92 protein-coding genes and 2 tRNA genes (2 of these 94 running past the window's edge) are annotated in these 115,343 nt (G+C 35.7%); 42 read left to right on the plus strand and 52 right to left on the minus strand.

All coding sequences use genetic code 11. The features are described 5' to 3' along the window. Nucleotides 1-921: the beginning of a peptidase M61 gene (locus ACJJVT_RS13640; protein ID WP_405399422.1), read on the minus strand. 951 nt of this gene lie to the left of the window's left edge; only the first 921 of its 1,872 coding nucleotides appear in the window; the start codon lies at nt 919-921; its stop codon lies beyond the left edge, outside the window. 155 nt (nt 922-1,076) lie between these two features. On the opposite strand from ACJJVT_RS13640, the gene pyrH reads away from it, so the two are divergent. The 6 genes from pyrH to ACJJVT_RS13670 all read left to right on the plus strand — a co-directional run bounded on the left by pyrH (nt 1,077) and on the right by ACJJVT_RS13670 (nt 8,531). Next, a complete protein-coding gene (gene pyrH, locus ACJJVT_RS13645; RefSeq protein ID WP_405399424.1) occupies nt 1,077-1,784 on the plus strand; it encodes a UMP kinase in 708 nt (235 codons plus the stop codon). Nucleotides 1,785-1,829: 45 nt separating this feature from the next. After that, entirely contained in the window at nt 1,830-2,384 is a 555-nt protein-coding gene (gene frr / locus ACJJVT_RS13650) for a ribosome recycling factor (RefSeq protein ID WP_299325425.1), read from the plus strand. 131 nt (nt 2,385-2,515) lie between these two features. Next, nucleotides 2,516-4,906 carry an RND family transporter gene (locus ACJJVT_RS13655; protein ID WP_405399425.1) on the plus strand — a complete coding sequence of 797 codons (2,391 nt, stop codon included), beginning with the start codon at nt 2,516-2,518 and terminating at the stop codon, nt 4,904-4,906. Nucleotides 4,907-4,996: 90 nt separating this feature from the next. After that, nucleotides 4,997-6,430, plus strand: coding sequence for an asparagine--tRNA ligase (gene asnS / locus ACJJVT_RS13660; protein WP_405399426.1), 1,434 nt, complete (start codon nt 4,997-4,999; stop codon nt 6,428-6,430). Between the two features lie 38 nt (nt 6,431-6,468). Beyond that, nucleotides 6,469-7,926, plus strand: a complete 1,458-nt coding sequence (rpoN, locus tag ACJJVT_RS13665; protein WP_405399428.1) for an RNA polymerase factor sigma-54 — start codon at nt 6,469-6,471, stop codon at nt 7,924-7,926. Further along, nucleotides 7,926-8,531 (plus strand): hypothetical protein, encoded by a 606-nt coding sequence (locus ACJJVT_RS13670; protein WP_405399430.1) that lies wholly within the window; start codon nt 7,926-7,928, stop codon nt 8,529-8,531. Before rpoN ends, ACJJVT_RS13670 begins: the two co-directional genes overlap by 1 nt. Here the strand turns inward: ACJJVT_RS13670 and ACJJVT_RS13675 are convergent. From ACJJVT_RS13675 to ACJJVT_RS13710, 8 genes are all read right to left on the minus strand, one after another. Beyond that, on the minus strand, nt 8,526-9,194 hold the full coding sequence (locus tag ACJJVT_RS13675) for a porin family protein (RefSeq protein WP_405399432.1): 669 nt from the start codon (nt 9,192-9,194) through the stop codon (nt 8,526-8,528). The genes ACJJVT_RS13670 and ACJJVT_RS13675 overlap by 6 nt on opposite strands. A 77-nt stretch (nt 9,195-9,271) precedes the next feature. Next, nucleotides 9,272-9,754, minus strand: a complete 483-nt coding sequence (locus tag ACJJVT_RS13680; RefSeq protein ID WP_027065004.1) for a biopolymer transporter ExbD — start codon at nt 9,752-9,754, stop codon at nt 9,272-9,274. Nucleotides 9,755-9,776: 22 nt separating this feature from the next. Next, a complete protein-coding gene (locus ACJJVT_RS13685; protein WP_299325419.1) occupies nt 9,777-10,400 on the minus strand; it encodes a biopolymer transporter ExbD in 624 nt (207 codons plus the stop codon). 14 nt (nt 10,401-10,414) lie between these two features. Beyond that, nucleotides 10,415-10,846, minus strand: a complete 432-nt coding sequence (locus ACJJVT_RS13690) for a hypothetical protein (protein ID WP_299325418.1) — start codon at nt 10,844-10,846, stop codon at nt 10,415-10,417. 25 nt (nt 10,847-10,871) lie between these two features. Then, nucleotides 10,872-11,621: a MotA/TolQ/ExbB proton channel family protein gene (locus tag ACJJVT_RS13695; RefSeq protein WP_027065007.1), complete on the minus strand. Its 750-nt coding sequence runs from the start codon at nt 11,619-11,621 to the stop codon at nt 10,872-10,874. A gap of 77 nt (nt 11,622-11,698) precedes the next feature. Continuing rightward, a tRNA-Ser gene (locus ACJJVT_RS13700) sits at nt 11,699-11,786 on the minus strand. 71 nt (nt 11,787-11,857) lie between these two features. Next, nucleotides 11,858-12,889 carry an asparaginase gene (locus ACJJVT_RS13705; RefSeq protein ID WP_405399433.1) on the minus strand — a complete coding sequence of 344 codons (1,032 nt, stop codon included), beginning with the start codon at nt 12,887-12,889 and terminating at the stop codon, nt 11,858-11,860. A 22-nt stretch (nt 12,890-12,911) separates the two neighbouring features. Then, nucleotides 12,912-13,679 (minus strand): TatD family hydrolase, encoded by a 768-nt coding sequence (locus ACJJVT_RS13710; RefSeq protein ID WP_405399434.1) that lies wholly within the window; start codon nt 13,677-13,679, stop codon nt 12,912-12,914. Nucleotides 13,680-13,716: 37 nt separating this feature from the next. Between ACJJVT_RS13710 and ACJJVT_RS13715 the strand changes: the two genes are divergently transcribed. Further along, nucleotides 13,717-14,166, plus strand: a complete 450-nt coding sequence (locus tag ACJJVT_RS13715) for a retropepsin-like aspartic protease (protein WP_405399435.1) — start codon at nt 13,717-13,719, stop codon at nt 14,164-14,166. A gap of 44 nt (nt 14,167-14,210) precedes the next feature. Here the strand turns inward: ACJJVT_RS13715 and odhB are convergent, their stop codons facing one another. Continuing rightward, on the minus strand, nt 14,211-15,431 hold the full coding sequence (odhB, locus tag ACJJVT_RS13720; protein WP_405399437.1) for a 2-oxoglutarate dehydrogenase complex dihydrolipoyllysine-residue succinyltransferase: 1,221 nt from the start codon (nt 15,429-15,431) through the stop codon (nt 14,211-14,213). Nucleotides 15,432-15,456: 25 nt separating this feature from the next. Continuing rightward, complete coding sequence (locus tag ACJJVT_RS13725; RefSeq protein ID WP_405399438.1) at nt 15,457-18,252, minus strand: 2-oxoglutarate dehydrogenase E1 component; 2,796 nt, start codon at nt 18,250-18,252, stop codon at nt 15,457-15,459. 117 nt (nt 18,253-18,369) lie between these two features. Between ACJJVT_RS13725 and ACJJVT_RS13730 the strand changes: the two genes are divergently transcribed. Both ACJJVT_RS13730 and ACJJVT_RS13735 read left to right on the plus strand, forming a co-directional pair. Then, nucleotides 18,370-18,885: an alpha-ketoglutarate decarboxylase gene (locus ACJJVT_RS13730; RefSeq protein WP_299325412.1), complete on the plus strand. Its 516-nt coding sequence runs from the start codon at nt 18,370-18,372 to the stop codon at nt 18,883-18,885. A gap of 36 nt (nt 18,886-18,921) precedes the next feature. Continuing rightward, entirely contained in the window at nt 18,922-20,025 is a 1,104-nt protein-coding gene (locus tag ACJJVT_RS13735) for an acyltransferase family protein (protein ID WP_405399440.1), read from the plus strand. A gap of 7 nt (nt 20,026-20,032) precedes the next feature. On the opposite strand, the gene ACJJVT_RS13740 is transcribed toward ACJJVT_RS13735, so the two are convergent. The 4 genes from ACJJVT_RS13740 to ACJJVT_RS13755 form a co-directional block, all read right to left on the minus strand. Next, nucleotides 20,033-20,386: a hypothetical protein gene (locus ACJJVT_RS13740; protein ID WP_405399442.1), complete on the minus strand. Its 354-nt coding sequence runs from the start codon at nt 20,384-20,386 to the stop codon at nt 20,033-20,035. A 48-nt stretch (nt 20,387-20,434) separates the two neighbouring features. Beyond that, nucleotides 20,435-21,706, minus strand: a complete 1,272-nt coding sequence (locus ACJJVT_RS13745) for an amidohydrolase family protein (RefSeq protein WP_405399443.1) — start codon at nt 21,704-21,706, stop codon at nt 20,435-20,437. 76 nt (nt 21,707-21,782) lie between these two features. Beyond that, entirely contained in the window at nt 21,783-22,799 is a 1,017-nt protein-coding gene (galE, locus tag ACJJVT_RS13750) for a UDP-glucose 4-epimerase GalE (RefSeq protein ID WP_299797513.1), read from the minus strand. A 44-nt stretch (nt 22,800-22,843) separates the two neighbouring features. Continuing rightward, complete coding sequence (locus ACJJVT_RS13755; RefSeq protein WP_405399444.1) at nt 22,844-23,998, minus strand: DegT/DnrJ/EryC1/StrS family aminotransferase; 1,155 nt, start codon at nt 23,996-23,998, stop codon at nt 22,844-22,846. Between the two features lie 89 nt (nt 23,999-24,087). Here ACJJVT_RS13755 and ACJJVT_RS13760 point away from each other — a divergent pair, with 89 nt between their 5' ends. Beyond that, a complete protein-coding gene (locus ACJJVT_RS13760) occupies nt 24,088-25,335 on the plus strand; it encodes a 3-deoxy-D-manno-octulosonic acid transferase (protein ID WP_405399446.1) in 1,248 nt (415 codons plus the stop codon). A gap of 547 nt (nt 25,336-25,882) precedes the next feature. Beyond that, the gene (locus tag ACJJVT_RS13765) at nt 25,883-26,005 is read left to right on the plus strand and encodes a hypothetical protein (RefSeq protein WP_262493301.1); all 123 of its coding nucleotides are present in this window, start codon (nt 25,883-25,885) and stop codon (nt 26,003-26,005) included. Between the two features lie 85 nt (nt 26,006-26,090). Here the strand turns inward: ACJJVT_RS13765 and ACJJVT_RS13770 are convergent, their stop codons facing one another. Together ACJJVT_RS13770 and ACJJVT_RS13775 are read right to left on the minus strand one after the other, a co-directional pair. Beyond that, the gene (locus tag ACJJVT_RS13770; RefSeq protein ID WP_405399448.1) at nt 26,091-26,372 is read right to left on the minus strand and encodes a DUF427 domain-containing protein; all 282 of its coding nucleotides are present in this window, start codon (nt 26,370-26,372) and stop codon (nt 26,091-26,093) included. Nucleotides 26,373-26,392: 20 nt separating this feature from the next. Continuing rightward, the gene (locus ACJJVT_RS13775) at nt 26,393-27,601 is read right to left on the minus strand and encodes an alpha/beta fold hydrolase (RefSeq protein WP_405399450.1); all 1,209 of its coding nucleotides are present in this window, start codon (nt 27,599-27,601) and stop codon (nt 26,393-26,395) included. A 388-nt stretch (nt 27,602-27,989) separates the two neighbouring features. Here ACJJVT_RS13775 and ACJJVT_RS13780 point away from each other — a divergent pair, with 388 nt between their 5' ends. The 3 genes from ACJJVT_RS13780 (at nt 27,990) to ACJJVT_RS13790 (ending at nt 36,004) form a co-directional block, all read left to right on the plus strand. Further along, on the plus strand, nt 27,990-31,031 hold the full coding sequence (locus ACJJVT_RS13780) for a SusC/RagA family TonB-linked outer membrane protein (protein WP_405399451.1): 3,042 nt from the start codon (nt 27,990-27,992) through the stop codon (nt 31,029-31,031). Between the two features lie 18 nt (nt 31,032-31,049). Beyond that, nucleotides 31,050-32,624 (plus strand): RagB/SusD family nutrient uptake outer membrane protein, encoded by a 1,575-nt coding sequence (locus tag ACJJVT_RS13785; RefSeq protein WP_405399452.1) that lies wholly within the window; start codon nt 31,050-31,052, stop codon nt 32,622-32,624. A 68-nt stretch (nt 32,625-32,692) separates the two neighbouring features. Next, on the plus strand, nt 32,693-36,004 hold the full coding sequence (locus ACJJVT_RS13790) for a VCBS repeat-containing protein (RefSeq protein ID WP_405399453.1): 3,312 nt from the start codon (nt 32,693-32,695) through the stop codon (nt 36,002-36,004). A 664-nt stretch (nt 36,005-36,668) separates the two neighbouring features. Here the strand turns inward: ACJJVT_RS13790 and ACJJVT_RS13795 are convergent. Further along, nucleotides 36,669-36,750 (minus strand) — tRNA-Leu (locus ACJJVT_RS13795). 128 nt (nt 36,751-36,878) lie between these two features. Here ACJJVT_RS13795 and ACJJVT_RS13800 point away from each other — a divergent pair. Then, on the plus strand, nt 36,879-38,270 hold the full coding sequence (locus tag ACJJVT_RS13800; protein WP_405399454.1) for a dipeptidase: 1,392 nt from the start codon (nt 36,879-36,881) through the stop codon (nt 38,268-38,270). Nucleotides 38,271-38,383: 113 nt separating this feature from the next. Here the strand turns inward: ACJJVT_RS13800 and ACJJVT_RS13805 are convergent, their stop codons facing one another. Continuing rightward, complete coding sequence (locus ACJJVT_RS13805) at nt 38,384-38,962, minus strand: PhnA domain-containing protein (RefSeq protein ID WP_405399455.1); 579 nt, start codon at nt 38,960-38,962, stop codon at nt 38,384-38,386. 214 nt (nt 38,963-39,176) lie between these two features. On the opposite strand from ACJJVT_RS13805, the gene ACJJVT_RS13810 reads away from it, so the two are divergent. The 3 genes from ACJJVT_RS13810 (at nt 39,177) to ACJJVT_RS13820 (ending at nt 43,230) form a co-directional block, all read left to right on the plus strand. Beyond that, nucleotides 39,177-39,542: a BlaI/MecI/CopY family transcriptional regulator gene (locus ACJJVT_RS13810; protein WP_073242260.1), complete on the plus strand. Its 366-nt coding sequence runs from the start codon at nt 39,177-39,179 to the stop codon at nt 39,540-39,542. A gap of 35 nt (nt 39,543-39,577) precedes the next feature. Beyond that, complete coding sequence (locus ACJJVT_RS13815; protein ID WP_405399456.1) at nt 39,578-42,010, plus strand: M56 family metallopeptidase; 2,433 nt, start codon at nt 39,578-39,580, stop codon at nt 42,008-42,010. A gap of 116 nt (nt 42,011-42,126) precedes the next feature. Then, nucleotides 42,127-43,230, plus strand: a complete 1,104-nt coding sequence (locus tag ACJJVT_RS13820) for a DUF4407 domain-containing protein (RefSeq protein WP_405399457.1) — start codon at nt 42,127-42,129, stop codon at nt 43,228-43,230. Between the two features lie 57 nt (nt 43,231-43,287). Here the strand turns inward: ACJJVT_RS13820 and ACJJVT_RS13825 are convergent, their stop codons facing one another. Further along, nucleotides 43,288-43,416 (minus strand): hypothetical protein, encoded by a 129-nt coding sequence (locus tag ACJJVT_RS13825; protein ID WP_405399459.1) that lies wholly within the window; start codon nt 43,414-43,416, stop codon nt 43,288-43,290. Between the two features lie 424 nt (nt 43,417-43,840). Here ACJJVT_RS13825 and ACJJVT_RS13830 point away from each other — a divergent pair, with 424 nt between their 5' ends. Both ACJJVT_RS13830 and ACJJVT_RS13835 read left to right on the plus strand, forming a co-directional pair. Continuing rightward, on the plus strand, nt 43,841-48,847 hold the full coding sequence (locus ACJJVT_RS13830) for a translocation/assembly module TamB domain-containing protein (RefSeq protein ID WP_405399461.1): 5,007 nt from the start codon (nt 43,841-43,843) through the stop codon (nt 48,845-48,847). Next, nucleotides 48,837-51,161: a BamA/TamA family outer membrane protein gene (locus ACJJVT_RS13835; protein ID WP_405399462.1), complete on the plus strand. Its 2,325-nt coding sequence runs from the start codon at nt 48,837-48,839 to the stop codon at nt 51,159-51,161. Before ACJJVT_RS13830 ends, ACJJVT_RS13835 begins: the two co-directional genes overlap by 11 nt. 86 nt (nt 51,162-51,247) lie before the next feature. On the opposite strand, the gene ACJJVT_RS13840 is transcribed toward ACJJVT_RS13835, so the two are convergent. From ACJJVT_RS13840 to ACJJVT_RS13895, 12 genes are all read right to left on the minus strand, one after another. Next, complete coding sequence (locus ACJJVT_RS13840) at nt 51,248-52,249, minus strand: metal-dependent hydrolase (RefSeq protein WP_405399464.1); 1,002 nt, start codon at nt 52,247-52,249, stop codon at nt 51,248-51,250. A 68-nt stretch (nt 52,250-52,317) separates the two neighbouring features. Next, nucleotides 52,318-54,669 (minus strand): hypothetical protein, encoded by a 2,352-nt coding sequence (locus ACJJVT_RS13845; protein ID WP_405399466.1) that lies wholly within the window; start codon nt 54,667-54,669, stop codon nt 52,318-52,320. Between the two features lie 97 nt (nt 54,670-54,766). Beyond that, entirely contained in the window at nt 54,767-56,539 is a 1,773-nt protein-coding gene (locus ACJJVT_RS13850) for a MutS-related protein (RefSeq protein ID WP_405399467.1), read from the minus strand. 342 nt (nt 56,540-56,881) lie between these two features. Then, nucleotides 56,882-57,367: an ExbD/TolR family protein gene (locus ACJJVT_RS13855; protein ID WP_405399468.1), complete on the minus strand. Its 486-nt coding sequence runs from the start codon at nt 57,365-57,367 to the stop codon at nt 56,882-56,884. Nucleotides 57,368-57,371: 4 nt separating this feature from the next. Continuing rightward, entirely contained in the window at nt 57,372-57,989 is a 618-nt protein-coding gene (locus ACJJVT_RS13860; protein ID WP_405399469.1) for an ExbD/TolR family protein, read from the minus strand. Nucleotides 57,990-58,185: 196 nt separating this feature from the next. Beyond that, nucleotides 58,186-58,722 (minus strand): DUF2199 domain-containing protein, encoded by a 537-nt coding sequence (locus tag ACJJVT_RS13865; protein ID WP_405399470.1) that lies wholly within the window; start codon nt 58,720-58,722, stop codon nt 58,186-58,188. Nucleotides 58,723-58,762: 40 nt separating this feature from the next. Then, complete coding sequence (locus tag ACJJVT_RS13870; protein ID WP_405399472.1) at nt 58,763-59,116, minus strand: MmcQ/YjbR family DNA-binding protein; 354 nt, start codon at nt 59,114-59,116, stop codon at nt 58,763-58,765. Continuing rightward, nucleotides 59,113-59,661 (minus strand): GNAT family N-acetyltransferase, encoded by a 549-nt coding sequence (locus tag ACJJVT_RS13875; protein ID WP_405399473.1) that lies wholly within the window; start codon nt 59,659-59,661, stop codon nt 59,113-59,115. Before ACJJVT_RS13875 ends, ACJJVT_RS13870 begins: the two co-directional genes overlap by 4 nt. Nucleotides 59,662-59,671: 10 nt before the next feature. Further along, nucleotides 59,672-60,067, minus strand: a complete 396-nt coding sequence (locus ACJJVT_RS13880; protein WP_405399475.1) for a Dabb family protein — start codon at nt 60,065-60,067, stop codon at nt 59,672-59,674. 23 nt (nt 60,068-60,090) lie between these two features. Next, a complete protein-coding gene (locus ACJJVT_RS13885) occupies nt 60,091-60,711 on the minus strand; it encodes a DUF4230 domain-containing protein (RefSeq protein ID WP_405399477.1) in 621 nt (206 codons plus the stop codon). Further along, nucleotides 60,704-61,063 (minus strand): DUF4260 domain-containing protein, encoded by a 360-nt coding sequence (locus ACJJVT_RS13890; RefSeq protein WP_405399479.1) that lies wholly within the window; start codon nt 61,061-61,063, stop codon nt 60,704-60,706. The genes ACJJVT_RS13885 and ACJJVT_RS13890 overlap by 8 nt, the downstream gene beginning before the upstream one ends. A gap of 2 nt (nt 61,064-61,065) precedes the next feature. Further along, complete coding sequence (locus ACJJVT_RS13895) at nt 61,066-61,812, minus strand: cyclase family protein (RefSeq protein WP_405399481.1); 747 nt, start codon at nt 61,810-61,812, stop codon at nt 61,066-61,068. 668 nt (nt 61,813-62,480) lie between these two features. Here ACJJVT_RS13895 and ACJJVT_RS13900 point away from each other — a divergent pair. Next, the gene (locus ACJJVT_RS13900) at nt 62,481-62,771 is read left to right on the plus strand and encodes a GIY-YIG nuclease family protein (protein ID WP_405399482.1); all 291 of its coding nucleotides are present in this window, start codon (nt 62,481-62,483) and stop codon (nt 62,769-62,771) included. Between the two features lie 267 nt (nt 62,772-63,038). Here ACJJVT_RS13900 and hemW read toward each other — a convergent pair whose 3' ends face one another. The 7 genes from hemW to ACJJVT_RS13935 are packed head-to-tail and all read right to left on the minus strand — an operon-like array spanning nt 63,039 to nt 69,645. Further along, on the minus strand, nt 63,039-64,172 hold the full coding sequence (gene hemW / locus ACJJVT_RS13905) for a radical SAM family heme chaperone HemW (RefSeq protein WP_405399483.1): 1,134 nt from the start codon (nt 64,170-64,172) through the stop codon (nt 63,039-63,041). A 36-nt stretch (nt 64,173-64,208) separates the two neighbouring features. Next, nucleotides 64,209-64,571 carry a four helix bundle protein gene (locus ACJJVT_RS13910; protein ID WP_405399484.1) on the minus strand — a complete coding sequence of 121 codons (363 nt, stop codon included), beginning with the start codon at nt 64,569-64,571 and terminating at the stop codon, nt 64,209-64,211. 48 nt (nt 64,572-64,619) lie between these two features. After that, nucleotides 64,620-65,177 carry a crossover junction endodeoxyribonuclease RuvC gene (gene ruvC / locus ACJJVT_RS13915; RefSeq protein WP_348351034.1) on the minus strand — a complete coding sequence of 186 codons (558 nt, stop codon included), beginning with the start codon at nt 65,175-65,177 and terminating at the stop codon, nt 64,620-64,622. 5 nt (nt 65,178-65,182) lie between these two features. Then, nucleotides 65,183-65,659, minus strand: coding sequence for a hypothetical protein (locus ACJJVT_RS13920; protein WP_076547151.1), 477 nt, complete (start codon nt 65,657-65,659; stop codon nt 65,183-65,185). 42 nt (nt 65,660-65,701) lie between these two features. After that, nucleotides 65,702-66,841: a tetratricopeptide repeat protein gene (locus ACJJVT_RS13925; protein WP_405399486.1), complete on the minus strand. Its 1,140-nt coding sequence runs from the start codon at nt 66,839-66,841 to the stop codon at nt 65,702-65,704. 3 nt (nt 66,842-66,844) lie between these two features. Next, nucleotides 66,845-69,286 (minus strand): energy transducer TonB, encoded by a 2,442-nt coding sequence (locus ACJJVT_RS13930; protein ID WP_405399488.1) that lies wholly within the window; start codon nt 69,284-69,286, stop codon nt 66,845-66,847. Then, on the minus strand, nt 69,283-69,645 hold the full coding sequence (locus ACJJVT_RS13935) for a BlaI/MecI/CopY family transcriptional regulator (RefSeq protein WP_405399490.1): 363 nt from the start codon (nt 69,643-69,645) through the stop codon (nt 69,283-69,285). The genes ACJJVT_RS13930 and ACJJVT_RS13935 overlap by 4 nt, the downstream gene beginning before the upstream one ends. Nucleotides 69,646-69,789: 144 nt before the next feature. Between ACJJVT_RS13935 and ACJJVT_RS13940 the strand changes: the two genes are divergently transcribed. Continuing rightward, nucleotides 69,790-70,305: a DUF456 domain-containing protein gene (locus ACJJVT_RS13940; RefSeq protein WP_405399492.1), complete on the plus strand. Its 516-nt coding sequence runs from the start codon at nt 69,790-69,792 to the stop codon at nt 70,303-70,305. Nucleotides 70,306-70,313: 8 nt separating this feature from the next. Here ACJJVT_RS13940 and ACJJVT_RS13945 read toward each other — a convergent pair whose 3' ends face one another. After that, complete coding sequence (locus ACJJVT_RS13945; protein WP_405399494.1) at nt 70,314-70,871, minus strand: nitroreductase; 558 nt, start codon at nt 70,869-70,871, stop codon at nt 70,314-70,316. 175 nt (nt 70,872-71,046) lie between these two features. Further along, nucleotides 71,047-71,934, minus strand: a complete 888-nt coding sequence (locus ACJJVT_RS13950; RefSeq protein WP_405399495.1) for a LysR family transcriptional regulator — start codon at nt 71,932-71,934, stop codon at nt 71,047-71,049. Nucleotides 71,935-72,018: 84 nt separating this feature from the next. Between ACJJVT_RS13950 and hutH the strand changes: the two genes are divergently transcribed. The 4 genes from hutH to hutG all read left to right on the plus strand — a co-directional run bounded on the left by hutH (nt 72,019) and on the right by hutG (nt 78,043). After that, nucleotides 72,019-73,593: a histidine ammonia-lyase gene (gene hutH, locus ACJJVT_RS13955; protein ID WP_405399496.1), complete on the plus strand. Its 1,575-nt coding sequence runs from the start codon at nt 72,019-72,021 to the stop codon at nt 73,591-73,593. 4 nt (nt 73,594-73,597) lie between these two features. Next, nucleotides 73,598-74,845: an imidazolonepropionase gene (hutI, locus tag ACJJVT_RS13960; RefSeq protein WP_405399498.1), complete on the plus strand. Its 1,248-nt coding sequence runs from the start codon at nt 73,598-73,600 to the stop codon at nt 74,843-74,845. Between the two features lie 64 nt (nt 74,846-74,909). Beyond that, nucleotides 74,910-76,910 (plus strand): urocanate hydratase, encoded by a 2,001-nt coding sequence (locus ACJJVT_RS13965; RefSeq protein WP_405399500.1) that lies wholly within the window; start codon nt 74,910-74,912, stop codon nt 76,908-76,910. 176 nt (nt 76,911-77,086) lie between these two features. Further along, complete coding sequence (gene hutG, locus ACJJVT_RS13970; RefSeq protein ID WP_405399502.1) at nt 77,087-78,043, plus strand: formimidoylglutamase; 957 nt, start codon at nt 77,087-77,089, stop codon at nt 78,041-78,043. A gap of 183 nt (nt 78,044-78,226) precedes the next feature. On the opposite strand, the gene ACJJVT_RS13975 is transcribed toward hutG, so the two are convergent. Both ACJJVT_RS13975 and ACJJVT_RS13980 read right to left on the minus strand, forming a co-directional pair. Beyond that, entirely contained in the window at nt 78,227-78,580 is a 354-nt protein-coding gene (locus ACJJVT_RS13975) for a pyruvate kinase (RefSeq protein ID WP_324023991.1), read from the minus strand. Between the two features lie 104 nt (nt 78,581-78,684). Beyond that, nucleotides 78,685-79,143: a small multi-drug export protein gene (locus tag ACJJVT_RS13980; protein ID WP_299325369.1), complete on the minus strand. Its 459-nt coding sequence runs from the start codon at nt 79,141-79,143 to the stop codon at nt 78,685-78,687. Between the two features lie 235 nt (nt 79,144-79,378). Between ACJJVT_RS13980 and ACJJVT_RS13985 the strand changes: the two genes are divergently transcribed. Then, nucleotides 79,379-80,770, plus strand: a complete 1,392-nt coding sequence (locus tag ACJJVT_RS13985; RefSeq protein WP_405399505.1) for a Gfo/Idh/MocA family protein — start codon at nt 79,379-79,381, stop codon at nt 80,768-80,770. Here ACJJVT_RS13985 and ACJJVT_RS13990 read toward each other — a convergent pair whose 3' ends face one another. Next, nucleotides 80,771-81,244: an Lrp/AsnC family transcriptional regulator gene (locus ACJJVT_RS13990; protein WP_073242201.1), complete on the minus strand. Its 474-nt coding sequence runs from the start codon at nt 81,242-81,244 to the stop codon at nt 80,771-80,773. It lies immediately after the preceding gene. A gap of 533 nt (nt 81,245-81,777) precedes the next feature. Here ACJJVT_RS13990 and ACJJVT_RS13995 point away from each other — a divergent pair. From ACJJVT_RS13995 to ACJJVT_RS14010, 4 genes are all read left to right on the plus strand, one after another. Further along, entirely contained in the window at nt 81,778-84,741 is a 2,964-nt protein-coding gene (locus ACJJVT_RS13995) for a TonB-dependent receptor (RefSeq protein WP_405399506.1), read from the plus strand. A gap of 28 nt (nt 84,742-84,769) precedes the next feature. Then, on the plus strand, nt 84,770-85,273 hold the full coding sequence (locus ACJJVT_RS14000) for a hypothetical protein (protein WP_405399508.1): 504 nt from the start codon (nt 84,770-84,772) through the stop codon (nt 85,271-85,273). A 28-nt stretch (nt 85,274-85,301) separates the two neighbouring features. After that, entirely contained in the window at nt 85,302-86,492 is a 1,191-nt protein-coding gene (locus ACJJVT_RS14005; RefSeq protein ID WP_405399510.1) for a pyridoxal phosphate-dependent aminotransferase, read from the plus strand. Between the two features lie 118 nt (nt 86,493-86,610). Beyond that, the gene (locus tag ACJJVT_RS14010; protein ID WP_405399511.1) at nt 86,611-87,798 is read left to right on the plus strand and encodes an AEC family transporter; all 1,188 of its coding nucleotides are present in this window, start codon (nt 86,611-86,613) and stop codon (nt 87,796-87,798) included. Nucleotides 87,799-87,801: 3 nt separating this feature from the next. Here ACJJVT_RS14010 and ACJJVT_RS14015 read toward each other — a convergent pair whose 3' ends face one another. Then, a complete protein-coding gene (locus tag ACJJVT_RS14015; protein WP_405399512.1) occupies nt 87,802-89,154 on the minus strand; it encodes a Gfo/Idh/MocA family protein in 1,353 nt (450 codons plus the stop codon). Nucleotides 89,155-89,297: 143 nt separating this feature from the next. Between ACJJVT_RS14015 and ACJJVT_RS14020 the strand changes: the two genes are divergently transcribed. The 6 genes from ACJJVT_RS14020 (at nt 89,298) to ACJJVT_RS14045 (ending at nt 96,658) form a co-directional block, all read left to right on the plus strand. Beyond that, entirely contained in the window at nt 89,298-90,176 is an 879-nt protein-coding gene (locus tag ACJJVT_RS14020; protein WP_405399514.1) for an NDP-sugar synthase, read from the plus strand. A 266-nt stretch (nt 90,177-90,442) separates the two neighbouring features. Then, complete coding sequence (locus ACJJVT_RS14025) at nt 90,443-90,808, plus strand: DUF7009 family protein (protein WP_405399516.1); 366 nt, start codon at nt 90,443-90,445, stop codon at nt 90,806-90,808. 83 nt (nt 90,809-90,891) lie between these two features. Then, nucleotides 90,892-93,189, plus strand: coding sequence for an FdhF/YdeP family oxidoreductase (locus tag ACJJVT_RS14030; protein ID WP_405399518.1), 2,298 nt, complete (start codon nt 90,892-90,894; stop codon nt 93,187-93,189). 238 nt (nt 93,190-93,427) lie between these two features. Next, the gene (locus tag ACJJVT_RS14035) at nt 93,428-94,291 is read left to right on the plus strand and encodes a UDP-2,3-diacylglucosamine diphosphatase (RefSeq protein ID WP_405399519.1); all 864 of its coding nucleotides are present in this window, start codon (nt 93,428-93,430) and stop codon (nt 94,289-94,291) included. Further along, complete coding sequence (locus tag ACJJVT_RS14040; protein WP_405399520.1) at nt 94,288-95,286, plus strand: glycosyltransferase family protein; 999 nt, start codon at nt 94,288-94,290, stop codon at nt 95,284-95,286. Before ACJJVT_RS14035 ends, ACJJVT_RS14040 begins: the two co-directional genes overlap by 4 nt. 16 nt (nt 95,287-95,302) lie before the next feature. After that, nucleotides 95,303-96,658: a GH1 family beta-glucosidase gene (locus ACJJVT_RS14045; RefSeq protein ID WP_405399522.1), complete on the plus strand. Its 1,356-nt coding sequence runs from the start codon at nt 95,303-95,305 to the stop codon at nt 96,656-96,658. A 139-nt stretch (nt 96,659-96,797) separates the two neighbouring features. On the opposite strand, the gene ACJJVT_RS14050 is transcribed toward ACJJVT_RS14045, so the two are convergent. The 4 genes from ACJJVT_RS14050 to ACJJVT_RS14065 all read right to left on the minus strand — a co-directional run bounded on the left by ACJJVT_RS14050 (nt 96,798) and on the right by ACJJVT_RS14065 (nt 100,551). Continuing rightward, entirely contained in the window at nt 96,798-97,976 is a 1,179-nt protein-coding gene (locus tag ACJJVT_RS14050) for an acyl-CoA dehydrogenase family protein (RefSeq protein ID WP_405399524.1), read from the minus strand. A gap of 55 nt (nt 97,977-98,031) precedes the next feature. Further along, a complete protein-coding gene (locus tag ACJJVT_RS14055) occupies nt 98,032-98,691 on the minus strand; it encodes a tRNA1(Val) (adenine(37)-N6)-methyltransferase (protein ID WP_405399526.1) in 660 nt (219 codons plus the stop codon). Between the two features lie 64 nt (nt 98,692-98,755). After that, nucleotides 98,756-99,469, minus strand: coding sequence for a LytR/AlgR family response regulator transcription factor (locus tag ACJJVT_RS14060; RefSeq protein ID WP_405399527.1), 714 nt, complete (start codon nt 99,467-99,469; stop codon nt 98,756-98,758). Next, nucleotides 99,466-100,551 (minus strand): sensor histidine kinase, encoded by a 1,086-nt coding sequence (locus tag ACJJVT_RS14065; RefSeq protein ID WP_405399528.1) that lies wholly within the window; start codon nt 100,549-100,551, stop codon nt 99,466-99,468. Before ACJJVT_RS14065 ends, ACJJVT_RS14060 begins: the two co-directional genes overlap by 4 nt. 378 nt (nt 100,552-100,929) lie before the next feature. On the opposite strand from ACJJVT_RS14065, the gene ACJJVT_RS14070 reads away from it, so the two are divergent. The 5 genes from ACJJVT_RS14070 to ACJJVT_RS14090 all read left to right on the plus strand — a co-directional run bounded on the left by ACJJVT_RS14070 (nt 100,930) and on the right by ACJJVT_RS14090 (nt 111,348). Then, nucleotides 100,930-101,997, plus strand: coding sequence for a carbohydrate-binding family 9-like protein (locus tag ACJJVT_RS14070; RefSeq protein ID WP_405399531.1), 1,068 nt, complete (start codon nt 100,930-100,932; stop codon nt 101,995-101,997). Next, a complete protein-coding gene (locus ACJJVT_RS14075) occupies nt 101,981-103,102 on the plus strand; it encodes a family 10 glycosylhydrolase (RefSeq protein ID WP_405399532.1) in 1,122 nt (373 codons plus the stop codon). The genes ACJJVT_RS14070 and ACJJVT_RS14075 overlap by 17 nt, the downstream gene beginning before the upstream one ends. 146 nt (nt 103,103-103,248) lie before the next feature. Next, complete coding sequence (locus ACJJVT_RS14080; RefSeq protein ID WP_405399534.1) at nt 103,249-106,353, plus strand: SusC/RagA family TonB-linked outer membrane protein; 3,105 nt, start codon at nt 103,249-103,251, stop codon at nt 106,351-106,353. A 9-nt stretch (nt 106,354-106,362) separates the two neighbouring features. Continuing rightward, nucleotides 106,363-107,892 (plus strand): SusD/RagB family nutrient-binding outer membrane lipoprotein, encoded by a 1,530-nt coding sequence (locus ACJJVT_RS14085; RefSeq protein WP_405399535.1) that lies wholly within the window; start codon nt 106,363-106,365, stop codon nt 107,890-107,892. 117 nt (nt 107,893-108,009) lie between these two features. Further along, on the plus strand, nt 108,010-111,348 hold the full coding sequence (locus tag ACJJVT_RS14090; protein ID WP_405399536.1) for a VCBS repeat-containing protein: 3,339 nt from the start codon (nt 108,010-108,012) through the stop codon (nt 111,346-111,348). On the opposite strand, the gene ACJJVT_RS14095 is transcribed toward ACJJVT_RS14090, so the two are convergent. The 3 genes in view from ACJJVT_RS14095 to ACJJVT_RS14105 are tightly spaced (at most 52 nt apart) and all read right to left on the minus strand, a layout consistent with a single transcriptional unit that may run on beyond the window. Further along, nucleotides 111,349-112,782 (minus strand): sulfatase, encoded by a 1,434-nt coding sequence (locus tag ACJJVT_RS14095; RefSeq protein ID WP_405399538.1) that lies wholly within the window; start codon nt 112,780-112,782, stop codon nt 111,349-111,351. A gap of 52 nt (nt 112,783-112,834) precedes the next feature. Beyond that, a complete protein-coding gene (locus tag ACJJVT_RS14100) occupies nt 112,835-114,892 on the minus strand; it encodes a chitobiase/beta-hexosaminidase C-terminal domain-containing protein (RefSeq protein ID WP_405399540.1) in 2,058 nt (685 codons plus the stop codon). Nucleotide 114,893: 1 nt separating this feature from the next. Next, a protein-coding gene (locus tag ACJJVT_RS14105; protein WP_405399542.1) for a chitobiase/beta-hexosaminidase C-terminal domain-containing protein crosses the window boundary here: on the minus strand, nt 114,894-115,343 show its 3' portion. 345 nt of this gene lie beyond the right edge of the window; 450 of the gene's 795 nt are visible here — the last part of the coding sequence; its start codon lies off the right edge, out of view; the stop codon is at nt 114,894-114,896.

Here is a 115,343-nt window from a genome sequence, read left to right on the forward strand (position 1 = left end):
TTGTTCTAAACGACCAATATCCATTGCCTCTGGCAACACAACCACTGTCGAAGTGTGGTGCTCCAAAGCCCCATAACCATGAGCATCTGGTATATTTACATCAGACATATATAATAAAATATTATATTCTTTAGTACTATCGACATCACCCAAAAACTTCTTTTGAGCACCCATCATAGCAACCATTCTATCTTTTAAATCTGCCGCTTTATAAACACCAGTCGGAGAATACAGACTTAGTGTTACTGTAATACCATTAATCTCAAAAGTTTTTGTATTCGGTTTAGCATACATTATAGGGTTGTCGATCACTTCAAAATAACGCTTAGCAGTAAAAGCATCTAAAAGCGGGTCAATCTTTTCACCCACTAAACTAGAAAGTGTCGTAGTAGCAATTAAATCAGCTGGCTTTTTAATTTGTATCGTATACGGCACCTCTTTAAATCCGCCAAAATAACCCACAAATCCGTGAAGGTTAAGCATAAAGTTACTTCCTTCAGCAATATTGGTACCTGCAGGGGAAAAGACCGCATCTTCAACATCATTCTCAGTATCATAGGTATCATTAACCCAATACTGAACCTTATCTAACTGCACCGCACCAGAGATACTCCAAGTGTTATCATCGAGTTTAGTGCTATTTAATAAATTACCCTTATAATCAAGAGCCTCAAAATCCTCAATATACTGTCCGTAATTATCTGAACTATACGTACCCGGCACAGTTTTAGGTATTCTGAATAATACAGTAGAAGTAGTAAATGCACCAGGATTTATACTCACCTGAACTTTATCGTCCACAACATTTACCAAATCTATTGAAGTGATAACCGGGCTATTTTCTACCGACAAAAGCGCCTTACCTGCCCCACAGGCATTTAATATTAGGGCAAAAGCAATAATTAAAACATTTTTCTTCATAAAAAACTTTATATGTGAATAATTAAACATCAATGATATCAAAGATAGATAATATGTTACGACCCTAACTTAGCGAATTAAGTATTGCTTCAATTAAATATTGACCGTGCCCATCAAATATTTTCATTATTTTTGATGGCAAATAAAAAATTAAGATGCACTACAAAAGAATTCTTCTAAAACTAAGCGGTGAAGCCCTAATGGGTGAAAAGCAATACGGAATAGACTCTAACCGTCTAAACGAGTATGCAGAAGAAATTAAAGAAGTAGTTGAAAAAGGCATAGAAGTAGCCATTGTTATCGGTGGAGGTAATATCTTTCGCGGTTTAGCAGGTGCTGCAACTGGCATGGACAGAGTTCAAGGCGACCACATGGGTATGCTAGCAACCGTTATTAACGGTTTGGCATTACAAAGTGCTTTAGAAATGAACGGTGTACAAACCAGATTACAATCTGCTATAAAAATCAACGAAGTTGCCGAGCCTTTCATTAGAAGAAGAGCTATGAGGCATTTAGAGAAAGGAAGAGTTGTTATCTTTGGTGGAGGAACTGGTAACCCCTATTTTACAACAGATTCTGCAGCCGTATTACGCGCTATTGAAATTGAAGCTGATGTAATACTTAAAGGTACACGTGTAGATGGTATTTACACTGCTGATCCAGAAAAAGATAAAAGTGCTACGAAATTTGATAACATTTCTTTTTCAGAAGTACTTACAAAGGGATTGAAGGTTATGGATACCACAGCTTTCACCCTTAGCCAAGAAAATGAACTACCTATCGTAGTTTTTGATATGAACAAAAAAGGAAACTTACTGAAAATTGTTGACGGCCAAACTATTGGCACAACAGTCAACCTATAATTCTCGGTATAGTTTATGTTATTGCGATAGTAATATACTTATTATATGAACGAAGAAGTAGAATTTGTTTTAGACGCTACAAAAGAAGGCATGAACGCCGCTATAGCTCACTTAGAACGCGCATTTTTAAAGATTAGAGCTGGTAAAGCTAGCCCTGCCATGTTATCAGCTGTTATGGTTGATTATTATGGATCTCAAACTCCATTATCTCAGGTAGCTAATGTGAACACCCCAGATGGTAGAACTATTTCTGTTCAACCGTGGGAAAAAAACATGCTTCAAGAAATTGAAAAAGCTATTATGAACGCTAACTTAGGTTTTAACCCTATGAACAATGGTGACATGATTATTATTAACGTTCCACCATTGACCGAAGAGCGTAGAATACAGCTTACAAAACAAGCTAAGGCAGAAGCAGAACACGCAAAAGTTGGTGTACGAAGTGCAAGACAAGATGCAAACAAAGAAATTAAGGATTTAGATATTTCTGAAGACCTTCAAAAAAATGCCACTGCAGATGTGCAAGATTTAACTGATGTTTTCACAAAGAAAATTGAAGATTTCTTGGATAAAAAAGAGGCAGAAATCATGAAAGTATAATCAAGAGATTAATCGTCATCATTTAAAGCTACCCTAAATAGGTAGCTTTATTTTTTTTGCAAAAATTTTAAACTTTTCAATTTAGGAACAGATGTAGCTAATAGTTACCTTTGCGACCTGCAAAAACAGTTATGGTAGCTAAACTAACGAAAGGATTTTGGCCTAAAACGGCAAACATAATTTTACGAAATAGAATCCTAATTTTACTCTTGATTGCCTGTTTTACCATTTTCATGGGATGGCAATGGCAATATATGCGCTTTTCAAGTTCGCAGACAAACCTACTGCCAGATGACCACCCGGTAAATATTCAATACCAAGATTTTCTTAGCAAATTTGGTGAAGAAGGCAATGCAGTGGTTTTTGCCATACGTGACAGTGCTCTATTTACACCTGAAAATTTTAACCGTTGGAATAAATTAAGCAAACAACTTGCTGCTTTCCCAGAGGTCGAATTTGTTATCTCAACAGACAATTTAAAAGAGTTAATAAAGGATAAAGAAAAGCAAGAATTTGTAATGCGCCCTTTAATAAATGGCGAACTAAAGACTAAAAAGGAAATAGATAGCATTACAAATCACCTATTCAATGACCTACCGTTCTACGACAACCTACTTTACAATAAAGAAAGCAAAACGATAAGAACTATTGTTAACCTTGATAAGGACATTGTAAATACCTCGGTCAGAAAAGACTTTATTTTACAAGACATAAATACATTAGTTAAAAAGTTTGAAGAAGAGACCAATTTAGATGTCCACATATCAGGTATGCCATATGTGAGAACTATGAATTCTCAGAATATTATTGATGAAATCGGTAAATTTATTCTGGCAGCGCTTGGTGTTACTTCATTAATTTTCTTCTTTTTCTTTAGAAGTATTCGAGCTACAATCATCTCTATGTGTGTAGTGATAATTGGCGTAATGTGGGCTTTTGGTTTACTTGGGTTATTACAATATGAAATTACAGTTCTTACAGCACTTATACCTCCACTAATTATTGTTATTGGTATACCCAACTGCATCTTCTTAATAAATAAATACCAGCAAGAAGTAAAGAAACACGGTAATCAGGCACTTTCATTACAACGCGTTATCTCTAAAATAGGAAATGCGACGTTGATGACAAATATTACAACAGCATCTGGTTTTGCAACTTTCATTGTAACCGATAGTACGTTATTGAAAGAATTCGGTATTGTTGCCTCTATTAATATCTTAGGCATATTTGTGTTATCGCTACTTATCATCCCTATTGTTTATAGCTTTATGCCGTTACCAAAAACAAAGCATTTAAAACATTTAAACAAAAAATGGATCGATGCCTTTGTTCAGTGGATGGAACGTATTGTAAGACATAGAAGAATTACTGTCTATATTGTTTCTATCTCATTACTAGTTATCAGTATCATTGGTATCTATCAAATAAGAATATCAGGCAGCCCTATTGAAGATATGCCGAAGAATGCTGAATTTTTTCATGACATACGTTTTTTCGAAAAAGAGTTCAAAGGCATTATGCCAGTAGAAATCGTAGTAGACACGAAATCTCCTAAAGGTGTTTTAAAGCCTGTGACACTAAAGCGCATGAATCAGCTTGGGGAAGTTATAGAAGAAATTCCTGAACTTTCAACTCCGGTATCTGTAGTGAATTTGGTAAAATACTCTAAACAGGCGTTCTATAATGGAATTCCAAAATATTACCAACTACCTACCAGCCAAGAAAACACCTTTATTATGGATGTTGCCCGTAAATCTGGTGATAACGGAGATTTACTAAAAGCTTTTGTTGATAGCACCGGTCAAACTGCTAGAATGACCACTTTTATGCGAGATGTTAACACTAGCCGTATGGAAGAAATCGAACAGCGATTACTAGAGAATATTACGAAAATATTCCCTGCTGAGCGTTATAACGTTTATATGACCGGTAGTGCATTGTTATTCTTAAAGGGAACAAAGTATCTAGTTAAAAACCTGATTATGTCTCTTGCTTTGGCAATCGGACTAATTGCACTTTTCATGGCCTATTTGTTTCGATCGTTTAGAATGATTGTTATTTCATTGATACCTAATTTGTTGCCGCTGGTCATTACTGCAGGTATTATGGGCTTTGTCGGCGTACCCATAAAACCATCAACCATACTAGTATTCAGTATTGCATTTGGTATTTCGGTCGATGACACCATACACTTTCTCGCCAAGTATAGGCAAGAACTCACGGCAAATAACTGGCGAATAGAAAAATCTGTTTACAATGCATTAAGAGAAACAGGCGTAAGTATGTTCTATACCTCTATCGTATTATTCTTTGGCTTCTCTGTCTTTGTAATATCTAATTTTGGTGGTACGGTAGCTTTAGGCTCACTAGTTTCTGCCACACTATTACTTGCGATGTTGGCGAATTTAATTCTACTGCCTTCTTTACTATTATCATTAGAAAAAAGTATCGCAAATAAGCAAACACTTAAAAAGCCACAAATAGATATTTTACCACAAGATGAAAATAATAACCAATAAAATTATTTAAGCCTTGTTTATATCACTTTTTAAACCCTCTATTTTTTAACAAAATCCTATCTTTGGGACTTTAATTTTCAATTCAATATCATGCGTTTAGCAACAATAAAAGAATTACTAGCAAGTAAAAACTTACTACAAGAAGTAACTATTAAAGGTTGGGTACGAACCTTTAGAAGCAATAGATTTATCGCATTAAACGATGGATCTACTTTAGGCACTATTCAATGTGTAGTTGATTTTGAAAATTTTGATGAAGAATTATTAAAGAAAGTAAATACTGGTGCTGCATTAAAAATTACAGGTACACTAGTTGAAAGTCAAGGACGCGGACAATCTGTAGAGATTCAAGTAAGCGCTTTAGAAGTATTGGGTGTTGCTGATCCAGAAGAATATCCTATTCAACCAAAAAAGCACTCTTTAGAATTCTTGAGAGAAAAGGCACATTTAAGAATTAGAACGAACACTTTCGCAGCAATAATGCGTGTTAGGTCTACCTTATCTTTTGCCATTCACAGCTATTTTAGAGAAAACGGTTTCAACTACTTCCACGCGCCTATTATTACGGGATCTGATGCTGAAGGTGCAGGAGAAATGTTTCGTGTTACTACATTAGATGAGAAAAAACCTCCACTTACAGAAGATGGAGATGTTAATTATAAAGAAGACTTTTTCGGAAAAGAAACCAACTTAACCGTATCAGGTCAATTAGAGGCTGAAGCTTATGCAATGGCATTAGGTAAAGTTTATACATTCGGACCTACATTTAGAGCCGAAAATTCAAATACATCTAGACATTTAGCTGAATTCTGGATGATTGAACCAGAGATGGCATTCTTTGATTTAGATGCCAATATGGACCTTGCAGAAGACTTTATTAAAAACGTTATTTCTTATACATTGACACATTGTCAAGAAGATTTAGAGTTTTTAGAAAAGCGATTAATAGACGAGGAAAAAAGCAAACCACAAGCGCAACGTAGCGATATGCCTTTAATTGAAAAATTAAAGTTCGTTGCAGATAACAACTTCAAAAGAGTTAGTTATACCGAGGCTATAGATATCCTTAAAAACTGTAAGCCGAACAAAAAGAAACAATTCACCTACCCAATTGAAGAATGGGGTACGGATCTACAAAGCGAGCATGAACGTTACTTGGTAGAAAAGCATTTTAAATGTCCGGTAATATTATTTGATTACCCAGCAAAAATTAAGGCTTTCTACATGAGATTAAACGAAGACGGAAAAACCGTTAGAGCTATGGATATTTTATTCCCAGGCATTGGTGAAATCGTTGGTGGATCACAAAGAGAAGAACGCTTAGATGTCTTGAAAGAGAAAATTAAAGAATTAGGTATCGACGAGAAAGAATTATGGTGGTACCTAGATTTAAGAAAATTCGGAACTGCAGAACATAGTGGTTTTGGTCTTGGTTTTGAACGATTAGTTCTTTTCGCAACAGGCATGGGTAATATTAGAGATGTAATTCCGTTTCCAAGAACGCCACAGAATGCCGAATTCTAAGCGGATTTAGTTACTTTTACCAGTACTAGAATAAAGTAATGCTGAAACAACACCTATCATTTAAATTATCTCAAAAGTTATCTCCACAGCAAATTCAATTGATGAAGCTGATTCAATTGCCTACGCAGGCATTTGAACAACGTCTCAAGCAAGAATTAGAGGAGAATCCTGCTTTAGAAACCGGTAAGGAAGACTTAGAAAATACGAATGATGAGTATGATGATGTTTACGATGATGCGTCAGACAATGAAACCATCAACACTGAAGACATCAATATCGATGATTACCTAAGTGATGATGAAATACCTGATTATCGTACGAAAGCAAATAACTACAGCTCAGATGATGAAGAAAAGAGTGTGCCTTACGCCGCCGGTATCTCATTCAATCAGCATTTAATAAATCAACTGAATACCGTTTATCTTACAGATGACGAATGGAATATTGCCGAATTTTTAGTAGGCAGTGTAGATGAAAGCGGATATATACGTAGACCCATCGCCGACATCATGGATGATTTGGCTTTTACTCAAAACATTTATACAGACGAAGAAACCATAACAAGAATACTGTCTATAGTTCAAGAGCTAGATCCACCAGGAGTTGGTGCAAGATCCTTAGAAGAGTGTTTGATAATACAACTCGAGCGTAAAGAAATTACGCCAAGTATTGAGCTTGCCACCGAAATTCTTAAGAAGTCATTTGAACACTTTACCAAGAAACACTATCAAAAACTAATTCAAAAGCATAATATTACCGAAGATGAATTAAAAGCTGCCATTGGAGAGATTGAAAAATTGAATCCAAAACCAGGTGGTTCATATTCTGGAAACAATAGAATTGTAGAACATGTAGTACCAGATTTTGCTATTAGAATTACCGAAGGCGAATTGGAACTAACACTAAATGGTAGAAATGCACCAGAGCTGCATGTATCTAGAGAGTATAGCAATATGCTTAAAGGCTATAAAGAAGCCAAAGATAAGTCTAAGTCTCAAAAAGATACCGTAATGTTCATTAAGCAGAAATTAGACGCTGCTAAATGGTTTATTGATGCCATTAGACAGCGACAACAAACGCTGTTTATTACGATGAACTCGATTATGCAATATCAAAAAGAATACTTTCTTACCGGTGATGAGCGTAATTTAAGACCTATGATTCTAAAAGATATTGCCGATGAAATAGGCATGGATGTTTCAACAGTATCTAGAGTTGCAAATAGTAAATATGTTGACACCCCATATGGCACCAAGTTGATAAAAGAGTATTTCTCTGAGTCAATGAAAAATGAACAAGGAGAAGATGTTTCTACAAAAGAAATAAAGAAGATTCTAGAAACAGTTATTCAAAACGAGACAAAGAAAAAGCCCTTAACCGATGACAAACTTGCTGCCATTTTAAAGGAAAAAGGATATCCTATTGCTAGAAGAACAGTAGCTAAATACAGAGAGCAGTTAAGTATACCTGTTGCACGTATGAGAAAAGAAATTTAATGAAGGTTTTCTCTAATCTTATTTCCTACTTATTTCACCCTCTATTTATTCCTATTGGTGGTACCGTTGCCTATTTTCTAATTACTCCAAAGTTCACTCCATTAGAAATTCAAAGTGCGAGTATATTACCCATTTTTATATTAACCGTTATTATCCCGATAATAACCTTTTTAATATTGAAGAATTTGGGTTTAGTACATTCCATTACCTTAGACGCTATTCAAGAAAGAAAATACCCGCTGTATATTCACGCGTCTATTCTCCTTTTAATCCTCTATAAGGTGATTCCAAACAATTACGTAAGTGAGCTTTATTTTTACTTTACGGGGTTGCTAGGTGCTACTATAGCCTGTATACTATTATTACTATTCAATTTTAAAACTAGCCTACATACCGTTGGAATAAGTGGTCTTTTAATGTATCTCATTAATTTGAGCATCCATTTTGAAATCAATCTTATAATAGCAATCAGTTTGCTTATTGTATGTACAGGAAGTATAATAACCGCCAGATTATATTTAAAAGCACACACTGGTATTGAAGTTGTAATCGGTCTTTTTATAGGACTTTTATCTCAGTTATTAACCGTAAGATTTTGGTTATAGAATATAGAAAATAAGACCTATACGCAATGGTCTATATTGCAATACTTCACCATTTACCGAAGCATTACCATCGAAGAGTTCAGTTAAGGCATAATACGCATGAAGATTAAAAGTATTATATCCAAAACTTAAGATTAGTCCGTATTGAAATTTGGTTAAGTCTGTATTCGTAAATCCTTCACTAATATCACCTAAGTCATACTTTGAACGAGCTCCTACAATATAAGCAGCTTTAATACCACCATAAACACGCCAGAATTTATAATCTTCTGCAGTAGAATTTCTCCACCTAAACTCTAAAGGAAACTCTACTAAATGTGTCTCTAGCTTACTTCTAGTAATATCATCATTTATACTGTAAGCAATATTATCACCAGATATATCGGCAACTAAGTTCGAATAATAACTATTCAAAGCCAAGCCTGCCCCAATACCTATAGCCTTTGTTCCTGCCTTGTTTAAAGGAATATCTTTTATTATGCCTGCCTGTAGACCATAAGAGAGATTACGTTGATTAGAACCCTCTGGATGGTTCAATATAAAGTTATACGATAAACCAACATAAAACTGATCTTCAAAATACCGTGTATTCGAAATACTATCTGATACTACCTGAGCATTAGATTGCAGAACTACTAATAAAAATAAAATGGCAAAACGCATGAAGTAAAGTTAATGAAATAAAAAACGCTTCAAATAAATTTGAAGCGTTTTGAAAATGTAATATTCTACTTAACTAACTATTGTAGATTATTGAAAGCATCACCTTCATAGGTAGTATAATTTACCTTTAAAGCGTTTACCTTTCTTAACTCTTGTTTAATATCGGATATCAATCCCATACTAGCGTTCTTATCAACCTTAAGTGCTGTAGTCAATACATTCTGAATTTCTTGAGGCTTTTTAGCTCTTTCCATCAAAATATAATCACCAACTTCAGAAGGACTAGCGAATTTGTCGTTTAATTGAATTTTTGGTTCAGTACCAAAAGTCTTCTCATATTCTCTAGTTGGTTTACCAACATAAATATAGATTACACGATCTTTCTTTTCCAATTTCTTTACTTCACTAGCATTCGGAAGTACGTTTTCAACTTTCAAGGAACTATCCTTCATAACGGTTACCGTCATAAAGAAAAACAAAAGCATAAATACAATGTCAGGAAGGGAAGCTGTTGATACCGCTGGTACCTCTCCATCTTTTTTCTTTGCAAATTTTGACATAGTGTTACTTTTAATTTATTAATTATTCGCTTGAAGTTTCAGCTTCAGATAATTTCTGTGGAAACAAACCTTGTATTCTCTGTACCTTTTCTTTCAATTCCTCTTTAACAGAATCATCGGTTTCAGGGTTCAAATACTCAGCTTCCATAGCAACATAATCTTTACCAAATAAACGCTTAGCTTCTCTATTTCTAAGATCGTTGTATGCACCTACCAATTCGTTTTGAACTGTTATGTAAGTACTATACTTTGTTTCACGATCATTCTTTAAAGAGATAATTGCTTTCATCGGATTATCCGAAGATTCAGCATTACGCTTTCCTTTACAGTAGCTACAATAATCAGGACTTCCTGATGGTGCTCCACCGTTATCTAAAAACGCCATTGCTTTTTCACGCAATTTATCTATTGAAAGAATCTCATCTTCCACCAACAATTGACCATTTCGGTTAATATTAACCGTAAAAATGTTCTTTTGCTTAATAATTGGTGGTGCTTCCGTAGGTGGCTCCATTGGTGGTAACATACGATCCAAACCTGCATCTGTTTCAATAGTAGTTGTTACTAAGAAAAAGATAAGTAAAAGGAAAGCTATGTCCGCCATTGAACCCGCACTAACTTCTGGTGCTCCTGCTCTTCTAGCCATAGTTCTTTATTTTATTATTTACTAAACATGTTTTTAACAGCTGGTACTACTAAAGAAAGTATTGCGATTATTGTAAGGATAAAAAATACATTCAATCCCATTCCAATATTCTTCACTGTACCTTCATCTGTCATAGCTGCGAATTCTGGATCAACATCCGTTCCACTTGCTAAAACATAAGAAATTCCAACTACTAATAAAAAACCACCTACTACGAACAATGTCTTCTTAAGACCTTGTGGGTTTGCAAATAAGTTTTTTAGAGTAAACACTAAACTTACTACAACCGCTATCCCTAATAAAAGATAAGTAATAATAAACATTGTGTTCAAAGCTCCACTTGAAGCAGCCTCAGCTGCCGGCATATCTGAACTTGGTAATAAATACCATAGTATAGCACTTAATACACCTATAGCAATTAATGCTATTTTAATAATTTTTTGCATAATTTTTAGGTATTAAAAGTGATACTTATTTTTTGTGATCTACCAACATATCGATTAAAGTAATCGAAGAGTCTTCCATATCATTAACGATGCTATCAATTTTAGCGATAATGTAATTATAGAAAATTTGAAGGATAATAGCCGTAATAAGACCAAATACAGTTGTTAATAATGCAACCTGAATATCACCTGCAATAAGAGATGCACTTAAGTTACCAACAGCTGCAATCTTTTGGAAGGCTGCAATCATACCGATTACCGTACCCATGAAACCAAGCATTGGAGCAATAGCGATAAATAAAGACAACCAAGAAACGTTTTTCTCTAATTGACCCATTTGAACACCACCATAAGCAACAACCGCTTTTTCAGCAGACTCGATGCTCTCACCAGCTCTATCTAAACCTTGGTAGTATATAGAAGCAACAGGACCTTTTGTATTTCTACAAACTTCTTTTGCAGCTTCAACACCACCAGATGCCAATGCGTCTTCAACTTGTTGTTTCAACTTGGCAGAATTTGTGCTAGCCATGTTCAAATAAATAATTCTTTCAATAGCAACTGCCAAACCAAGGATCAAACATAAAAGTACGATACCCATGAAACCGGCACCACCAGTAATGAACATCTCTTTTAATAGTTGAGTAAATCCTCTTTCCGCTTCAGGAGCTCCTTCTTGAACTAGCAACGCTACAGCTGCTACTTTTGCACTTACAATATTTGTACCTGCTACAAATGCCCCAGCGACTGCTAGGCTTGGGAATAATTTTTTCATTTTTCTGAACTTAAATTAGTTAGTTAATAGGGTTAAAGATAAAAAAAAAACAATATAAAAAAAGTAAAACTTACTTGCAGAGAGGAAGGGATTCGAACCCTCGATACCCTTTTGGGGTATACACACTTTCCAGGCGTGCGCCTTCGACCACTCGGCCACCTCTCTAAGATACCTTTTTTAAGGGTGGGCAAATAACAAAAAAAATATTAGTTTAAAAAATTAAACCACTGTTAAATTTATACCATCTCTCCTCTTAAAGAAGTCTCGAAAACAGTTTTAAACAACTCATGAGACACACCACTACCGAGCAAGTACATTGCCTTTGTAATAGCAGCCTCAGTTGTAATATCCTTACCATTAATAACTTGCATTTTCTTAAGCCTAGAGCTTGTTTCATAATGCCCCATCATAACGGCGCCACCAGAACACTGTGTAACATTAATAATATGTATACCTTTATTTATTGCATTATTTAATTTCTCTAAAAACCATTCTTCCATCGGCGCATTTCCAGAACCATACGTCTCCAAAACCAACGCTTTTAAATTTTCAGCTTGCAAAATTGCATCAATAACATTTTTGTTAATTCCCGGAAATATTTTCAAAATAGCCACATTATCGTCCATATTTCTATGAGATTTTAACGTTAATTTTCTTTTTTGAGGCAATAAATATTCATTAAAAACGGTCAAATGCACTCCCGATTCAATTAAATGAGGGTAATTTAATGATGCAAAAGCTTGAAATTGCTCTGCATTTATCTTCGTAGTTCTATTACCACGATACAATTTATATTCAAAATAGAGTCCGACTTCTTGCACAACCGGCTTACCTTTTTTATACAAAGCAGCAATTTGTATGGCAGTTATTAAATTTTCTTTGGCATCGGTTCTCAAATCACCAATTGGTAATTGCGAACCTGTCAATATCACCGGTTTTGTTAAATTTTCAAGCAAAAAGCTTAAAGCAGAAGCTGTATAACTCATAGTATCACTACCATGTAATACTACAAAACCATCATACTCGTTATATTTCTCTGCAATAATATCGGCTATTGTCACCCAATGCGTAGGATTCATATTAGATGAATCGATGGGGTGCTCGAAAGAAAAACTAGATATCGTACAATCTAATTGATTTAGCTCTGGTATATTCTTCAACAATTGCGAAAAATCAAAAGCCTTAAGTGCTCCTGAGGTATAATCTTTCATCATACCTATAGTACCACCCGTATAAATCAATAAAATATTTCTTTTCTCTATGCCCAAAACTCTGCCTTTTAATTGATTATTAAATTCCGAAAACTTCTTTAGAGTTTTTTGTAGTCTCTAAAGCTATTTGCTCATTGGGTACACTATGAATGTCTGCCAGTTTCTCAAGCACATTAACAATATAGGCACTTTCGTTTCTTTTACCTCTATAAGGTGTAGGCGCCAAATAAGGAGAATCGGTTTCTAGCACAATGTGCTTAAGATCTATATTATTTAAAAAAGTATCTATTTTACCATTTTTAAAAGTCACAACACCACCAATACCTAGCTTCATATTATATGATATTGCTTTTTCTGCTTGCTCGTATGTACCTGTAAAACAATGAAAAATTCCTCTTAAATCATCTCCTTTCTCATCTTCTAATACTTCAAAAACCTCATCAAAAGCATCACGACAATGAATAACAATAGGTAGCTTATGCTTCTTCGCTATTTTTATTTGCTTTCTAAAAGCTATTTGCTGCTCTTTTAAATACTTCTTTTCCCAATACAGGTCTATGCCAATTTCACCTATTGCATAATAGGAATGTTTACCCAACATTTCTTCTACATGCGCCAACTCTTCCTCAAAATTTTCTTTTACATGTGTGGGATGCAGACCTGTCATTAAGAACATATGACCAGGAAATTCTTTTTCTAAAGCCAACATACGTTCTGTATAGGTAGAATCTATAGCAGGAATAAAAAAACGTTTCACCCCTAAATCAATGGCTTTCTGTATTGCCTCTTTTCGATCTTCATCAAAAGCTTCGCTATATAAATGTGTATGCGTATCGGTTATTATCATGCCGCAAAAATAGACTTATCTTTGAAAAAAATGAATTATGAGTACCCTCAAAAAATTTTTGAAGGATAAAGATTACGTACGCATACCCTTAGTTTTAACTGCTACCGACCATTTTGAAATTTGTGCAGAAATAAATTCTGTGCCTGGACGATTTATTTTAGATACCGGAGCATCTAATACATGTATCGGAATGGACCGTATTAATCATTTCAAATTAATTTCTGAAGAATCTATCATTAAAGCTGCGGGAGCAGGTGCAACTAATATGGAAACCTTAGTTTCTAAAAAGAATACGATTGACATCAATTCTTGGAAGTTTAAAAAACTAGAGATAGTACTTTTCGACCTTAAACATGTTAATGAAGCTTTAACTGCCCACAATGCAGAACCTGTTGATGGAATTATTGGAGCCGACATTCTAAAAAAGTCGAAAGCAATTATAGACTACAACAAGAAGTGTATTTATCTAAAAAAGAAAAAGCGCTGAGTCTACCTCAACGCTTTTTCTATATATTACGAACTTTAGAATATTTACATTTCTAAAGCTTTCTTTACATTATTATCCATCAATAATTCTTCTGGATTTTCTAAAGCTTCTTTAATTGCAACTAAGAAACCTACAGATTCTTTACCATCAATAATTCTGTGGTCATAAGAAACCGCAACATACATTATAGGTGCAATTGCAATAGCCCCATCTCTAGCGATTGGTCTCTCTACAATATTATGCATACCTAAAATAGCACTTTGTGGCGGGTTGATAATTGGCGTAGACAACATAGAACCGAATACACCACCATTAGTAATAGTAAATGTACCACCCGTCATTTCATCAACAGTAATTGCTCCATCACGTGCTCTTAATGCCAACCTTTTTACTTCTGCCTCAACACCTCTAAATGTTAAGTTTTCAGCATTTCTTATTACAGGAACCATTAATCCTTTTGGTCCTGAAACCGCGATACTAATATCACAGAAATCATAAGAAACCATTTCTTTACCGTCAATCATAGAATTAACGGCAGGATACATTTCCAAAGCTCTAACCACAGCTTTTGTGAAGAAGGACATAAACCCTAACCCCACACCATGTTTACTTTTAAAATCTTCTTTATACTTTTTTCTAAGCTCAAAAATAGCACTCATATCCACTTCGTTGAAAGTGGTCAGCATAGCTGTTTCGTTCTTTGCAGAAACCAATCTCTCGGCAACTTTTCTTCTTAACATAGAAAGTTTAGATCGCGTCTCACCACGGTTACCACCTGTAGGCGTACCCATTGAAGGCACTGCATTTACAGCATCCTCTTTAGTAATTCTTCCATCACGACCTGAACCAGAAACAGATGTACTATCCACTCCTTTTTCGTCAAGTATTTTCTTTGCAGCCGGTGAAGGTACACCCGAAGCATAAGTTTCCTTAGCCTTAGCTGGCTGAGGAGCTTTTTCAGTTTTTGGCGCTTCTTTTTTCTCTTCTTTCGGTGTACTAGATGCATCTGCCGCTCCTTCTGGTTTCGCTGCACTTGTATCTATTAAACAAACGACAGCACCAACGGCAACAGCATCACCTTCTTCTGCTTTCAATGTAATTATACCACTTACTTCTGCAGGCAATTCTAAAGTAGCCTTATCTGAATCTACTTCTGCAATTGCTTGATCTTTTTCTACATAATCCCCATCTTCAACTAACCATTCCGCTATCTCTACTTCTGTGATAGACTCTCCCGGCGAAGGGACTTTCATTTCTAGAATCATTCTTTCTATAATTTGATATGTTATATTATTTTTTAGGTTTGGACATATTGTCCTTTGTCTTGTCAAAGACGTAATCTATAACTTGTTGGTGACGTGCTTTTGAACGTACAGAACTACCTGCTGCAGGTGCCGCATAAAAACGTCTAGACACTACTCTAAAATTTCGAGCCTCATCAAAATGCGTTAATAAATGGCTCCATGCACCCATGTTTCTAGGTTCTTCTTGAGCCCACACCACGTCATCTGCATTTTTATACTTTGCAATAGCCGCTTTCATTTGTTTTTCCGGTATAGGAAACAACTGTTCCACCCTTACCAATGCAACATCATCTCTATTGCCCTCTTCTTTAGCAGCAAGCAAATCATAATAAAACTTACCTGTACAGAATACTAAACTTTTTACTTTTTTAGCATCTGCAGTTTCATCATCTATTACTTCTTGGAAACCACCACCGGTTAAGTCAGCAATTTTAGATACCGCCCTTGGATGTCTCAACAAACTCTTAGGAGTAAATATGATCAATGGCTTTCTAAAATTAGACTTCATTTGTCTACGAAGAATATGGAACATCTGCGCTGGTGTAGTCACATCTGCTATATACATATTATCCTTAGCACACAATTGTAAGTAACGCTCCATTCTAGCAGAAGAGTGCTCAGCACCTTGCCCCTCATAACCGTGTGGCAATAACATTACCAAACCGTTTTGAAGCTTCCACTTATCTTCTGCCGCAGAAATATACTGGTCAATCATAATTTGGGCTCCATTACTGAAATCTCCGAATTGTGCTTCCCAAATAGTTAGTGTATTAGGACTGGCCATGGCGTAACCATAGTCAAAACCTACCACACCATATTCTGACAATAGTGAATTGTATATTTGAAATTTAGCTTGCTTTTCAGAAAGGTGATTTAACAAAATAACCTCTTCTTCACTTTCTTCAACTTTCATTACCGCATGACGGTGAGAAAAAGTACCACGTTCTACATCCTGTCCAGACATACGAACCGCATAACCTTCTTCTAATAAAGACCCGTATGCCAAAAGTTCTCCCATTGCCCAGTCAAGATTATCGGCTTCAAAATACATATTGTATCTGTCTTTAACCAATTTCTCAACTTTACGTAAAAACTTTTTACCTTCTGGTAAAGCCGTAATTACTTTGGCAATTTTATTCAATTTAGTTTTAGTGAATTTAGTATTCACCGCATCCATCATTTCCCACTCACGTACATTTTCAAAACCTTTCCATTCATCTGCCATGAACGGTGTAATTACAGTTTTATCTTCTTTACGTGAATCTTCTAATTTTTCTTCTAGAGAATCTTTATACTGTTTTTCTAACTGCTTTACATAAGTGCCATCAATAACACCTTCTTGAATCAGTCTTTCTGCATAGATATCTCTTGGATTCTTATGCTTTGATATTGCTTTATATAATTTAGGCTGTGTAAATCTTGGCTCATCACCTTCATTATGCCCGTATTTTCTATATCCTAACAAATCTATAAATACATCACCCTTAAAGCGCATTCTATATTCTAATGCAAAAAGAGATGCGTGTACTACCGCCTCTGCATCATCTGCATTAACATGTAATACCGGACTCAATGTTACCTTAGCAACATCGGTACAATAGGTAGATGTTCTTGCATCTAAGTAATTAGTAGTAAACCCAATTTGGTTGTTTACAACTATATGTATGGTACCACCGGTCTTATATCCATCAAGACCAGCCATCTGAACTACTTCATAGACCAAACCTTGACCTGCTATTGCAGCATCTCCATGAACTACGATAGGTAAAACCTTAGAAATATCATCTTGATAATCTGCATCTTGTTTTGCTCTTGCAATACCTTCAACAACCGCACCTACCGTCTCTAAGTGAGATGGATTAGGAGCAATACTCATCTTAATTTTATTTCCGTTATCAGATTTTCTGTCAGACGTCCAACCTAAGTGATACTTAACGTCTCCATCAAAAATCTCTTGTTCGTAATCTTTACCGTCAAACTCACTAAAGATATCCTTAGCAGATTTGCCAAATATATTGGTAAGTACATTTAATCTACCACGGTGTGCCATACCCATAACAAATTGCTTCACACCCATTTCAGCGGCGCGTTCTACAATTACATCTAAGGCAGGGATCAATGACTCATTTCCTTCTAAAGAAAATCTTTTTTGCCCTACATATTTAGTATGCAAAAAAGTTTCGAAAGAAATAGCATGATTAAGCTTCTTAAGAATATGCTTTTTACGATCTGGCTCGAAATTCGGATGATTGTCATTTACATTTATCCAATCTTGAATCCATTTAACGCGCTCTGGCTTTCGTATATACATATACTCTACACCAATAGCATCGCAATAGATACTTTGTAAATGTCTAACAATCTCTTTTAAAGAATTTGGACCTATACCAATTACGTCACCTGCATTAAAAATAGTATCGAGATCAGACGAAGCTAATCCGAAGTTTTCAATTTCTAAAGTTGGTTCGTAATGTCTTCGCTCACGTACGGGATTTGTTTTAGTAAACAGATGACCTCTGCTTCTATAACCATCGATTAATCGAATTACCTGAAACTCTTTTTGAAGAGATTCTGGCATTTCACTCGAGTGACCATTTACTACAACTGTAGTGCGATTTTCATCGATTTCCAGCTCATCTAAAGAGCTCTCCATTCCAAAATCGAATCCTTGAAAAAAGGCTCTCCAACTTGGCTCTACACTATCTGGATTTACTAAGTACTTATCGTATAACTCTGAAAAAAAAGAGGTATGAACGGTATTTAAAAAGGAATATTTATCCATGAATTACTTTCTGTATCTTTAGAATAAATTTCTAACAAAAATACAACATTTACAATATCTAACGATAGAATGGCATGTATTATTGAAAAAAACGAAACTTTAAAACAAAATCATCATATGAGCTTAAAAAAATTAATTTTTATAGGGCTAGCAACATTAAATATCACTTTCTCTCTTGCTCAATCTTCAAAAACCAATGCTGATTTCTGGAATAACGTAAGATTTGGTGGAAGTATTGGGTTAGGATTCACAAATAATGGATTCAATGGATCAATTGCACCAAGTGCTATTTATCAATTTAACGATCAATTTGCATCTGGTGCAAGCTTAAGCTTCAATTATGCAAAGTTCGATGAAGATAAATTACTGGCTTATGGCGGCAGTGTTCTCTCACTATATAATCCAATTCCACAAATACAGCTTTCTGCAGAGTTTGAACAATTACGTATAAATAGAACTATAGCTACAACGACCATAGATATAGAAGACAACTATTGGCTTCCGGCTTTTTTTATTGGCGCAGGTTACAGCAACAGAAATGTAACATTTGGTATACGCTACGATTTACTATATGACGATAACAAAAGCATTTACGGTAATGCACTAATGCCATTTGTACGTGTTTATTTTTAATTAATCGTTATCTTTCATAAGACCAAACCAACCAATATGAATAAATTAAAGAACCGATATCTTTCATTGGATGTTTTTAGGGGGATGGATGTTGCGCTTATGATTATAGTGAACTCCCCCGGAAATGGAGACACTAGTTTCGGAATTTTAAAACATGCCGTTTGGAACGGGTTTACACTTACGGATTTAGTCTTTCCTACTTTTTTGTTCGTTGTTGGTAATGCCATGAGTTTTAGTATGAAAAAATACGAAGCAGAAGGTAGTGGTGCATTTTTGAAAAAGGTATTTAAACGCTTTTCTATAATATTTTTATTAGGGTTTCTTATGTATTGGTTTCCATTTTTTGAAGATGATGGTTTAAAGCCGATTGCAGAGACCAGAATATTTGGAGTATTACAACGAATTGCACTATGCTATTTATTCGCTTCTATCCTACTCCATTATTTTAAAACAAAATCTGTATTAATTTTCAGTGCCCTAGCATTGATAGGTTATCATATTATATTGGTAGTTTTTGGAGACCTCTCTTTAATGGGCAATGCCGTTTTAAAACTTGACAAATTCTTAATTGGCGCAGACCATATGTATCATGGTAATGGTGGCGTAGCTTTTGACCCCGAGGGATTATTAAGCACCTTACCTGCTATAGTAAATGTTATTGCAGGATATTTTACCGGAAAATTCATTCAAAAGAGCAGCCAGAATTTTGAAACCATTGCAAAACTTATAATGGTTGCAGGTCTTCTTGTTGTAGCAGGATTTGCATGGGATTTAATATTCCCGTTCAACAAAAAGCTTTGGTCTAGCTCTTTTGTATTACTAACTAGCGGAATAGACATATTTATTATAGCCGTTTTGATATATCTACTGGATATGTCCAAACCTGGCAAATGGACCTATTTCTTTGAAGTATTTGGCAGAAACACACTATTTATTTACCTATTATCCGAACTGTTCATTATCAGCTTGGCCGCAATATCCATGAATAACACAACTGCTTATAACTGGATAGCAGATAACATTTTCATAGCCACAGCTGGTGATTATTTCGGCTCGCTGTTATTTGCCTTATGGATCATGTTTACTTGCTGGCTTGTTGGTTATATTATGGATAAGAAAGGAGTATACATAAAAGTATAAAGTAACATTATTGATATCGATTACGATACCACACCTTTATATACTCCCGCTTTAAAATCAATAATGTGACCTGATCTGCCACATCTACAGTATCGGTAATTTCAATATTATGAAATGCACTTTCTGGAATATCTATGATGTACATTAAGTTTAGATATTCAGCAAAATGCTCCATCATTAAGTAATACACCTTCTCACGAATAAGCGCTATAAACTCAGATTGACCTAATGGTTCAGTTATTTGCAGGGGTATATTGGCAAGAACAAAATCCTTCTCCACCTGGTGCTTCAATTTATCAAAAAGAGAATCACCAATAGCAACCTGCATTAATTGCTCACTATTATCAACATTTAACTTCATGTCACACCTACATTCTTTACTCCATCAAACAGAAAGTAATCTAAAAGATTATTGCTTATACACAACACCCTCTTTCATAACAAAAACTACATCCGTTAATGTTTCTACATTATCTAAAGGGTTTTCATTTACAGCAACAATATCGGCTATGTAGCCCTCTTTAATTTGCCCTAATTCTTTCTCGCCTAAAAGCATCGCATTTGTAATTGTAGCTGAACGCAAAGCCTCCATAATAGGCATACCTGCTTTGTGCATATACACAAACTCTTTTGCATTATCTCCATGAGGCGAAACCCCAGAGTCAGTACCAAAAGCGATGCTCACCCCTTTTTTATACGCCTTTGCAAAAGTAGCATTCAATTTAGGACCGATTTCCAAAGCTTTCTTAGCTACTACAGGTGGCAAGTAGTTAGGTATTTTCGCCAATCTAGCTGCTTCTTGACCTGCAGATATCGTAGGTACCATATAGGTATTATGTTTGATCATTAATTCCATCGTTTCCTCTGACATCAATGTACCATGCTCAATAGTTTTAATTCCTCCTAAAATTGCTCTTTGCATACCTTCATCACCATGCGCATGAGCTGCTGTAAGCATACCGTAATCTTTAGCTGTTTCTGTAATTGCTTTTATTTCTTCAATAGTAAACTGAGGGTTCTGACCGTTTTTAGCAACACTTAAAACACCACCAGTTGCAGTTATCTTAATTACATCTGCACCATCTTTATAACGTTGGCGAACCGCTTTTCTGCCATCTGCGGGTGAATTGACTACACCTTCTTTTGGTCCCGGATCACCCATTAATTCATTACTTCTACCATTAGTTGGATCTGCATGACCACCCGTGGTAGCAAGTGCTTTACCTGCTGTAAAAATACGTGGACCAACAACAGTACCTTTGTTAATTGCATTCTTCAAGGCAATATTTACTCCTGACCCACCTAAATCACGTACGGTTGTAAAACCGGCCATTAATGTTCTTTTTGCATATACGGTAGATTCAAATGCTACATCAGCTTCATTCATGGTAAAAGCCTCTAAATATCTTGACGGACTAGATTCGCTTTCAATGTGCACATGCATATCTATAAAACCTGGTAAAATGGTCTTTGACTTTAAATCCACCACCTGATCTTGATCACCACCAACTACATAACCATTTTTGATCTCTGTAATCTTATTACCTGAAATGACAATCGTTTTCTCAGACAACACCTTACCAGATTCAACATCTACAATTTTACCGCATTGAAGATATGTGTCTTGGGCTGTAGCTACTGTAAAACACAGAAGCATGAGAAGAAATAATGATTTTTTCATAAGAGGTGGTCTTTAAATTAAATAAGGGGAAATATAGCCATATTTCCCCTTATTTATATGGTTAAACCTGAAAAAATCAGTCACGTATTTTCTGTTCCCAGATCCATGCATAATTCATGGCCTCTTCTAAGGTATACTCCGCTTTCCAGCCCAATACTTTATTTGCTTTAGTGGTATCTGCATAAGCACTAGTGATATCACCAGGTCTTCTATCAACTATTTTATAGTTCAATTTTCGTCCAGATACTTTTTCAAAACTTTTTATCGCCTCTAATACCGAACTACCTGTTCCGGTACCTACATTAAAAACTTCAAAATTAGATTCGTTTTTTCCATTCATCAAACGTTCTAATGCAACAACATGGGCTTTAGCCAAATCTACCACATAAATATAATCTCTTATACATGTACCATCTGGCGTAGGGTAATCATCTCCAAAAACGGATAACTGATCCCTTAATCCAATACCAGTTTGCGTAATAAAAGGCACTAAGTTTTGAGGAACACCTATTGGTAATTCACCAATCTCTCCACTTGGGTGAGCACCCATAGGGTTAAAATAGCGCAATGCAATCGCATTTAAGCTTGGCGTTACTTTGCAAGTATCTGCAATAATCTCTTCGCCCATTTGCTTGGTATTACCATATGGCGATTCTGCAACCTTAACAGGAGCGTCTTCTGTAATTGGCATTTTATCTGCCTGACCATAAACAGTACAAGAAGAGCTAAAAATAAAACTAGCCTTATTCTTTTTACAAAGTTCTTTTAATATGTAAACTAACGTACCAATATTGTTTTCATAATACAACAATGGTTTCTCAACACTTTCGCCTACTGCTTTAGAGGCAGCAAAATGTATAACGCCAGCAACATCTTGATAACGTTGAAAAAAGTCTTCAACCTTATGTTTTTCTTTTAAATCTAACTTTTCAAAAAGCGGCTTTTTACCTGTGATAGCTTTAATACCATCAAGTACATTTTCATCAGAGTTAGAGCAATCATCTATAATGACCACTTCGAACCCTTTGTTTTGAAGCTCTACTACTGTGTGAGAACCAATAAAACCTAATCCGCCTGTTACTAATACTTTCATTTATAATGCTGTTTGAACGTTATCAAATTTAAAAAACTACACCACTACCCGTTTACAAATCCGATAATTAACTCAGTTATGTAGTTAATCTGTTCTTCATCTAATTCTGTATGCATAGGCAAAGACAGTACTTCTGTTACCAATTGGTTCGTCACAGGAAAATCTTCTTCCTTATATCGATCATCTAGATAAGCTTTCTGCTTATGTAATGGAATTGGGTAGTAGACACCAAAAGGAACTTCATTTTTAGCTAAAAATTGCCCTAGTTCATCTCTTTTACCATTTGTAATTCTCAAAGTATATTGATGAAAAACATGACAATCGCACACATCGCAAATACCCTCACAATTATTCACCGTTACCGGAGTAATGATATTTTCTTGACCCTCAAATGCTTTTGAATACGCACGAGCGGCATTTCTTCTTGCATCGCAATAACCATCTAGCTTAGGTAATTTAGCTCTCAACACTGCGGCTTGTATAGAATCTAATCTTGAATTAACACCAACTACATCATGGTGGTAACGTTCGTACATACCATGATTAACAATACCCCTTAAGGTATGTGCCAATTCATCATCATTGGTGAAAATTGCTCCACCATCTCCATAACACCCTAAATTTTTAGAAGGAAAGAAAGATGTTGCACCTACACTACCCATACTACCAGCCATATGCTTTGTACCATCTTTTGAAAGATATTTAGCCCCAATCGCCTGAGCATTATCTTCAATAACGAACAAATCATGTTTTTTCGCCAATGCAAGTATAGCATCCATATTGGCACATTGACCGAATAAATGAACAGGAACTATAGCCTTCGTTTTTGGTGTTATTGCTTTTTCTATAGCTTCTATATCAATATTAAACGTATCTGGATAAACATCTACTAAAACTGGAGTCAGTTGTAACAATGCAATGACCTCTACTGTTGCAGCAAAAGTAAAATCTGCAGTAATAACCTCATCACCAGGTTTCAAACCTAAACCCATCATTGCTATTTGCAAAGCATCGGTGCCATTGGCACATGGTATAACATGCTTGACCTGAAGGTAATCTTCTAGCTCCTTCTGAAAAGCATGAACTTCTGGTCCGTTTATAAATGCCGACGTTTCTAAAATTTGAGTTATAGAAGTATTTACTTGATCTTTAATTTCTTGGTATTGACCACCTAGGTCTACCATTTGTATCTTTTTCATCTGTTGTAATTACATGAAGTCGTACAAAAATACGAAACAGACGACACTAATTTTATGGAAGAAACGTAATTTAGCTTAAAAGCATCTGTTTGAACTTTCTCTATAATCTTCTTGTCATAAGCGCATCTGCCATTTTAAAGGTATTGGCATTGGTGAATTCAAAACTATCGTTATTTGTAAAGGGCAGAAAAGAAACTATTTCGTTAATTAAGCAGTCTATCTCAAAAGAAGACAAAGTTATTTGGATTCATGCAGCATCGTTAGGTGAATACGAACAAGGTTTGCCTGTTATTGAACAATTAAAAATTCATCACCCTACACATAAAATAGTACTTACCTTTTTCTCCCCTTCAGGATACGAAGTAAAAAAGAATAGCAAAATAGCTGATGTTATTTGCTACCTACCTATGGATACGAAGAGGAAAGTAAAATCATTTTTAACTGCTGCACACCCCGATATTGCTATATTTATTAAATATGAAATATGGCCCAACTACTTAAATGCCTTAAAAAAAGCTGATACACCAACATTTTTAATCTCAGCATTATTCAAAGAAAACCAAACTTATTTTAGGTGGTATGGTGGTTTTATGCGCAGCGCATTAAATGACTTCTCACACTTTTTTGTACAGAATGAAAAATCAAAATCATTATTAAATTCCGTAGGATATACTAATGTAACCATTGCTGGAGACACCCGTTTTGATAGAGTAAGTGAAATAGTAGAACGTGACAACGAATTAAATTTCATGAAGCGCTTTAAGAATGACCAATTTTGCTTTGTTGCCGGAAGCACATGGGCAGAAGACGAAAAAATCATCATAGAATACATCAATAACAATACATATCCAATCAAGTTTGTTATAGCGCCGCACACTATTAAAGACAATCATATTCAAGAAATAATTCAATCTATAAATAAAAAAGTAGTTCGTTATACAGATTTAGAGCATAACAGTCTAGAAGATAGCGAAGTCTTAATCATTGACACCATTGGTCTTTTAACCAAAATTTACAGCTATGCAGATATCGCATATGTAGGTGGCGGTTTTGCTACAGGACTACACAATACTTTAGAGCCTGCTGTTTTTGGCATACCCGTAATTATCGGTCCACAGTTCAAAGGTTTTGCCGAGGCGGAAGAATTAGTGCAACTAGGCGGAGTCATCTCCGTAAAAAACAATAGTGAATTTCAAGAGCTTACAGACAAGTGCTTTGATGGTGATGACTACAGTTCAAAAATCGGGCAAATTAATACAGACTATATCAAAGAAAAAGCCGGCGCAACCGAACGTATTATTTCTGAATTAAATTCAGTTTTAACCTTAAATAATTGAATAATTATCAGTTAACCACCTGCTATATTATTTAATAAACCATTTTCATAACTATCACTTATTGTATAGAAAACATACTTTATACAGATATTTTCTATACGTTAATCGATTTTATTCTCCTATTTAACAGCACTTTAAGTTAGATCTACCATATTGACCGCAGAACAATAGAACAATGAATATGGAACAAGAACTAACTTCAGGAGTTAAAATACTCAATGGATTTCTTAAATTAATGATTACCTGCTTGGTAATAATACTTTTATCAGTACCCTTGGCAGGAGTAGCAGATTGGTTAAATCTAATTAAATAGATACTATTTTAATATTACGCACAAAAGTTACAAGTGGTGATGTAAGTTTGTAAAATACTGTAATTCAGTTATCGACGAGATACCATTTTCTGGGCTGAAATGCATATTTTAAAAACGACATACCACAAAAATGTAAGATTTTACATCTATTTAAGAGAGTTTTACAACTTTTTATATGGAATTGTTGCTCAATTCACCTAACTTTAGTAGTGTAACTTTAAAGTAGGTAATGTTATGAACAATTTATCATTTAAAACCGGAGTAGAAACTTATCTATCCGTGCTTGTTATTGCAATGCATGCATTTTTAGCAGTTGTTGTAGTAGGAGCGTTTTTAGCCCTTTTGGGGATTGTCTAATCTTTTAATACCAAATCCTTATTGAAAAAAAATTACTTTAAAAAAATGCCCCTTTAAAAAGGGGCATTTTTTGTTTACTCCTATCCTATTTCACTTCAACACCTTTCCAAAAGGCTACGTAACCTTTAATACCTTTTGCTAATTCTGAAACTTCTGGGTAATACCATGCCGCGTCTTTATTTACTTCACCGTTTACTTCTACATCGTAATAAGAAGCAATTCCTTTCCATGGGCACATACTCTGAGTTTCTGTACTTTTAAAAAATTCCTTTTTGATATCGTTAGGCGGAAAATAATGATTTCCTTCTATTACAACAGTTGCATCACTTTCTGCAATTACTTTATTATTCCAAATTGCTTGTTTCATAGTTCTATTTTTTAATCATCTTAAATTAATTCTGTCATAATCAATGCACCTTTAGAAAGCGTTTTATGAACAGGACATTTATCTGCTATCTCTAACAACCTCTGTCGTTGCTTATTATCTAAATTTCCGAATATTTCTATTTCTCTTTTAAAAGTATCAATTTTTTTTCCGTCAGATGAAACATCTTCTGAATCTGGTGCATGTTCTTTGCCATGGTCTACATGCACGATTACTTTTTGTAAATCCCATTTTTTACGGGTCGCATACATTCTTAAAGTCATTGCCGTACAAGCACCTAAACCAGAAGCCAAATAATCATAGGGTGATGGTCCGAAATCATTACCACCAAAATCTATTGGCTCATCAGCTATTAACAAATGATTACCCGAAACAATTTCAGAAGTAAAACCTTCATTACCGATACTTACCGCCACTTGATGAGAAGTCTTCAAAACCGCTTTCTTCGGAATATCTAAATAACGTTCTGCCCAACCAGATATTACATTACCTACATAAGTAGAATCTGAACTATTCATTAATAAATGATCTGCCCTATCTATGGATACAAAGCTTTTAGGGTGATGCGCATAGCTGTATAATTCTTTCGCATTTTCGATACCGACTATGGCATCTTGCGGCGAATGAATAACTAAGAAAGGTTTTCTCATGTTCTTAAGCACAGACTCCATAGGTATTGACTCAATATCATCTATAAAGTCTTTATTAATGGTAAAATCTCTACCACCAATATTCACCTTTGCTTTTCCGTTCGCATTAATTTCTTCAACACTAGATTTAAATAAATGCTGCACATGAGCAGGAGAAGATGGCGCACCAACAGTTGCAACAGCCAATACCGATTCTAATTTCGAAGCGGCAAAAATAACTGCCGCACCACCTAACGAATGCCCTACCAACAAAGAAGGAGCCTTATAATTATCTTCTAAAAATTTAGCTGCCTGTATTAGATCAGAAACATTAGATGAAAAATTGGTTTCTTCAAAATCACCTTCACTATCTCCTAAACCCGTAAAATCGAACCGAAGTACTGCAATACCTTTATTTACTAATGCCCTTGAAATATTACGAACTGCAGAAAAGTTTTTATTACAAGTAAAGCAATGTGCAAAAATCGCATAAGTGTGCGCTTCTTGATTAGTAGGCAGCTCTAGCCGAGCAGCCAATTGTTTACCTTGAGAATTTGTAAAAGTTACTTTTTCGAAGCCCATATATTATCTTTTCAGTTCTATTTCTTAATATATACTATTAGAAGTAAACAAAGTAAAAAACTTACAACTAGGTTAAAAAGCAATGAGAAGGAAGGTTAAATAAACCCATTAAAAAAGCCATCTAGAATCTATAAAAATTTGATATCAAATTTGAACATGAACAAAACTTTGAGCTCTATTTTGTAAAATTCTAAGCTAGGAAAGGAATAGTTCAAAATTACACTACATCACTCCTGCCTTCCGCTATTATCCCATAAAAAAAACATTTGTGTTGGTGTTATGACCATTCGTTGCATTAACAGATGAGTCACTTGGCTAAATTTACAACATCAAAAAAATAACTACTCACCGATTAACTTAAATGCTTATGAAACCAACAAACTTAATTATGAAAAAATACCGATCACATTTTTGGTCGGTGCTATTAGTGTGGCTTATCGGCACAGCATATGTTTGCGCGCAAGAAATTGACATTAGTGGTAATGTATTAGATAATTTAAACCAACCCCTGCCCGGTGCCAATGTATTGGTCAAAGGTGCCACCATTGGCACCCAAACAGATTTCGACGGTAACTTTACTATAAAAGCACCAAGCGATGGAATACTCGTCATCAGTTATATCGGATTCACGTCGAAAGAAGTATCTATAAATGGACAGACAATCGTCAATATTTCTTTGGAAGAAGATGCCAGTCAATTAGACGAGGTTGTAGTGGTAGGTTATGGTACGCAAAAAAAGAGTGATGTAACCGGTGCTGTAGGCACTGTTGGAGCAGATGATATTGAGAACATAACTTTTAGCGATCCTGCCCAAGCATTACAAGGTAGAATGGCAGGGGTAAACATTCAATCTCAAGGTGGTTCTCCTGGAGCTAATTCTCTTATTACCATTAGAGGTACAGGTACGCTCTCTGCAGCTGGTCCGTTATTCGTTATCGATGGTGTTATTACGAGTAATATGAATTCTGTAAACCCTCAAGATATCGATACCATTTCTGTTTTAAAAGATGCATCATCAACTGCTATTTACGGATCACGAGCGGCAAATGGAGTAGTAATTATAACAACTAAGAAAGGGACTAAAGGAAAGTTAACTATTGATTTTGATACTAATTTTGGGTTTACTAACCTAGTGAATGATATTGACTGGGCCAATGCTAGACAATATGCCGATATTGTAAATCGAGCAGATGATAACGATGGTACAGACAGGTCTCCGGCGAACGATACCGAATTCAATCCAAACAATACCAGCAATCTGTACGATGAATCGATAAGAACAGGTTCTATTTCAAATACAAACCTTAGGTTAGCTGGTGGGGGTGAAAATACCTTATTCAGTCTTTCCTTAAGTCATTTAGACGGCGAAGGTGTTGTAAAATATGATGATTTTGAAAGATACACTGTAAGAGCTAATAGCTCTTTTACTAAAGGTAAATTCAAATTACAAAATACGATTGGTTTAACACGCTCTGTAAACAATCCTAATCCTTACTTTAATAAAGAACGAAATCTATTGCCGACAATACGTCTAAAAGATGCAGATGGCAATTGGAGCTCATCAGACTTAGATCCTGGATCGGCATTAGCTACTTTCTATGGCCCCGGTACTATAATCAACGAATTGGGGGTTGCAGCTTTAGAAGACCGAACCATTACCAATACAAATATATTAGGAAATCTAGCTGCCTCTTACGAGATTTTTGATGGACTTACCTATAAGTTGAATTTAGGGTTAGAATATAACATCAATAATAATTATAGATTTAGACCCCAAGACCAACTTTTTATAGATGGAAACATGGGTAATTTCGCAGAAATAAGTGAAAGAAATGACACCTTTCTGTCTACATTGGTTGAAAATACCCTAAATTATAAAAAGACCCTTGGCAAACATGGCATTGATGTTATTGCTGGATTTACGCAGCAAGAAAACAATACAAGACGACTTGGGGTAGATGCAAGAAGATTCCCGTCTAACGACATACGTGTACCGTCTGCTGCTGAAGAGATTTCAAATGCGCCTTCATTTGACAACACTTCTGCTATACAGTCTTATTTTGGCAGGGTTAATTATTCGTTTGATGATCGATATCTTTTAACGGCTACATTACGTAGAGATGGCTCCTCACTATTTGTCGAAGATTTAAGATGGGGTACATTTCCATCAGCTGCTTTCGCTTGGAACGTTAGTAATGAAAAGTTCATGGAAAATGTTTCATCAATTTCAAACTTAAAATTTAGAGCAAGTTACGGGGAAATTGGTTCAAATAATGTTGGTGTTTATTCTGTGGATCCGCAGCTGAACTTATTTAGTGAATATGTTTTAGGCGATTCTCCTGCTAGAGCTACTGGGTACTCCATTACTAAAGGTGTCAACCCAAATATCTTTTGGGAAACTACTAAAACTACAGATATAGGTTTAGACTTCGCAGCTTTCAACAATAAGTTAGATATTACAATGGATTATTTCCTTAAAAAATCAGAGGATATTCTAATAGGCATTCGACTACCCATTTATACCGGATTTGACAATGAAATTCCTTTTAATACAGCAAGTGTTGAGAATAAAGGTTTTGAATTTTCAGCAAATTATAGAGACCAATTAAGTGAAGACTTTTCTTTTAATGCATCTCTTAATTTCTCTACCTTAGATAACAAAGTAACTAGCTTAGGTGGTTCTACCCCAATTATTACAGGAAGTTTCACCTCTAATAGTTTAAACAGTAAAAAGACGGATATAGGGCAACCTATTGGATCTTTCTACGGGTACGTGGTTGACGGTATTTATCAGACTGACGCCGAAGCAACGGCAGCGAATGACACTTCTGGAAACCCAGTAGCTGGAGATCTTAAATTTAAAGACTTAGATGGCGACGGTGATATTGATGTAGATGATCAAACTTACCTTGGTAGTGCTATACCAAATTTTGAATATGGCTTTAATCTTGGTGCTAATTACAAACAATGGGATTTGAACCTGTTTTTTAATGGAGTATCAGGTAATACGCTTTTAAATAGCAACAGGTACAGAGGTTTCTTTGATACTGATGGCAATTATTTGGCTGAAGCATTGAACGCGTGGACTCCTTCAAACACTAACACCAGTATACCTCGAAATACACAAGCCGATAACGGATTTAACAGAAGAATGTCTGATTTTTATCTTGAGAGTGGCGCATACTTTAGACTAAGAAACGCTCAAATAGGATATAGCCTTTCTGATGACCTTTTAGATAAAATCAAATTGAGTAAACTGAGGTTGTATGTTTCGGCCATTAACTTATTTACTATTTCTGATTACACAGGATATTATCCAGAAATTGGCAGAAATGATCGAGGTGGTCAAAGCCAATTTAATCTCGGTATAGATGAAGGAACCACACCTGCCGGAAGAACTTTTCAACTTGGTCTACAAGTTTCTTTTTAACTTTATAAAATATAATAAATGAAAAATTATAAAAAATTAAATCGTTCAATTAAAACAGGGGTTGCATTGCTGGCGGTTAGTCTTGTAAGCTTAAATTGCTCCGACGATATTTTAGACCAACCTAACCCTAATGCATTAACGCCTCAGTCTTTTTGGCAAACAGCTGAAGATGCAGAAAAAGGAATTATAGGTGCTTATAGCCCGTTGACCAGCATATTATACTATTCTAGATTTGAGGTGTTTTTGTCTGATTACAGAGATGATGTAGTTAACGGTTTTGGTACTTCTGATAGAACACAAGCTGGTTTTTTTAATACTAACCCAGCAGGAAATCCTATAAAGTGGGTATGGCAATCAATGTATCAAGGTGTAACGAGATCTAATGAAGTTCTTTTTAGAGTACCTGATATTGAAATGGATGAAGCGACCAAAAACAGTATTCTTGGCGAAGCGCATTTTATTAGAGCGTTTAACTATTTTAACTTGTTGAATAATTGGAGAAATATTCCCTTAATCACTATACCTTTTACTGAAATAGAAGATCCACAAGCTATTGTACAGGCAGCCCCATCAGAAGTTTGGGCTTTGATAGAAGCCGATTTACAAGCTGCCGAATCTTTATTACCAGCGTCTTGGCCTGCCGATCAAACAGGTAGAGCGACCTCTGGTGCAGCCCAAGCATATTTGGGAAAAGCTTATTTGTATCAAGAAAAGTTTGCTGAAGCCAAAGTCGAATTTCAAAAAGTAATTAGCAGTGGTAGCTACCAATTAATGAACAACTATGCACATAACTTTACAGAAGAATTTGAAAATAATGCTGAATCATTATTTGAAATTCAACTTATTGCCGACGGTAATAGTGGCTGGGGTGGTGACGCGCCCAACAGAGGTAAAGGATCCGGTTTTCAACCCGATTTTGCTCCTGCCGGATTTACAAATCAAGATGGTATGACCGTAAACCAATGGGCTCTAGATTTGTTTTTAGATGAAAGAACAATAAATGATGAAATTGACCCAAGAACTTTTACTACTATGTTCTGGAATACAACAGAAACAACTACGTATGAAGGTGAAACGTTAGAATCCAAAACCTATACAGATAAAGCATATACCGATATTTACGATGCCGCTGCAACTGATGTCTACGGAAACAAGTGGACTGATTGGAAATTTAATAACTTTTCTGCATCATTGGCCGAAGGCTGGCACGGAGCGGGTAACAATTTAAGAATGATGCGATACGCAGATGTATTATTAATGCTTGCAGAAGCTGAATTCATGTCATCGGGTTCAACAACAGTAGCATTAGACGCTATCAATCAAGTAAGGGAAAGAGCAGATATGACTCCTTTTACATCCATCACAATGCAAGATATTGAAGATGAAAGAGTGAAAGAACTAACCTTTGAACGTACAAGGTATTTCGATTTATTACGTTGGGGCAAGGTTGTTGAATTAATTGTTGACAATCCTGCAGATGTAAAATCTAGAAGTGCAGGTACCAGTGCTTACAAACCAGGTCGTGAGTATATGGCGATTCCTCAAAATGAAATCGACCAAAACCCAAACATAATACAAAACCCTGGGTATTAATTTTTATTAAATTATTTTGACAATGGGGACCATGTAAAATATGGTCCCCATTATCTATAAATTAAAAGATGAAAAGGATTTTTATATTTTTAACGTTTTCTTTTATGCTTCTTTGTTGTAAAGAGAAAGAACACGATTCGAAATCTCCTGGTTTCGATAAATTATCTGTAGAGAAATCTGGCATTTATTTTTCAAATACGATTACCGAAAGTGACAGTTTAAACTATTTTAGTTTCCCATATCTATATTTGGGAGGTGGGGTTTCAATTGGCGATATCAATAACGACGGACTGAACGATATTTATCTTACAGGAAACTTAGTCCCGAACAAGCTATATCTAAATAAAGGTAACCTAGAGTTCGAAGATATCTCTAAAAAAGCAGCGGTTTCTGGTGACCAAAGATGGTATACAGGATCTACAATGGTCGATATCAACAATGACGGCTATTTAGACATTTATGTCAGTACCTCAAATTACACACCTAACAGCGGCAATCAACTTTTCATTAACAATGGTGACAATACCTTTAACGAAGAGGCAGAGGCTTACGGCATCGCAGATAAAAGCACATCGATACAATCTACCTTTTTCGATTATAATAATGATGGGCTATTAGATCTCTTTGTGGCCAACTACCCTATTGTAAAGGTAAGTATGGGCAATCGCTACTACCATGATAAAATGATTGCCAATAATTACGAAGAATCTGGTCATTTATACAAAAACAATGGGGACAAAACCTTTACAGATGTAACCAAAAAAGCAGGTGTTCAGAATTTTGGAATGACATTAGGTTTGATAGCCACCGATTTCAATAATGATGGATTTAAAGATCTATACCTTTCTAACGATTTTAACGTACCCGATTATTTTTATCAAAACAATGGTGACGGTACCTTCTCTGAAGTTTCCAATCAAGTCATGCAGCACACTTCAATGTTCGGAATGGGTATTGATTCTGGCGACTTCAACAATGATGGTCTTACCGACATACTGCAGGTTGATATGACTGCTGAAGATTACAAGCGTTCAAAAACGAATATGGCAAGTATGAGCCCCGATACATTTTATGAGGCTATCGATTTAGGATTCGATTACCAATACATGCAAAATTCGTTACAATTGAATAATGGGTTCGACTCAAATAACTATCCTATTTTTGGCGAGATTTCAAGGTTCTCAGGTCTTGCAACCACCGATTGGAGTTGGGGCGCCTTATTCGCCGATTTTGACAATGATGGTCATAAAGATGTCTTTATAACAAATGGCATAAAGCGAGATGTAAACAATAACGATATCAATACTGAATACGAACAAGAGACCTTTTTTGGTCGAAAGAACAATCGTGACTATACTTTAATCCCTAGCACACCTATATCCAACTATGCTTTACAAAATAATGGTGATTTCAGCTTTTCAAATGTTACAGAAGAATGGGGACTGCAAGAAAAAGGATTTTCAAATGGTTTTGCCTATGCCGATTTAGACAACGATGGCGATCTTGATTTGGTCATCAACAACATTGACCAGCCTGCCTCATTACTAATAAACGAAGCTCAAACATCAGACAACAAGTTTCTAAGAATAAAACTAAACGGAAAAAAACAGAACCAATTTGGTTTGGGCGCAAAGGTATCGATTAAGAGTTCGGGGACTGTACAGACCCAAGAACTTACTTTGACCCGAGGGTATCAATCAAGTGTAGCTCCTATTTTACATTTTGGTCTAGGTAACACAAAGTTGATTGAAGAACTTGAAATAACATGGCCTAATGGAAGCCGTCAGGTACTTAAAAATATTGTCCCAAATCAGTTGTTAACAGTTAAATACGAAGAGGAAAATACTTTACCAAAGAGCCATGAGTTAATTGAATCTCGTTTTACCGATTGTACCAGCGTCGCCAAAATTGAGTTTATCCATCAGGAAGATACTTATGATGATTTTGCCAATGAACCCTTGTTACCTCATAAAAATTCAAGGCTAGGCGAGGCATTGACCGTAGGTGATGTCAATGGCGATGGATTAGAAGACTTTTTTGTTGGTAATGCTGCAGGAAACCCAAGCACGATGTATGTTCAGAATCAAAATCAAGAGTTCGTAAAAATGAAAGGTCCATGGGAAGACGATTTTCATCATGAAGATACGGGCGCGCTATTTTTCGATGCCGATAATGATGGTGATTTAGATCTTTATGTTGTCAGCGGAGGAAATCATATCGATAAAACAGATGATTATTACCAAGACCGATTATATTTAAACACTAAAAACGGTTTTACAAAAGCAGATAATGCCCTTCCAAAAATACCGACAAGTGGTCTCGAAGTGGCTGCTGGCGATTTTGATGATGACGGCGATTTAGATTTATTCGTCGGTGGAAGACTTTTACCAGGCAAATACCCCTTCCCTGCAAAGAGTTACATTTTAAGAAATGAAGGAGGAAATGGCGAGGAAATTAGATTTACCGATCTTACCAATGAATTGGCTCCAGAACTCGAGGAAGCCGGCCTAGTAACATCGGCGTTATGGGATGATTTCGATAAAGATGGCAAATTAGACCTGATTATAACTGGTGAATGGATGCCTATTCGGTTTTTTAAAAATACTGGCACCACCTTCGATGAAGTTACTGAAAAGCTAGGGTTCAGCAATCATAACGGTTGGTGGTATGATATTCAAAAACTCGATGTTGATGCAGACGGCGACATAGATTATCTGGTTGGTAATCTTGGTCTAAATTATAAATACAAGGCCAGTAAAAAAGCTCCTTTCGAAATTTACTCCAATGATTTTGATGAAAATGGCACCATTGATATTGTTTTGAGCTATGAAAAGTATGGAACAAAACTTCCGCTAAGGGGCAGAGAGTGTTCCTCTCAACAGGTACCAGCAATAAAAAAACGCTTCGAAACATACGAATCTTTTGCAAATGCCGACTTGAACGAGATATATGGCAAAAAAATGCTTGGCGATGCCTTGCATTATAAGGCTATTACTTTTGCCCATCATTGGATCGAAAACAAAGGTGATGGTTCTTTTGAAATGCATCTTTTACCTAATAGAACACAATTTTCGGCCATCAAAAAGTTTGAGATTTTTGACTACAATGGCGATAAATATCCCGATTTGATACTAGGTGGAAATCACTATCAATCTGAAGTAGAGACACCAAGAAACGATGCCGGTTTTGGGCTAATCCTGACCGGAAACGGATCGGGTTATGATGTCGTACCTCCGAATAGTAGCGGGTTAATAATAAAAGGAGATTTGCGAAATATTAAGACAATACGACTTGGAAAAAATAAGGATACTGCATTTTTGTTCGCAAAAAATAATGATTCCCTCAGGTTGCTGAAATTCAATAGATCTCTTGATAATTAAATAGTCAAAAGCACTCTGTCAAAGAACTAAAGGCAAGATGAACTAAACAGTTTTAAGTAATTCGAAAAAATAGGTGAAGAAAATCATCAGATGCATGCCTTTAGCTTCTGCACTACAGGCGTTCTCACAGACCAGTAAAAACTAGCTGTCCAAATTTCCTGTTTCTCATCATATATCATCAACTATATGGGCTGATGGATTGTTAAGGGGGTGATAAGATGCAAACCCACAGTATGCATTAAGTAACGACCTGTGTAATGCTTTAAAACTAATACTTCATATCTCTATTAATGTATTCAAAGCGAATAGAGCCATTTTTCTTATCGAGTAGTTCGAACAAAAGTACTGTATTAGTTATTGGAGAATTTAGATAGGGGTTAATGATAAAAAATATATTACCACTCTTCTAAAAAATAGAGTAAAAGTCTAGAAATTCAATCAACCCACAGAAATTGCATGTAACGTATCAAGCCTTGTCCATGTATCTATATTTTCAAAATCCATTTCGAAAAATATAACTTTTGAGAACTGCGTTTGATTGATCGTTTCTTTTGGACTCCCTTCAACTGCCCCTAAGATTAACTTCTCATCTCTTCGCAAAATAACATTCATTAAAAATTCTCCATAAAAAAAGCCCCTTGATTTCTCAAGAGGCTTCTCGTTGTACAGGCGGAGAGACTCGAACTCTCACACCGCAAGGCACTAGATCCTAAGTCTAGCGTGTCTACCAATTCCACCACGCCTGCATACTTTCCTAAATCACGATATGTGATTATCGGGGTGCAAATATAACGCAAAAAATCAATTCTCTAAATTTTAGCTATTTAAAAATTACGCTTTTTGTACTTTTATCGAAAGTCACATAAAAAAGTACATGAAAAACGTAAAGAATTATCTATCGGAAAATAAGGACCGATTTTTAAATGAGCTTATCGAACTACTTAAGATTCCGTCTGTTAGCGCAGATTCTGCCTTTTCTCAAGATGTATTAGATACAGCCGAAACGGTTAAAACTCGATTAGAGGAAGCAGGTTGCGATGTTGTTGAAATTCATGAAACCGCAGGTTACCCAATCGTATATGGTGAAAAAATCATAAATACTGATCTACCTACAGTTCTTGTTTATGGTCATTATGACGTTCAACCGGCAGATCCTATTGATCTTTGGCATTCACCACCATTTGAACCTGTTATTAAAAAAACGGAGAAACACCCAGAAGGTGCCATATTCGCTCGTGGAGCTTGCGATGATAAAGGTCAAATGTACATGCATGTAAAAGCATTGGAGCTGATGGTGAAAACCGATCAACTACCATGTAATGTAAAATTCATGATTGAAGGTGAAGAAGAAGTTGGCAGTAATAACCTCGCCATCTACGTCGCGGAAAACAGAGAGAAACTGGCAAACGATGTTATTTTAATATCAGATACAGGTATGATCGCCAATGATGTACCGTCGATAACTACAGGTTTACGCGGACTAAGTTATGTTGAAGTAGAAGTTACAGGACCTAATCGTGATTTGCATTCAGGATTATATGGTGGTGCTGTTGCCAACCCTATCAACATTTTAACTAAAATGATTGCCAGTTTACATGACGAGAACAATCATATTACCATACCTGGTTTTTATGACAAGGTAGAAGAACTTTCTGTTGAAGAACGTGCAGAAATGGCAAAAGCACCTTTTAGTATTGAAAAATACCAAGAGGCTTTGGATATTGAATCAGTTTACGGTGAAAAAGGATATTCTACCAACGAACGTAACTCCATTAGACCTACATTAGATGTTAATGGTATTTGGGGTGGATATACTGGCGAAGGTGCAAAAACGGTTATAGCTAGTAAGGCTTTTGCAAAAATATCTATGCGATTGGTTCCCAATCAAGATTGGAAAGAAATTACCGATTTATTCAAAACACATTTTGAAGCTATAGCACCAAAAGGTGTGAAGGTAGTCGTAAAACCACATCATGGCGGACAAGGGTATGTAACGCCTATTGATACCATTGCATACCAAGCAGCTTCAAAAGCTTATGAAACTACCTTTGGTAAAAAACCTATTCCGCAACGTAGTGGTGGTAGTATTCCAATAGTTTCTTTATTTGAGCAAGAGCTAAAAAGCAAGACCATACTTATGGGCTTTGGATTGGATAGTGATGCCATACACTCCCCTAACGAACATTTCGGCGTGTGGAATTACTTTAAAGGAATTGAAACTATCCCTTATTTCTACGAGTATTTTACAGAAATGAACAAGAAGTAGTTGATTGACAGTTGATAATAAATTAAAAACAAAACGTCTTTGCTAGCAAAGACGTTTTGTTTTATTGTAGAAAGAACATTTGTTGATGATAAATTGATTCCAAGAATCAACAACTATATCTTCTTAACGTACTTGGTAATTATAACCGTCATTGTTGGACCTACTTTACCTTCTATATATTCAGCGTTTTCACGATCTAATGAAATTCTTCTTACCGCAGTACCTTGTTTAGCAACTTGGCTAGACCCTTTTATTTTCAAATCTTTTACCAAAACAACACTATCTCCGTTTTCTAAAATTACGCCGTTTACATCGCGGTGAATAATCTTGTCAGCCTCGGCTAAACCTTCGCCTGTTGCTTTTGCCCAAACTAAAGCCTCTGGCTCTAAGTACATCATATCCAATAAATCTTTAGGCCATCCTTCAGATTTTAATCTAGATAACATTCTCCAAGCAACCACCTTCACAGAATCATACTCGCTCCACATACTATCGTTAAGACAACGCCAGTGGTTTGCATCCATTTGTTCTGGATCTTCAATTTGGGTACGGCATATTTCACATGCCAAAATACTTGAATCTACTCCGCTTATAGAAACCGGTTCAACTTCAAAAACTTCTAAATTAGTTGTTCCCGTACATAACTCGCAAGTAGAACCGCTACGTGCTTCCAAATCTGCTAATACACTCATTATTCATTATTTTTATAATACGAATTTACATCTTTTAAGTGGGTCAATTGGACCTTTCCCCAAAGAATTGGGGTCGGGCTATACATTACAAGTACGCTTTGCTAAAAAGCAAATGCGGGCTTTTCATTACTATCCCTAGGGCAAAACAACTCTACACTTGTAGAATTAAAATATTTGTTCTATATTTGTAGAACATACTCTAAACTTGTAGAAAATGCAACTATCCAAATCGGAAGAAGAATTAATGAATATTCTATGGAAGCAAAAAAAGGCTTTCATGAAAGATTTACTCGATGCCTACCCAGAGCCAAAACCCGCAACAACCACTGTTGCCACTTTATTAAAAAGAATGGCCGACAAAAAATTTATTGACTATAAAAGTTTTGGTAGAAGTAGAGAATACTTTCCGCTGGTAAAAAAGAAAGACTATTTCTCTAAACACGTTAACGGACTCATTAAAAACTTTTTTAATGATAGCGCTAGTCAGTTCGCATCGTTTTTTACGCAAGAAACCAACTTAAGCAAAGCGGAGTTAGAAGAATTGAAAAAGCTAATAGACGTAGAAATCGAAAAAAAGTAATCATGCTAATCTATCTTTTAAAATCCGCCGCATGTATGAGCATATTTCTGCTCTTCTATAAACTTCTATTAGAGAAAGAAAGCATGCACCATTTTAAAAGATACTTTCTATTAACCGCCGTCATCGCTTCTTTTATAATACCTCAAATAGCTTTTACGGAATATGTTGACATAGAACCCACCACTGCAGTTACTCAATTTATCACCATAAATGAACCCCAAGAAATACAACCAGTAATTCAAGTTGTTGAGAAATCGACAATGAATTGGTCTTTAATACTATGGACTATCTACGGATTAGGAGCTACAGGATTCGGATTTCGCTTTATGTATAATCTATTTAAAATCTGGAAACGTATTCGTAACAACCCGAAAACAAAACAGAGAGCTATCTATAGAATACTATTAAAAGAACAACTGCCACCACATACTTTTTTACGGTACATTTTTCTGAACAAGCAAAAATTTGAAACTAAAAGCATACCTAATTCTGTGCTACTACATGAAGAAACCCATGCTATACAAAGACATAGTTTAGATGTACTTTTTCTTGAAGTATTGCAAGTGGTATTCTGGTTCAATCCGTTAATCTATGTATTCAAAAAAACAATTAAATTAAATCATGAATTTTTAGCAGATAGTGCTGTACTTAATGGTCAAGAAGACCATTTAAACTATCAAAACACATTACTGTCGTACTTATCAAACGACAGCTTTAACACCCATCAATCAGTTGGTATCGCAAATGCCATAAATTATTCATCAATCAAAAAACGATTCATCATCATGAAAAAACAAACATCAAAAAAGAGTATCCTGTTAAGAAGCTTATTGCTACTGCCAGTATTGGCTTTAATGCTCTACGGATTTAGTCAAAAAAATGTGGTATCGCAAAACACGATTAAAGACATTAATATAGAAATCACAAAAACTGGAGGTTTATTAGTGAACAATGAGCCAGTAGCTTTAGAAAACCTTTCGACAGAAGTAGTAAGAATCAATCAAAATTTAGGTCCATATATTACTAAAAACTATCTGACAGCTCATATTCTTTATGACGAAAATCAGTATAAATTAATTGAGGAAGTTGAGTCACAATTAAAGACAATCGGAATTTCTAACATTGAACATTTTAGTAAAAGAACTACAAATATTTTTGGCAAAAACGGATTTAAACCAAGTGAGTATCATGGCAAAACGGTTGATGAAGCACAAAGTATTAGAAGGAACAATGTTTTTAATGAGCTTAATACCGATGTCTATCATGAACCATTACTAGAAATAGTGTGGATAGAAGTAAAGAATGAAAACCAAATTTGGTTCAATGACCAACAAGTTCAATTGTCACAGTTAAATGAAAAGATAAAGTCAGAATTTCCATTGGCGGTTAAGAACAACAAATTATCAGCGCAAATTTATTCTACAGAGAATATCAATTCAGAATTCATAGAAATTGTTACAAAAGAATTGAGAAAGCTAAACACAAATAGTATTACTGTTTTTTCTAACAGCTATACAATACCTGAAGATGAATACAAAGAACATATCGAAATCAAACCTAATACTGTTATTTTAAATACTAATAATATCGTTTTACAATCAAATAAAATCTCGGATTACAATTCCTTAGCCAAAAAATACAACGCTATACCCATTGAAAAAAGGAGCATCCCACAGAGTGATTTAAAAATATTAGAATCTACTTATAAAAAAATGACTGCTGAAGAAAGAAAAGCTGCCCAACCTTTCCCTGAATGTCTTCCTAAAGAAAATCAAGATGGTGCAACAAAAGCACAATTGGCTGAATACAACGAAGTAGCTAATAAATACAACACCATGCTATCTGAAGGCGGTAACATTCGCATCCTAAAATCTGATGTTGATCAACTAACATATATCTACGGATTAATGTCTGCTAAACAAAAAGAGAATGCAGCCCCATTCCCTGATTTCCCAGAGCCACCACCTGCTCCAATGGCACCTAAAGTGGCAAAAGGAGAAAAAAGTAACATTCCGCCTCCACCAGCTACAAAAGAACCAGAAACACTTATAGAGTCAACCTTAAAATTCCCTGCACCGCCCCGCTCACCCCATGCGCCAAAGACATTAAACACGACTAATTATGCCAGTAACCAATTAAAAGAAATAATTAAAAATCAGGATCCTTATGACCACATAACGCTTGATACTAAAACTATAAATGGTATACCATCAACAACACATACTCAATACACGTTAGTAAAACCTTCAAGTGCGGGCGCACCCTCACCTCCTACGCCACCTTCACCATTAGATTATGCAATTGATATGGCAAAAAAAGGAGCGACATTCTTCTACGAAGGCAAAGAAATCTCTTCTGATAGCGCCATTGAATTATTAAAGAAAAACAAGGAATTAAATATGGAATCTCGCACAAAAAACGGAAAGGCAGAAGTAAGAATTACCAAAGAACCTGTAACAATAGAATAAGTAATACGTCAAACATATGTTAAAGCCCTCTTTACGAGGGCTTTTTCAGTACCAAAAGTGAAAAAGTTACGTTCACCCAGTATAAATCATCATCAATCAAAAAACGAATTTTCATCATGATTCAAAACTTCTTCATTCTCTGCTCAGGGGCAGATTCCGAACTTTTAAAAACATGCTCTAAAGGGGAGCAAAACAAATATGCCGGCATAGGCGCTACAGTTTTCTTTACCGCTGTCATGGCATTTATTGCTAGTAGCTACGCATTATTCACGGTTTTTGACAACGTGTACGCTGCAATATTTTTCGGCTTTATTTGGGGTTTGCTCATATTCAATCTAGACAGATTTATAGTTGCTACCATTAAAAAGAGAAACAATTTTGGGCAAGAGTTTTTACAGGCTACTCCGCGTATTATTCTTGCGGTTATTATTGCCATTGTGATTTCAAAACCTTTGGAGATGAAAATTTTCGAGAAAGAAATTAATCAGGTGTTATTGGAGCAAAAGAATGAACTGACCTTAGCCAACAAAGACCAACTTGCGCTGCAATACACTCCGAAAGTAGAACAATTAAATAATGACATTGCTGCATTAAAAAATGAAGTTTCAATAAAGGAAACAGAGACGAATGCACTGTATGATATTTACATCAATGAAGCAGAAGGTACTGCTGGCACAAAACTGCTCGGAAAAGGTCCGGTTTATGCTGAAAAACGAGATAAACATGATGCTGCACTTGCGGAACTACAAGCGCTAAAAATTACAAATAATGAAAAAGTATCGGCGATAGAATCTCAAATTGCCGTACTAGATACTGAATATGCCGAAGTGGTTAAAAGTTCGCAACCAATAATAGACGGTTTCGACGGATTAATGGCAAGAATTACTGCCTTAGGCGAACTGCCATGGCTACCATCGTTCTTTATATTTCTGTTGTTTTTAGCTATAGAGACTTCACCAATTATAGCAAAGCTACTTGCACCCAAAGGGGAATATGATATTAAATTAGAAGAGGAAGAAAGTGTACTTTCTACTTGGGTAGAGCAAAAATTGGCGCAACGAAAACTAATCGCTTCAACTGATGGTGAAATCAATCAGAAAATATATGAAGACCTAAAAGGAGAAGAAGAACTTTACGGCTATAAAAAGAAAAAGGCAGAAGAACTACTACGATTGCAAGCCGATAGTTTTCATAGAATTCAGACCAAAGGTTTAAAATAAAAAAGACCAATATTTCTATTGGTCTTTGGTGATTTGGGGGAACTACCTGAACAACTATTATTTTGCCATAGCTTCGAGTATCAATTCTGAATGTGTAATACTAAAATTGTCGATTTCAAAAATTTCATCTTGGTTCGCTGATTCAAAATAACCTAAACATATTTTAAAATTTGAAACAGTTTTCATAAGATTCAGTTTAATTGATATTGTTTGCTAATCATTAATTACACTACAAAGGTATTTCGTTAAGGCCGTTCAAATTTCCTGTAACTGACTAAGAGAGAATATGTGTAGACCAAATGACAATATGTATAGACGAGCTGTTTTAACACTTTAAGCTCTAGGCAGTAGAATCAAAAAATACATTTACATTATGCGGTATATCGATAATCTTCGTAGCAAATAAGCTAAATTTATATATTGGTAGTCTTAACTTTGCATACTAATGGCATCACTTAAAGAATCCAAGAAAAAGAAAAGAAGGTTTTACAACCTCGTTATCATAATAGTATTGTTAATTATAATTGCTACAGGTTTTATGGCACAACTAGAATGGTAACATTACAGTTGAAAATTGAATGTTAGAATTCAATCCTATAGTGTTTACCATATGACCAACACAAATTCAAAATTTAAAAAATATTTAAAGCTCCTCGGTAAAATTATCCTTGGTGTGTTATTGCTATTTTTTATTTTGGTTTTGGTAGTTCGAACTCCCTGGGCTCAAAACTTCATTGTAACTAAAGTCACTAATTATATAGCAGACAAAACGAATACTAAGGTAGCAGTTGGCAAATTATATCTTACATTCTCAGGCGACATTCAAGTAGAACATGTATTTCTAGAAGATAAAAAGGGTGATACTTTATTCTATTCAAAATCCCTTCAAGCAGATATTCCTATTTACCCCATTGTTTTTAAAAATTCATTATCGATAGATGATGTAACCGCTAACGGTGTGGTTGCCAATATCATTAGGGACGATAATCCCGATGAATTTAATTTCACTTTTCTAATTGATGCATTAACGACGCCAACAGATAGTACAGCACCTGCTTCAGAAGCAATGAATATTGATGTAGGTAATTTAGACTTGACCGATTGGAAGCTAAAGTATAACGATGCTTATTTAGGAACGGACATAGACCTCATACTTGGTAACCTGTTCTTAGATGTTTCTGAATTTGATTTGGAAAAAATGAAGTTTTCTTTGGATGAATTAAATCTAAACAATACCCAATTCACCTATAATCAAACACACCCATTTCCGGTTACAGAAGATACTACAAGTACTGCGCTACCATATATAAAGGTAGAAGATTTTAAAGTTGAAAATGTAGCTGTCAACTACAACAGCCAGCCAGATGGCTTACAAACTCAATTAAAATTAGGCATTATTGAACTAACAGATATACTCGCTGATGTTTCTAAAAACAGATACGAAACAGATGACCTTTTATTTCAAGATTCGCATTTAGCTATTCAAATAAAAAGTGAAGAAGTTGTACAAGACCACACAACCGAGAATTCAGCTTTTGAATGGCCAGAATTTATCATTGCAGCGAACGATATTAACATTGCGAAAAACACATTTAGTTACTCTTTAAATGGCAATGTTAGTAATTCAGATACTTTCAACCCGAATGCATTTAAAATTCAAAACTTTGAACTGTTAGCTAAAAATATAACATATCAACCAGAAAAATTCAATGCCAATGTTTCTAAGTTTTCTTTTTCAGAACCGAGTGGTATTCGATTAAATCAATTGACTTTTAAGGCAGGTTTATCAGATACCAAAGCATCTCTTCAGAATCTTGTTTTTCAATTGAACCAGAGCTCAGCGAATGCTAACTTAGCTATTCAATATAACTCCTTAAAAGGAGCGATAAAAAATCCTGAAAAAACGAACTTATCAGCAGAGATATCTAATCTTAATTTAGAGTTAGAAGATGTATTAAAGTTACTCCCAGAACTTGCGAAAAATCAGTATTTAGATTCCTTGTCCGCTCAATCTATTACCGGCAATCTAAAGGCTATCGGTAGCCTAGAAAAAGTCAATGATTTCAATACAAATCTACAATGGGGAGAAGACACAAAACTGACTACAAAAGGTAGTATCAGCAATCTTACCAATATAGATTCGCTAACCTACAATTTGAACAATATTAGTTTTAATAGCACCAAATCGGCTATTAATAAAATAATATCGTCAAAAGAATTAGGAATTTCCATCCCAGAAACTATACTCGCAGCGGGAAATTTATCTGGAGGTACAACGTGGGTAAAGCCTGATATTAATATTAAAATACCAGAAGGATCTGCAACGATAAATGCTCTTGTAAATTTTGATGACACCATGAAGTTCAATGGTCAAATTTCTGTTGATAGTATGCAATTAGGAAAGCTTTTACAAAATGACCAACTGGGTAAATTATCACTTAAAATTAAAGGCAAAGGTGCGGGTTCTGAACTAAGCAATTTCGATAGTACTATTGATGGTACAATTACCCAATTTCAATATGATGGATATAATTATAATGACATAGTAATTACCGGGAATCTAAAGGACGGAAATGGTACCATTACCGCTAATATCGACGACCCAAATTTGAATATGAACGTAAATTCAACCATGTCACTTTCATCACAAGAAAACGATATTATTTTCACTTCAAATATTATTGGAGCAGATTTACAAGAACTAGGTCTCACAAAAAACAATATTAAAATTGCAGCAAATATTAAAGGGAATTATACCGGCACACCTTCTAATTTTACCATAAATACAACTATTGAAGACGGCATCACCATTGCCGATAATGAACAGTATCAAGTTTCAACAATTGCTTTAAAAGCACATATAGAAGACTCGATTACAGATGTATCGGTTAAAAGTAATTTTCTAAATGGGCAATTGACATCTAACGCATCGCCTAATCGTATTACAAATGCTCTTAAAAAACAGTTAGAACAGTATTTCTCTACAGACGATACTGCGTATGAAGCTGAAGATGATATCGATGCAAAACTGGCACTCGCCATAATACCTACTCCCGTTTTATCTAAGGTATTTTTCAACGGTATAGAAGATTTAGATTCCTTAAACATAGACGCTAGCTTCAACTCTAAAAAACGAAAAATAGCTGCCGAGGTAAAAGTGCCACACATTGCATATGCGGGCAGTTCTGTCGATAGCTTAAATGCTTTTATAAAAGGAGATTCGGTAGACCTTAAATTCTCTGCAGGTCTGGCAGATTTAATTTATGAGCCCATCCATCTAAAACAAACCTATTTAGAAGGTACTCTTAAAAACAAAGAACTGTTACTTGACTTCAATTCTAAAAATGACTCTGTACCCGTAATGCATATAGCATCGGGCTTAGTATTTCAAAAAGACACTTTAAAACTTCATATTAGTCCGAAAGACCTCATATTTAACACAAAAAAATGGGATATTCCTGAAGATAATAGCATAACCATAGCCGAATCATTTTCAGACTTTGAGAATGTTGTTTTAAGTAGAAATTCTCAAAAGATGGAAATTTCTAATAAGATTCCGAAAATGGAATCGGACCATATCGGTATTCTGTTCGAGAATTTTCAATTACAAACATTCCTCAGCTTTTTCAATCCTGATGAAGCATTGGCAAAAGGTAAAGTCGAGGGTAATTTCGTAATACTTAATCCGTATGCTGCTTCTGGCTTAGTGGCAGATATAGATATTAAAGATTTTCAGGTCATGGAGAATCCGTTAGGTACATTAACCTTAGACGCATCTTCTAGATCATTATCTGAATATGACTTTGATATGGCATTGAAAGATGGCGGTGCAAATCTTACCTTAACGGGAGACTATGCCGCGAAAGAAAACACTGCCGATTTAAATATGGAGCTCGATATTCAAAAATTGGAAGCCAGCGTTATTCAAGGTCTTTCAAATGAACAATTAACTAATGCTAAGGGGTATTTAGATGGCAGTCTTCTTCTGAAAGGCACACTTGCCGAACCAAAATATTCGGGTAGAATAAATTTCAATGATTTTAGCTTAACCTTAGCAGCATACAAATCTACTTTTGCCATTGACAACCAGTATATAGATATTGATCAAGATGAAATAACCTTCGACTCTTTCGCTATTAATGATATCAACCAGGGCACATTAACTATTGATGGTACTATTACTACGAATAGTTTTACAAATCCTGATTTTAATTTTTCGGTTAAAACTGATCAATTTAGAGTATTAGATTCTAAAAAAGGTGATGACGAACTTGTTTATGGTATTGCCAGTATTCAAGCTGATTTAAGCGTAAAAGGAAATTTAGAACTACCTGTCATAGATGGTAAATTGCGTGTGCGAGATGTTACCGACCTAACTTACATTGTACCTCAAAACGAGTTAGATATTCAAGAACGAGACGGCGTGGTTATTTTCGTAAACAGAGAAAATCCTGATGCCATACTTACCCGGAATGATGGTGAACAATCTAATTCATTTTTTGCAGGAATGGATATCAATTCCATTTTAGAAATAGGAAATGATGCAAAATTCACCATTGTTCTTGACGAAAAAACTGATGACAAACTACAGGCATCTGGCGCTGCAACGCTGAATTTAAATATAGATCCAAATCAAGATATTCGATTATCGGGTAGGTTAGAATTAGACTCTGGCTTCTACAGAACAAGCTTGTATAATTTGGTGAGTCGTGAATTTAAAATACAAAAAGGCAGTAGTATTGTTTGGAGCGGCGACCCGTTCGATGCAAAAATGGATGTTACCGCAATTTATGAAATAGAAACCTCGGCATCATCATTAATGTCTTCTATAAGTTACGGTACAGATAGTAGCGTATCTGGAACATACCAACAAGCAACGGACTTTCTTGTGTACTTAAATATTGATGGGCAATTGATGCTACCAGAAATATCATTTGCGCTAGATATGCCAGAGAGCGAGCAAGGTAATTTTGGCGGTGCAGTTTATAGTCGTATTCAACAATTAAACGAACAAGAGTCTGAATTGAATAAACAAGTATTTTCATTATTGGCTTTAAATCGATTTTACCCGACTACGGGAAGTGATGGTAGTAGCGGCGGAGTAGTTTCTATGGCTAGAAATAATGTAAATAAAGTACTCTCAAATGAACTTACCTCTATTTCTAATAAATTATTGGGAAAAACAGGTTTTGAGCTTGGTTTCGACCTAGACAGCTTCGATGATTATGAAAGCGGAAGTGCCCAAAGTAGAACACAACTAAATATCAACGCGAGCAAAAAACTCTTTAATGACCGTTTGATTGTCACCGCGGGAAGTGCCGTAGATGTAGAAGGTAGTGCCTCGACAAGCGAAACTGAAACCCCTTTGATTGGTAATGTAACTTTAGAGTATCTGCTAAGCGAAGAAGGTACTTATAGACTTAAAGGCTTTAGAAGGCAAGAATATCAAAATATAATAGACGGGCAGTTGATAATAACGGGAGTAGCCTTTATTTTTAACCGCGAGTTCAACAAATTCAGTCAGTTATTTAGTCCGCTAGAAAAAGAGAAAACAGAAAAGAAGCCTTCAAAAAAGAACGAAAAGAATAAAGAAGAACAGGAGCGCATTGAAAAATAAGAATTTTACATATCGAACATTATTCTGCTTAGCATTTCTGCTTGTGTACTCATGCGGTATAGAAAAATATATACCTGAAGGGGAGCAATTATATACTGGTGCCGAGTTAGAATTAAAGACAGCCAGTGAGCTCAAAGACAGTAAAGAAGTAAATACCGAATTACTTAGCCTTATTGAGCCAAACCCTAATACCAAGTTTTTAGGAATGAAACCTGCCCTGTTTTTTCATTATAAGGCGCAACGAGAAAAACCAGGCTTTCTGTATAAATTCTTGAACAAATCTTTTGGAGAAGAACCTGTTTATTTTTCAGATGTAAATCCTGAAAGGATAGAAGAATTGATATTGAACAGACTAGATAATAACGGTTTTTTCTACAGTCGATCAACATCAGAAACCGTTGTTGACGGCAATTTTGCATCTGTAAACTACACGGCTACATTACCAGAACCTTATGTTTTAGAAAACTACACATTAGAGTCTGACTCGTTACCGATTTACAAAGAAATTGAAAAAATGTTACCAGAAACAGCTCTAGTAAAAGGTGACCGATTTGATTTAGATTTATTGAAAGCAGAAAGAGCAAGATTAAATAACGGCCTCAAACAAAAAGGGTTTTATAACAGTCAAGAAGATTTATTAATTTTTGAAGCAGATACCAACCAATATAAGAATAGAAAATTCGATCTTTTTCTTAGACTAAAAAAAGATGTTCCTGCTCGTGCCTCTATCCCTTACACTATCGATTCTATTACCGTGTACCCTAATTATTCTATTGAAGGCGATACTTTGCCCTTGACCGAAGAAAACGTAACACAGATTGACAGTATCGATTTCATTCAGAACGAATTGTATTTCAAACCCGAATTGTTAGAGTCGTACTTATTATTCAATGAAGGTGATTTATATGATGCCAACACATCAAAACAAACAAGCAGCAGATTATCTGCTTTAGGCAGCTATAAGTATGTAAACATACAATACACCGAACTAGACACCACTGCAATTGACGGTAACGGTGGTTCTTTGGCTGCAAGCATCTATTTAGCCCCTTTGACCAAACGATCCATAAGAGCCGAACTACAAGCAGTTTCAAAATCTAATGGATACACCGGGCCAGGTATTTTATTGAGTCATACCAATAGAAATGTTTTCAATGGTGGTGAAACATTCAGCGTTTCTGCTGATTTCTCTTATGAGATGCAGCTGTCTAATAGCAGCAACACCAACTTAACCAGTATAGCAGGTGGAATAAGTGCAGACTTAATTATACCTAGATCCATACCTTTTTCGCCAAGTAGATTTAAATACGCAGTGCCAAAAACCAAAATATCGCTCGGGGTAGATTTTCTGCAGCGTAGTGATCTGTTTACATTAAGTTCTGTAAATGCCACCTTTGGTTATACCTGGAAAGAAAATAAATATGTATACCATACACTAGACCCTATTAGTATCAACTATTCGAAATTATCTAGTGTAACAGATGAGTTTCAGACTATTCTTGATGATAATGAATATTTAAGCCAAAGTTTCGAACAGCGTTTTATCGCTGGTCTGTTATATAGCTTTACTTATGACGAGGTATCTGACCTTGACAAAGAGACTCCGATCTATTTTACTACAAATTTTGATGTTGCTGGTAATATGTTAAGTCTTGCAAGCGGTGGCTCAAATACTATTTTTGGTTCTGAATATGCACAATATGCAAAAGTAGACGCCGATTTACGATTATATCTAAGATGGGAAAAAGAGCGTACTTTAGTATCTCGTTTATATGCCGGTTGGGGTGTACCTTATGGTAACAGTTCTACCTTACCTTTTGTTAAGCAATTTTATTCAGGAGGTCCATATAGTATTCGCGCCTTTGACATTCGATCTTTAGGACCTGGTAATTTTTATCCTAACTCAGATGATGACACTACAGATTACTACGACCAATCTGGTAATTTAAAACTAGAAGCTAATGTGGAATATCGTTTTCCGTTATTCTCTTATTTAAAAGGTGCCTTTTTTGTTGATGCGGGTAATGTTTGGCTAACGGGAGATTACTCTGAACTTCTAGATGACGAATCTATTAGCACTTCGTCTGAATCACTATTTACAGATGGTAAATTTGAGAAAGATTGGCTAAGTGAAGTAGCAGCGGGTGTAGGTTTTGGTGTTCGATTAGATATTCAAAGTTTTGTAATTCGTTTAGATTTGGCTTCTCCATTACGTATACCATACTTGGACAAAAACGAACGTTGGAATGTGCCATTCTTCGGAAATGCAGATAACAACATGACGCTAAACTTTGCTATCGGTTATCCATTTTAATAAACTAAGCTAACGTTGTTTAGCTACTTAGATTACACTTTAATGAAATTTGAATGTTGGTTGAGCGCAGTCGAAACCTTCATTCATTAATTACCCCACATTCGTTGCCACAGAGCAGCCATTAACCGTTTTGCATCTCTTTTAAACTTCGGTCTTTCTTCTACAATTAAATCATCACCATCTGGCACTAATTTATAACTGAATGCAAATTGACTTTCATTTTCATTTAAACTAATGAGTCCGAATCTTAGGTCGTTAAAATACAGTTGCCCATCTTTTTTGTTAATGGTATACCAGCCTTCGGTTATTTTTATCAATCGTATTATTTTATCATTATCTGCCCATTTACATAGCAAGTCATGATTTTTAGGATATGATATAAATGAAATTGGTTGACTATCAAAAAAAGAATAATCTGCCATTAAATAAGCGTCTTTAGTATCCACATTTGCCATCCACAGCACCGTATTCAAAGGCGCAGGGCGCGTATTCATTTCAGTATACAAAATACCTTGCTTATCAAGAGACTTTTCAAATTTCTGAAAAGCGATTCCTTTTAGGACCAAGGTCAACAGTAAATAAGCACTACTAATGACTAGACCCAATTCCACATATTTTCTACGTTTCATAGAAGTTCTATTTTGAAACATAGCCAGTATCAAGAAGATAATAAACGGAACCGTGTACAAAGGGTCTATCACAAAAACACTTTGAAACGCCAATCTTGTTTTAAAGGGCCAAAATAATTGTGTACCCCACGTAGTAAATGCATCTAATAATGGGTGCGTAAAAAGTCCCCAGAACATTAACCACGACCACTCTTTCCAAGTAGCTGATTCTTTCTTATTAATCTTCCAAACCAACCACCCGAATACGGGAGCGAAGAGTACAGAAAAGAAAATGGAGTGACTAAAACCTCTATGCCATTCCGTAGCTGTAACCGTATCAAGAAAATAACGTGTTATGACATCTAAATCGGGTATAGTACCAGCAATAGCCCCATAAAGCATTGCCTTATTGCCTACTTTCTTACCAAGAACCGCTTCGCCAACGGCTGCACCAAGTACAATTTGTGTTAATGAATCCATATGCCCATCCCCCTAGCCCCCAAAGGGGGAATTAATAAATGTTGTTATATTATTTTAATAAATTAAAATCAATCAATTACTAGATTTTGTTCAGCAGAAATCAAACTACCATCAGCTCCCATACCTTCAATATAAAAATTGATATTATTCTGTAATGTGTTTAGAATTTTAAAAGTAGCGATACCATTTTCATCAGTCTTTAATTCAGGAACCCAATGTATGGTTCCAAAATTTTCAAATTCATTAGAAAGATATGAAGTGTATTTAGGGGTATAAAATTTCTTAACAGGTTCAAATCCTTCCTTTAATATGTACTTAAAAACATTTTCATCTTTACCATACTGATCATTGTAATCTCTTGGTAACCTTCTGGTGTAAATACGAATTACACCACCAGCGCCTCTTGCTCCCTCACCTGCCCCTGTTTTATCAATTAAAAAACTTTCTACATCTTTTGTAGGCATTCGATATAAAATATCGAGAGTCGTCAATCTTACATTATCTAAATAAATAACAGGAACTGGCAGCGCGTTACCTGAGAGAAAAGATTGTACTGTTCTTGCTCTAATGATAAGGCGATCTGTACTACCAAAACTTAACTCTTCTCTTACGTAATACCCTCTTGATGCTATAATCTCAGTTATTAACGGAAAACTAAACTCTATATCTTCAGTAACTTCGGTCATCTTACCTCTTAAGTACTTAGGAATAAATACATTGCTTTCTACCGTTGCTTTTATCTTATCTTCAACAACAGTAACCTCATTTAGACTTATGGTATTATCAGTAGAAATTAAATCTGGCGCATTGACTTTGTTAGAGCTGTCGTCATTTTCAAATTCTGCTTTTTCTTTCCAAATAGTATCCATTGCATCGGGGCTTGCCCCTAACTTCATATTCAAACCAATATTTGGTTTAGCCAATTTTCCATTCTTAACAATGAGCGTAAAATCTAAGCCCTCACCCTTTATTGGAAAATTCTTCTGTATCAAAAATCTATTGTCTAAAATGTCTAAATACCTACTTCTACCATCTGGAAAACTAACTAAGAGTTTATCTTCAGATGTAACCCCTTTACTGTAAATGGTCCCTTCTAAATCTATTCCGTTTTCAAATTCATAAAATTGACCTGGAGGTCCTTTAAAAATATCGTTCCAATCATATTTAGACCAACCTTGGGTCATTAACAATAAGTCTAATTCATTCTCTTTTTTCTCGGTAACATCTCTAAAATAATATCTAGGGTTTTCAATGAATCCTCTTACATAAGGTTTTAAATAGAATGCGCTATAAATAGAATTTTGATTATTGTTCGAAATTGTTTTTTCTGGCAAAACAGATACACTTAAGTTTTGCATCCCTTTACTGGCATCAAGAAGTTTCACTTGAATACTCAACGAATCTTCTTCAGTAGATAACTTACTAACTTCTAATTGCGAATCTAAAAGGTCTGAATGATTAAATATTAATCGCTCTGCTATCGGCTTACCATCTGGATTAAACAGCGTTAAAATATTCATACCTTTATTAAGTACTTCTTTATTTAAAACCTTCGATACAAATAGTTTGTTCTTGGGGATAGTAATGGGTATTCTATTTGCATGACCATCTTTATGGATCAACAAATAAAACTGTTGTTCTTTAATTACCGCTTTTGTCGCTGCATTGGTAGTTAAGCTAATAATGAAACGTTCATCATCAACGTTCTTTACACTAAAAGAAATACCTATTGCCGAAGGTTTTTGTATGGTGGTTGTTTGCACACTACCATCGCTAAATTCGATTTTAGCAACATAAGTCGTACCCGCTTTCGGATTAAAATTGAATTTGCCTAAACCAAAAATTGAAGTGTAGAATCTTGCTACCTGAGTATTATCAGTATCAAATACAGACCCCTCTACGATTCTTACGCCATAACCGTTAATATCTGTTACTTTCACACCCATCACCCCAGGCGCATCTTCAACTAAATTACCGCCTTCTGGTAGAAATTGAATATCATATTCTTTTACAGATTTAGCCTTTTCAATTGACTTCTCATTTAAAATGGTGATTTTCTGAACAAAGGAATCATCTTCTTTAAAATTCTTCATCCAATTTGTGCTTGTACGAAGATAGTATTCACCACTTGCAAGCATTGAATCTACAGCGATATTCCCTTTAAAATAACCATCTCTAGCTTTAAAATGATAGTCATTAAATTTCTTACCATCAACATTATACAACCCCACATGAACCGTAGTAGTTTGACTAAATGGTTTACTATTATGCCTATTATACACATAGCCCTTTAACCATACTTCTTCATTGGCTATATAAGTTGTTTTATTAGTATGAAGAAATACAGACTCTCGTGGTAATTCAAAATATTTTAAGAATTTATCCTTAACGAAATTGTCGCCAATTTCAGTTTGAGCCAAAAGAATATTAGAAAACAGTATGAGGAATAAAAGCGAAATTCTATGCATAAAAAAGACGGAAAATGATTACAACCTTAAATCTAAGAATAAAAAAGTTTTATTCAATAATCCCCATCTTTTTTAAGAGAAAAGAAGCGTTCATATTCTGGCAAATTCCGTTTTTAAATGTATAATCGAAATGCAATTCGTTGTTTATAATTTCTGCATCGAAATAATGGTTTTTAACCGCATCATATTCATCGGCAACCTCACAAAGACTAAGATCATGTGTAGCGATAATTCCGGTAGATTTACTTTTTACCAAACGCTCTACAAACTTTCTTGACCCCAAAGCCTTATCGGTACTATTCGTTCCTTTCAAGATTTCATCTAAAACAATAAAATAGCGATCGGTCTGAATTTCATCTACAATATATCTTAGGCGTTTTAATTCTGAAAAGAAATACGATTCATCATCTGTCAATGAATCTGTAGTACGCATACTGGTAATTAACTTTATAGGCGAATAACTAACAGATTCCGCACAAACAGGTAAACCAACATTTGCCATCATTATCTGCAGCGATACCGTTCTTAAAAAAGTACTCTTACCAGCCATATTTGCACCAGTGATTATAAAAAACTGTCCGCCATCAATGGTAATATCATTCAATATACTTTTCGCAGGATCTAATAACGGGTGACCTGCATTTTTAGATTTCAATACCACTCCGTCATTTGTAATCGTCGGATATGCAAAATTCGTATGGTTAAAAGCAAAATTCCCTAAACTACTATAAGCGTCAAAAAATGCAATAGTATTAAACCAAATCTCTACACTCTTACCATGCGCCTCAATCCATTTTTCAATGGCTAGGCAATCGGTTAATGAGCGAAGGAAAAATCCGTTTGCAAAAATTAAATACAATAGGTTATTATTACGGTCTAGATTGCTTAAGAGCGATGCGAATTTCTTTAGAACTTTAGAATTATGCTCGCCATTACTTAAAATGTTAGCCTTTTGTTTTTTTAATAAATCTGATGTAAAATCAGTCGTTTCTATCATTGCCAATAGCTGATTGTACTGGTCAAAAGTAGATTTCATTTTGGTAGCACTCTGTCCTAAATTAGTCACTTTTTTAGTAAATAACCCAACAATGATCATACCTAGAGCTAACCACGTAATCAACACAGATTCTGGCAGATAATCTAAAAAGTAAGCAACAAATATAGCTGCTGAAATAATTGAAAACATAAGAGGTATAAACTTCATTGCCTTTGGCACAAAAGACTCGTAATTCTTTAACCATTTGGCAATAGTATGTGTAGAAGTTTCTGTTTTTGTTAAAGCTGCCATCGCAGAAAACTCTTGTCTCCAATCAACCTTTTCTCCTATCTCGGCAATAGCTTCTTGTTTTTCTTTTATGTCGTTTATTGAATTTTCTTTATAGATATCAGCTAATAAAAGGCTACCCTCGGCAAGTTTTGTTCTGTTTGAAATTTGATAAAAAGAACCTTCACCAAACAAGTCTATATCTTGACTAAAAAAATGAATGTCATCGGCAAATTCTTTTCCGTCAGGTAATTTCGAAAAGTCTCTTTTAAGCACTTGTAGTTCTACCGTATTGATATTTCTTAATTCCTCAATTTTAGCTTTTTGAAGTTTTAGATTTGTGTATTTACTCACTAAAAATAAGAACAATGGTATACCTACAAATAACACGGCAACCACATATTTTGCATTTATTGAAGCGAAATAAAGTGCAACGATAGTGCCTAGAAATATCAATAATCGTAGCGTGCTAAATAAAAAGAGTTTCTTATTTAGGGCTTCAATAAGCGCATCAAACTTTTGTACGCGTTGGGTATAAAATTCCTCTAAATTATTCATGAATATCAACCTATTATAGAAAAGGCAAAGATAACCTTAGAAAGTGGTTTCTATAAATGGAAAGTAGTTTAAAAGTGTTTCTAACTCAGGTTTCTATTACAAGTAGAATTAGATATTAATAAATCGCTGCTATTTTGGTGAATTCTTATAAACCAATGTCACTTCGAGTGAATTATGTGAGATTTTTAGGAACAAAATTTGTATCGAGAACCTCTACACCTAAAAGGTTCTCGATACACTTTATTCTACAATGAAAATATTGCAGAATAAAGCACTCGAACTGACATTGTGCTAATTTCCAATTTTAGTACAAAATAGGTACCACAATAAAATCAGCTATGATTATTTTAAATCACTTAAAACCTCACCTTCATAAGTGGTATAGTTTATTTTCAACAAATTCACCATGCGAAGCTCGCTTTTAAGGTCTTCTATAATTCCCATTTTCACTCCCACATCAGCTTTAATAGAAACTGTTGCCACACTTTTTAAATGTTCTGGCATTGATGATAACGCTTGCAAGGCATAATCGCCGACTTCATCTACGGTAATAAATTTATTATCCATTTGAATTCTGGGCTCATCGCCTAAATTGGTCTTGGCTTCAGCTGTAGGCTTGCCCACATAAATTTCTATAACTCGGTCTTTCTTATCTAACTTCTCGGTCTCGGTAGCCGTTGGCAAAGTATTTTCTACCAATAAGTTTTGGTTCTTCATAACCGTTACGGTCATGAAGAAAAAGAGCAGTATAAAAACGATATCAGGTAATGATGCTGTTGATACGGGCGGCAAGCTTTTACTAGATTTGTATTTGTTGAATTTTATCATGGTTTTAGTTATTTACGGTTTCTGGTTCTAGAATTTTCTGCGGATAAAGTGCTCTTATAATTTCAAGACGCTCTTTTAATTGCCCCATGTGGTGCTCACTAATCTCTTCGTTATAATAATCAGAATAAATAGTTTCATAAGGGGTATCGAACAATCGTAAGCTTTCTCTATTACGCAAGTCGTTATAAGCTGCAATCACTTCATTTTGTACAGCTACATAAACCGGATAGCTCGTATTGCGTTGTGCCTTTATGGAAATGATGGCTTTATCAGGATTTTCAGATGAATCTGTCAACCTATTTCCTTTACAATAATTACAATACCCTTCCATTTGCATTGGCTGACCGCCGTTATCAATAAAGGCAATTACTTTCTCTCTAAGATTTTTAGGATCTATAACATCACCTTCTGCCATTATTAAGTCAGCGTCATTTATACTGATTTCAAAAAGGTTTCGCTCTTTGATATCGACAATAGCACTATTATCTTCAGGTGGCATTAAGCGGTTAATTCCCGCATCATTTTCTATAGATGTGGTGACCAAGAAAAAGATGAGTAATAAAAAAGCGATGTCTGCCATTGACCCGGCATTTACTTCTTGTGGTGATCTGTGGTTTTTCATGAATAGTGGTTTTAAACACTATTAAGTACTGAAATTTGACCGCTAAAGAAAAGTTAGAATGAGGGAATGGTGGTTTTGAGTGAGGGAACGAGGTGCTTTTTTGTATACAGAATAACTACGTCAAGTACTAAATGTTTATGATATCCTTATTAATTAAGTAGAATAGATATTTGTAATGTGTTAGAGATATTCAAAATTAACCAACATTTTTGAGCATTGCATCTATACGCTTTACCGCCTCCTTTTTTGAAATACCCCCATAATAATCTTTAACAAATGGATGATCAAAATCTTGATGCGGAAAAATCTCAGGCCTACTATTTCCGGTTTTAGTTATAACATCACAAGGAATTGAAGATGTATCTCCATATTCAGCAATGTTACTACATAACCACCCGAAATATCCTGTTTCGTGATTCTGGTTATTATAATTTTCTTTATAGTCTAAATAACTCTTTTCACTTAATGAAACCCAAAGACCATATTCTAGAGTTTCACAAAAACCATTAACCTTTTGAGTTAGTGTCACCCTTATAAAACGGTCAATTTGGTCAGCATAATGAATTTCACAAAAGTCCGTATCCAACTTTCCTATTTCTTCCTTTCTCTTATCAGAAAGACTATTATAATTAGCAGGAGAATTAAAAGCTAATGCTGGCCACTCAGAATGCATCTCACCACATTCGGTGCATCTAAATTCAGGTATTCTTTTCTTTTTCCTTTTCCAAAACATTACTCTAAATAGTTTCAATCCTTAATGTAATATCAAAAAACTACAACCCCTCCAACTCCGCCTTCACCTTCTTAGTCAATTTAGAAACCACCAAATCATAAGAATGGTCTATTAGTTCTTTTGTAAGATCTTTAGAAATTTTGTCTAGGTATACGGTGTTCCAATGCTTTTTACTCATATGCCATCCCTCTATAATACCATCATGTTCTTCACGTAGTTCTATGGCTCTTTCTGGGTCGCATTTTAGGTTAACACGTAAAGGCACATTTTCTAATCCGCATAAAGCAAACATTTTGCCCATTACTTTAAATACAAGGGTAACCTCATCAAAAGGAAAGGATTCTGTTACTCCTTTTTTTAAAATGCAGTATTCCCTGTATTCCTCGACATTCATTTTTTATGCGATTTAGCCTTTACATTGTCCAAAAACCGAGACGCATCTTTCCAGTAGTATCTTATCTTCATAAAGGTCTTATCACCGATATCATTAGACTCAAGAGTTTCTATGGCTACGCCACCTATTTTTTCATAATAAGAAATCGCCGCAGTGTTAGTATCTAACACCCATAAGTAAAAACCATTAGCGCTTTTGCGCTTTAGAATCTCTTCTGCCAAAGCTGCCATCAACTTTGTGCCGACACCTTTACCTTGGGTATTTAGGCTAACATGCAAATTATCTAGTAATGTACCATATTGGGCATCATGATTAAAATAAGCACACATAAAACCTAAAAACTCTCCATCTTCCTCAGCTATTACAACAAACTGATCATCTGACGGATTCTGAAAGCGTTTTTTCCATTCATTCAGCCTATTATCATAAGCCAAATTATCTAAAAAATCGTCACTAAAAGAAGTTCGATAATTCTGTTGCCAGCTTACCGAATGTAATGTTGCAATTTGTACTACATCAACCGAGGTCGCCTTTCTAAAAATCATACTATAGCAATTAGATACTTATAGAATCGTAAACGATTACTTTAGACCATAGGTTCTCAGACTCAGCAATAAAAACTTTATGCGGCGCCTCGTCTTGGTATGCCTGTTGAGATTCAGCAGAGTCGAAACTTACAATTAAAGAATAGGTAAATGAACCATCTACTACATCTCTACTAGCCTTTGGCGGCTTGCCTATAAATTGTGTTTTCGCATATGCAGAGTTATCTAAAAACTTACGTAAAGAAGTTTCGAAAGCAGTACGATCTGCTTGATTGTCAGGGTTTTTCAACCAGAAAAATACGGTATGGGAAAAATTAGAATCGAATTCAGTCATTTCTTTATCATTTTGACCAAAAGTTACTGTGGTCATTAGTGTTAATACAAGGATACAAATTACGTTTTTCATTTTTAAATAGTTGTTGTTTGTTGTTATTCTTCGAGTAATTCTATTTGTTTTTGCGGAATTTTAAGTGCAGAATAATCTAGTGTCCACCCAATAGTTTCTACTATTTTTTCCATAATCAAAACGGTTTGCAAGGCTTCTTTTCTAGCAGTATCCATCAAGCCACTTTCCGGAATTTTTTCACGTATATGTGCTTTAGCCTCTGCATTTAGTTTCGTAAGATCATCTGGAGCGAAAAAGTTAAAAAATCCGCTTTTTACATCGTAAAATTCCAGTTCAGGCTCAATACTCAATACTTCTGGCTGCGGAAAATTATCTAGTATAATTATTTTCTTACTTTCATCGGTATGCATTAAAAGCTTACTTAAATCATAACCAATATGTGCTTTCGCCTTTATAACCACCAGCGCTTTCTTTTTGCTACTTACAATGCTTAGAAAATCTTTTACATTTTCATACTTGTAGATTTCGGCAAACTCCCCTTCTACGGAGATTAACTTGCAAACGCTTTTCATTTTTTCTAATAACACGGTAGACTGGTGCGTTGTTATCTCTTTACTTTTCTTTCCTTTAAAAAAATTGAATAGCCAATACATGCCTATTGCACCTAAAACTAAACCAAGAATGGTGTCAAAAATATTATCCATTTTTATTTCCTATTTCTCCTAAATGAGTAAACTTAAACCCTTTATCATATTTAAGTCCGTAGCCAAAGATACGGTCCATGGCTATATGTATAAAAAGAATTGTACCGATTAATTGAATTTCGGGTAACATGAAATAGATACCTACAAAGTACAAAAGTATGGCTATACCTCTGTGATGAAAGATGTTATAACATACTGCACCTATTTTTGAACCTAGTAAATAACCTAACATAGATAGATCTGGGGCTAGTATTAAAACAGGCAACCACCACCATTGGTAGCCTAATAAGCCGAACATAAAAATGCCAAGAATCATTAATGCTAGCTCTTCTAATTTCAAAACATTTTTCATGACTATTCTATTTTATAAAGTACCGGTCTACTTGGACTAGCATCATTCTCAAAAGGTGCTACTTGTAAGTTTAAAAAGTACGAACCATCGGCAATAAAATCTGGAACATAAATAAATTCTGTGATAGTTGCACCAAGTCGAACATCGCCGTTGAAATTCCAAAATGCTTTGTGTGCCAAAAGCTTACCATCATCTTTTTCTTTATCGACAGATGGTAGGTCTATCAATAAATGTTCCACACCAAATTCCCTTATAAACACCATAGCATCTTCTAATATGTATGGCGGATTTGTATGTGAATACTGTCTATTCACTTTCGACGTAGCATTAGGTAACGTTCGTATAACTAATGCAGACGGAGTGTGATTACCTATGGCATTTTGGAGTTGTTTTTTAGTAATAATCAAATCTCCATATTCTTCGGATGGAGTAACAGTGATCACCTCAGCCAAAAAGAAAAACTGCTTTAAATTTTGGTTTACAGATTGATGCTCAGCAGATATATGCCCAACACACTCGGTATGCGTACCATGCGAATGCGGATTAAAAGAAATATCATAAAAATTAGTACTTGACCCAGCCGCAATACTCCCAGTAAAATTAGCTTCTCTATGGGGCTCTATAGTTGGCGCTTTAACATACCAAGCGTTTACATTATCGTCTTTATTGGTAATGGGTATAGAAATATCTAAGGGTTTAGATAGGTCTATCTTGTACTCTTTAGCATTATGGGTTATGGTAGTTTTCATTGTATTTAACCTCAATTTACTTGGTAACTTTGAGATAAGAAAATTACAACTTTTTGAGCGGTTATGAAGTAATGATTATATAAGTGGGGAGTTTTCGTGTTCCAAACCTGTTCTCGATACAATTTTTCATTTCCGTTTCTCTTCAATGAAAAATCACTCGAACTGACAGCATGTTTTAATTTAACTCTGCACAAATAGATTATTTCAAGTACTCATGTCACTTCGAGTGAATATACGAGGTACGAGGACATTTGCCTGCCCGCCGTTGAGGAGGGTATCGAGAAGCTTGCGAGTTCCAAACCTGTTCTCGATACATTTTCTTGCAGAAAACACTCGAACTGACAGTACGTTTTTAAATACTTCTAGTTAAATTGTTTGTTTCAAGTACTAATGTCACTTCGAGTGAATTTACGAGGTACGAGAAAATTTGCCTGCCCGCCGTGGATGAGGGTATCGAGAAGCTTGCGTGTTGCAATCCTGTTTTCGATACGATTTGTTATTTCCGTTCCACTTCAATAAAAAATCACTCGAACTGACAGTCCGTTTTACTTTAACTCTGTACAAATAGATTATTTCAAGTACCAATGTCACTTCGAGTGAATTTTCGAGGCACGAGGGAATTTGTATCGAGAACTTGCGTGTTCCAATCTAAATCGTAAATTGAAAAGGTGATAACATACTACGTTTACATACTAAAATGTGCCGACAGCACTTTTTACACAGGTATAACTTCCAATCTAACTCAAAGGTTAGAATCGCACGAATCAGGAAAATATAAGGACAGCTACACAAACAAAAGAAGACCAGTAACACTCGCTTTTTATTGTGAATTCACTGACCCAAACATGGCTATAGAAAACGAAAAACGTATAAAAAAATGGTCAAAAGCAAAGAAAAAAGCGCTTATTGATGGGGAGTATGATGATTTACCAAACCTTGCAAAAAAGAAGTTTTCGTAAACGCGAGGGGGATTCGTGTTCCAAATCTGTTCTCGATACCTGCCTGCAGGCAGGCATTTTCTAGCAGAAAACACTCGAACTGACAGTACGTTTTTCATTACCTCTGGTTAAAATGTATGTTTCAAGTACTATTGTCACTTCGAGTGAATTTACGAGGTACGAGGAAATTATTATCGAGAACTTGTATGTTCCTAGCCTGTTCTCGATACAATTTTATATTTCCGTTTCACTTCAATAAAAAATCACTTGAACTGACAACACGTTATACTATTTCAAATTCAACATGAACAAATCCGCAGCGATGCCATCGGCTAAAAACATGCCTTTTTTAGTGGTTTTAAGAATGTCTCCATCTACAAAAAGTAAATGCTGCTCTATAAATTTGTCGGCTTGCATTAGTGCATATTCTTTGTACTTAGGTCCGAATTCGTCAGAAATTCTAGATAATGAAACTCCCCAGATAGTCCGCAAGCCTGTCATTACATACTCATTATATTTGTCGGTAGCAGAAAGGACCTCAACTTCCATAGGTAAAATGTTTTGCGCTATGGATTTAATATACTTCGGATTGTTATTGATATTCCACCCTCGTTGCACACCATCAAATGAATGCGCAGACGGACCAATACCTATATATTTTTTCTGCTGCCAGTAGGCGGAATTATTTTTGGAGTAATACCCAGGCTTCCCAAAATTGGAAATCTCATAGCAATCGAAGCCTGCTGCCAATAAAGTCTCGTTCAACAGATTGAAATGCTCCTGTGTTTCTTCGTCGGTAGTGGGGGTAATTAATCCATCTTCCACAAACTTAGCAAGTGCCGTTTTTGGTTCAACCGTAAGGGCATAACTAGAAATATGCGGAATATCGAACCCAAGTGCTTTATCAATATTCTGTTTCCAACGTTCTAAGGTCATATTTGGCATTCCGTAAATCAAGTCAATCGAAATATTATCGAAATGAACACTCGCCAATTGCAAACACTTTTCTGCTTCCAGAGCATTATGCGCTCTGTTCATCAGCTTTAAATCCTCCTCAAAAAAAGATTGAATACCTATACTTAATCTATTTATCGGACTAGCTGCCAGTTGTAGTATTTTCTCTTCGGATAAATCATCAGGATTCGCCTCTAATGTAATCTCCGGATGCTCTACAACATCATAATATTCACGAACCGTACTTATCAACTGCTCAATTTCGGCAGTCTCTAAAACAGACGGCGTACCGCCGCCAAAATAAATCGTAGCAACTGTTTCCCCAGAAAACTCCGCCTTGCGCAACTCAAGTTCTTTACACAATGCTTTCAACATCGCCTCTTTCTTCCCCATCGTAGTAGAAAAGTGAAAATCGCAATAATGGCAAGCCTGCTTGCAAAATGGGATATGGATGTAGATTCCGCTCATGTGTTCAATTAACAATTAGCAATAATCAGCTAACAATTATGTTTGTTTTTTAATTCTTGTAGATTTAAGTATAGCGAACATAATTTTAGAAAGCTCATCAGCTTTTTCAATTAACCCATTTGCAATTGACAATTCAATATATTCTGAATCCTTTAATAGGTTTAACCAATATTTCGTCTCTAAGCTTTCTTTATAAGCTATTGAAATCTTAGCAGAAAAATCTGCTTTTGATATCGCGCCATTAGCCTCTGCTATATTCGCACCTACAGAAGTTCCTGCTCTCAATAGTTGTTTCGATAGAACATACTCCCTTTTATTCTTCGTTAGTTCTTGATATAATTTAACAATTTGCAAAGCAAAATCATAAGATTTACTCAAAAGAGGATTTTCATTATTCATTGCTAATTAATTATTGTTTATTGGTAATTGTTTAATGTTTATCGAACATTACTTCTTAACTCTTTTCTCATTCTGCTTCACGAATGCATCCCAGCCAGAGTAGCTTTTACCAACTACGTCAATTCTTCCTTGGTTGTAAAAATGACATACGGCAGCGGCTAGTCCGTCAGTGCTATCTAGGTTTTTTGGTAATGTTTTTAGACCTAATACGCTTTGTAGCATTCTAGCAACCTGTTCTTTACTGGCATTTCCGTTTCCGGTGACTGCCATTTTAATTTTTTTGGGCAAGTATTCCGTAATAGGAATTTGACGTGATAATCCCGCTGCCATAGCAACCCCTTGTGCTCTACCTAGTTTTAACATAGATTGTACGTTCTTACCAAAGAAAGGTGCTTCAATCGCAATTTCGTCTGGGTGATAAGTATCTATGAGTTCTATGGTACGCTCAAAAATGAGCTTTAGTTTGGTGTATGGGTCGTTGTATTTTTGAAGAAGCAATTCGTTCATTTGAATAAACTCCATCTTTTTGCCCACCACTTTTATGAGTCCGAAACCCATAATGGTCGTACCTGGGTCAATACCCAAAATTATTTTCTCGTTCGCCAAAATGCTTAGTTTGTATTTAATTGAACCGGAATTCGATATTTTGTATTCACAGGAATTCCTCTTTTTAAAGCGGGTGCAAGTTTAGGAAGATTCTTTAAGCTTTGCGTAATAACCCCATCAAATTCTGGCATTTGATTTAATACTAGTTCATTTTTATAAATATCGGCGACTCTTATTTTACCTAGAGTATCAATAACAAAAATCACCTCAACGGTTTCACTTTCCTTATCGGTCAAGGTAAATTCAAAATCATTTAAGGTTTCTTGAAAATGGGAGATTAAGGTTTCTTCAAAGCAAATTTTCTGTTGTTCTTTAGTAACCGCTTCATCACAAGTGTAAAAGAACGGATATGAATCTACACTGTTCCAATCCATATGGCGCAATTCCTCATCTATAAGCTCTTGCGTTCGTTTTTGTTTCGACTCAAAGAACGAACATGAACTTATAAGTATCATTAAAAGAAAAAACACAACTTGTTTCATTACACCTGTTCTACAAGTGAAATTACGATTTTTTTAAGAAGTTTAATCTTTGGCAAAATGGATTTCTTCCTTTAACTCAGAAATACGTTTTTTGGCAGTTTCATAATAGTACGGATGCTGATTCGGATAATCCTTCAAGAAATTCTCATAATAACCTAGTTTCTTCTTCAAGTCAGTACCAAACTGATCGTACGTTGTGGCTATATTGTAATAGATAAGCGCATCAGATGTATCTTCTTTATGTGCTCTTTCGAATAATTTGAATGCGTTTTTAAAATCTTTTTGCTCTCGGGCGATATATGCCAATTGATTATAACCATTCGCGAAAATCGGTTTTTGAACGGCCATGGCTTTATTAATAAAAATCTTCGCGCTATCTAATTTGCTTTCCTTTTGATAAACGCTGGCTAAATCAAAATAGATTTGTGAATTGGTATCATCTCTTTTCAATAAAATAGCATAAGCTTCTTTAGCTTTTTTGAATTCCCAATTCTTATTATAAGAAATTCCTAGTTTTTCATAGACGTAGTTTTTATCTTCCCCAAGTTCTAAGACGTGTTCAAATAACGGAATCGCCTTCTCAAATTGAGCATCATTGAATAGTACCAATGCATGCAAATTTATGAGTGATACATCATTCTCATAATAATTCAATCCTTTTAAAATATACGTTAATGCGTTGTCGCGCTCTTGTTTAATAGTGTAATGTTTTGCAAGCTGAAACAGGCTTCTAAGATGCGTACTATCTAAATCAATTGCTTTTTTATATTGTTTTAAACTTGCGCCTGTAGCATCTAAATGACGATTGACTTCCCCCAAATAAAATTGAAATTCCGGATTAGTTGTATTGAGATTGGACAAATTTGTAAACACAGATTTTGCGTCTTCAAACCTATTTACTTTTAGCAATAATTTTCCAAGTTCAAATTGTGCGAGTTGATTTTCAACATCTTCATCGACCACGTATTGATATTGAGTAATTGCCTTCTCATAATTACCAACGGCATTGTAACTTCTTGCAATCTGAAGCGCAGCAGAAAGTCCGCCAACTTTGGAATATTCATTAATCGCTTTTGAATAATTACCAATAATGTATAAACTATCTGCAACAGCTAAAGCCGAAGATTGCGCTTCGGCTTTGAACATTAACAATAGTAGTATTGAAAAAATAAGGTGCTTCACTTATTACTTTTTAATTCTAATTTCAACTACTCCATTTCTACCTTCTTCACCATATTTATCTATTGATTTTTGGTCTTTAAGAATAAAAATACTTTCTATAGTATTTGGATCAATAGCTTCCATTTCTAGTTTAGTGATTTTTCTATCATTAACATAGTACATGGGTTCCACCTCACTTTCTTTCGAAATTTCAGAAACCATGTTGACTGTACTACCTTCTTGTAATTTAAAATTAACAGGAATAGAAAAAGGAACATTTACTGCTTTACCAGATTGTTTACCAGGAATCATCTTTGGCAACCTTTTTATGATACGTTCCACCTCATCTTCCAATAGCTTATCCGGACCACGCATTTTAATATTTTCAATAACGCCTTCTGAAGTAATTAAAAATATAGCACTAACTCGACCCTCTATATTCGCATCTCTAGCTGCTTTTGGATAATTAAAATGTTTACCAATATGTTGTTGCATTTTTTCATTAAAGCAAGCACGTTTATCATCTGCATCTTCACAACCAGGAAAAATCGGAACCTCATCAACTACAGCGAAAGGAACATCATTCTCATTTCCGTATGTTTTTTCATCTAGTATTGAACTATCACTATCATCTAATTTGAATTGAATAGGAATAGAAAATGGAACATTAACCGCTTTACCAAATTGTTTACCAGGTTTCATTTCTGGTAACTTCTCAATAATGCGCTCTACCTCATCTTCTAATAATTTATCAGGACCACGCATTTTAATATTTTCAATTTTACCCTTTGAAGAAATAATGAACATGGTACTTACTCGCCCTTCTATATTAGCATCTTGGGCAGCTTGCGGATAATTAAAATGCTTACCAATATGCCGCTGTATTTTCTCATTAAAGCAAGCACGTTTATCGTCTGCATCTTCACAACCAGGAAAAATTGGGACTTCCTCAACTACTGCAAAAGCAACGTCGACATCACCCAAGTCTTCAAATTCTTCTTGCGTTACAATCTGCACTCTTTGAGACACAATGCTTCCTCTTAAATCTTTAATATCTGTCTTTATTAAAAATGAATTGGAATCATCACTAATTATAATACTACTTTTGTAAAAAGGTTCATTTTCAAGTTTGGTTAATAATTCATTAAACTTTTGTAATTCATTTGAACTTAACTCTTCTATATTATCTACTTTGAACTCTATATAATCCGATGGATGAGCTCCCAAACTAAAATCATAATAAGCAAATTGCTTCTCAAATGAATTAACCGACATTTTTAAATTATTATCAATTGATTTATATGCATTTTTTTTATTTACATACCTATTATATCCTTCTGTAGAGGGTTGAACCAATGTCAATTTTACAGGTTCATCAGGATATATTTTAGTATATTCTATTAATCCTTCCTCTAAAGATTTATTCTGTAAAACCTCATAAAGAAAATATTCATTCTTAGTAAATGTTTGATTCATATCCCGATGTTTTTCAGTTAAACCAGAATTATATAAATAATATGTATCCAAATTATTCACTTTAATTTTATCCTTTATTTCTGAAATTAAAAGCTCATCATTTTTATTGATTTCCTGACTATCAGTTGTGGTCTTATTCATTTTACAACTAGTATACAACAGCATTCCCAATACCATTGGCACAAGCAGCAAATACTTCAACTGCCAGACTTTTTTTGATTTTGATTTTTGTAACATGATTATTCGTTTTTTGATTAATGATTTTGTGAAAAATTGATTGATGAATGATATATGTTCAGTTTGAAAAACCTGAGCCAGCAACTGCTCATAATGATCTGATTTATGCTCTTTTGTTACTTGGGCATCGGCAATAAACTCATGTAATTCTGAAATACGATTTTGATATACGTACACTAACGGATTAAACCAACCTACAATTCTCATAAACTCAAAGAATAACAAGTCGTACGTATGCCTTTGTTTTATATGTACCAATTCATGAGCTATTATGGTATCATGTTTCATCTTCAATACTTTATCTCCAATAAAAATGGATTTAAAGAACGAAAAAGCAATATTGCTGTTTGCTATAACAATCTGGGTAAACAAAGGATAAGTAATCTTCTCCCCACTTTTTCGCAAGAGATATAATTGTCTAATTTTTAATCCGAATAACACCATTGCTACAAGCATTCCACCATACAGCACTCCTTCTTGCCAAGTAATATTCAAGCCCGATGATTCTTGAACCTGTACTACTACATCTGTATTTTGTAATCCCCATAAATACTCCGGGTATTGGGCAAATGTTTGTGGCACTTGCTGCTTAAAAGCTTCTATTTTTACCCAAGGTAATATCAAAGACAAAACAAAGGTTCCCATTAAATACACCCTATTCCATTGAAAAAAGGTTTCTTTCTTTAGAAAAAAGTCATAAATAACCAAGAAAAGAAGCTGAAAGGCGATGCACTCCAAAATATATTGTATCATGGTTTTTCCTTTTTAATTTCATTTAATACGGACTCTAATTCCGACAGGCTCATATCATTTTTCTTCATAAAAAATGATACCATACTTTTAAATGAACCTTGAAAATAACCGTCTACCAATTTGTTGATGGACTGATTACTGTAATCTGATTTCTGCACCAAAGGGAAATACAAATACCCTTTACCTAGCTGTTCATGATCTACAAAACCCTTACTTTCTAGAATTCTTACAATAGTAGAAACAGTATTATAAGCCGGTTTTGGCTCCGGTAATTTTTCTATGATCGATGCTACGTTACATTTCTGCAATTCCCACAATACAATCATTACTTCTTCCTCTGCTTTTGTCAACTGTTTCATTCAACTAATCTTTTAGTTCTACGGTCAAATATAACTAAATATTTAGTTCAAACTAATTTTATAGTTGAAAAAATTAAAATTGACCTTTGATGATGTAACAAATGCGACCTATATTAGTCTTATAAGCAACACTTACTATTTACAATGGATATATTTTTATTAGTTCTAGGCTTTATTTTAATGCTTGTAGGCATTTTAGGTAGCTTTTTACCCGTTTTACCCGGACCACCAATTAGTTGGGTAGGTCTGTTGTTATTGTACTCTACCAGTGCAATTACCATGAACTGGACATTCTTAGGTATTACACTAGCTATAGCTTTAATAGTTTTCGGATTAGATTATGTGATACCTGCCATTGGAACAAAAAAATTTGGAGGCACAAAAGCAGGAGTTATAGGCACCACCGTAGGATTGTTAGTTGCCTTAATATTTCCTATACTAGGACCATTCGGAATTATTGTATGGCCTTTTGTTGGTGCTTTAGTGGGAGAATTATTAAATAAGGCAGACAAAAAAACCGCTACAAAAGCGGCTTTTGGTTCCTTTTTAGGATTTTTAACGGGTACTTTTTTGAAATTTATGGTCGCTATTGTTTATCTAGGACTTTTCATTTCAAAAGCTTGGGAGCATAGTAATGCCTTATTTCCTTTCTTTAACTAATGGAGTAATTACTCCGATATCCATTCGATTTTAGTTGCAATAGGCTCGCGTTTACCGTCGGTCAATTCGCCATCGAAATTACCCATGTAGAAAAATCCTAAACATTTTTCACCATCGGCTAAGCTTAAAAACTCACCCATGTGTTTTATGAGTCCCGGTGAAGACCAATACGACCCAATGCCCATATCCGTGCACTGCAACCACATATTCTGAACTGCCATAGCTACTGCAGCTACCTCTTCCCATTCTGGTATAGATTCAATAGGATCTCTTTGCATGCAAATCGCAATAATTGCACCCGCCATTTTAGGGTTCTCTTGCAATTTCTTAATCTTCATTGCTTTTGGCTTAGGATCAAGCTCTTCATATTTTTTAGATAAAAAAGTACCTAGTCTACCTTTTGCTTCCCCTTGAATCACTTTAAATCGCCATGGCTCTGTACACTTATGGTTTGGAGCCCAATTTGCCGCTTCTAACACCTTCTCTATATCTGCCTTCGCAATTGGTGTATCATTATACTGTACCGGAAATACCGATCGTCTCTTTTTAATTATATCTAATATCATTGTGTCGTTATTCGTTATTCGTCAATCGTTCTTCGTGTGTTCGTTATTTATTTATTCGCCAAGCGCAGCAAGCTCTATTTTCTCTTTTCTATTCTCTATTCTCTATTCTCTCTTTTATAATCAAAGTAAAATTAAGATTTGAAAAGCTCATTCTATGTTAGATAAGTATTAAAACTTATCCTTCCAACAACAACTCCATACAATTCTTAAGAACCGGGTTGGTATGTTCCTTTTTCCAAATAACAGATAATTCTGCTCGCTGGGGTATATCTTTTAACTCCACAAACTTCACTCGCATTTGAAATCCGTTTTGTAAAGATGTTGGTACAATGGCAATACCCATATGATTTTCAACTAACTTAAAAATAGTGTGGGCATGAACCGATTTATGTGAGACTTTAGGTGCAAAACCGGCATCTTGACAAATACTCATGATCGTTTCATAATACAGCGGACTATATGCCTGACTGAATAAAATAAAATCTTCATGCGCAAATCGTTGCATTCCATCAAACTCCCTTGTCAGCATCGGGTATCTTTCTGGCAACACCAATGAGAAAGTATCGGTAAAGACCGTTTTCATTTCTAAGGTACTCGGCACTCTAGACACACGCACAAAACCCATATCTAATTGATCATTTAATACTGCATCTACTTGGGCAAAATTTGATAGCTCTTCTAAAGATGTTTTCACCTTCGGATATTTCTCTTTTATTACCAATAGCAGTTCTGGAATCACCTGCTGCATAGCCGAACCTAAAAACCCAATTCGTAACTCACCACTATTACCATCCCCCACCAACTTTAATTGCCGTTCTACTTTTTCCATATGGTTAAATATGAACTCGACTTCCTTTTTTAAGTAGTGCCCTGCAGGCGTTAACGCCACTTTTTTCTTATTTCGCTCAAACAGTTGAGTCTCTAGAATCTCTTCCATCTGTTTTATCTGCCTGCTGAGTCCCGGTTGCGAAATAAATAATTTTTCTGCAGCCTTTCTAAAGTGTAATTCTTGCGCTACTGCTAGAAAATAAGTTAAATGACGTAATTCTATCTGATTACTCATAGTTATGGATTGATGATAAAATTGATATTACCAAGTATCAAAAATAGGTATTAATTTTAATTAGAATATTCAAGACCGAAAGCTATGAGCAAACAGACGTTTAAATTGGGCGAAGATTGGCTAACAGCCGGTAAAGCAATACAAATTGTTCATGGTGAATATTCTACCATACTTTCTGAAGCTACAGAACATAAAATAACCGCAAGCTGGAAAATTGTACAGAACATTGTAGATAAAGGTCACCCAGTATATGGTATAAACACCGGGTTCGGTCCCTTATGTACCACCAAAATATCTAAGTCAGAAACCAATATTTTACAAACCAACATACTTCAAAGTCATAGTGTAGGCGTTGGCGAACCTATCGCAAAAGACATTGCTAAATTGATGCTGATCTTAAAAGCGCAATCACTTGCAAAAGGATATTCGGGTATTGCATTGAACACTTTAAACCGAATTATCTGGCATATAGAAAACGATGCAATTCCTATAGTTCCCTCACAAGGTTCTGTTGGTGCATCTGGTGATCTGGCTCCGCTTTCTCATTTATTTTTACCACTTATTGGTTTAGGTAAGGTAGAATACAAGAATGAAACCATAACTACTGAAACCCTTTTCAAAAAAATAGGATTAGCACCAATCGCTTTAGGTCCGAAAGAAGGGCTAGCACTTATAAACGGTACACAATTTATAGCGGCACATGCCGTAAAAGTGGTAGCACAATTACATTCTATTTTAGCTCAGGCCGATGTTATTGGCGCCATGATGATAGAAGGTTTACAAGGTTCTGTAAAACCATTTTACAATGAACTTCATGCACTGCGCCCATTTAAAGGAAACGTGCATGTGGCAAAACGCGTAAAGAAATTATTGAAGGGTTCAGAAATTATGGAAGCCCACGTAGATTGCGAAAAAGTACAAGACCCCTACTCCATCCGCTGTATTCCCCAAGTTCATGGAGCTTCACGAACAGCTTGGTTACATTTAAAAGAATTATTAGAAGTCGAGTTAAATTCGGTTACCGACAATCCCGTAATTATAGATGAAGAATTGACCATTAGTGGTGGTAATTTTCACGGTCAGCCATTAGCAATGGCACTAGATTATGCTTGTTTGGCAGCATCTGAAATCGGTAATATATCTGACCGTCGCATTTATTTATCCTTAGAAGGTAATAGTCCCGGTGTTCCAAAATTACTGATGAACGACACCGGTATCAATTCCGGGTACATGATTTTACAATACACTACCGCAGCATTGGCAAGTGAGAATAAGGGACTTTGCTTTCCGTCTAGCGCAGATAGCATTCCTACATCCTTAGGTCAAGAAGACCATGTGAGTATGGGGTCTATTGGTGGTAGAAAAGCATTACAGGTAATTGGTAATGTTGAGAAGATATTGGCAATTGAATTACTGACCGCTGCCCAAGCTTTTGAATTTAGAAAGCCGTTGAAATCGGGTATTTATTTAGACGAGGTACATAATGCTGTTCGCGAGCAAGTAGCTTTTGCAAGTAAAGACCGCGTATTTGCAAATGATATTGAAAAAGGTATTGCCATGATAAAAGATCAGACAATACTAAAAGTTATAGACCGCGTGCAAGCCGAACATAGCATATCTTTAAAAACAAAACACTCAGAAGAGTTCGAAAACTACTAGTTGTATGAAAAAGAGAACACTAATTGGTCCGTTTAAACAGATACTACCCATGACGGGAATAAATCTCAAAGGAGCCATTTCTGACCATGAACTTGAGGTGATTGTTGACGGCGGAATTTTAATCGAAGACAACCTCATCTTAGCCACAGGGAATTTTGAAGATTTAAAATTGAAATATCCAGAAGCAGGTGTTCAATTGCTAAAAGGAAACCATGTTTGTGTACCAGGTTTCGTTGATGCTCATACCCATATTTGTTTTGGCGGGTCTCGTGCTAAAGATTACGCCATGCGAAATGCAGGAAAATCATATTTAGAAATTGCACATTCTGGTGGTGGCATTTGGGATACCGTTACCCAAACCAGAAAAGCAAGTATTGAGGAGTTAACGAAAAGCACTATAAAAAGGGCGAATCGTCATCTTAAAAATGGAACGACTACCCTAGAGGTTAAAAGCGGCTACGGACTAACAGTTAGAGAAGAGCTGAAAATGCTACGTGCTATTAAAGGAGCCAATGAGCAAGCATTGCCAGAATTAATTTCTACTTGCCTTGCAGCGCATATGCTACCCAAAGATTTTGATGGCTCAGAGAAGGAATATTTAAAAATGATTTCTAAGGAGTTATTCCCCATTCTTAAAGAAGAAAAACTTGCGAATCGTATTGATGCGTTCATTGAGCAAAGTGCTTTTTCTGCGGATGATATACAGGCATATTTTTCAAAAGCTAGTCAGATGAATTTTGACATTACCGTGCACGCAGACCAATTTTCTGCAGGTGGTAGTAAAGTAGCAGTTGAGTTTAATGCGATAAGCGCAGATCATTTAGAAGCAAGCGGAAATACAGAAATAGAATTATTAGCACATAGCGAGACTATTGCAGTAGCACTACCAGGAGCTTCCTTAGGTTTAGGATACGATTTTACTCCTGCTCGAAAGTTATTAGATGCAGGTGCAGCCCTTGCCATTGCAAGTGACCACAACCCTGGATCTGCACCAATGGGCGATTTACTGACACAAGCCAGTATTCTTGGAACATTTCAAAAATTAACGAATGCCGAGGTCTTGGCAGGAATCACTTTTAGAGCTGCAGCAGCATTGAAACTAGAAGATCGCGGAAAATTGGAAGCGGGACTACTAGCGGATTTAGCCGTTTTTCATTCAGATAATTATCAAGATATTCTGTACAATCAAGGAAATCTAAAACCGTGTATGGTTTGGAAAAATGGAGAGTTGGTTTTTGATCGACATAAGTAATTGTTGGTTGTTGGAAAACAAACCTCTAGATCCAAAACCAAATAAATTTATTTAAAAATTAAAGATGGATTTTAAAGCACAGATACAGATTGGTATACCAACAGAACTTCCTCCAAAAAAGGAGCGTTCTTCAGCGGTTAGTCACGCGCCAAACCGAAAGCAAATACTATCTAAAGAAGAGAAGCAATTGGCAATTAGAAATGCGTTACGTTATTTTCCGGCGGGCTGGCATGCGGTATTGGCTCCTGAATTTGCAGAGGAATTACAGACCTATGGTAGAATCTATATGTATCGCTTTCAACCCTCTTATGATATGCATGCCCGAGCTATATCGGCATATCCGGCGCAGACGAATCACGCTGCCGCAATAATGCTTATGATTCAAAATAATCTAGACCCAGCAGTAGCGCAGCATCCTCAAGAATTGATTACTTATGGTGGCAATGGTGCTGTTTTTCAGAATTGGGCACAGTACTTATTGACCATGCAGTACCTGTCAGAAATGACTAACGAGCAGACCTTACATATCTATTCTGGTCACCCTATGGGTTTATTTCCCTCATCAAAAGAAGCACCTAGAGTTGTGGTTACTAACGGAATGATGATTCCCAATTACTCCAAACAAGATGATTGGGAAAAATACAATGCGCTTGGCGTAACGCAATACGGTCAAATGACGGCAGGAAGTTACATGTACATTGGTCCGCAAGGCATCGTTCATGGTACTGCAATTACAGTAATGAACGCATTTAGAAAGGTTTTAAATACGGATGAAAATCCCAATGGAAAAATATTCTTAACTGCAGGATTAGGCGGAATGAGCGGTGCACAACCAAAAGCTGGTAACATAGCCGGATGCATTACCATTTGCGCAGAAGTGAATCCGCTTGCGGCAAAGAAAAGACATGAACAAGGTTGGGTAGATGAATTGATTACTGATATAGATGTTTTAGTAGTAAGAACAAAAGAAGCCACTTCTAATAACGAAGTCGTATCTCTTGCTTTTATTGGCAATGTGGTCGATGTATGGGAACGTTTTTATACAGAAGAATTATTCATTCACTTGGGATCTGATCAAACCTCTTTGCATAATCCGTGGGCAGGAGGTTATTATCCTGTCGGTTTGACTTTTGAAGAATCTAACAAAATGATGAATCAGGATCCTGACCCCTTTAAAACAAAAGTGCAAGAATCGTTGCGCAGGCATGCAGATGCTATTAATCAACATACAGCAAAAGGAACCTATTTCTTTGATTATGGCAATGCCTTTTTATTGGAAGCATCAAGAGCAGGTGCCGATGTTATGGCTGAGAATACTATAGATTTCAAGTACCCGTCGTACGTTCAAGATATTTTAGGCCCCATGTGTTTCGATTACGGATTTGGACCATTTCGTTGGGTATGCTCCTCTGGCACCTCAGAAGATTTAAGCACAACCGATGCCATTGCCCTACAGGTATTAAAAGAAATAAAAAAAGATGCTCCGGCAGAAATTCAACAGCAGCTATCAGACAATATCAAATGGATCTCTGAAGCGGAACAAAACAAGCTAGTAGTTGGTTCTAAAGCACGAATTTTATATGCAGATGCTGAAGGCAGGGCAAAAATAGCACTGGCTTTCAACGAAGCCATTGAAAATGGAAAATTAAGCGCTCCAATAATTTTAGGTCGTGACCATCATGATGTTAGTGGTACAGATTCACCTTACCGAGAAACCAGTAATATTTATGACGGAAGCAAGTTTACTGCGGACATGGCCATACACAATGTCATTGGTGATAGCTTTAGAGGTGCAACCTGGGTATCTATACACAATGGCGGCGGAGTTGGTTGGGGAGAGGTTACTAATGGCGGTTTTGGTATGGTACTGGACGGATCAAGCGATGCCGAACGTAAATTACAAAACATGCTTTTCTATGATGTCAATAACGGAATTGCAAGACGTAGTTGGGCAAGGAACAAAGAAGCCATGTTTGCCTTACAAAGAGAAATGGAAAGAACAAAAACCTTAAAAGTTACCGTACCAAATTTGGTTGACAATAAGCTTTTAGATGACTTATTTTAAGATGGTTATAATTGTGCTATAGGTATAAAAATTAACTCAATCCCTTTTTAACATTTTTAAAATGTAAGATTAGTATTACTTTTTCGTTCTGTTATCAGAATAATATAAAATCTTAAAGTTCCCCCGAATTTTAAGAAATTCAAGATTTTATAATTCCATCAAATTTTAAGGATTATATGTCAAACTATAAGTTAGCGAATAAAGAAAATTGGAAAGGACGTTCTTCTGAGAAGGAGCTCTATTTACACGAGAAAGTACAATTCTCAAACATTTACGAGCCTGTTACAACTTCAGAAAACACAAGAATTGCTTTATTGGGCTATAGTAGTGATGAAGGAGTGGAGAGAAATTTAGGCAGGGTTGGCGCAGCTATGGGTCCCGATACTATTCGTAAGCAATTGGGTAAAATGGCTAATCACCTTAAATCTAACACTCAATTAATAGATTTCGGAAATTTAGAATGTAAAGATGAAAATCTAGAAAAATTACAAGCAGATTTATCTTCGAGCGTAAGCACTTTGATTGAAAATAGAACCATCCCTATTGTATTGGGTGGCAGCCATGATCTTGCTTACGGTCATTATAACGGCCTAGTTACTCATCTAAAAAGTGGCGAAAAGCTAGGCATCATAAATTTCGACGCTCATTTCGATTTAAGAGCAAATACTAATGGTAATAATTCGGGCACACCATTTTATCAAATTGCAGTAGAACAAGAAGCCAAAAATGAAGATATAAAGTATATGGCTCTGGGTATTCGAAAAGATGCGAACACTAAAGAACTGTTTGACTTTGCCGAATCAAAAAAAGTAAACTATCTACTTCAGGAACATTTCAGTATAAATTATTTAGAGCACGTGCAACTGCGGCTTATTCAATTTATGGAAGATGTAGATTATATATACACTACTATAGACCTTGACGGATTTTCATCTGCCTTTGCACCAGGTGTAAGTGCACCTTCACCAATGGGCTTTTTTCCAGATATTGTTATTGAAAGTTTAAAACTTATTATAGAATCGGGAAAATTAGTGGGATTAGATGTAGTAGAATTAAACCCCAATTACGATATAGATGACCAAACAGCAAAACTAGCTGCCTCTTTGGTTCATTACGTAATTCATAAGCTATAGGGTAAAAACAAAAAAAGCCTCCCTTAATGGAAAGCCTTTCATTGGGTTCTATCGATTAAATTCGATAAACACAATTGCCTCAAATCTCTTTGAGACACAACACAACACTGTAAAGGTAATAAAGCTTTTTAAATAAAAAAACGGTCTGTTCATTTCTTGTAACAACTATAGTCTTTCTGAATATTACTGACCTTCTTCAGTTTTAAACATCTTATAGATATGTTGTTTCTCTTTCAGGGTAAATTGTTTCTCTTCAAACCAGTCATGAATCCTTATTTTTTCATTTTCTATCTGGGCATTTCTAATTGCTTTTAAAGAAACAATATGCCAATGCGACCCTTTATTTCTATTCACAGAATAGCCAACATCTTCTATAATGTACGACTGTTTTGGTCTATTAATAAGACGTACTCCGTTTTTCAAAACCGCTAGGGTTTCGGTAAGTCGAACAACTTCAGAAAAAGAATATCTAGCGAAATCGTTAAAACCATTCTGCTCGACATTATATAATTTATCACCAATATTAAGGGTATCCATAGCTTCAAAAAACTACAAATTTAAAAGGCAAAGTTTGTTAATGAAATTTTTTACAGGTATAGTTATTCACAAAAAAAATGGATAAAAATATTTGCTTTCGGTTATTACGCCATACCCTTCATGGTCAACAAAGTAGTTGCCCAAACAATTAAAGAAGATAAAAATATACCGATGGTATTTGCTAAAAAGGCTTTCTTTCTCTCAATTTTAAAAAGATAACTGGCAATACTACCTGCATAAACTCCGGTACCTGGAACGGGTAACATTACGAAAAATATGAGTCCATAAAATCCGTATTTTTTAATCTGATTTCCAGAACCTGTTTTTGCTCGTCTTGCAACGAATAATGCATTTTTTTTATAGAAATGCCACCTAAGTAAATATCTATTTACGGTATTTAAGAAAAACATCATGATAGGAAACACCATTACATTAGCTAAAAAACAAACTATAAAAACCACATAAATATTCCCCCCCTGCAGAAGACCGTAGGGTATACCTACCTTAGCCTCTCCTAATGGGGAGATACTCCAAAGTGCTGCTATAAGTATATCTTTTAACAATTTTGTTTTTTTAAGCGAATGCAAAATTACGTTGTTCTAGAAAAATTTAGTGCCATTTAAATCATAAATGTTGCCAATTGGTCAATTATACAGGTGAATGACCATAAATTACGTAGCGTGGACTTTAAGAATATTAAGATTCCAAGATTATGCTTCAACTGCATATACCTAAGACCATAATTATTTGGTATTTTTAATAGCTTACAACAACAACTAATTTCAACGCTTACCCATCATGACAAAAAAGAATTCTAGAAGGTCGTTTATTAAACGAGCTTCAATTACCTCTGCCGCATTGAGCACAACTCCATTTCTTCTTGCAGCATCAAAAAATGAACCTCAGCTTTTACATAGAAATTATACATTTCAAGACTTTGGTATTAATGACCAAATTAACATAGCCCTTATAGGCACAGGTATTCAAGGTATTTATGACACACAGGCAGCTTTACAAGTTGATGGTATAAAATTAGTAGCCGCATGTGATTTATATACGGGCAGACTTGACCGAGCAAAAGAGCTGTGGGGGCAAGATATTTTTGTAACAAGAGATTACCGAGAAATTTTAAATAGAAAAGATATTGATGCAGTTTTAATTGCTACACCCGATCATTGGCACCAAACGATTACCGTAGCCGCATTAAAAGCAGGCAAGCATGTGTATTGCGAAAAGCCTATGGTTCAAAATTTCAATGAAGGTCAAGAAATCATCAAAGCACAACAAGATTCTGGTAAAATTTGTTTGATTGGTAGTCAAGGCATGGCATCATTAGGTAATGAAAAAGCAAAGGAACTTTATGAAGATGGAGCCATCGGTGATATTGTGATGTTAGACATGTATAATGACAGATATTCTGCCGAAGGTGCTTGGCAATATCCAATACCTACAGATGCTAGCTCTAAGACTGTTGATTTTGATACTTTTTTAGGAAACGCACCAAAAGTCCCTTTTGATAACAATCGGTTTTTTAGATGGAGAAACTATCAAGATTATGGTACCGGTGAAGCCGGCGATTTATTTGTACATGCATTCTCTACCTTAAACTATGTAATAAGTTCAGACGGACCGAACAGAGCTTTAGCGACTGGCGGACTCCGATATTGGAAAGATGGTAGAGATGTACCCGGTGTTTCCATTACACTGTATGATTATCCAAAAACAGCAACCCATGCTCCTTTTAATGCCGCTTTTCGTATTAATTTCATTGCAGGAAGTGGTGGTGGTGGCGGATTTAAATTGATTGGCACCGAGGGCGAAATGGAAATAGGTCAGAATTCGGTTACTGTAAATCGCACTAAATTGGGTATGGAACCAAGCGGATATTCTATGATATCTTTTACAGAAGATATGCAAGCTAAAATTAGAAAAGAATATGCTGCTAAAAAATTAGATACTAGAGCAAGTAGCTTAGCTACAGGTACAACAACATGGGAAGCGCAACGAGATTATAAAGGAGCCCATTATGATCATTTCTTTAATTTCTTTACGAGTATTAGAACCAACGGAAAAGTAATACAAGATCCAAAATTCGGATTAAGAGCTGCAGGTGCGGCACTATTGGCAAATGAGAGTTATTCAAAAAAACAACCGGTAGACTGGGATCCTACAGAAATGAAATTACTATAATTAATCTTCTTCTACTTCAACGAATTGAATATGGCGTTCCAAATTCTCTTCTATTGATATAAAAGATTCTATACCACGTATACCTGAAATACTCAGAATTTCATCTTGATAAACTTGTTTGTAATGAAAGCTATCTCTAGCATGCATTTTTATAAAGATGTCATACTTACCGGTTACGTGGTGTATTTTAACCACCTCTTCGATTTCGTTTAACCGCTTCATCACTTTTTTAAATAGACTTATTTCGCTTAAGAAGATTCCTAAGAAAATAGTCATCTTCCAACCCATTTTAGCATAATCTAAACTTAAGGTCGCTCCAGTAATTAAACCCATTTCTCTCATCTTTCGCATTCGCATATGTACAGTACCCGGAGAAACAATCAATTTCTTGGCTACATCAGTATAGGGTGTCTGCGCATTTTCAGCTAAAATGTTTAAAATACTAAAATCAACTTGGTCTAATTTATTCCTCATTTGTACAAATCGTTTAAATGATTATTTCAATAATAGTTGAATTTTTATTGAACTATTATAAGGTTTTAACCCATTTTAACAAATTTAATTTATACTTATCTAATTTTTAGTAATAATATGACAATAAAATAGCCAATAATTAAGGTATTGTTTATTTTCCTCTGATCAAATTGATAAATGCATAAAAAGCACTATTCAGGGCAATATTATCACATAAATACATTTGTAATAAAATTGATTTATAAAACTGAATTATCGATAGCTTTTTATTAAAAAACTATCGATAATTCAAATTAACACCACACAACACCCTTAATTACAGGTGCTTACATTTTATTACAATTTTCATTTTTCTTTAACAATTTATAATATTGTCTAAGTCATTTAATCACCTAATAACATGATTTTTGACGTGTAAAGTTTCCGGAACTTTTCTTTTACGCATAATGTATTCCCCCATTAGTATTTCTGCTAACCACAGAAACGCTTTATAGGTAGGTGTACTATTGAGCAACAACTAAACTCACATGATTATGAAGAAAGTTCTAACATTATCCTTCTTGTTACTATGTACACTATTCGTAGCACAAGCACAGGAAATTACAATTAATGGTAAAGTATCAGATGCACAAGGTCCCTTGCCCGGCGTTAACGTTATGGTCAAAGGAACCACAAAAGGTGTTATCACCGATTTTGACGGGCTTTATTCCATTACCGCAGATAGCGACGCCACTTTAGTATACTCCTTTATAGGGTATGCCAAATTAGAAATACCGGTAAACAGTAAAACAACAGTTAATGCTATTCTTGTAGAATCTGCACAGCAATTGACAGAAACTATAGTAGTTGGATCAAGAGGACAAGCAAGAACAAAATTACAGACTGCATCTCCTGTAGATGTTATAAGCGTAAGTAAACAGGCCATTAACATGCCACAATTGGATGTTGGTCAATTACTTGTTGCTTCCGCACCATCGTTTACGGCCGTTAGATCACAGGGGGGTGACCTTAGTGCTTCGGTTACACCTCCTTCTTTAAGAGGCTTGGGTCCCAATCAATTATTGGTTTTAGTAAATGGTAAAAGACGCCATAGTGGAGCACAATTGATAAGTTCGGCAACAGGTGGGTCTGCAAATTCAGTTGATATGGATTTCATATCCTTAGATGCTATAGACCGTGTGGAAGTTTTACGAGACGGTGCCTCAGCACAATATGGTTCTGATGCTATTGCAGGGGTAATCAATATAGTTACCAGAAAAGGTACAGACAAATTCACAGCAAACTACACTGCCGGTTTTTATACCAATTCCAATCCAGATATCAGTGATTCTAATATTAGTGAATCTGACCAAGATTTGCTTAACGATACGGACGGAGCAGATGGTATAACACATCAACTTGGAATCAATTATGGTACCTCTTTTGAAAACGGAGGATATCTTAACGTTGCAGGAACCTATCGTCAAAATGAAGCAGCTATTCGCCCAAATATTAGCGGAGCAACACCTTATGGCGACTCTTATTTAAATAATGAACGAACAGATGCGCAGGGTAACCCTATAATAACTAATCCTGAATTATTGGCCGCACAAACAGCTGGAGATGCTGCACTTGCTACAGAATTACAGACAGATGCAGGTCTACTTGCCGCACGTGGCCTTACCGCGAGAGACATATCAACCTTTGCAGGTTTATCACCAAGTGTAATGGGCGTAGTTTCTTATGATTTAGAAATACCACTTTCTGAAATATCTGAAAGCAGCTTTTATTCCTTTGGTGATTTTGGGTATAAATCCGGTCAACTATTTGGATGTTTTTTTCGAAGATCAGCACAAACCGATCGTTTCAATTATGACCTGTATCCTAACGGTTTTAGACCACAAATGACCAATGATCAAACCAATTTGGCTTTTACAGGTGGTATTAAAGGAAAAGTAGGTGAATGGGACTTTGATTTTAGCAACACCTTTGGCACCAATACTCAAAGACTTGGACAATTTAATACGTTTAACGCCAGTTTACAATCCGCATCACCAACAGAAATAGATTTGGGTACGCACAAATTTACACAGAACACAACCAATTTTGACCTTTCTAGATACTATCCAGATTTCTTATCTGGTCTTAACATAGCAATTGGAGGAGAATTTAGAATTGAGAACTATATTATAGAAAGAGGGCAGGAAGAAAGTTACGCTGCAGGCGATGCAGGTGTTATTACCGCAACAGAAGACAATCAACAGCTTATTGGACCAGATGGTTTTCCTTTAGAAGGTTTGGACGGCAGTCCAATTGTTGATGCTAATGGAGATGCCCTAGTACTACCCTATGGTGGTGTTAGCTCTTATCCTGTACTACAATACAGTCCAAATTGTCAATGCTTTAGAGGTTTTGCACCTGAGAACGAGGCAAATGAGTTTCGCTCGGTTACTGGCCTTTATCTAGATCTGGAATTAGATGTTACAGACAAATGGTTTGTAAGTGGTGCGTTACGTACAGAACAATACTCAGATTTTGGCGGGGTTTTTACCGGAAAATTTGCTACTCGTTATTCTATTACAGATAATTTATCAGTTAGAGGATCAATCAGTAATGGCTTTAGAGCGCCATCATTACAAGAATTGAATTACTCACATACGTTTACCTTTTTTGTAGATTTAGAACCGTTTGATGGTACACTCTATCCAAATAGCAGTCAGGTCGCAAAAACTATTGGTATTCAACAGTTACAGGAAGAAAGATCTACAAACATTGGTTTAGGAATTACCGCAAAACTTTTTAATAAGTTAGACCTTAGTATTGATGCCTTTCAAATCGACATTAAAGACCGCTTGTTCAGTACTGGTAACTTCAGCGCAAATGACGCACCAGCTTTAGAACCACTTATAGGTGCTGGTTTAGCAAGTTTTAGAATCAACGGTGGTGATATCAGCACAAAAGGTATAGAAATAGTAGCTAACTACAGTGAAAAAGTTGGTGAAGGAATGTTGAATCTAAACGTATCCGGATTACTATCAGACAGAACCTTTGAAGGTGCAAACGTTCCTGACTTAAATACGGTTTTGACCGATCAAGAACTTGAAGACCTTTATATTGACCGTGCCGTAATAGGTGCCTATGAGCAAGGTGTTCCAAATACACAATTTATTGCATCTGCAACCTATAGCATAGGAAAATGGTCTGGAATGCTAAGAGGTAACTATTTTGGTGAAATCGCCAGAATAGATGACGGAATTGGCACCTTGACCGATGCTAACTTTCCAAATGTTGGAGAACAAGGTTATTCTGACCAAACATTTTCGGCTCAGGTTACCTCTGATTTAGGGATTACATATAAGGCTTCTGAGAACTTGGCCTTTACCCTTACCGGACAAAATATTTTCAATAATTATCCCGATTTATATCGATCAGAAGAAAGAGGTTTTTACCTATATGGTAATGCGCAACAAGGATCTCTAGGGGCTTTTTATTCAGTAAGGGCTACACTAAGCTTCTAATTGATGTTTAATATTAAAAATTAAGAAAATGATAAAGACATATATAAAAAAGTTAAGTGTATTAACGGTAATCTTAATAACATTCGGTTCGTGCGATTTAGAACGGCTAGATTCAGCTCAAGAGGTAGCCGAAGGTGGTGGCACCTTAGACACTTTTACAGCCTATACCGTAGATTCTACAGATCCAATGGGATCCAATGTTTTTGGAAGAATCGTATTCTGGAAAACAGATTTAGAGCAAACATTGGTACAGATATCAATGTACAATACCATAGAGGACACCTTTCACCCAGCAGTGCTTATTGATGGGGCCGTTGGCGTTGGTACTGCGGTTTTAACAACGTTGGATGATGTGGATGGATCCACAGGAGAACTTACTGAAAACAAGTTCTTTTTAATTACGGACACATCGTTCTACGACGGTCTAGAAACACTTGACGCCCATGTAAGCATTGCATTGAGCACAGACGATGACACTATTGTTGCCGAAGGAGATATAGGTGCCAATGCTACGCCGGTAGATTCAAATTAGAAATTTTTTAACTTAAATATAGCACAGTATGAAAACAAATGTAAACAGAAGAGATTGGCTTAAGAGAGGTGTTCTTACAGCAGCTGGTGTAATGGCAGCACCGTATTTGACCTATGGGGCTTTCCCGTCGCAACCTATTACGGTAGATGCAAAAGGAAACATCCCTTACACTCCGTTTTTTAAAGAGTATTTACCATATGCACCAACGCAACCTCTAGAGCTTGCGGCGAAATTAAATGCAAACGAAAATCCTTACGGTCCTTCACCTATGGCTGTTTCTGCTATGCAAGAATATGCACCAAAAGGAAACCGATATGCTTGGAAAGAGTTGTATCAGTTGATGGATAAAATCGCAGTTGAAGAAGGTGTCAAGCAAGAGAATATTATGATGGGTCCTGGTTCATCTGATCTATTAGAAAAAACTGCCATGGTTTTCTTTCAAAACGGAGGAAATATTGTTTCTGCAGACCCAGCATATATGTCACTGATCAAAGTTGCAGAAGCAACAGGCGCAACATGGAAACCGATTCCGCTTAAAAAAGATTGGTCTCACGATTTAGCAGCAATGGAAGCCGCTGTTGATGATGACACGAAGTTGGTTTATATCTGTAACCCTAATAACCCGACAGGAAGTATGACAGATCATGCAGAACTCGTTGATTTCTGTTCTCGTGTATCTGAAAAGACTCCGATTTTTGTTGATGAAGCTTACTTAGGCTTTTTAGACGATGCTGCTAAAAAGAGTATGGTATCGCTTATCAACGAAGGCAAAAATGTAATCATTGCGCGTACGTTCTCTAAAATACAAGGTATGGCAGGTTTACGTGTTGGTTACGTAGTTGCGCAACCAGAAACTTTAGACATCATACAAAAAATTACACGTGGTGGTATGGGTATATCGCTACCATCTGTATATGCTGCAATGGCAAGTATGGAAGATATTGCTTTCAAAGATAAATCTAGAAAATTGAATAAAGAATGTAGGGAATATGTGTATGAAAATCTTGATAGATTAGGTTTCGAATATGTGCCTTCATCTACAAGTTTTATCATTTTCCCAATTGAAATGGACGGTAAACCTTTCTTAGAAAAAATGACCGCCGAAGGTGTTGGTGTAAGAGCTTTTGAAATCTACGGAAAAAACTGGTGCCGTGTGAGCATGGGTACTATGGATGAAATGAAGTTGTTTACAGCTGCCCTTGAAAAAGTGCTAGTTTAAGTTTGAATTAGTCCAGGAGTTGGAAGATTGGATAATTGCCTTGACACAAAAATCCTGAATTCAACTCCTTCGGACTATTCATAATTCATCTATCTACTCAAACCAAAACACTCGAAAAATGAATTTTGCACTACAAAAAACCCTCGAATTAATACTTATTATAGGTCTTGGTGTACTTCTACAAAAGAAGGTAGCCAAGCAAGATTTAAAAGGTGTTAAAGTCCTTATTTTAAGTGTGGCATTACCAGCGACTATATTCGTAGCTCTCTTAAAAATAGAACTTAATGGAACCTTATTGGTTTTTCCGTTAGCAGCCTTAACTTTTAATCTTCTCATGTTATTGGCCACCAAATACTTTTTGGCCGCATCTTTACATAAAGAGGAAAAGAGTAAAAAACGGACCTTGATGATGCTTTTACCATCTACTGCACCTGGTCTTTCTTGCTTTCCATTTATTGTAGCTTACTTAGGTGATGATACCTTAGCATTGGCTGCACTTGCAGATATTGGAAATAAAATATTTGTTCTGATACTTCTATACATGCTAGCCATGCATTGGTATCGAAAAAATGCTGTTGTAGAAAAACAAGAATCTTCTTCAGCCAAATTAAAAGGACTGTTCATTTCTTTAATAAATGAACCTATAAACATCGTTATCGTAGTAGGCTTACTAATGTTAGGCTTTGGTTTGGACCTTTCTTCTTTACCTACATTCTTTCAGAATACAGCTTTGAGCATTAAAGATTTAATGACACCGTTGGTCCTGCTATTTATTGGTATGGCGGTTAGAATAAATAAAGGAGAGTTCAAACTGATAATTTCTATGCTGTTTCGTAGAATGGGACTTGCATTTTTATTAAGCGGTCTTTTTGCATATGCCATACCCGCTTTAACTCCGGCAATGATTTTACTGTTAGTGGTATTCCCACAAAGCGCATGTAGCTTTTGGCCATTTGCCCATATGAGTGCCATACAGTCAATGGAAGAAAAAGATAAACAACCCAACCCTACTTTTGATGTTAACTTCGGATTAAACATTTTAGCATGTTCACTACCATTTTCAACGCTATTAATTATAGGTATATTTTCATTTAGCGATTACTTTATTAATCCGATAACTTTGCTTGGGTTAGGCGCAATTATTTTAGCGATATCCTTTGCTCCAGACATTTTTAAAACAACCAGTTTCAGAGCAGATAGAGAGCGTAAAGTTGCACGAAAAAAATTAAAAAAGAAATCTAAAATGACCATTACAAAAGGTAATTACGAAGACGAAAAAACTTTGAACGAAGCCAAAGCCAGCTAAGACTTAATAGGTTTCTTTCATCCAATTATAAGGAGTTCTTTTCATCCAAAGGCCTCGAGTAAAATCAGGAAAATCTTGAGGCTCACCGTTATTCGCAATAGAAAGTTCAGAAAGTGGTGTTACCGCACTCCACGCCGCAGCATCATAAGCATCTAAAGGCGGTGCAATATTTTGCTTTGCTGATTCTACAAACGAATTCAGTACAAAAAAGTCCATTCCGCCATGACCGGCATTCAATGCATATTCGCCATATTTTTTCCAAAGTGGATGATCATAGGTGTCTAACCAGGGCTGTGCTTCATCCCATTGATGAGGTTCAGATTTTCCTTCCAGATAAATTCGACTACCGTCTACTTCCCAGAGTCCGTTAGCACCTTGCGCACGAAATCCTAAAGAATAAGGTCTAGGCAAATTACAATCATGTGTAATAATAATAGTTTCTCCATTTGCGGTATCTATAGTAGAAGTAATAACATCACCCTGTTTAAACTTCACTTTTGCATTAGGGTGTTCTTCCCCACCTTCTTTAACAATATAATTATGCAACCCAATACCTTTTGATGCATGCGAGGTCATTGACATAAAACGATTACCACGGTTAACATCTGCCATTACTGCAATAGGTCCTAAACCATGGGTTGGGTATACATCTGCATTACGTTTTACCGAATGCTCGGTACGCCATTTAGACTCTGATATTCCTTTCTCACCATACTCCACCCCTTTTCCATAAGCCGTTTTACCATCATTGAATTTTACATGTCGCAAATCATGCTGATAGCCACATCTATAATGTACCATTTCTCCAAATATATTTTGCTTTACCATATTCAGCACCGCCAAAACATCTCTACGATAATTCACGTTTTCTAAAATCATCATATGAGTACCTGTACGCTCATGGGTATTTACCAAATCCCAACATTCTTCTAAGGTATTAGAAGCAGATACTTCTACCCCGGCATATTTACCGGCTTCCATCGCATCGACCGTCATACGGGTATGCCATAACCAAGGTGTAGCAATAATAACGGCATCAACATCTGGCAACGCCAAAAGGTTCTTATAATCTAATTCATTTGCTCCAAATACTTTTGGGGTTTTACCCTTAGCATCGGCAATGTGCTTTTTAGCAATGGTTATTCTATCGGCATCAACATCACAAATAGCGGTAACATTCACATCTTTTCTAAGTAGTAAATTCTGTAAGTGGTTTGTACCTCTCAAGCCTACACCTATTAAACCAACATTAAGTTTATCAGCAGCACTAAAACTATTATGAGCAAAACCAGGCACTGCAAATAGTCCCATACCAGCTATTGATGTATTCTTAATAAAATTTCTTCTTGATGCCATGCGATGTGAATTTTATGAACTCTGAATTTATAAAAAGTTACCGACCCATATTAACTTATCATCAATTATAATGAGGATACCACCGATAATTTGTACGAATTTTAATCACATTCGCTATTTTTGCGCTGTAAATACAGAAAATTATGACATTACTTTTAATGGCTGCCGGTAGCGGTAGTAGATATGGAAAGCTTAAACAATTTGATGATTTAGGTCCTAATGGCGAGTTTTTAATGGAGTTTGCCATTTATGACGCCATCCAAAATAATTTTGAGCAAATTGTAGTTATTACCAAAAAAGAGAACGTTTCTTTTTTAGAAGAGCACCTTTCTAAAAGAATACCTAGTACTATAAAATTAAATGTTCTTGCCCAAGAACTTACAGATTTACCTGACGGAGTTACATTTACTGGTGAACGCAAGAAACCATGGGGTACGGCACATGCAGTTTGGACCGCAAGAAAAGTAATCGACGGACCATTTGTAGTTCTTAACGCTGATGATTTTTACGGACAATCTGCTTATAAAAAAGCAGCTGACTTCATGAAGTCAAATGATGAAGCTTATGCTCTTTTAGGATACACTTTAAAAGACACTTTATCTGAACACGGTTCTGTTTCTAGAGGTGTTTGTGAAGTAAACGGAGATAATTTAGTTTCTGTTCAAGAGCGTTTGAAATTGGTTCAAAAAGAGAACAACATTGTTGATGAAGATACCAACCTAGAGTTTACTGGTGATGAACAAGCTAGTATGAATTTTTGGGTATGTAGACCTTCAATCTTTGAAAAAATAGAATCTGAATTCAGAATTTTCTTGAAAGACGATGACCGTATTGCTAACAGCGAATTATACATTCCTTTAATGATACAAGAAATGCTTCAAGCAAAAGAGATCGAAGTAAAATGTATACCTTCTGGCGGAGACTGGTTTGGTGTTACGTATGCAAGTGATAAAGAAAAAGCAATGAACAGTTTAAAAGAAAAATCTGATTCAGGTAAATACCCTGCTCCTATTTGGAAATAAGACTTTCGTTAGTATAAGTTAAAACCCATTAGATATCTATTTAATGGGTTTTTTTATGTTGAAAAATGACCTAAACTAAAAAGAGTCCGATCTTAACAGACCGGACTCTTTTACGAGAACACTATATGAAAATGAAAAAATTTTAATTCGTTTTTTATAACACTGTAAATGTACAGGTAAGGTTAACTATTAGAAACAAATTGATGTCAACTACTCATTTTTTGTTGTCAGATGGTCTATTTTTGTTGTGAACTCAATTTATAGCTATGAAAATTAGAATAAAAGGTGATTCCGTTAGGTTTCGACTAACCCAATCAGAAGTTAAATCGCTTTCTACAAACGGCGAGATTTACGATAGTACTAATTTTGGAAGTCAAGTATTCAGTTACGGAGTTATTCTAAAAAGTAATGCCGATCAATTACATATTAGCTTTGAGAACAATCGAGTTATTTTAGAAATGCCAGAAGCTGTAGGTAAGGTATGGTTTGAAAATGATATCATCACCTATGACCATACCATGAAGACAGCTTACGGAAACGAGCTCTACTTACTTTTAGAAAAAGATTTTACCTGCCTTGATAATACAATTGAAGATCAGTCTGACAATTACCCAAACCCCAAGTTGAGTTAAAATCTAGTAAATCTCATTATTTTTAAGGTAGTTTTAATGAGTTTGATTGCTGTGGTTACTTATACATTTACTAAGTTTAGTGTATGGATGCAAAAACCGAACGCAACGTTTCATTTAGAGGCTCAGAAGAATTTTTTGATATTGAAATAAAAGACCCCATTACGCATGCCGCAGGGTATCTCGGTGTTCGTGAAGCTTTAAAACATACTTTTAAAGAAATGGGCGTTCTTAGATCCATGCGAACGTTGCTTAGCATGAATCAGAAAGACGGTTTCGATTGCCCTAGTTGCGCATGGCCTGATCCAGAACATCCTTCACCCGTAGCCGAATATTGCGAAAATGGGGCTAAAGCCTTAGGCGATGAAGCTACCACAGAAAAAATCGGAGCAAGTTTCTTTCAAAAGAACTCGGTTGAAGAATTGTCTCAATTAACCGATTACGAGCTAAACAAATTTGGGCGTTTAGTAGAACCATTGATTTTAAAACCAGGTAGTGTTCATTACGAGCCTATCTCTTGGCAAGCTGCTTTTGATTTAATTGCATCAGAATTAAAAAAATTAAATAATCCAGATGAGGCTATTTTCTATACCTCTGGTAGGTCTAGTAACGAAGCAGCCTTTTTATACGGAATGTTTGCACGTGCTTTAGGCACTAATAATTTACCCGACTGCTCTAATATGTGCCATGAAAGTAGTGGTGTTGCATTAGGCGAAACTCTAGGTATTGGTAAAGGATCGACAACTTTAGAAGACCTTTATGAAGCTGAGGTGATTTTAATTGCCGGTCAAAACCCAGGTACCAACCACCCAAGAATGTTATCTGCATTAGAAAAATGCAAACAGAATGGCGGTAAGGTGATTAGTATTAATCCGCTTGAAGAATCTGGATTGGTAAATTTTAAAAATCCACAACATCTTGGCGGATGGATCGGTGGTGGTGAAGACATGGCAGATATTCATTTGCCGGTCAATATTAACCAAGACATCCCGTTGGTAAAATTGATTCTTAAGAAATTAGTTGCTTTAGATGAACAATCAAAAGATGTATTTGACCACGCCTTTATCGAAAAATATACTGACGGATATGAGTCTTTAATTACTGATTTAAAGAATTATTCATCCGAAGAACTATTAGCACAAACAGGTGTATCCGAAGAAAAAATTAATGAAACTGTAGCGTTATTAGCGAGCAAATCTAAAATTATAGTGTGTTGGGCGATGGGGCTTACACAGCATAAAAACGGCGTTGAGAATATTAGAGAATTTATAAACCTTCTTTTATTAAAAGGTGCCATAGGCAAACCTAATGCCGGCACATGCCCAGTACGTGGTCATAGTAATGTTCAAGGTGACCGTAGTGTTGGTATTCAGCATTTTGTTGATAAGGCAATGAACGAACGTATTAAAGAATATTTAGGTTTTACCCCACCAGAGCATGAAGGTGTAGATGTGGTAGGTACGTTGAAAGCTATGTATGAAGGCAAGGCTAAAGTATTTATGTGTTTAGGCGGTAACTTTTTAATGGCTGCTTCTGACACTGAATATACCGCTAAGGGCATTCAAAATTGCGACCTTACGGTACAAGTTAGTACGAAACTAAATCGCACACATTTAATTACTGGTAAAACAGCACTTATTCTCCCTACTATTGGCAGATCCGAAAAAGATATGAAAGATGGCAAGCCTCGCCATTTTACTGTCGAAAATAGTATGGGACGCGTAAAACGTTCTAAAGGAATTTTAAAACCTGCTGCGGACACCATAATGAGCGAACCAGAGATTATCGCAAATATGGGACATGCATATTTTGGAGACAGCCATTCCATGAACTGGAAATTGTTGGGTAATGATTATGAATTAATCAGAACGCAAATAGACCAAGTAGCTAAGGGTTTCAGCAAAACAGAAGAACGTTCTGTAGGCGCAGGTTACTATTTACCAAACAATGTACGTGAATTAGATTTTAGCATGCTACCAAACGGAAAAGCACAGTTTTCGGTCAATAAATTACCCGAGCACAAATTGGCAAAAGATGAGTACATGTTAATGACCATACGCTCGCATGACCAATTCAATACAACCATTTATGGTCTTGATGATCGTTATAGAGGTGTCTATAATGCAAGACGTGTTATTTTCATGAATATTAATGATATGAAAGCCATCGGACTCAAAAAATTAGATGTAGTCGATATCACCAGTACTTATGATGAAACTATTCGAGTTGCCCATAACTTTAAGGTGGTACCTTACAATATTCCATCAGGCAATTTGGCATCTTATTTTCCAGAAACAAATGTATTAGTGCCTTACAATCATTTTGCAGACAGAAGTAAAACACCAATAAGCAAGTCGGTTAAGGTGAGATTGGTAAAGAAATAGTTAACCAATATCGCATTGAAATTCAATTATTTAACAATCTGGTAACTCAAAAATAAGTTAGCAGTAACGCATCTATTCTCATATTTTTTGAAACTTTACGGTCATATGTTTCAGTACATGAAATCTATTGAATTGACCATTTTCTCAAATGCCCTTCTTGCAAATAATGCCAAGTTGGAGGTCAATCTACCCCTATTTAATATTTCAAAATCTTTAGGTAAAAACCTCCAATCATTTTATGAAAAAAAGACCAGTTGACATTGTAGTCATTTCTGATGTTCATTTAGGAACATACGGCTGCCACGCTAAAGAGCTTTTAAAATACATGAAATCTATAAAGCCAAAAGAAGTCATTCTTAATGGTGATATTGTAGATATTTGGCAATTTAGCAAGCGTTATTTTCCAAAATCTCACATGAAGGTAATTAAGCTTTTATTAGAGTGGGTTGCCAAAGGTGTACCTGTACATTATATTACAGGTAACCATGATGAATTGTTGCGTAAATTTTCTGGCAATAGTATGGGGTCATTAAGTATTGTTAATAAAATGGTGATTCCGCTTGAAGATAAAAAAGCATGGATTTTTCATGGTGATGTTTTTGATGTTACCATGCAACATAGTAAATGGGTTGCCAAGCTTGGCGCGAAAGGGTACGACTCTTTAATTCTACTAAATAGAGGTATTAACTTCATTAGCAAAAAAATAGGCAGAGGTCCCATTTCTATGTCTAAAAAAATAAAACATAGTGTAAAATCTGCCGTTAAGTTTATAAATGACTTTGAGCAGATTGCTGCCGATATCGCTATTGAAAATGGTTATGACTTTGTGATATGCGGACATATTCACCAACCAGAAATTCGTAACATAAAGACGGATAAAGGTGAGGTTACCTATTTAAATTCAGGAGACTGGATCGAGAATTTAACCGCACTTGAATACCATAAGGGCATGTGGAAATTATATTCATATTTAGAAGACCAACTGACTATAGACCATCAAGAAGATAGTAAAGAAGAAACCTTTGTCTTAGAAAAGGCAGAACTTTTCGAAAGCCTATTAGAAGAGTTTAGAATTAGTGGAATGACACAGCAGAGTAAATGAGAGTACTATACGCAATACAAGGTACCGGCAACGGACATCTAAGCAGAGCACGAGATGTTATACCTGCGCTTTTAAAACATCAGATTTCATTAGATATTTTGGTGAGTGGCATACAAGCAGATATAAAGCTGCCCTACCCTATTAAATATCAATTAAAAGGACTAAGTTTCATCTTCGGAAAAAAAGGAGGTGTAGATGTCTGGAAAACCTATTACAGAGCAAACTCCCTTCGTTTACAAAAAGAAATCAAAAGCATACCTGTAGAAGAATACGACCTCATCATAAATGATTTTGAACCCGTAACGGCATGGGCATGTAAGTTAAAAAATAAACCTTGTTATAGTTTTAGTCACCAAGCTGCCGTAATATCTAGCAGAGCACCAAAGCCCAAAAAAAATGATAGCTTAGGCAAATGGATATTAAATAATTATGCCCCTACAAGTCATCAATTCGGACTTCATTTTAAACCGTACGAAGCAAACATATACACACCTATAATAAGAAACGATATTCGAAGTGCTACAGTTTCAAAAGGCGAACATTATACGGTGTATTTACCCTCATATAGTGATGAAAAGTTATTGCGTTTTTTAAGCAAGATGAAAAGCACAAAATGGGAGGTATTTTCGAAACACAATACCTATGAATATTTTAGCAATAACATTCATATAAAACCCATTACCAATGAAGCCTTTGTAAAAAGCATGGCATCAAGTAAAGGTGTCTTATGTGGAGCCGGTTTTGAAACCCCTGCAGAAAGTCTTTTCATGCAAAAAAAATTACTAGTCATACCCATGAAAGGGCAATACGAGCAGCAATGTAATGCCGCAGCACTTTCAGAAATGGGAGTTCCAGTAATTAAATCGCTCAAGAAAAAGCACTTAGCTAAACTGAAACATTGGTTAGATACGGATACTATTGTACCAGTAAATTACCCAGATATTACAGATGAAATCGTTTCTAAACTTCTAGAAACATCTCTAGTAATTCGCTAAAAAAAGCCCTAATCAATTGAAAGAACAAAAAGAGCCCTTTTTGAATGCATCAGACTTTGGTGACGATTTTACATGGGGCGTATCGACTGCAGCATATCAAATTGAAGGCGGTCATGATGCAGACGGCAAAGGTCGATCCATTTGGGACAAGTTTACCGAAACCCCGAAAATGATTCATAACGGAGACCACGCAAATGTCTCTTGCGACTTTTATAATAAGTACAAAGAAGATATTCTTTTAATGAAGTCCATGAATATTGATAATTACCGCTTCTCAATATCATGGACCAGAATTTTACCTTATGGCGTCGGAACCATAAATGCCGCAGGTGTAGATTTCTATAATAAGGTGATCGACTTTTGCCTAGAAAACGAAATCACCCCTTGGGTGACCCTATATCATTGGGATCTACCTCAGATACTAGAAAACAAAGGAGGATGGACAAATAGAGAAATCATAACCTGGTTTTCTGAATTTACACAAGTCTGTGCCAATGCTTTTGGCGACCGAGTAAAACATTGGATGGTCTTGAACGAACCCATGGTATTTACAGGAGCAGGATATTTTTTAGGTGTGCACGCACCTGGCAAGAAAGGACTAAAGAGTTTTCTACCCGCCGCACACCACGCAGTTCTATGTCAGGCAGCAGGCGGTCGAATACTTCGAAAATTAGTGCCCGATGCTCAAATAGGAACTACATTTTCATGCTCGCAAATTACCCCGTACAGACAGAATAAGCGAGATCAAAAAACTGCCATTATGGTCGATGCTTTGCTTAATCGTTTATTTATAGAACCAGCTCTAGGTTTAGGTTACCCCATAAATGAAGCACGGATTCTAAAAAAATTAAAACCCTATATTCAACCGACCGATATGGAAGATTGCATATTCGATTTTGATTTTATCGGAATACAAAACTATACTCGCGAAAAAGTAAAGTACAGTCTTTTGGTGCCCTACATAAAAGCTAAGATTGTAAAAGCTAGCAAACGAAATGTAGAAACTACGTTGATGGATTGGGAGGTGTACCCACCTAGTATTTACAATATGATCAAGAAATTCGAAGCGTATACTCAGATAAAAAAAATAATCATTACCGAAAATGGCGCTGCTTTTAAAGACACTATTGAAGGAGAAATTATATCTGACACAGACCGATTAAATTTTCTACAACGCTATTTAAGTGAAGTACTAAAAGCGAAACAAGAAGGCTTAAATATTCATGGATATTTCGTGTGGACATTTACAGATAACTTTGAATGGGCAGAAGGCTATCATCCAAGATTCGGATTGGTACATATCGATTTCAAAACACTAAAGAGAACGATAAAAGAATCGGGGAGATGGTTTTCTAAATTCCTGTCGAGCTAAAATAAAGGAATAAAAAAAGCCGATGCTCCCATCGGCTTAAGCTTTTATCCAAAAAACATGCACACATCTTACACGCGCTGTTCAAAGGTATAGGTACGCTCTTTATTCTATGTTAAGGTAATTATACCAAACTGTTACTTTATTGAAAAGCTGGCATTCCTGTAATATCTGCACCAGTAATTAGCAAATGAATATCATGAGTACCTTCATAAGTAATTACACTTTCTAAGTTCATCATGTGGCGCATAATGCTGTATTCACCAGTAATACCCATACCGCCTAATACCTGTCTTGCTTCGCGAGCTATTTTTATAGCCATCTCAACATTATTTCTTTTCGCCATTGATATTTGAGCAGAGGTTGCTTTACCTTGATTTTTCAATTGTCCCAACCTGAATGCTAATAATTGCGCCTTGGTAATTTCGGTAATCATTTCTGCCAATTTCTTTTGTTGCAATTGTGTAGCTGCAATAGGTTTACCAAATTGCACACGTTCTTTTGCATATCTTAATGCCGTATCATAACAATCCATCGCTGCACCGATTGCACCCCAAGCAATACCGAATCTTGCAGAATCTAAACACCCTAGTGGTGCTCCTAATCCAGATTTGTTTGGCAAAAGATTTTCTTTCGGAACTTTTACGTTATCAAAAATCAATTCTCCTGTTGCCGATGCCCTTAAAGACCATTTATTATGCGTTTCTGGCGTAGTAAAACCTTCCATACCACGCTCTACAATTAAACCGTGAATACGACCTTCTTCATTCTTTGCCCAAACTACGGCAATATCACAGAAAGGTGAATTTGATATCCAAAGTTTAGCACCGTTTAAAAGATAATGATCACCCATATCTTTATACTTGGTCTCCATACCGCTAGGGTTAGAACCGTGGTTAGGCTCGGTTAACCCGAAAGAACCCATCCATTCGCCAGATGCTAATTTTGGCAAGTATTTTTTACGTTGCTCTTCTGTACCATATGTAAAAATTGGGTACATCACCAAAGAAGATTGTACCGATGCCGTAGAACGAACACCACTATCTCCCCTCTCAATTTCTTGCATGATGAGTCCGTAACTAATCTGATCCAGTCCGGCACCACCGTATTCCTCAGGAATATATGGACCAAAAGCACCTATTTCGGCAAGACCTTTTATGATTTGCTTTGGAAATTCTGCCTTTTGAGCATATTCTTCAATTATTGGAGATACATCTCGTTTCACCCATTGGCGTGCGGCATCACGAACTAACAAATGTTCTTCAGAAAGTAAATCATCTAAATTGTAGTAATCTGGTGCTTCAAATAAATCTGGTCTCATAACAATGCTTTCATCAAAGATAAATAAAGGAATATAACATTATGCAAGACTAAAGTTACATTTTTAAATAAAACGCTTTAGTCAGGTCGACATACTCAGCAGTATAGACATGCCTTTCTGTTTCGATGACCAACTCGGTAGTATTACATTCTTGCTCTATTCTAGAGAACGCCAATAACACACGTTTTATTTCTGCGCTCGGGTTCCCTTTCACATGAAGACATTCTTTGGAGAACAAACCTAAGTCTGCCGCCATTTGCACAAATGCCTCTTTTTCTTTAAATGGAATAATTGTAGTGAACTGTCCGTTTTCAGTTAACAATTTTGAAACTCCGTCGAGAAGCTCGTTGAAAGGAAGAAACTCATTTTGTCGTGCTTGATCCCGCTGTAGATTGCCTGAAGTTACTGTTTCAGCATAAAAAGGTGGGTTACACACAATCAATTCATATTGATCTTCAATTTCATCAACAAATTCATCTAAACCGGCATGATAGCAGTATAATCGATCTCCCCATGGCGATAATTCAAAATTCTCAACACATTGCTCATATGCATCTGCATCAATTTCTATGGCATCCATTACTTCGGCAAAGCATCTTTGCGCTAACATTAAAGAAATAACACCTGTACCGGCACCGATATCAAGAATAGATTCTGGGTTGTTTTCGACATTTGTCCAAGCACCTAAAAGAACTCCGTCCGTACCAATTTTCATGGCACAGCGATCTTGGTTGACATTGAACTGTTTAAATTTAAAAGGTTCGCTCACAGTAAAATTCCTAATCCGTTAAATCATTTAATATTCTACTTTTTGCATCTGATAAATAGCTTCTACCAATAGTATATCTAATACCGCCAATTTCAACACTATTACCTTCAACAACACTAACCTTATCTACCGCAATGGTGTAAGATCTATGAATTCTAAGAAAATTATCGCCTGGTAGTTCATCTGTAAAACTACTAAGGGTTCTATGGATAATGTATTTAGCAGTTGGGGTAATGATTCTGATATAATCTTTTAAGCTCTCTATGACCATGATCTCCTCAAGGTATATTTTCTGAAGCTTCTTTTTATCGACCTTCACGAAAATTGATGGTTTCTCATCTTTATCTGACGAACCATTATCTGAACCTTTCTTTAGTTTAATAACTCGATCTACAGACTTAAAAAATCTAGGTAGCGAAATTGGTTTTACCAGATAATCTATCGCCTCAAGCTCAAAACTTTTTAATGCATGCTCTTCATGTGCCGTTGTCATAATAACAAATGGCTTTTTATGTAGTGTACTCAAAAATTCCAGTCCGTCAAGAAATGGCATATTAATATCTAAGAACATAATATCAACTTGGTTGTCTCTTAAAAAAGTAGATGCATCCAAGGCATTTGAAAAGGTGCCTTCTAATTGCAATTCTTTAACTCTCTCTATATAGTTTTTAAGCACATTTACTGCTAACGGTTCATCATCTACAACTATCACTTTCAAAATCATATCACCTTAAGCTTTAAAAAAACATTGAACATTTTATTCTCTTCGAATATCTGCAAATCATAATCACTTTTACCATAGCCTAACTCTAAACGCTTTTTTACATTCGATAGACCTATACCACCTCTTTTTACAGGATAAACATACTCTTTATTGACATTAGGTATAGAATTCGACACTTTAAAATCCATAAAACCATCTTCAACCTTTACATCAATTTTAATCTTCATTTCCCCAATATTCTTACTTGCCCCATGCTTAAAGCAATTTTCTATAAGCGGAATAAGCAACATGGGCGGTATTTTACAATTAACAAGATCGCCAGAAATATTCATATCAATCTTCAAAGAGTCATCGAACCTAATGCGTTCCAAATCTATGTAATTTCTAATACAATTAATTTCACTAGTTAAATCTTGCCGTTGCTTTTTTGTTGCATATAATAAATAACGCATCAGCTCAGACAATTTTAAAATAACTTCTGGCGCCTGGTCAGATTTTTCTAGCGTTAAAGAATAGATGTTATTTAAAGTATTGAAAAAGAAATGCGGAGAAACCTGAGAACGTAAAAATCGAAGTTCAGTTTTTAATTGTCTCTTTTCTAAATCATGTAGTTTAGTACTTTCTCTAAGCCAATCGACAGTTAACTTAATAGCGGTAAAAAATGATATTACATATACTTCACCAATCATAGTTTGCACTGCGTAGCCAATTGTAAGTGTATCAATAATTTCGTTTGCTTCTGGCATAACATCTGTACTCACCAAATAATAGGTAAGGTTGTACTTAAATAAAAGCATAACTACCAAAGCCAAAAATATATACACGGTATACTGCACGTATTTTTTGGTATAAATAAACTTTGGCATTAAATAGTAGGCATTTAAATACGCCAAAAACATATGTATAGGAAAACCTATTAAATTGGTACGTAAAGAAAGTAGAAAATCGTTGTGAATAAAACTCCACCGAAAAGTATTAAAAACGAAGTAAACCGACCAAAACAAAACATGGTGCCAGGGTTTAATTTCACTGGTGCCAAAGAATTTAGGCATACTTAAAAACTTGCGTAATCTAATATCCATAGGCTAAATACACTTCTGTTTTATAACTTAATTTGACGTTGAGCATCAATCTTTAGTTGTTAGGCTAAAATTATTCAGATTAACCAATATTTTGAAAATATTCAACGTGACTGTTTAGATTAGGTAAATAGTAAACATTGCTAAAAGTACTGAAAAACAACAATAGCATAATTCCATTTTAAAAATGAGATTAATTACCTATTCGCATCAACTTATAATATTAAAAACATCCAAAGGGAAGAACAAATTAAAGTAAAAGGATTGACTTACCTAATATCACGTAACTCTAAGTATCGCATTAATTGATATAGCGCATGTTAGCGAAAATTTAATTTCTACATTAAACTTAAAATTATGGCAATTATCAATAAAAAATCAATGAAGTCAAAAAAGGCAGTTGCCCTACTATTGTTTTTACTGTACCTAGGTGCCATTTCAATGGCAGCTCAAAAAACACCGCGTACTTACATAGCGCAGAATACCGAAGAAAATATTACGGTAGATGGAAAAATGGAGGAGTCTTCATGGCAAAAAACATCTTGGTCTAGCTCATTTATAGATATTGAAGGTATTAAAAAACCAACTTATGAAACAAAGTTTAAAATGCTTTGGGACGATACGAACATCTATTTTTTTGCTGAATTGAAGGAACCACATGTGTGGGGAACTTTAAAAGAAAAGGGCACTATAATCTTTTACAATAATGATTTTGAAATCTTTATTGACCCAGATGGTGACACCCATAATTACTACGAATTTGAAATGAACGCCTTAAATACTATTTGGGACCTTTATTTGTCAAAACCCTACAGAAACAACGGTCATATAACTGATGGATGGGACTTTAAAGGAATACAAACAGCAGTACAGGTAAACGGCACCTTAAACAATGCTTCTGATATCGATGAAGGTTGGTCTGTAGAAATCGCAATACCATGGTCGTTCAACACTGCACCTGGCGGAAAACCTCATGTACCAGAAAATGAGTATTGGAGAATAAGTTTTTCTAGAGTGAATTGGGATTACGATTTGCAAAATGGCAAGTATTCTCGAAAAAAAGACAGTGCAGGTAAATTTCTGCCAGAATACAACTGGGTATGGTCGCCACAAGAAGTCATAAATATGCACGAACCAGAACGATGGGGTTATGTTTATTTTAACAAAGACTCAAATATCACCGATTATATTATACCTGAAGACGAACATATTAAGTGGTACATGTATGAGCTTTACAGAGGTATTAAAAGCGGAAACGAAAAAGCATGGACTACCAAAAATGAAGTACTACAAACAGCACCCAAATTAATAAAAGGTAAACCGGTTATCGCTCAATTGGAAAAGAATAATTTCGGCTTTGACCTTTGGGTAAAAAGTCCCTTCACAAATAACAAATTAATCATACATACCGACGGAAAATTTGAAACCCACCATGATAAAACCAACTAAATTTTTACCTTTTCTAGCCCTATTTATCTTCACTCTGAATATTTCATGTGAAACAAAAAAAGAAACAGCAACTACAACCACCAGCGAAAACACTGAAGTGGAAAAGGAGCCTTTCAAATTTTGGACGTGGATTACAGCTGAAAAAACCAGAACCGATGCCTCATTTGACGAGGAATTTAAAAAGTATGGCGATAACGGATTAGATGCAATTTTAATTAACACCTACGGAGATCCAGAACTATTAGCTAGACTAGTACCAATAGCCAAAAAACACAATTTAGAAGTTCATGCGTGGATGTTTACCATGAATCGCCCTGGTGATAAAGTCGCAGAACAACACCCAGAATGGTATGCGGTAAGTAGAGATGGCAAATCTTGCTTTGACGAACCACCATATGTAGGTTATTACAAGTGGCTTTGCCCAACCAGAAAAGAATCTCGCGAACATATTCTTGGCTTAATAGAAGGCTTGGCAAAAGTAGAAGGTGTAGCTAGTTTTCATTTAGATTATATAAGATACTCAGACATCTTTTTACCTATTGGGTTGCTACCTAAATATGACTTAAAGCAAGAAACTGAATTACCAGAATATGACTTTTGCTATTGCGATGTATGTACGGCTGAGTTCGAAAAAGAACAGCACAAAAATCCGAATGACTTCACAAACCCAGCGATTGATATGGAATGGAAAAATTTCAGATTAAATAAGGTAAAGGCTATTGTAGACGAAGCCTATAAAATTACACACGAAAACGGAAAAATATTGACTGCAGCAGTATTTCCTTATCCAGAAATGGCAGACCATATGGTACGTCAAAGATGGGATAAATGGAAGGTTGATGCTGTTTTACCAATGATATACAATAAATTCTATAATGAAGAAATAGACTGGATCGGGTATGCAACCAAACAAGGCGTAGAAGATTTAGAAGGCAGAGACACAGAATTACATACTGGCATTTATGTGCCAGAAATGACTGTTAATCAGTTAAAAGAAGCTATACATCAAGCAAAAAGCAACGGTGCAAACGGAGTATCTTTCTTTGATGGACCTGCAATTACTGAAGAACAATGGCAGGTAATAAAGGCTTCACAAAAACCTTGATTATTGTTTCATTCATAAGATTTTACTTTTTGTTAACACGTTGTTAAGCTTTTCACAATCGTTATTAGTCGAAATTTTTTAACATTCGGTAGATTATAGCGCACCTTAAGACCGTATTATATACAACTAACTTAACTCGAACATTTATGAACAAAAAATTCTTAAGTTTTTTGACCATTACTTTACTGCTTGTTTTTCAAGGAGTAACAGGTCAAGACAAAAACGTATCTGGTATTGTCACAGACGATACAGGATCACCTTTGCCGGGTGTTAACGTAGTTGAAAAAGGCACATCGAATGGTACATCCACCGATTTTGATGGTAATTACGTAATTAGTGTTGATGCAAATGCAACATTAGTATTCTCATCTTTAGGATATAAAACTAAAGAAGTAGGTGTTAATGGTAGGTCCACCATAAACACTTCAATTGACGAAGATGCTAGCGAATTAGATGAAGTAGTTGTAACTGCTTTAGGTATTCGCAAAGAAACCAAAGCATTAGGGTATTCTTTAACAGAGGTAGATGCAGAAGAAATTGCAACCATTAAAACTCCGAATGCTATTAACTCTTTACAGGGTAAAATAGCCGGTGTAAATATTTCTCAAAATGCAACAGGTGCTTCTGGTTCTAGTAGAGTTGTAATTAGAGGTGCTAGTTCACTTTCTGGAAACAACCAACCTCTTTATGTTGTAGACGGTATTCCTATTGGTAACGGAAATAATGGTTCAGCCAGTTTATGGGGTGGATCAGATGGTGGTGATGGTATTTCAAGTTTGAATCCAGATGACATCGAATCTATTTCAGTACTTAAGGGTGGTGCAGCTTCTGCACTTTATGGCTCTCGTGCAGCAGGTGGTGTAATTATCGTTACTACTAAATCTGGTAAGGGACAAGAAGGTTTCGGAGTTGAATTCAGTAGTTCTGTAACTTTTGATAGAGTAAATACCGATTTACAAGATTTTCAACAAGAATACGGTCAAGGTATTAGAGGCGAAAGACCAGCAACACAAACTGCTGCTTTAGACGCAGGTAGTTCTTCTTGGGGTGAAGCTTATGACGGTGCAAACTCTGTACAATTTGATGGTGTTTCTAGACCATACTCATATACTGGAAACAATGTAGATAAATTCTATAGAACAGGTTCTACGTTCATTAATACAGTTGCAATAACAAGTGCTTCTGAAAACATGACCTATAGATTGTCTGCTTCAGACTTAACGAATGAAGACGTTTTACCAAATGCAGGATTAAACAGAAAATCGTTCTCTATAAATTCAAGTGCTATTTTAGCTGATAAGCTTACAAGTAGTGTAAATGCAAAGTACATTATAGAAAAGGTTAAAAATAGACCTAGACTTTCAGATTCTCCAGGTAACGCCAACTTCTCTGTTGCTTTATTACCCGGAAATATAGATGTAACAACTCTGCAACCAGCAACAAATCCTGATGGGTCAGAAAGAGGGTTCAGTACCAATACATTTTCTACCAACCCATATTTCGCAGCTTACAATTTTAATAATGAAGATGTACGAAATAGAATTATCGCTTCTACGTCTTTACGTTATGACATTTTAGACTGGCTTTCTTTAACTGGTAGAGTTGGTATTGATCATGATGTTATTAGAAGAACATCAGCAGAACCATTTGGTACTGCATACAAACCTTTAGGTGGTATTAATGAAGAAGAAAGAAGATACAATCAAGTTGATGCAGATTTAATTTTAGCTGCTGAAAAAGACATCACAGATAAGTTTGCTATCTCTGCTCTTGTTGGTGCCAACAATAACCACGTTAAATCTGAAAACCTATTCTTAGGTGGTAATGATTTTATTGTTCCTGGTTTAGAAGACATAGGCAATACAGTTAGTCAGTCTCGTAGTAGAGAATACTCTGAAAGAAAGATTGGATCAGTATATGGTTCACTAGAACTATCATACGATCGTTGGGCATATGTAACGTTTACCGGAAGAAATGACTGGTTCTCAACCTTATCTTTCCCTGGAAAGACAACTCCAAACGATGATTTCTACCCTTCTGTTAACGGTAGTTTAATTTTATCTGACGCTTTAAACCTACCTTCTTTTGTAAGTTTCTTAAAACTTAGAGGTGGTTATTCTGAAGTTGCTGGTGGTGCACAAAACCCTTACTCTTTAGCTTTAACTTATGAAATTTTCGGAAACCCAATTGCAGGTCAACCATTAGGAAGAATTACAGGTAGTACAGTACCAAACGCTAATTTAGTTGCCTTTAGTAAAAGTGAAACTGAAATAGGTTTAGATATGAGATTCTTCAACAACAGATTATCATTTGATGTTGCTTACTATAACAATGAAACGACTAATGATATTGTAGATGTAGCAACTTCATCATACTCTGGTTTTTCTGGGGCAAGCGCTAATTTAGGTAAGATTTCTAATAAAGGTTTTGAATTTTTAGTTAGTGGCTCACCAATTAGAACAGATAATTTTTCTTGGAATGTAACACTAAACGGTGCTTATAACGAAGGTCTAGTTGAAGCAACAGACGATGTTAATTCTGATGTTAATTTAGATGAACCTAGAACGCAGAATGTAAGAATTACACATATTGTTGGAGAAACTTACGGTTCTATCGTTGGGGTATCTTACGAACGTGACGACAACGGTACTATAGTTTATGAAATAGATGGAGACGGAGTACCTAGAGCAGTTGAAGGAGAACGTAAAATATTAGGTGAAGGTGTACCTCCTTTAACTATTGGTTTCACAAACTCGTTCAGATACAAGAACTTTAATTTGAACTTCTTGATCGATGGTAAATTTGGCGGACAGGTTTTCTCTGGCACCAACACTATTCTATATGGTGCAGGTTTACACAAGAATACTTTAGAGGGCAGAGAGAACGGCTTAACAGTATCAGGTATTGATCAAGCAACTGGTCAGCCATTTACTACTACAGTAGCTCCAGAAAATCTTTCTACATACTATGGTGAAATAAACGATATCGCAGAAGAGTTCGTTGAAGATTCTGACTATATTAAATTCAGACAATTAAGCATTGGTTACTCATTACCAGAGAAAGCATTAGAAAATGTATTCTTAACCAATGTTAACGTATCACTAATTGCATCAAACTTATTTTACATCAAAAGAAGTGTTGATAATATTGACCCAGAAAGTGCGTACACTGCAGGAAACTCGCAAGGTTTAGAATATTTCGGGGTTCCATCTGCTAGAAGTTACGGTCTAACTATCAATGTAAAGTTTTAAAAGAGAACTATGAAAAAATCAATATACATACTACTGTTCGCACTACTTTCTGTTGGTGCATGTGACGATGGCTTTGAAGAATTAAATGTCAATCCTACTAAGCCTACTCAAGTTGCAGCTGGCAACAAGCTAACTGCGGTAATGAAGTTTATCTCTAGTGAAAGATATGATAACTGGAGAGCAGGAATGATCTATCAATCTACCATGATGCAACATGTTGCTACAACTGCAGGTTATTGGAGTGGAGACAAGTATACTTGGAACAAAGGATACGCTTCTTCATTACTTGATAGATATTATGGTAATGCTGTTAAATCCATAGAAGATTTAACGGTACAACTAGAAGAGGAAGAAGCGCCCGAAGAGATGAAAGCTATTGTAAAAATCTTACGTGTTTTTACATATTCAAGAATTACAGATCTTTATGGTGATGTTCCTTATAGCGAAGCTGGAAAAGCGGTTATAGAAGGCATTTTTCTTCCTAAGTATGATTTACAAAGTGAAATCTATCCAGATTTATTAAAGCAACTAGAAGAAGCTTCTGCTGCTTTAGGCACAGGAACATCTGATTTTGGTGCTGCTGATGTCATCTATAACGGTGACCAAGCAAAATGGAAAAAACTAGCAAACTCTTTAATGTTACGCTTAGGTCTTAGATTGATAAAAGTTGATCCTACAGCTTCTCAAGCTTGGGCGGCAAAAGCAATCGCAGGTGGTGTTATGACTTCAAATGAAGACATCTTTTATCTTCAACATGATGCTGATAACAAAAATGGTATAGGTGAAGTTTTTACTGCAGACGGTAACCCTAGAATGAGTGATACATTCATTAATTTCATGAAAGACGCTAATGACCCAAGACTTACGGTATTAGCTTCTTTACCAGAAAACACAGGTCTAGAAGATGCTGATGGAAATGCAATTTTAAGAACTCCGGCAGAAAGACTTGACCCAGCTAATCAAGTTGGTCTACCGAATGGATTGGATTCAGATTTACTAAATGATTTAACTGGTGAAGAGGATGTTCAAGCATATTCAGAACCAAATAGATTATTGATCACGTCTGAAATTGCACCTATGATCTTTCAAACATATGCTGAAGTAGAATTCATGTTAGCAGAGGCTAATGTAAGATGGGGTCTTGCAGGTGATGCGGAAGCACATTATAATAATGGTGTTACTGCAGCGATGAAGCATTTATCGCTTTATGGTGCTGATGGCACTATCGCTGATGTTGATATCGCAGATTACCTAACGGCTAATCCTTACGATTCTACTAACGCCTTAGAACAAATAAACACCCAATATTGGGCAGCTACTTTTTTAAATGAATATGAAACATTCTCTAACTGGAGAAGAACTGGTTTCCCTGTTCTTACACCTGTAAATTACCCTGGTAATGTTACCAACGGTACTATACCTAGAAGACTTACGTATTCTGAAAGTGAGCAAAGCACAAATCCGGATAATTATGCGGCAGCAATCGCTATACAAGGTCCTGATGTTCTTACTACACGAGTTTGGTGGGATGTGCAGTAACAGTAATTAAGTTTGGTTTTTGAGTGAAACCTCTCATAATCGTTGAGTTAATTTTTATTGAGTTTGAAAAGGAGAGGAAACTCTCCTTTTTTTTGTTTAAAATAGTATCTTGTAATTATGAAAATTAGGCATTTATTATACCTCTGCTCCTTACTGTTTTTATGTTGCGAACAAGCGCCTAAAAAGATTGAGAATAACAGCACACTATTTACACTACTTAAATCAGATGTAACTGGTATTGATTTCAACAATATTATTAAAGACGACAAGGACAAAAATATATTCGCCTATGCCAATTTTTACGGTGGTGCAGGTGTTGGTGTTGGTGATTTTAATAATGACGGACTAGAAGATATTTTCTTTGCAGGAAATATGGTTCCTGATAAATTATACATCAACAAAGGCGATTTAACTTTTGAAGATGTCACCGAAAAAGCAGGTATTAAAAATTTCGATGGATGGTCTACTGGCGTAACGGTTGCAGACATCAATAATGACGGATACTTAGATATTTATGTAAGTAGAGAATTATATGACGAAAATCCCGAATGGCGCAGAAATCTATTATACATAAATAATGGTGATGGTACTTTTAAAGAAAAGGCTGAAGAATTTTTAATAGCAAATACCGAAAGAACAAGACACGCTACTTTCTTAGATTATGATAAAGACGGACTTCTTGATCTTTTCCTATTGACACAACCACCAAACCCAGGTAGTTTATCTAAATATCATGATGCCAACAATCTTCTAATACCTGAATATTCTTTAAAATTATACAAAAATAATAGAGCTACTTTTCAAGATGTTTCGGAACAGGCAGGAATAAACAAAACCGGTTTCCCGAATGCAGTTTCAGCAAGTGATATAAATAATGACGGGTGGACAGACCTTTATGTTGCAAATGATTTTTATGCTCCAGATTTTCTATTTCTGAACAACCAAGACGGAACATTTTCAAGCATTGAAAAAAGCGCCTTAAAACAAACCTCATATTATAGTATGGGTGTAGATGTTGCCGATATAAATAATGATCAAAACTTAGACATATTTGTATTGGATATGGTTTCTGAAGACAACTTTAGACTAAAATCTAACATGAGCGGAATGAACATCGGCTCTTTTTGGAAAGTAGTTGAAGATGGTGGCGGTTTTCAATATATGTACAACACACTACAACTAAACAATGGCAATGAAACATTTAGCAACATAGCTCAATTTACAGGTATGGCAGCTACAGACTGGAGCTGGTCTAACCTTATAGCGGACTTTGACAACGACGGACTAAAAGACACCTATGTCACTAACGGTTTACTAAGAGACATTAGAAATACCGATGCCGATAAAAATGTGGCGAGCTACATAAATACGACCAGGGCAAATTGGCTTCAAAAGAATCCGAACGCTCAAAATGTAAACAGTATTTGGGATATCGTTGATCTCGAAAAAGCGGTTAATATGGTTCCTTCTCAACCATTAAAAAATTATGCTTATAAAAATAAAGGAGACTTAGAATTTGTAAACAGTTCAAATGAATGGGGCTTAGATGATGAGTCTTTTTCTAACGGTTCTGCTTATGCTGATTTTGATAATGATGGCGATTTAGACTTAGTTACCAATAACATTAACAACGAGGCTTTCTTATATCGTAACAATTCAGAAACGCAATCAGATAAAAATTTTTTAAGAATAGTCCTGAAAGATGAAGCAAACAAACCAACTTTTGGCGCTAGAGTAAACATTTACACTAAACAAGGTATTCAAACTTTAGAATCTACAAACGTACGTGGCATTTATTCCACAAGTGAATCTACACTTCATTTTGGTTTAAATTCTTTGACTAAAGTTGATAGTCTTAGTATTCTATGGCCTAATGGAAATACCACAATTAAAAGGGATATAAAAGCCAATCAGTTTTTAGAAATTTTTTCTAATGATTCGGAATCTACCTCTCACAAACCTGAAGAATCAAACAAATACCTTTTTGCAGATAGAACAACGACTTTCTCTGCTCAATTTCAACATCAAGAAAACAAATTTGATGATTTTGAGAAGCAAGTATTACTACCTCACAAACTCTCACAATTCGGACCCGCATTAACTGCAGGTGATATTAATAACGATGGACTAGATGATTTTTATATTGGTGGTGCGGCAGATCAAGCTCCTATCTTATTCGTTCAACAAAAAGATGACGGCTTTAAAGAAAGTCAGACTGCATTCTGGCAAAAAGAAGCAGGCTATGAAGATGTTGATGCCCTGTTTGTTGACATCAATAACGACGGATTCAAAGATTTATATGTAGTAAGTGGCGGTAACGAATACCCTAAAAATAATTTTCATTATACTGACAGAATCTACTTAAACGAAGGTAATGGAACGTTCAAAAAAGGAGCCATACTTAATGCAAGTAGAATTAGTGGATCTGTTGTAAAAGCTGCCGACTATGATGGTGATGGCGATATGGATCTTTTTGTTGGTGGTAGACATACACCACAGCAATACCCGAATCCCGCTTCTAGTATGTTGCTCATAAATGATAACGGTCAACTATCAAATAATACTGAGCAATTATCTCCAGAATTATTGAATATTGGTATGATTACAGATGCTATTTGGAGCGATTATGATAATGACCAAGATCTAGATTTAATGGTCGTTGGTGAATGGATGCCAATAACCATTTTCGAAAATAATAATGGAAAACTTACTATAATAGATGTTGAAAATTTCAATGCATCAAAGGGCTGGTGGTTTAGTGTTGAACAAGGCGATTTTGATAATGATGGTGATATGGATTACATCGCAGGTAATTTAGGTTTGAACTACAAATACAAAACGAGCACAGACAAACCTTTTGACGTGTACTATAATGATTTTGACGCCAATGGTAACAGCGATATCGTTCTGGGGTATTACAATAAAGAAAAACATTATCCACTACGAGGTTTCTCTTGTTCTTCAGAACAAGTACCAGACTTAAAGAAAAAAATTGTCAAGTACGATGCTTTTGCGTCTATGGAGTTGAAAGATGTATACGGAGAAGAAAAATTAAAGAACTCCTTGCATTATAGTGCCGACACCTTTGCTTCGGTCTACATCGAGAATTTAGGTAACGGTCAATTCAAAATGACAGATTTGCCGAATATGGCGCAGCTATCTAACCTAAACGACATGCTTGTAAAGGATTTTAATGGCGATGGAGCATTTGATGTTCTTGCTGTTGGTAATTTATACGTATCAGAGATAGAAACGCCGAGAAACGATGCTGGAACAGGTATTCTTTTACTCGGAGATGGAAAAGGTTCTTTTACCGTCAAGCGAGGTGCGGAAATAGGATTCTTTGCTGATAAAGATGCCAAAAAGCTAGTATCGGTTAACAATGGTCAAAAAGAGTACTTTTTAGTAGGAAACAATGATGATGCGCTGCAGTTTTTTGAAGTACAGAAAAACTAATTAGTCTATGCGACCTGGCGAGCGACTATCGAATCCTTCCATATCTAAAAGTGAGTCGCCTAATTTAGCACGCATATTATCTGCTAACTTTTGAATGGTTTTTACAACATTTGGGTTAGCTGAAGCTACATCGGTTGTTTCACTTTCATCAAGTTCCAAATTGTATAATTCTATCTCGGTTAGGTCAATCATTTTGTACTTACCAGGTAAACCATCTTTACCGAGGGTTTGCCCCTTCATAGTTCTATACCGATGTGGGAAATACAACTTCCACTTACCAAATCGCACCCCGAACAATTCATTCACCCTGTAATAAAAGAAATAAGCTTCTTGCGGACTCTCATCAGTTTTACCAGTAAATAAAGACCAAGCACTTTTACCGTCAATCTCTTTTTTAGGCAATGAAGCTTGGGTAATTTCAGCAATAGACGGTAGAATATCTATTGCCATCACAGGTGCTTCGATTGTTGTTCCTGGCTTTATTTCCTTTGGATATTTAATGATGAATGGCTCCCTTTGTCCACCTTCCCATCCGGTACCCTTACCTTCTCTAAAAGGCAAAGCACTACCAGAGTGATTTCCGTATGCCAACCAAGGTCCATTATCCGAAGTAAAAATAACAATGGTATTTTCCGTTAATCCATTCTTTTCAACAGCCTTTATAATCTGACCAACAGACCAATCTAGCTCCATAATAACATCACCATAAAGTCCTCTATTTGATTTCCCTTTAAATTTATCCGACACAAATAATGGTACATGAGGCTGAGGATGCGGCACATACAAAAAGAACGGATTCTCTTTATTCCGATTAATAAAATCTACGCTACGTTCGGTAATTTCTGTGGTTAAGTTCGTTTGATCGGTAAGTGTATCTAACACCTTTTCATTTTCGTAAAGAGGCAACGGACCAAAATCGAAAATAGGACCTTGTTGCGGATGCAGTGGCCACATATCGTTAGAATAAGGAATGCCGAAGTATTCATCGAATCCTTGTTTGTTTGGCATAAACTCTTTTGCATCACCTAAATGCCATTTGCCAAATATAGCGGTTGAATATCCTTTTTGCTTCAACATCTCTGCTAGTGTGGTCTCATCAGGGTTCAACCCTACTTTACTGTCAGGCATAAAAGCATTATGAATTCCAATTCTATTTGGGTACGTTCCGGTCAGTATACCAGCTCTTGAAGCTGAACATACCGCTTGCGCAGCATAAAAATTAGTAAGTTTTGCTCCATCATTAGCCATTTGGTCTAAATTCGGAGTTTCTATATCGGCAGCTCCAAAAACACCAACATCGTTATAACCTTGGTCATCTGTAAAAATTAATATAATATTCGGCTGGTTATCTCCAGTAGCTTCCACCATTTGACCTGTAATATGTTGTCCAATAAAACAAGACAATAACAGTAAGTAATTCAATTTAGAAGTCATATAGTTTTTTTAGCTATCCGAATTTATAATAAAAGCATTTTTACAAACATGATTAATTCAGCACTACTTCATCAATAAATATCCAACTTTTTCCACCTGGATCTGTATGCCAAGCAGGGTTCTTCAACGGACTTTGTATTTGCAATTTCACATATTTAGCTTCGGTCGGTGTAACATCTAAATCAAAAAAAGTAAGTTTAACTTCTGCATTCGGGTCTTCTTCACCCATTTCTTTTCTTCCAATTTCTTTAAAATTAACTCCGTCTTTGGAAGCCGAAACTACAAATGCCTTGGGATAGAATATCCAACTTGCGGGTGCAGATAGAGCACCAATAGATACTTTAGATATTTCATTCTGTTCTTTTAACTCAACAATTGCATTTAAGTGTTTGCCTTCGAAACCTAACCAATTGCCGTCTACAAAATTTATAGACCCACGTTTCTGGTCCATTAAAGTCTTACCTTTTTGACCAGCATACTTCTCATTTGGCACGGTCAATAAATCTACATTATTGTAAGCGATGTTATTCTTAATGAACGTACGCTCGGCTATCACACTTGGCTTCCACTCCTTTTTCACGGCAATTGCTTTTACATTAGCAGTGGTTTGCAAAGTAATTTCAGCATCATATTTCAAAGAAGCTTCTGTTGGCGTAGAGCCATCAATGGTATAGTATATTTCGGTGCCCTCAAAAAGGCTTTCAATTGAAATAGTGAGGTTATCACTAAAAAAACTAACATCACTTATTATCGTAGGTGGGTCTAAAATAGTTGCTTCAAAGACATCTGCCCCAATTTGCTGTATGGTCAACCCAGGGTTATTTGTTTGAAGTTGCGCTAAACCATCTGTAGAAACACCTGTATTCCATAAATAAATACTCTGAAGTTTTTTGTTCTCTTTAAGTTCAAGCACCAACTTATCGGTTACGGCAGTGCCATAAAGATTAAGTGATTCTAGTAATTCAAAATCAACCAAATCATCGGCAATAGCATCAGTAACCCCTGTATGTTGTAGCTTTAATTTTAGTAAATTCTTAAACGGTTTTAATTGCGACATTAGCTCATCATTGAAATTGCTAAAACCGAAATCCATCTCTACAATATTAGGGGCATATTCTTCTAACACCGCTAACTTGTCTTCAGTAATAGCATCCATACTTGCCATGTTCACTGCTAACAGGTGATTTTTTCCAGAAAGGGTTTGCACAGGTATACCAGCAGCTCTAACATTCTGCAACCATTCTATGGGTATCTCAACAGCCTCTTTGGCTAGTACTGCCAATGCAGAAGTATCTTGCTCAAGAGAAGTTAGTATTGCGGCTAATTTTCCTTCTCTTGGCAGGTCGTTCACCTTGCATTCAAAACAATTTTTATTTTCTAACCACCATTCTAATAAAACCTTCTCATTGGCTGTTAATTGAACCTTACCTTTTGGCGGCATATGATCATCATTTTCTAGCGGAAGATGCACTCGCTCTAAAAACAATGTTTGTTCATGACCAGAAATAGTATCTAAAAGACTACCCGAATCACCACCTTTAAGAATTTCATTAGGGGTACTCATAAGCAATCCGCCTTTGGCTTTATTTGCATTATGGCAGCTTACACATTTACTATCTAAAATCGGTTGAATTACCTGTGCATATACCTGAGCCTCTTGTATGTTTGTAATGACTAGTTCTTCTTTTTCTTCTACGAACAAATAGTCTTCGCCATGGGTCATATTACCTCCAAAATGTCCTGTTAAACTTATTAAGCCCAAAACAATAAGAAATAGAGGAACATAAGATTTACTGACCCAGGTAATCTTGCTACGCTTTACAAAATAGAGTAACATCGTAGTTACCGTAAAAGATACTGCCATCCACCGGTGTAGAAAAAGAGAATCTTCATCATACCCGCTTTCTTCACCTAAAAGCCAACCTGTGCCTAATGACAATATTGCGGTAGCCCCAGCAATTAGCAATGTAAACTCAATGACTTCATTGATTGATTTTTTTGCTAAAAATCGACTATATACTTCAAGCAAAAACGCCATCATTATAATACCGATGGGTAAATGAACAAAAAGTGGATGTAGGTGTCCTATTTGTATTCCTAATTGAATCATGCTATTGAATTATAATTTCGTCTATAAACAACCATGGCGTCGTGCCTTTACCTTGATGCCATTCTGGTATCTCGCTAAGCGAATAAATGACCACATCAAGAGTTTTATATGCACCTTTTACTACTGGTACAGTTAAAAAAGCAGCACTATTTGAAGCTTCTATTTTACTATTAGAATATGTTTCGGTTCCAATTAGTTCTCCATCATAAAAAACTTCAATTTTACCGGGAGCGAATATCCAGTTAGACTGATTGGTCAATGCGCTAAGCACCACCTTCGAAACCTCGCTATTCTTTTCTAATTGCAAGGTTGCCAAAACACTATCGGTTTGATACCCCAACCATTGTTTATCTACGCCAAATTGCGCATTACCTTTCTTTAAATCTATTAACCCTGATGCTCCCAATCCGGAATATTTTTCACTAGGTTGCGGATTTAAAACAAGTGATTT

The organism is Maribacter sp. Asnod2-G09 (genome assembly GCF_045063795.1).
Classification (GTDB): domain Bacteria; phylum Bacteroidota; class Bacteroidia; order Flavobacteriales; family Flavobacteriaceae; genus Maribacter.

What these genes read in the sequence shown, in the direction of transcription:
- ACJJVT_RS13745 (WP_405399443.1), bottom strand. Translation starts at nt 21,706, where the DNA reads ATGAAAAAATCATTATTTCTTCTCATGCTTCTGTGTTTTACAGTAGCT.
- hemW (WP_405399483.1), bottom strand. Translation starts at nt 64,172, where the DNA reads ATGAGCGGAATCTACATCCATATCCCATTTTGCAAGCAGGCTTGCCAT.
- ACJJVT_RS13870 (WP_405399472.1), bottom strand. Translation starts at nt 59,116, where the DNA reads ATGAATGTCGAGGAATACAGGGAATACTGCATTTTAAAAAAAGGAGTA.
- ACJJVT_RS13950 (WP_405399495.1), bottom strand. Translation starts at nt 71,934, where the DNA reads ATGAGTAATCAGATAGAATTACGTCATTTAACTTATTTTCTAGCAGTA.
- ACJJVT_RS13985 (WP_405399505.1), top strand. Translation starts at nt 79,379, where the DNA reads ATGACAAAAAAGAATTCTAGAAGGTCGTTTATTAAACGAGCTTCAATT.
- ACJJVT_RS13965 (WP_405399500.1), top strand. Translation starts at nt 74,910, where the DNA reads ATGGATTTTAAAGCACAGATACAGATTGGTATACCAACAGAACTTCCT.
- ACJJVT_RS14080 (WP_405399534.1), top strand. Translation starts at nt 103,249, where the DNA reads ATGAACAAAAAATTCTTAAGTTTTTTGACCATTACTTTACTGCTTGTT.
- ACJJVT_RS13910 (WP_405399484.1), bottom strand. Translation starts at nt 64,571, where the DNA reads ATGAATAATGAAAATCCTCTTTTGAGTAAATCTTATGATTTTGCTTTG.
- ACJJVT_RS14050 (WP_405399524.1), bottom strand. Translation starts at nt 97,976, where the DNA reads ATGAGACCAGATTTATTTGAAGCACCAGATTACTACAATTTAGATGAT.
- ACJJVT_RS14020 (WP_405399514.1), top strand. Translation starts at nt 89,298, where the DNA reads ATGACATTACTTTTAATGGCTGCCGGTAGCGGTAGTAGATATGGAAAG.
- ACJJVT_RS14070 (WP_405399531.1), top strand. Translation starts at nt 100,930, where the DNA reads ATGAAGTCAAAAAAGGCAGTTGCCCTACTATTGTTTTTACTGTACCTA.
- ACJJVT_RS14000 (WP_405399508.1), top strand. Translation starts at nt 84,770, where the DNA reads ATGATAAAGACATATATAAAAAAGTTAAGTGTATTAACGGTAATCTTA.
- ACJJVT_RS13920 (WP_076547151.1), bottom strand. Translation starts at nt 65,659, where the DNA reads ATGAAACAAGTTGTGTTTTTTCTTTTAATGATACTTATAAGTTCATGT.
- ACJJVT_RS13790 (WP_405399453.1), top strand. Translation starts at nt 32,693, where the DNA reads ATGAAAAGGATTTTTATATTTTTAACGTTTTCTTTTATGCTTCTTTGT.
- ACJJVT_RS13715 (WP_405399435.1), top strand. Translation starts at nt 13,717, where the DNA reads ATGAGTACCCTCAAAAAATTTTTGAAGGATAAAGATTACGTACGCATA.
- ACJJVT_RS13880 (WP_405399475.1), bottom strand. Translation starts at nt 60,067, where the DNA reads ATGAAAAACGTAATTTGTATCCTTGTATTAACACTAATGACCACAGTA.
- ACJJVT_RS13995 (WP_405399506.1), top strand. Translation starts at nt 81,778, where the DNA reads ATGAAGAAAGTTCTAACATTATCCTTCTTGTTACTATGTACACTATTC.
- ACJJVT_RS13740 (WP_405399442.1), bottom strand. Translation starts at nt 20,386, where the DNA reads ATGAAGTTAAATGTTGATAATAGTGAGCAATTAATGCAGGTTGCTATT.
- ACJJVT_RS13865 (WP_405399470.1), bottom strand. Translation starts at nt 58,722, where the DNA reads ATGTTTTGGAAAAGGAAAAAGAAAAGAATACCTGAATTTAGATGCACC.
- ACJJVT_RS14060 (WP_405399527.1), bottom strand. Translation starts at nt 99,469, where the DNA reads ATGATTTTGAAAGTGATAGTTGTAGATGATGAACCGTTAGCAGTAAAT.
- ACJJVT_RS13975 (WP_324023991.1), bottom strand. Translation starts at nt 78,580, where the DNA reads ATGGATACCCTTAATATTGGTGATAAATTATATAATGTCGAGCAGAAT.
- ACJJVT_RS13860 (WP_405399469.1), bottom strand. Translation starts at nt 57,989, where the DNA reads ATGAAAAACCACAGATCACCACAAGAAGTAAATGCCGGGTCAATGGCA.
- ACJJVT_RS13820 (WP_405399457.1), top strand. Translation starts at nt 42,127, where the DNA reads ATGATTCAAAACTTCTTCATTCTCTGCTCAGGGGCAGATTCCGAACTT.
- ACJJVT_RS13800 (WP_405399454.1), top strand. Translation starts at nt 36,879, where the DNA reads ATGAAAAACGTAAAGAATTATCTATCGGAAAATAAGGACCGATTTTTA.
- ACJJVT_RS13780 (WP_405399451.1), top strand. Translation starts at nt 27,990, where the DNA reads ATGAAAAAATACCGATCACATTTTTGGTCGGTGCTATTAGTGTGGCTT.
- ACJJVT_RS14075 (WP_405399532.1), top strand. Translation starts at nt 101,981, where the DNA reads ATGATAAAACCAACTAAATTTTTACCTTTTCTAGCCCTATTTATCTTC.
- ACJJVT_RS13945 (WP_405399494.1), bottom strand. Translation starts at nt 70,871, where the DNA reads ATGATATTAGATATAATTAAAAAGAGACGATCGGTATTTCCGGTACAG.
- ACJJVT_RS13940 (WP_405399492.1), top strand. Translation starts at nt 69,790, where the DNA reads ATGGATATATTTTTATTAGTTCTAGGCTTTATTTTAATGCTTGTAGGC.
- ACJJVT_RS13930 (WP_405399488.1), bottom strand. Translation starts at nt 69,286, where the DNA reads ATGATACAATATATTTTGGAGTGCATCGCCTTTCAGCTTCTTTTCTTG.
- galE (WP_299797513.1), bottom strand. Translation starts at nt 22,799, where the DNA reads ATGAAAGTATTAGTAACAGGCGGATTAGGTTTTATTGGTTCTCACACA.
- ACJJVT_RS13675 (WP_405399432.1), bottom strand. Translation starts at nt 9,194, where the DNA reads ATGCGTTTTGCCATTTTATTTTTATTAGTAGTTCTGCAATCTAATGCT.
- ACJJVT_RS14010 (WP_405399511.1), top strand. Translation starts at nt 86,611, where the DNA reads ATGAATTTTGCACTACAAAAAACCCTCGAATTAATACTTATTATAGGT.
- ACJJVT_RS13730 (WP_299325412.1), top strand. Translation starts at nt 18,370, where the DNA reads ATGAGCTTAAAAAAATTAATTTTTATAGGGCTAGCAACATTAAATATC.
- pyrH (WP_405399424.1), top strand. Translation starts at nt 1,077, where the DNA reads ATGCACTACAAAAGAATTCTTCTAAAACTAAGCGGTGAAGCCCTAATG.
- ACJJVT_RS13850 (WP_405399467.1), bottom strand. Translation starts at nt 56,539, where the DNA reads ATGAATAATTTAGAGGAATTTTATACCCAACGCGTACAAAAGTTTGAT.
- ACJJVT_RS13805 (WP_405399455.1), bottom strand. Translation starts at nt 38,962, where the DNA reads ATGAGTGTATTAGCAGATTTGGAAGCACGTAGCGGTTCTACTTGCGAG.
- ACJJVT_RS14095 (WP_405399538.1), bottom strand. Translation starts at nt 112,782, where the DNA reads ATGACTTCTAAATTGAATTACTTACTGTTATTGTCTTGTTTTATTGGA.
- odhB (WP_405399437.1), bottom strand. Translation starts at nt 15,431, where the DNA reads ATGATTCTAGAAATGAAAGTCCCTTCGCCGGGAGAGTCTATCACAGAA.
- ACJJVT_RS14005 (WP_405399510.1), top strand. Translation starts at nt 85,302, where the DNA reads ATGAAAACAAATGTAAACAGAAGAGATTGGCTTAAGAGAGGTGTTCTT.
- ACJJVT_RS13890 (WP_405399479.1), bottom strand. Translation starts at nt 61,063, where the DNA reads ATGAAAAATGTTTTGAAATTAGAAGAGCTAGCATTAATGATTCTTGGC.
- ACJJVT_RS13895 (WP_405399481.1), bottom strand. Translation starts at nt 61,812, where the DNA reads ATGAAAACTACCATAACCCATAATGCTAAAGAGTACAAGATAGACCTA.
- ACJJVT_RS13685 (WP_299325419.1), bottom strand. Translation starts at nt 10,400, where the DNA reads ATGGCTAGAAGAGCAGGAGCACCAGAAGTTAGTGCGGGTTCAATGGCG.
- hutI (WP_405399498.1), top strand. Translation starts at nt 73,598, where the DNA reads ATGAAAAAGAGAACACTAATTGGTCCGTTTAAACAGATACTACCCATG.
- ACJJVT_RS13990 (WP_073242201.1), bottom strand. Translation starts at nt 81,244, where the DNA reads ATGAGGAATAAATTAGACCAAGTTGATTTTAGTATTTTAAACATTTTA.
- ACJJVT_RS14085 (WP_405399535.1), top strand. Translation starts at nt 106,363, where the DNA reads ATGAAAAAATCAATATACATACTACTGTTCGCACTACTTTCTGTTGGT.
- ACJJVT_RS13735 (WP_405399440.1), top strand. Translation starts at nt 18,922, where the DNA reads ATGAATAAATTAAAGAACCGATATCTTTCATTGGATGTTTTTAGGGGG.
- rpoN (WP_405399428.1), top strand. Translation starts at nt 6,469, where the DNA reads ATGCTGAAACAACACCTATCATTTAAATTATCTCAAAAGTTATCTCCA.
- ACJJVT_RS14065 (WP_405399528.1), bottom strand. Translation starts at nt 100,551, where the DNA reads ATGGATATTAGATTACGCAAGTTTTTAAGTATGCCTAAATTCTTTGGC.
- ACJJVT_RS13855 (WP_405399468.1), bottom strand. Translation starts at nt 57,367, where the DNA reads ATGATAAAATTCAACAAATACAAATCTAGTAAAAGCTTGCCGCCCGTA.
- ACJJVT_RS13755 (WP_405399444.1), bottom strand. Translation starts at nt 23,998, where the DNA reads ATGAAAAAGATACAAATGGTAGACCTAGGTGGTCAATACCAAGAAATT.
- ACJJVT_RS13810 (WP_073242260.1), top strand. Translation starts at nt 39,177, where the DNA reads ATGCAACTATCCAAATCGGAAGAAGAATTAATGAATATTCTATGGAAG.
- ACJJVT_RS13725 (WP_405399438.1), bottom strand. Translation starts at nt 18,252, where the DNA reads ATGGATAAATATTCCTTTTTAAATACCGTTCATACCTCTTTTTTTTCA.
- ACJJVT_RS13670 (WP_405399430.1), top strand. Translation starts at nt 7,926, where the DNA reads ATGAAGGTTTTCTCTAATCTTATTTCCTACTTATTTCACCCTCTATTT.
- ACJJVT_RS14025 (WP_405399516.1), top strand. Translation starts at nt 90,443, where the DNA reads ATGAAAATTAGAATAAAAGGTGATTCCGTTAGGTTTCGACTAACCCAA.
- ACJJVT_RS13690 (WP_299325418.1), bottom strand. Translation starts at nt 10,846, where the DNA reads ATGCAAAAAATTATTAAAATAGCATTAATTGCTATAGGTGTATTAAGT.
- frr (WP_299325425.1), top strand. Translation starts at nt 1,830, where the DNA reads ATGAACGAAGAAGTAGAATTTGTTTTAGACGCTACAAAAGAAGGCATG.
- ACJJVT_RS13885 (WP_405399477.1), bottom strand. Translation starts at nt 60,711, where the DNA reads ATGGATAATATTTTTGACACCATTCTTGGTTTAGTTTTAGGTGCAATA.
- ACJJVT_RS14030 (WP_405399518.1), top strand. Translation starts at nt 90,892, where the DNA reads ATGGATGCAAAAACCGAACGCAACGTTTCATTTAGAGGCTCAGAAGAA.
- ACJJVT_RS13830 (WP_405399461.1), top strand. Translation starts at nt 43,841, where the DNA reads ATGACCAACACAAATTCAAAATTTAAAAAATATTTAAAGCTCCTCGGT.
- ACJJVT_RS13775 (WP_405399450.1), bottom strand. Translation starts at nt 27,601, where the DNA reads ATGGGCTTCGAAAAAGTAACTTTTACAAATTCTCAAGGTAAACAATTG.
- ACJJVT_RS13875 (WP_405399473.1), bottom strand. Translation starts at nt 59,661, where the DNA reads ATGATTTTTAGAAAGGCGACCTCGGTTGATGTAGTACAAATTGCAACA.
- ACJJVT_RS14040 (WP_405399520.1), top strand. Translation starts at nt 94,288, where the DNA reads ATGAGAGTACTATACGCAATACAAGGTACCGGCAACGGACATCTAAGC.
- ACJJVT_RS14055 (WP_405399526.1), bottom strand. Translation starts at nt 98,691, where the DNA reads ATGAAAATTGGTACGGACGGAGTTCTTTTAGGTGCTTGGACAAATGTC.
- ACJJVT_RS13840 (WP_405399464.1), bottom strand. Translation starts at nt 52,249, where the DNA reads ATGGATTCATTAACACAAATTGTACTTGGTGCAGCCGTTGGCGAAGCG.
- ACJJVT_RS13695 (WP_027065007.1), bottom strand. Translation starts at nt 11,621, where the DNA reads ATGAAAAAATTATTCCCAAGCCTAGCAGTCGCTGGGGCATTTGTAGCA.
- ACJJVT_RS13680 (WP_027065004.1), bottom strand. Translation starts at nt 9,754, where the DNA reads ATGTCAAAATTTGCAAAGAAAAAAGATGGAGAGGTACCAGCGGTATCA.
- asnS (WP_405399426.1), top strand. Translation starts at nt 4,997, where the DNA reads ATGCGTTTAGCAACAATAAAAGAATTACTAGCAAGTAAAAACTTACTA.
- ACJJVT_RS13825 (WP_405399459.1), bottom strand. Translation starts at nt 43,416, where the DNA reads ATGAAAACTGTTTCAAATTTTAAAATATGTTTAGGTTATTTTGAATCA.
- ACJJVT_RS13815 (WP_405399456.1), top strand. Translation starts at nt 39,578, where the DNA reads ATGAGCATATTTCTGCTCTTCTATAAACTTCTATTAGAGAAAGAAAGC.
- ACJJVT_RS14035 (WP_405399519.1), top strand. Translation starts at nt 93,428, where the DNA reads ATGAAAAAAAGACCAGTTGACATTGTAGTCATTTCTGATGTTCATTTA.
- ACJJVT_RS13710 (WP_405399434.1), bottom strand. Translation starts at nt 13,679, where the DNA reads ATGATAATAACCGATACGCATACACATTTATATAGCGAAGCTTTTGAT.
- hutH (WP_405399496.1), top strand. Translation starts at nt 72,019, where the DNA reads ATGAGCAAACAGACGTTTAAATTGGGCGAAGATTGGCTAACAGCCGGT.
- ACJJVT_RS14090 (WP_405399536.1), top strand. Translation starts at nt 108,010, where the DNA reads ATGAAAATTAGGCATTTATTATACCTCTGCTCCTTACTGTTTTTATGT.
- ACJJVT_RS13935 (WP_405399490.1), bottom strand. Translation starts at nt 69,645, where the DNA reads ATGAAACAGTTGACAAAAGCAGAGGAAGAAGTAATGATTGTATTGTGG.
- ACJJVT_RS14015 (WP_405399512.1), bottom strand. Translation starts at nt 89,154, where the DNA reads ATGGCATCAAGAAGAAATTTTATTAAGAATACATCAATAGCTGGTATG.
- hutG (WP_405399502.1), top strand. Translation starts at nt 77,087, where the DNA reads ATGTCAAACTATAAGTTAGCGAATAAAGAAAATTGGAAAGGACGTTCT.
- ACJJVT_RS13785 (WP_405399452.1), top strand. Translation starts at nt 31,050, where the DNA reads ATGAAAAATTATAAAAAATTAAATCGTTCAATTAAAACAGGGGTTGCA.
- ACJJVT_RS13765 (WP_262493301.1), top strand. Translation starts at nt 25,883, where the DNA reads ATGAACAATTTATCATTTAAAACCGGAGTAGAAACTTATCTATCCGTG.
- ACJJVT_RS14100 (WP_405399540.1), bottom strand. Translation starts at nt 114,892, where the DNA reads ATGATTCAATTAGGAATACAAATAGGACACCTACATCCACTTTTTGTT.
- ACJJVT_RS13770 (WP_405399448.1), bottom strand. Translation starts at nt 26,372, where the DNA reads ATGAAACAAGCAATTTGGAATAATAAAGTAATTGCAGAAAGTGATGCA.
- ACJJVT_RS13655 (WP_405399425.1), top strand. Translation starts at nt 2,516, where the DNA reads ATGGTAGCTAAACTAACGAAAGGATTTTGGCCTAAAACGGCAAACATA.